This window comes from Exiguobacterium sp. s160, from assembly GCF_018617575.1.
GTDB classification, from domain to species: domain Bacteria; phylum Bacillota; class Bacilli; order Exiguobacteriales; family Exiguobacteriaceae; genus Exiguobacterium; species Exiguobacterium aestuarii_A.
In genome coordinates this window covers 1,079,050-1,167,977 of record NZ_JACSKK010000001.1, presented here as the reverse complement: position 1 = coordinate 1,167,977, position 88,928 = coordinate 1,079,050, and the positions used below count along the sequence as shown (strand labels likewise).

The window sequence follows — 88,928 nt, the reverse complement described above, 5'->3', positions numbered from 1 at the left end:
AAAAACCTGAGCCCGGTTGAATACCGGACGCAGGTTCTAAAAGTCGCTTAACAAAATTATTTAGTGTCTAACTTTTTTGGTTCAGTTCAAATTGGTATCTTCTTTTTCAATTCCGGCAAGAAATAACGAAATATTTACAGAAAAGTAATTGTGTTATTTTGTGAGATTACGTATCTTTAAAGATGAAGTCTATATAGGTTTTGTAATCGCTTCCATTGGCTTGATGTCAGACATCTGTCAGTAGAGGTCAAAATCGAGGGTGTGACTTCGGTACGGTCGACTCATACATATTCAAAGGAGGAATATCTGCATGTTGAACTCGAAAACACTCAAGTTCTATCAAGGAATGCTCGCAGCAACGCTCACGGCATCGGTGATCGCCCCGGCGGTCGTGACAGAAGCGGCTCCGGCCAAAAAGACAATCAAGTTGAAGGCGGCGTTCGTCACAGACGGGGATCTTGACGCAGCGCTCGACAAAACGTATCAAGGTAACAAAATCTATTGGTACAAATCGACAGTCGACATGGACAAACTCGGTACATATCAAGTTGCTAAAGGATACATTAAATGGAAGAATCAGTACTTCGAGAAAAAAGTACGCGTCATTAACTATCCGAAAGCAATCATTCCTCCAAAAGGGGACTGGACGTTCAAACACGGTGAGCAATTGACTGGCCAGTTGAACACGCTTCAAATCCAATTCGTCGACCGTGTCCTCCGTCAACCGGTGAAGTGGACGAACCTTTCGACAGACAAGATTGGTGAGTTCGTGGCGACGGCTTCTTACACTCATAAAGGCCGCACTGTGACACTTGACGTTCCTTATAAAGTAGAAGGATACGACCTCTCAATCATGCATACGAACGATACGCACGCGGCGCTCAAATACGCTCCGAACCGTGCGACAGCTGTCAAACAAGTTCGTGCTGAAAAACCAGATAGCTTGTTGATCGATGCGGGAGACGTCTTCTCTGGTTCGCTTTACTTCAACGAGTTCAAAGGACAAGCTGACCTCAAGTTGATGAACTACATGAAGTATGACTTGATGGTACCAGGTAACCACGAGTTCGACCTCGGAACTGAAGAAGGACATAAAGAGTTGTCACAATTCGTTCGTTATGCGAACTTCCCGTTCGTCAGCTCGAACGTCGATTATTCTGGCGACCAATACATGAAGAACTTGTACCGCGATGAAACGACAGAGAAGGCTTACAATGGTCGTCTCTATGAAGGTGTCATCAAAGTGGTTGACGGGAAGAAAGTCGGATTCTTCGGTTTGACGACAGAAGAAACGGCTGACATCGCTAGCCCAGGTCCAATCAAGTTCCAAAACTATATCGATGAGGCGAAGAAAGCGGTCAAGGCGTTCGAAGACATGGGGATTCATCAAATCGTCGCGGTCTCACACCTTGGTTACAACGACAACCCGACAGTCGACAACGACTTGCTTCTTGCTGAACATGTTGACGGCATCGATGTCATCATCGGTGGGCACACGCATTCACGCTTGAGCGCACCTGTCGTCATCTCAGAAAATAAAACAGAGCCGACACTCATCGTCCAAGCCTTCCAGTACAGTGAGTTCCTCGGTACGCTTGACGTCGAGTTCGACAAAGACGGAAAAATCGTTTCGCATGCTGGTAAGTTGATTGACGTGAAAACGCTCGAGCCAGACGCTCGTGCGGTCTCACTTCTCGCACCATTTAAAGAAGATGTCGACAAGATCAGCAACGACCCAATCGGTGTCACGTTGACAGCGGCACTTGAAAACCCACGTGACGAAGGCGACATCGCAGCAACAAGTGTACGTAAGCAAGAGACAGCTCTCGGTAACTTGATCGCAGACGGTATGCTCGCGAAAGCGAAAGACTACGATGCAGACATCATCGCGGCAGTTCAAAACTCAGGTGGTATTCGTTCAAGCATCGACGCAGGTCCTGTCACGACAGGTGAAGTCATCACGGTCCTTCCGTTCGGTAACACACTTGCTGTTATGAACCTCAAAGGTTCTGAATTGCTTGCGGCACTCGAGCGCAGCGTGAGTGTTTACCCACGTGAGAGCGGCGGCTTCCTCCAAGTATCAGGATTGAAAGTCGAGTTCGACAGCTCGAAGCCAGCAAACGAGCGTATCGTAAAAGTGACATACAACAACGGAACGACGGATGTTGCCATCGATCCGAACGGTATGTACAAAGTTGCGACGAACTACTACACAGCAACGGGCGGCGACAACTATGTCGAGTTCGAAGCGGCATTCAAAGATGCACGTGTAACGGACCTCGGTCTTAGCGACTGGGAAAACCTCCGCGACCACATGCTTGACCTTGGTGAGATCACACCAACGGTTGAAGGTCGTATCGTCGACGTAGCAAAATAAGATGGTTCAATCAGGACATCCTTTACGGGTGTCCTGATTTTTGTTGTGAATTCAATCGAAACAAACAATATGTCCTCTTTGTATTCGATTTGTCATTCAGTTGATTTTGCCTTTTGAATTGAGCGTTTGCTATAATCAATGGGTGTCGAAACGTGATGTTTCAAATAACAGGGCATCGGCTAAAGAGAAAACGATGCCATAATGAATTTGGAGGAACCCCCATGAGTTGGAAACGAAAAGTGAAACGCGGTGTCTACCTAGGCATGCAGCGCGGCAAACGCATCGGTCGTCGGTTGATGAAAGGGACACAGACGCAAGTCCAGACGAGACAGTTCGTCGAGGTCGTCCCATCTTGGTACGCACGTACATCTGCAAACTACGAACTCGATGGTGCAGCGCTCGTTTCAACGATGGCTGAGAAGCAATTTTTGACGTATGGCGAACGTGCCTCGTCGTTCCGCGGCGTCCCTGGCCCGGATTCGTTCCAGCTCAATCCGTCGATTCGTGAATTTGACGCGAGCTTGAACGTTGAAAAGAGTGGTGACATCGAAGTCACGCTACTCGTGATGTTGTATAACGACGAAGAACGGACACGTGTCGTCCGTGTAAGTGACGGTGTCCGCACGACGGTCGCCCTTCGCGAAAACGAGACGAAGACACGCTTCGTCATTCAAACACAAGGTAAGGGGCGCGCCCTCATCCAATCACTCCTCGTTGATGGCCAACCGCTGTGGAACGTGGAAGGGATGGGTAGTGCCGTTGCCGATGCCGACTTTGACGCGATGATCGAGCTTGATGCCTCAACGCTTGAATTGATTTCTCCTGTTGGACGCATTGTCGACTTTTCAGACGAGGCCATCATCGTGACAGGACAAGGTAGCCAGTACGAGCATTACGGTGTGCAAGAAGCGGCTCTTCCACACGTGGATACGAAGCGCGGGATCGACTTCTCGCTTGCCGATATGGACGACTATGTCTATCGTTTCTATTTAAAAGGAGATGCGTCTCAAACGGCGAAAGCGACATTGTTTGTGGCGACGTATGCACACGGTGAGCGCGATCAACTGATTGAAGTGCCACTCGGCTTCAGTAACGTCTTGAGCCTGACACCTAGCCACGAGTCGGTCCGTTACTTCATCCGCTTCTACGGCGATGGGGCAATCTCAGACCTTAAGCTTGGTGTCATCCGTGAGAACAGCGTCCGTCGTACGGAACAGTTCGATTTAGATCCGACATATTGGACGATTCCGACACCGGAGTCGATTAAATTGAAACAAGATCCGAACGGTCTTCGTCTTGTCTTGGACATCGAGCCAGACGTGCGCCGTTATGTTTCTTATATGGAGACGAATAACCGCTTCACGGTTCTCCCGAAAGAGAATCCGTATACGGTCCGACCGAACCATCGCTATCGCGTCACAGTCGATGGCGAGCTCGGTGCGAACACAGGCGTCGTCCTTTATATCATTTCGTACTCGCTGACAGAACGATTGTCGATGCAACAAGTCCAACTCGGTAGCGAGAAGATTTTCGAGTTCGGAAAAGATGTCCGCTACCTCCGTTTCGCCCTTCGTGTGGATGGACAAGGTGAGACACTCGTCACAGGCATCCGCGTCAGTGAAGAAATTATCACCGACCGTACACAAGTACCGGAATGGGTGGACCCACGTGAGGCACGTCTGTTTGAGACGACACCACGTGAGTTGCATGAGATGAAAGTCGCGGCCATCTTCGATGAGTTCACGACGGCATCGTATCGTCCGGAGTGTGAGTTGATCACCTTCTCACCAGACGATTGGCCAGCCGTCTTGGCTGACCGCCAGCCTGACTTCCTCATGGTCGAATCCGCATGGAAAGGGAACGACAAGACGTGGGAGAAGAAGATCGTCAAGTATGGGACGAACACGTGGGAAGACCTCGATGCACTTCTTGACTGGTGCCGTCTGAACAACGTCCCGACCGTCTTCTGGAACAAAGAGGATCCGATTCACTACGATCGCTTCATCGAGACGGCGAAACGCTTCGACTTCGTCTATACGACGGATGCGAACATCCTCGAGAACTATAAGCGCGATTGTGGGCATGACCGTGTCGGCGCATTGCCGTTTGCGGCACAGCCGAAAGAGCATAACCCGATCCGCCTTCCGGGAACACGTGAACCGTACGCTTGTTTCGCAGGCTCTTATTATGCCAACCGTCACGAGTCGCGTCGAATCGACATGGATCGTTTGTTCGCAGCTGCTGACAAGTACGGTCTCGTCATCTATGACCGTAACTACGAGATGAACCAGCGCGGCGAGACGGACCAGCTTCAGTTCCCTGAACAGTTCCGGCAATCAATCCGCGGTAGCTTGAAATATAATCAAATCGCCAAAGCGTATAAGGGCTTCAAAGTCATGCTGAACGTCAACTCGGTCAACGATTCACCGACGATGTTCTCGCGCCGTGTCTTTGAAGGACTCGCGTGTGCGACACCGGTCGTCAGTACGCGTTCGGTCGGTGTTAAACAGATGCTCGGCGATTATGTCTTCCTTGATGAGGGCGATGAGATGCTCGAAGAGACATTCCGTAAACTGCTCACTGACGATGCGTTCTATGAGGACGTAGCGATGGGTGGCATGCGTCACGTGCTCAAGAACCACACGTACACGCAACGTCTCGCACAAGTCGTCAGCACGATCGGTCTCCCGTATCGCGTCGACCATCCGAAAGTCGCGCTCGTCGCATTCGTCCGCTCGACAGAAGAGATGAACCGTGTCGTCGACACGTTCCGTGCACAAGATTATGAGCACAAACATCTCGTCGTCTTCCTCGACAAGTTCGAAGGACATTTAGACGTATACGAAACATACAACACCGAGGATATCTCGACATTCATGCTCAGCTATTTGCCGCAGTACAACGCCTTGTCTGAAATCATGGACGGGTTTGATTGGATGGCCTACATTCAGACGGCAGATTACTATGGTCCTTCTTACATCTCCGACTACATGTTGGCGACGCGCTATGCGGAAGCGAACATTTTGACGAAAGAGGACTACTTCACTTGGAACGATACGCTCGAAAAGGTCGATTCGGATGGCACATATCGCTATGTGTTTGACGCGACTCCTTCACGTTCGATCATGAAGCCGGACGTTCTCCGCTTCTATAGCGTCCGGGAAGCGCTTGATGTTCTCGCGACAGACGCGACGCTGAAAGAGTTGGCTCAATCCGGTGAACGAATCTTTAGTACAGACCCGTATCAATATGTAAAAGCAGGGAGCGAGATGCCAACAGCAGTCGCTCAGGAGGTACAATTATGACGACACCACTTCGCGTCCTCCTTTATGGGGATGTCAACTTAAACTTGATTGACGGGTCGGCCATCTGGCTGACTTCCGTCGTCTCGATGTTGAAGCAGGACCCATCGATTCACGTCGATGTCCTCCTCAAACGCTCGATCACCAAACCAGAAGTCACGGCGGGCATCAAAGAGTTGCCGAACGTTCGCTTCATCGACTTGTTCGGAGCGAACTCACCGAAGAAAGGGATGCCTTATCACGAACGTGGCGTTCTTCAAGCGGATGAGGCGGCACAAGTGATCGATGAGCTGATGACAAAAGACGGTTATGACTTGGCGTTCGTCCGTGGATTCCAGTTGGCGTATGATTTGTCTCAATATGAACAGACGATGGCGAAGACATGGACATATATCACGGACTTCACACACGACCATACACAAGCGTCGGAAGAAGAACTCGCACGCCTTTGTCAGATTGCGTCGCGTTCGGCTCGTATGCTTTGTCAAACCGAGGCGATGAAGACATACTTCGAGTCGTTCTTGCCGACAGACCGCCCGTTCTTGATTTTGAATCCGATGATTCCGAATGGGAAAGGGACGCAGCCGACGTTCACGAAACCGAACGACCGCCTTGTCTATACAGGAAAGTTCGCGCCGCTTTGGTACACGACCGAGATTTTAGACGCGTTCGCGAAGTTACGCGAGACGTATCCGGCCGAGCTCCATATTGCGGGCGACAAGTTCAACCAAGACCCGAACAACCCGAACTTCAAACAAGAGACGTTAGCGCGTCTGAAATCAGAAGAGGGGATTCATTGGTTGAAAGGCATTCCGCGTGCGGACGTCGAGACGCTCATCGACCGTAGTGCGATCGGTGTATCCTGGCGTCACCCTGAACTCGACGCAAGTCTTGAGCTTTCGACGAAATTACTTGAATACGGTTCGCTCGGTAAACCGGTCCTCTTGAACCGTAACCCGATGCACGAACTCATTCTCGGGGAAGACTATCCGCTCTTCGTCAACTCGGAAGAAGCATTCATTGAGAAGGCGCATCTCGCACTTACGGACGAAGAGGTGTACGCTGAAGCGGCGAAGCGTCTCTATGAGATGTCGCAGTATTACACGTTCAGTAACACGTATGCACGTCTTCGTGACGAGCTTTGGTCGATGAAAAAGATTAATCTTCTCTTCGCTGGTCATGACTTCAAATTCTTGCGCCTGTTCATGGACTACTTCCAGAACAACCCGCGCTTCAACGTCTTGATTGACCAATGGGAAGGACATAAGATTCATGACGTGAATCACAGTAAGGCATGTCTCGAGCAAGCAGACATCATCTTCTGTGAATGGGGTCTCGGGAATGCCGTCTGGTACTCGCATCATAAGAAGCCGCACCAGACGATGATCGTCCGCATCCACCGCCAAGAGAAAGAAACCCCGTTCCCACGTGAATACAACCTTCATAACATCGACCGCATCATTTTAGTGTCGCCATATATGCTTGAGGAGATGTATCGTCTCTTCCGCATCCCGCGTCACAAGATGACGATGATTTATAACGCGGTCGACGGGAAGCGTCTCGTCCAACCGAAAGAAACGGAAGACTTGACGTTCCACTTAGGTATGATCGGGGTCAACCCGAAATTGAAGCGTCTCGATCTCGCGCTCGATATGCTCGAAACGTTGTTACAAGATGACCCACGATACAAACTCTTTATCAAAGGCCATCATCCAAACGACATCTACTGGATCAACAAGCGAGAAGACGAGCGTGCCTACTACGACCGCTTGCTCGAACGATTGGAGCAACCAATCTTCAAAGAGAGCGTCCGCTTCGATGGACACGGAGATGACGTTCCTGAATGGTTGACGAAAATCGGCTTCGTGCTGTCGACGAGTGACTTAGAAAGTTTCCACTTGGCACCGGCTGAAGCGATGACGTCTGGTACGTATCCGATCATCCGTCATTGGACGGGAAGTGAGACAATCTATCCGGACGATGTGTTGATGGAAAACGTGTTAGAAGGCGTCGACATCATCCGTTCGTTCAAAGGGGATTCAGCGCGTCTCTTGGAAGCGACAGAGGCCTATAAAGCGTATGCGCATCATCATTTCGCGATTGAAACGCTCGCTCCAAAATTAGAGGAGCTCTTACTAGCAGAACTGAATGCCGTCCATTCATAATCAGCAAGCCCGCCATCGCGGGTTTGCTTCTTTTGAAAACAAAGAGAAGGGGAGCATCCCATGAGTTATTTTTTGTATGAAGCCACTACCCGACACGTCGAGTTGACAGAGCGTGACGGGGTGACCCATGTGTTGTCGAAAGAACCGCTCGATGCACGCATCGGCTGGTTTGACGCAACACGTGACGAGCCACACGGTCACTATATCTCCCTTCAATTCGAAGAGACGTTCACCGTGTCGGTCCCATTCAATAACGTCATTCCGGTCTACTACACGATGAACCCTGTCGTCGTCGGTACATCGCTCCGTCAAGTGGCAGAACGGGCCGGTAAAACGGAAGTGTCGTCTGAATCCGTCTCGCAAATGCGGTTTGTCGGTCATGTCTTTGGACGTAACACCCGTATCGAAGGCGTGAAGCGACTCGCAGCAGGCGAGCGTCTCACTGTCAAAGACGGGGACGTGACCATCGAAAAATGGGACGACCTGCCGATGGGAACGAACACGTTACGGGAAGATTTTGATGCGACATGGATCAAGGCGTTACGTCAATCGATTCCGCCTTATCAAACAGTGAATCTTCCGTTTGCGGGTTCGGCGTTTGACCTCGTCTTCACGAAACTTACACTCGAAGCAGGGAGGACGGTGCGCCTTCACGTTCCTTCATTAGATGGAAACGAAGCAGAACTGGCACGCCAATTATTTGAGGAAGCCGAACTTGTCGAGGCGGAGCCGCCTGTGACTGATCTCCACTTGTCGTTATCGAAGCGAGTGGCACAGTCGTTCGATGTGACAGAAGGAAACTTGAGCTCGTATGAGTCGATTCCGACTGGACGGGCACGTGATACGGACTACGTTGAAATCGGGAAACACGGTTCAGACTGGCTTTACGGTAAGCATATTTTCTTAAAAGAGACGATGGATGAGCATGAAGCGAAACAACAGCTCTCGAGACGGGCGATTCGTCCGTTCGAAGGGTTTGGTGAAGCAGAGCGCGAACAAGTAGAGGCGATGCTGGAACGATTGTTTGACACGTACGAAGACCGGGATTGGAGCGGACGTCTCGAGGCGGCGTGGTTCGAGTTGAAAGTGGAGCACTTCCATGCGTATGCACGACAAGGCTTCATGGATGAGATGTTGCTCGTTCAACCACTGTTCGACCGTGACGTGCTACGCCATATTCTAGAAGCACCATATGAACTGAAACGACAAGGTCACCTCATGAAGGTCGCCTTCGATGAAGTGTTCGGCCCTACGCCTCCACATCTGGTCAAAGAGAGTTTCGCCTGGAGCGATTCACCGCTCTTACCGACCGTCACGCCGGCGCCACTGAACTGGCGGTTGATGCTCGATGCGGTCGTGCCGAGCCAAGTCGAACGGATGCATGAGCTCCTTCATGTGGAAGACTCGGTTCGCCAAGCGATGCCGAAGGGCGACAAGCCGAACCATCAGGTCGTGTCCATTTGGAATGACTGGACGGCGCAAAACTGGTCGCATTTGTTGGAAGAGACGGCGATTGAAGCGGAACAGGTCGAACTGGAGATTCCAGAAGCGCACCAACCGCGATTGGTGACGATCAAACCGTTCATCTATCACTATTTTGTCCCCTTCAACACAGAGTTGTTTAGCCTGAGAGAGAATCAATTCAAGGCAGAGGTCGACGTCGAGCCGTTACATGGAGAGAATGGATATATCCAGCTCTTCAACCAGAGCTTCAGTTCACCTCCATCGAGTGAGTTCTTAAAGGACGCGACGCTCGGGAACGCACCTTTCATCCAAGTGTCGGGAACGATTGAATTGTTGTCAGACGAAGACACGCCGATCGAACTCTACATCATGCAATATGATGCGAAGAAAAACTTGAAGAAGGCAGCCTTTGGTCAAACGCTTCGGACGGGCGTGAACACGTTGCAACAACGTGTCCCGAAAGAGTTAGACGCCAAATATGTGAAGCTCGCCATTAAATTCCAAAATGATCAACATGCGGTCCATCTCCGAATGGGTGCATGGGACATAGAAAGCTGAGGACATCGAGTATGGAACGTCAACAAGTTGAATATGTAGAACGTGAGAATGCTTTTTTACGTGAGCAGTTGCAAATGATGACAGACCAGATGGAAACGTTGAAACAAGAAGTGCTCGAAGAGGGCGCGAAACAGATTCGAGGAAAAGAGAACACGGTCCAAAAGATGAAAGAACTCGAAAAAGAATTGCGTCAAGCCCAAGCGAACGCCGAAAAGTGGCGGAAGACGGCAACTTCTGAGCAGAACAAAGTGAAGACGATGACGGAAGAAGTGGAGCGGATGAAACATGTGATTGAACGTGCGAAAGCAATCCCGCTTGCCGGTAAGCTCATCACAAAGATTGAGCGTGAAGGGAATCCATCATGAAAACGTATGAGGAACAGCTAAACGACATCCAATTGGAGAAAAAGGCATGGGTCCAGACCGTCAATCGTCACTTTGAGACGATGCCGACCCCGAACTGGCTTGACGGTTCTTCCGTCAAGCGCGGCGTCAGTGTCATCGTCGCTTCACATGATTCGGAAGAATTGTTGCGTGCTTGTCTTGCGTCACTAGAAGCCCAAACGATCCATGCTTCATTGATTGAATGGGTTCTGGTCTTCAACGGTCCGAACCGAGAGACATTGCGAGCGGTCAGTGAGTCGTTCGGTCAAGATGTCGACGTCGTCCGTCTCGAAGTCGAAGAGGCGAATGTCAGCATCGCTCGCAATCAAGGCATTGATGCGTCGACACGGCAGTATGTGACGTTTTTAGACGAGGACGATACGTTCAGCCCGACTTACGTCGAGCGACTATTCGAACAAGCGTTACCGAATCGAATCGTGATTGCCGATATTCAAGACCGTAGTCCATCGGGCGAAGCACTTCCTTCACCGCTCCATCGGGAGTTCGAACGCCTGACAGGACAGGAGACGACATACGAGCAAATGTCACAACTCCTGACGCTCAACGCGTGTAAACTTGTCCCCGCTGTCTATGCGAAACAAGTGCGTTACGAACCGACCTTGCGGAGCGGGGAAGATGTCGTTTATTTTTCAACGCTGTTCTCCACCTATACGCCTGAAGTGAAGATATTGCCCTCTGGGACGGATGCGATCTATTATCGCCAAGTGCGAGAGCGTTCTGTCTCTCGTCAAGCGGTCAGTCAAGACTTCTCGGTTGACCAACGACTCTCTGTCATCAAGCGGCTCGATGCCATTCCAACGAAGGAAGCCTCGATTCGACGTTTCATCGAGCGAAAAATCGATGCTCAGACCTCGATGATGAGTTTATTTTATGAGACGGTTCCTGAACAACGCGATCATATCCGGACGTTGGTGCGGGAAGCAGCGCTTCGTTATTTTTCATTTAGTATCTTGAATCAACATGCAGCGGAACGGGGGATCGTCATCGGCGAACGCCTCGAAGAAGCCGGCACACTCATTGCTGAATTCCCTGAAGACGTCGTCATCCGCGTCTATTTGATGGCGCCGTATACGCGTCAAGAACTGCGGAGTCATGTGACGGATGAACAATTTGAGCGACTGACGTTTGCGAATATGTCGCTACCGAATTGGTCAATATTGCCTGAAGTTTGTTATAGTAGTGGGGATGTGCGTGCCGTCGCATTATGCACAGAACATCATTTAGGTGTAAAATCTTACTCGGTCCCATCCCGTTAATACAGTATTGTCATGAAAATGTAATTGCTTCTCAATTCGTATCGGGAGTATAATGGGTTTGATTTTTGGTGAAATCCTAAACAATATGAAATGTTTTGCAACATTCGGTGACACGTGTCACTAATCTATGGAGGTTATTTCAATTATGAAAGTTTGTACAATCGGATTAGGATATATCGGACTCCCTACATCAGCCGTTTTCGCACAGTATGGCGTAGACGTACTCGGTGTGGACATTCATCAGTCCGTCGTGGATAAATTGAACCGTGGCGAGATTCACATCGAAGAGCCAGGTCTTGGTGAAGTCGTGAAAGAAGTTGTCGCAAACGGTAAATTCCGTGCGTCACTCGAGCCAGAAAAAGCGGACGCGTTCATCATCGCGGTACCGACACCAAACAACGACGACGAGCACAAATCATGTGACCTCACATACGTTCTTGAAGCAACGAAACGCGTGCTTCCACACGTTGAAAAAGGAAACGTCATCATCGTGGAATCAACAATCGAGCCACGTACGATGGACGACCATGTGAAGCCGCTCGTTGAAGCTGCTGGATTCACAGTCGGCGAAGACATCTTCCTCGTACACTGCCCAGAGCGCGTCCTTCCAGGACAAATCTTGCATGAGCTCGTTCACAACAACCGTATCGTCGGTGGAATCACGGAAGCATGTGCGGAAGCTGGTGCAAAAGTGTACGGTACGTTCGTCAAAGGTGAAATCATCAAGACGGATGCGAAAACAGCAGAGATGTCTAAACTCATGGAAAACACATTCCGTGACGTGAACATCGCCCTCGCGAACGAACTCGCGAAAGTATGTAACGCCCTCGATATCAACGTGCTTGACGTCATCGAGATGGCAAACAAACACCCACGCGTTAACTTGCATAGCCCAGGACCAGGTGTAGGTGGCCACTGTCTCGCGGTCGACCCATACTTCATCGTCGCGAAGCAACCAGATCTCGCGAAGATCATCAAGTTGTCACGTGACACGAACGTATCGATGCCGGCTTACGTCGTCGAGAACGTCAAGAAACTCGTCGCAGGACAAGACAACGCGAAAATCGCGGCGTTCGGCGTAACGTACAAAGGAAATGTCGACGACATGCGTGAAAGCCCAGCGGTCGACATCATCGAATTGATGCTCGCTGACGGCATGAACGTAGCCGTCCACGACCCACACGTCGAAGTCTCTTCTTCGAAACATTTCGACCTCGTCTCGAAAGAAGAAGCGATCCAAGATGCGGACCTCGTCCTCGTCCTCGTTGACCACAACGAGTTCAAAGCACTCGACTTCGCAGAATTGAACGGCGCGATGCGTCGCCCAATGATCTTCGACACACGTAATATCGTGAAGGCCGATGACAGCGACCTTGCCGTTGTAAACTACGGAAACCTTTACAACTACGTCAACGGGAAAGTCACGTTGGCCTAAACCGTTAGGTGCCCAATATGATCAAAGCATCGAAACAAGTTTTCATTGAACTTTGGGAGAGTCTCTATCTCATTTTGAGACTCTCTGTCTATGAAACGAAAAGTCGTTACTCGATGCAGTATTTTGGCTACTTGTGGGAAATCATCACACCAATTATTCAAATCGCCATCTATTGGCTCGTCTTCGGATTCGGTTTACGTGCGGGTCGAGACGTTGGGGATGTCCCGTTCTTACCATGGCTCGTCTCAGGGATTGTGCCATGGTTCTTCTTTGGACCGGCCATTGTCAGCGGATCTCGATCCGTTTTTTCTAAGATTGCCCTCGTCTCGAAGATGAGTTTTCCAATCAGTACGATACCGGCCTATGTCATTTTGTCGGAGCTATACCGACACGTGGCCATGGTCGTCATCGCCTTTATCTTAATGATGGCGTTTGGGATCAGTGAAGGATGGAACATCTTGTTCCTCCCGTACTTATTGATCAGTGCGCTTGCGTTTTTATATGCGTTCGCATTGTTGACTTCCGCATTAGCCACAATCATCCGAGATTTTCAAAATTTGCTGTCACAAATTATTCGGATGATGCTGTATCTGTTACCGATTTTTTGGCAACCGTCCGGGAAGCTAGAATTGATTTTGATGGCCAACCCGCTCTATTACCTTGTAGAAGGCTATCGCTCGATGTTCCTCGGAACGGATTGGATTATGCAAAATCTCACTTATGGTCTTTACTTCTGGGGCTTCACCCTCGTGACGTTCCTCATTGGTTCAGCGATTCACGTGCGTTTCCGTCGCTACTTTATCGACTATATTTAAGGAGCAGTGACGTATGAGCTATCAAGTCAAATTCGAAAATGTCTCGAAGCGATACACGTTGTATCGTAAGCAAAGTGACAAATTGAAAGAAGTCTTGTTCAACCGTGCGAACGGGAAACAGTTTTATGCGCTTCGTAACGTGACGTTCGAAGTTCCGCCCGGAGAGGTGGTCGGGATTTTAGGGATTAACGGTTCTGGGAAATCGACGATGTCGAACCTTCTCTCTGACGTGATTCCACCGACACACGGACGGATCGAGCTTCGAGGCAAACCGTCATTGATTGCCATCTCCTCTGGACTAAACGGTAATTTGACGGGGATGGAGAACATTGAACTGAAATGTCTCATGCTCGGGATGAACAAGCAGCAAATCAAAGACATTACCCCGGAAATTATCGAGTTTGCCGATATCGGCGATTTCATCGATCAACCGGTTAAAACGTACTCGAGTGGGATGAAGTCACGTCTTGGCTTCGCCATCTCCATCAACATCGACCCTGATATCCTTGTCATCGATGAAGCGTTGTCCGTTGGGGACCAAACGTTCACCGATCGGTGTCTCGTCAAGATGAACGAGTTCAAAGATCAAGGGAAGACGATTTTCTTCATCAGTCACTCGGTATCTCAAGTGCGTCAATTCTGTACACAAGCCATCTGGCTCGAGTACGGAGAGATTCGCGAATATGGACCCGTGGATGAGGTCGCAGACGAGTATATGAAATTCTTGAAATGGTTCCGCACGTTGGATGCGAAGCGTCAATCGGAATTCAAGCAACAGAAGATGGCGCAACGTACGACGATTGTGGACCAGGATGACGTCGGTGAGACGATTATCTTGCCGCGAAAAACGCTTAAAGGAGAATCTGTATGATTAAAGTTATGACCGTATTCGGTACACGCCCTGAGGCTATCAAAATGGCCCCGCTCGTGTTAGAGCTCAAACAACGTGAAGGGATCGAACCGATTGTCGTCGTCACAGCTCAACATCGTGAGATGCTCGATCAAGTCCTTCAACTTTTCAAAATCACACCGGACTATGATTTGGACGTGATGAAGAAAAACCAAACGCTCTTCGATGTGACGACACGTGTCCTTCACGGACTCGATGAAGTCATGAAAGAAGCGAAACCGGATATCGTTCTCGTTCACGGTGATACGACGACGACGTTCGCGGCATCACTCGCTGCATTCTATAACCAGATTGCAATCGGTCACGTAGAAGCAGGGCTTCGCACATACAACAAGTATTCACCTTACCCTGAGGAAATGAACCGTCAATTGACAGGCGTCATGGCAGACCTTCATTTCGCTCCGACGGACACATCAGCTGAAAACTTGCTTCGTGAGAACAAGAAAGAAGCCGATATTTTCGTAACAGGGAATACGGCAATCGATGCCTTGAAGACGACAGTCCAAGATGACTACGACAGTGAATTGCTCAACAAGATCACGGGTCAAGACAAGCGTCTCGTCCTCTTGACGGCACACCGTCGTGAAAACCTTGGAGAGCCGATGCGCAACATGTTCCGCGCGGTTCGTCGTTTGATTGAAAAGTATGATGACATCGAAGTCGTGTACCCGGTTCACATGAACCCGATCGTACGCGAACTTGCTGGTGAAATCTTAAATGATTTAGACCGCGTTCACTTGATTGAACCGCTCGATGTCTTTGATTTCCATAACTACGCATCACGCTCGCACCTCATCTTGACGGATTCAGGTGGCGTACAAGAAGAAGCACCATCACTCGGTGTACCGGTTCTCGTTCTTCGTGACACGACAGAACGTCCGGAAGGCGTTGCAGCAGGAACGTTGAAACTCGCTGGAGTCGAGGAAGAAGTCATTTTCGGACTCGCCGATGAGTTGTTATCGGATCAAGCCGCATATGAGAGTATGGCAAAAGCGTCTAACCCTTACGGGGACGGGGAGGCGTCACGCCGAATCGTCGACGCAATCGTCGAACGTTTCACACGTTGATTGATGATAGACTGTCCCTCGGGGCAGTCTATTCTTTTTTGAGAAAGGAGGGAATCCATGCTTTTCAGTTCAACGATTTTTTTATTTTGGTTTTTACCGATTGTTTTGATCTTATACTATGTATCTCCACGTTTTTTGAAAAACACGATCCTGCTGATTGCCAGTCTCTTGTTTTACGCTTGGGGAGAACCGATTTATACAGCCGTCATGTTGACGTCAATTGTGATGAACTATTTGTTCGGAATCTATGTTGACCGCTATCGGGAAGAGAAGAAGAAAGCGAAGTGGATCGTCGGGCTCATGGTCGCGGCCAACGTACTCCTGTTGTCTGTGTTCAAATATACGAGCTTCATCATCGAAAACGTGAACGCCATCACGGGACTCGAATTGACCGACCCAAAAATTCCGCTCCCGATCGGTGTGTCTTTCTTCACCTTTCAAGCGATGAGTTATGTAATCGATGTATACCGGAAGGATGGGAAAGTTCAACGGAACCCTCTCGACCTTGCTTTATACATCTCCTTGTTCCCGCAGTTGATTGCCGGACCGATTGTGCGTTACCAGACAGTCGCAGATGAAATCAATGATCGTAAAGAGACGATGGATGACTTTGCGAGTGGGGTGCAACGGTTTGTCATCGGTTTGGCGAAAAAGATGCTTCTCGCGAACAATGCCGGATACGTGGCGGACCAGATTTTCTCACAAAGTACAGACAACATGTCGATGGGGCTCGCCTGGATTGGAATTATCGCCTATTCGCTCCAAATCTACTTTGACTTCTCCGGATATTCCGATATGGCCATCGGATTAGGTCGGATGTTTGGGTTCCACTTCCTCGAGAATTTCAACTATCCGTACATCTCGAAGTCCGTCTCTGAATTTTGGCGGCGCTGGCATATCTCACTCGGTAGCTGGTTCCGAGATTACGTATACATCCCACTCGGCGGGAATCGGGGTAGTGCGTGGAAGCTCTATCGTAACTTAGCGGTCGTCTGGGTACTGACCGGTGTCTGGCACGGTGCGAGTTGGACCTTTATCGCATGGGGCGCCTATTATGGCGTATTCATCATGTTGGAGCGAGCGTTCCTCGGTGCTTGGCTTAGAGCGCTCCCAGCGGCACTTGCGCATGCGTTCACGTTATTTGTCGTCATCATCGGCTGGGTCTTCTTCCGAGCCGATAACTTCCCATATGCGCTTTCGTACTTGTCGGCGATGTTCCACTTGAACGGTGGACCGGTATGGGATCATGAAGCGATGTTCTACTTCGTTCAATACGGGGTGATTCTATCGATTGCGATGATTGCTGCGACACCGATTCCGAAATGGTTCGGCGAGAAGGTGCTCTTGCTTGAACAAAACAGTAGAAAACTATGGGTCAACTACACGGCTGGCTTCATGCGAATCGGATTCTTGGCAACCATCTTTATCTTTGCGATTTCGTATGTCGTCGCGAGTAGCTTTAACCCGTTTATTTATTTCAGATTCTAACGAAAAAAGAGAGTACAAGGTTTTGACTCGTCCGTGGCGACATGACTCCTGCAGAATAAGAGTCCGACGGAGACCCAGCAGCGATGTTTGCGATGCGGCTCCGGGACTCTCTGCGGAAACCAGGGTCGCCGAAAGGATGAGTTAAACAAAACTTGTATGACGTATAAAAAGTCGTTCTCACAATGGAGAACGACTTTTTACGTGGGTTCATTCAATTTTTCGTGATACAGGTCCACGAACTCGTTCAAGTTGACGTTGTGGATGAACAAGACGACGTCGATGTCGTTCTCATTCACATATGATTCGATAGTAGACTCCTCGAAATGACGGACATCAATGACGGACACATGTCCGAAATGCTCAGGTAACAAGGTGAGCATCGGATTCGCATACGAGTCTTTCAAGATGAGCGTCCGGGTGTCATTGACCGGTTGTTCCTGGTCCATCGTCACGATTGGCCAGTTCCGATGGAGGAAGAGCGAATACATTTCCGTATACGTTTCTTCCGATTTGAGTGGCTTCTTGTTGATGATGCTCGTGATCGGTTTACAAGGGGTCGCCCGATTGAAGCAGACCGAACTCGGCGTGAAGCCTTTTTTCGGTACCATCCATTCGAACGTGTCACCGTCTTTCACGTATTGGAGTGTCGTGCTTCGTGCGTACGAACCGTAGTAAGGTTGTTCATGCGTTTTCGTCCGAAGTTGGTTCGGTTTTAAGGTTAGACCCATTTCAGGATGATCTTTCGACATTGTGTTGACCGTCTGTGCGTAAGCCGCATAGGCCCCGTTCATGTTCCAGTGATAGTCGGTCTTGAAGAAGACTTCACTTAACTGTTGCGCTTCGTTCAATGACTTCCGATAGTCCATCACGTTCAGACCGGGCACTGTCGTCAATTGATCACGGACCGTTTTGTAAATACGAGGGGCTTCATTGCCCATATAGTCAGGCATGTGAGGTTCGACGTTCGCCATCGAAGCTTTATTCGGAGCGAGTCCGAAATACACCTCGGTGCCACGTTCTTCGAGTCGGGATGTAAACGTCGTCAAGTCGTTCACGAGCGTATCAGTATCAATCGACTCTTTCATCGGAGATTCCATCGTCCCGTCACCTGACACGTAGATCCCGTTTTTGACGGTTTGCTTAAAGACGTCTTTATTTAAAAAGGCGTTTAAGCTGATCCAAGCATCGCGATTGAAGATTTGGTCGGTGACGAAAGACTCCGTTTGTTTCATATATGAACCTGACATGATGTGTGCAAATGTAGGAGAATCCGGGCTTTGTGCAAGCTTTCGGTTTTCCATGTCAGACACGTCTCGTTTCTCAGAAGAGAGCGTCAAATAGGCGCCTCCGACTAAAAAGGCGACAAAGGATAAAATCAATACGAGTTGAAGGATGATTTTCGGATGATTGCGTCTTTTTCGATTGGAGCGGGGGTCCTGTTTATGAGAATCAACGTTTAAGTTTTGCATAGAGAACTCCTTTGTTACTAGATTAATCCGAGTCTCATTCTACCATATATTTGCTTCTGTAACTGTAACAATTATGTATCAGCAAAGTGATACGAAAAAACGCTTAAAGTGACATGTCGTCACTCTAAACGTTTTTAGTGAGCGGTAAAGCGGGCTGGTCCAATCGACGACACGAGTCGGGTTGCGGCACGTAAACAATCAAGCTGTCTTGCATACACCCGACTCACATCGGCGAACGCAGAAGGAAGGTGATCCGAGTCGAGAGGACCTTGTCGCATATAAGACGATTTATCGGCTCCGAGTGGTGTCGGATGAATGACGAACTTATAGTGCGACGGGTCGAGCTCAATGACTTCAATCTCTGCGAACAGTCGTGCATCACGTGTATATAAGAAGCGGGTGGACAACCATTTATCAGAATCAGTCATGGGTCACCTGTCCCCTTTCAAAGTCTCATTACCATTATCATAAAACATTTTTTGGATATTGAGAATCTTATTTCATATTAATCCCAACATATTTACTTAAATTTGTAAAAGTGCCGAATCCGTGCATTCGTTTCTTTCTTTAGAGTATGGTTATAAGAGAATGTATGAAATGTAGGTGACCACATGAGAACGAACGCAACGGGGGATTATCGCTTCGTATTGATTCTTGGAGCAAAGGTCAACGGTACCTCTCCATCGAGAGCGCTCCGACATCGGATTGACGTCGCGGCTGACTATGCGAAGGCGCATCCAACTGTAGAACTCATTGCAACTGGGGGACAAGGACCAGACGAAGGCATTGCTGAGGCACTTGTGATTGAACGAGAGCTGATGGCACGAGGCATTGAACCACACCGGATCCATGTCGAAGCAACCTCTACCTCAACGATTGAAAATTTTCAGCACAGTCAACCGTTTTTGCAAGGCGAGACGGGAATCACGATTGTGACGAATGACTTTCATGTCCCGAGGGCCCGTCTTATTGCGAAGCTCTATTTCCAACTCGAGAGTGATGCCCTGTATGCACCGACCCCACCACTGGCAAAAGGACGCTATGTGATCCGTGAAGTGTTGGCTTATGTGAAATTACTCGTCCGCTATCTATTCAAAGATAAAAACTAGGCTCTTGCATCCGCAAGAGCCTAGTTTGATTGACAGCCGATTTCTTGATTTAAGACCTCACCGAACGCTTCGGCGCCTTCCACATTCAGATGGACGCCATCGCTCTCAAAATAAGATTCTTTCCCGACGGATTGACCATGCCAATCGATGAGAGAAACGTTCTCGTGAAGTTCGCTTGCCCGAGCGAGCTTCTCATTGACCTCGCTCTCCCACGGACGCGGGACGCGGGTGTTGATTAAATAAATATGGTCCGCGCGCTCAAACTGTTTGAGGAGCGTGTCGAGTTGTTCCATTTTGAACGCCCCGTTCGTTCCGAGGTGAAGGAAGACGACATGACCTGGCGCGTTATATGATGCATACTGAGATGCGACCGGAATGGCATCGCGGACTTGGCGCCCGATTTCAGCATCAATGGTCATATTCGGAAACGCATCTGCTAAGTACTCGTTCAATCCGAGCATGACCGAATCACCGATCGCAAGGGCCGGTGGACAACTCTTTTCCTCTGGCGTTTCAGTTGGTGGAGGCGTCACCTCTGTGACCGCTTCTTCCGAATCGTCTGTTTCGGGTTCTTTCGGTACGTCAGGTGTCTCTTCTTTTGGCATCGGCACTTTTACTATCGGAATCTCATCTTGTGCCGGCTTTGATTCAGAGAAGGCCAAGATGGTCAAGTTGCCGACGAGTACGAGTGAGAGTGTCGTCGCACAAGCCGTGGCCGCGAAACGGGCACTTGGGTGCGTCGGTGTCGAGACGAGTTGACGGAACGAGGCGATAAATCCGTTTCGCCGAATCGGTGTCTCGATATAGCGATACGACAACTCGGCGATCAACAGCGTGAGGGCGACTTGACCGACCGCAAGGAGCGGTGAAAAAGTTCCAAGTCGTTCGAGTGGCGTCGACAAGATGATGACCGGATAGTGCCATAAATAAATCCCGTACGTCCGCGTGCCGATCACACGAAGCCAAGCGCTTCCAAATAGGCGTGACCAGATCGTCGCCGGATGGGCGACCGCGGCAATCAAGATTGCGGATAAGAAGGCGACGAGCAAGAAGCCTCCATAATAGAGGAACGCGTCATACGCATTCACCGTGACGATGATCCCAACGATTCCGATGAGAGAAATCGCACCAGCCACATTCAAAATATGTCGTCCGATGTTTGGGATGACCGCTTTGAACGTATCTGGTCGCCAGCCGAATGCGAGCATGGCACCCATGAGCAGACCGAACAGGCGTGTATCCGTTCCGTAGTAGACACGGCTCGGGTCCGCTTCTGGAACGTAGCGGAACGCCATCCATGTCGCGGAGACGAGTAAGAGTGCCGCGACCAATTGAAGCAATCGTTTCCGGAAGCCGAGACCGACGAGTAGAATGAGCGGCCAGACCGCGTAAAACTGTTCTTCAATGGAGAGAGACCATAAGTTTTGAAGCGGTGACGGTTTCCCGAAGCTCTCGAAATATGACACTTCATGGAAGATGTACCACCAGTTGTTCACGTAAGCGAGCGCGGCGAGTGAATCTTGCCGTACCGTCTCAAGCAACGAGCGGTCAAAGAGCGTGACGTATGTCATCACGAGAGACAACATCAAGACGAGCGCCGGGAGCAGTCGACGGAAACGGGCGATATAGAATCTTTTTAAGTCGATCGTGCCGCTCTTCGTCCACTCTCGAATGAGAATACCGGTAATCAAATAACCGGACAGGACGAAGAAGACATCGACACCGAGGAATCCCCCGGATATGTAAGGTACGTTTAAATGATATAAAATGACAGCCAAAACAGCGAACGTGCGTAATCCGTCCAGACCGGGCATATACGTTGTATGTTTAAGTGGTTTCATGCCCCCACTTCCTTTCTAGTCAAAGCGGACATTTCCCTTTTTTTAGAATCCATTCTTCAGTATAACGAGTGGAGGAGAGGGAATGGTTTCAAAAGATTAACAATCAACTAAGCGAAAAAGTCCACAAAAAAAGGGACGCAAGGTCCCTTAGTGATTACACCAGATTGATCAATATTCCACCGATGACGCCGACGATGACGAGTACCCAAGGTGGTAATTTCCAATAGGCGATCATGACGAACAAGAAAGCGGCAAAGACGAAGTCGGCCGCGCCGTTGACGGTACTTGTGAAAATTGGGCTATAAAATGCTGCAATCAAAATACCGACGACCGCAGCGTTCACCCCGATCAAGGCTCCAGCGACTTTCGGGTTGTGGCGGAGCGCATCCCAGAACGGAAGTGCCCCAAGAATGAGCAAGAACGCCGGCAAGAAAATGGCGACTGTCGCCAAAATCCCACCCGGAATCCCATTGATGACTGTCCCGAGGTAGGAAGCGAATGTGAACAATGGTCCCGGAACAGCCTGTGCGGCACCGTATCCTGCGAGGAACGCTTCTTCACTTAAGAAACCTGCAGGGACGAGTTCACGCTCGAGAAGCGGCAAGACAACGTGTCCGCCACCGAAGACGAGTGCACCGGCGCGATAAAAACTATCGAACAAGGCAATCGCCTGGTTTTCAAACGTTTCCCGTAAAATCGGCAAGATGACGAGAAGTGCCCCGAATACCGAAAGCAAGACGGCACCAAGGCGTTTTGAAATCGGGAACGTGCTTGATTTCGCATCGAGACGATCTGGCTTGAACAACAAGAATCCAGCGACAGCAGCAACGAGAATGACGAGCACTTGGCTAAACGTCGTCTGCCATAGTAATACGCCGGCAAGTGCGAAGAAGGCAATCGTCTTCGTCTTTGGATCAGGTGTGAGCTTACTCGCCATTCCTAAAATCGCATGGGCGACGATAGCGACGGCAACGACTTTCAATCCGTACAACCAACCGGCATCAGATACATCAAGACCAGATAGTGCTAAAGCGAATAACATGAGCACGACGACCGACGGGGTCGTGAAGCCGATGAACGAGGTGATGCCACCTAGTATCCCGCCACGGACGATGCCGATGCCGATTCCGACTTGCGAACTTGCAGGTCCAGGTAAGAATTGACATAAGGCGACGAGATCGGCGTATGCCTTCTCATCCATCCATTTACGCCGTCTCACATATTCCTCATGGAAATAGCCGAGGTGGGCGACCGGTCCGCCGAACGATGTCAGCCCGAGTCGGGTCGAAACGAATAAAATCTCTAGTAACGTCTTGAACGTCACACGTTGTGTCGTCATATCTTCACTCCTTAATTTCTTTAAATAACTCATAAGCTTTTTGACGGGCTTCTTGCAACACCAAGAGCCCTTTTTCGGTCGTCACGTAATTTTTGCGGACGTGTCCATCGACCGTCTCATTTTCCCGGACGAGGAGACCGTCTTTCTCCATCCCGTGTAAAATCGGATAGAGCGTACCGGCACTGATTTCATATCCGTGCTCTCTTAACTCATCGACCATCCATGCTCCGTACACCGGATGTTCCACAGCATGATGCAAGATATGAATGTGAATGAATCCGAGGAATAGTTTCCGCAGAACGCGGTCTTCCATACGTATCAACTCCTTAATATCGAAATTCGATATCGGTTTTCGAAATCAGTCTAACAAATGAATGAGCAGGTAACAAGTACTCTGAATGCAGTTTACGAAAACTTATAATAAGAAGATGGGAATGAGTTTGGAAAAAATAGGGAATCTATCACAAATGAGGTAAACTAGGTATTGAGTTTAATTGCTGAGGAGGAAGTGACGTGACAAACCCCATTCATTCTTCATACGCTACATTGTTGCGCCATATGCCCCAAGGCTACGTCGAGTTTAAAGTGATTTACGACGACGCTTCGGAGCCGATTGACTATGAATTCTTTGAAGTGAACGCCGCCTTCGAGAAGATGATGAAGGGAAAACGAAAACATTTTATCGGGCAGAAAGTGTCGACGGCACTGAAGGATTTTGAATATAGCGAGCGGGAGTGGATGATTCAAGTGGCACGGGTCGTCAGTGATGGCGGTACCGTGACATTTGAACACTTCTCTCGCCGTAACAAATCGTGGTTCGAAATGTCCGTTTTCAGTGAACGAAAAGGCTTTGTCTCCGTCATGTTCCATGACATTACGCGACATGTACAGGAAAACAATGCCTTGAAGCAACTCGTGAACGTATCGCATCGTTTTGTTTCAACGGGAAGCGATTTGTTGATGAACCAACAGTTTCTTGACCAGATTCGTGATTTCACTGGGGCGAAAGCGGTCGCGCTCAATTTGATGGAAAGCGATGGGGAGTCATATACGACGGTCGCGTTGTCCGGCATGGACGAGATGTTAGAACGAAGCCTCGATGTGTTAGGATTTCATCCGGTCGGGAAGAAATGGCCTATGACAAAACAGCGAAGAGAGCTGTTCAACCGACCGAATCCACTCGTCTTCGATGGGATTGATCCGTTGATTGATGGGACGCTACCGAAACGGCTCGTCAAAAACTTACTTCGCATCTTTTCACTCGGAGAGGTCGTCCTCTTTAAAATCGAGAAAAACGGAGTTCTCTATGGCGACTTGACCATTATTATGAACGAAGGAGATGTCGCGAATCGACTTGGACTTGTCGAGTTGTATCTTGTCCACGTGCTCGAGCAGTTAGTCAAAGCGGATCACCAAGTCGGTGAGACGAAGAAGTCGATGTTCGATGGATTTGCGACACTTGATTTGGAGTGCATCATGGCGCTCAATACGCGTCAAATCTTACATTTGAACGATACGTGGGAGCGGGTGCTCGGATATTCGATTGACGAACTCGAAAATATGGACTTTCTTAGCTTGATTCACCCAGACGACGATGGCATCACAGAAGCTGCCTTCGCAGAACTCGAGGAACGAGGAGAACTGTTCCGTTTCGTCAATCGCTTCCAAACGATTGATGACACCTATCGCTCGATCGAATGGCACTGTAAGCTTCAAGGAAACTACATTTACGCCGTCGCGAAAGATGTAACGGATCGCGTTCAGTTGGAAGAGAAATTAGCCGAACGAGACCGTTTGTTGACGAAACTGTCTGACCAAATTCCGGGAGCCATCTATCAGTTCGAGTTGTTGCCGGATGGTAGCTTCAACTTCCCATTCTCCAGTCGCGGCTTTGAAGACATGTTAGGAATCTCTGCGGACGAAGTGCAGGCAGATGCCGGACTCGTCTTCCGACGGATGCATCCCGATGACTATCCTCACGTCATGCAGTCGATTGATGAATCGTATCGGAACTTGACGATATGGGACGCGGAGTTTCGAGTATTAGCCGAGGATGGACGAACAATTTGGATTTTAGGGTCGTCCCGCCCAGAGAAAATTGCTGACGGTCATGTCCTTTGGCACGGATATATTGGTGACGTCACAGAGAAGAAAAAGTACGAGAAAGAAATCGAGTATTTAAGCTATCACGACCAGTTGACAGGGGTAAAAAATCGTCGGTACTTTGAAGAAGCGCTGGAACGTTATGACGACGATGCGTTTTATCCATTGTCACTGATCGTCATCGATATTAATGGGCTGAAGTTGACGAACGATGCGTTCGGGCACTTGATTGGAGACCGGCTGCTCGTCGAAGCGGCGAATATTTTACGGAATGAATTGCGAGCGAAAGATGAGGTGGCACGTATCGGTGGGGATGAGTTCGTCGTCATCTCGCCGAATACGACACTTGATGAGGCGAAGCACTTGTCCGATCGTTTGAGCCGGCTCTTCCTCGGACAAACGGTAGAAGGGCTTCCGATTTCAGCATCGTTCGGTGAGGCGGTCAAGCACGACGCGACCATCGGATTAACAGACGTCTTCAACTTAGCTGAAGACCGAATGTATCACCATAAAGTGTCTGAGAAGCAGAGTCGCCGTCATCACTCGATTCAACTGATCATGCGGACGCTGTATGAAAAAATTCCCCGTGAAGAGGCGCACTCTCATCGTGTTGCGAATTTGTCTGGAAAGCTCGCAGAAGCGATGGGCTTCACGAGCGCCGAAGTAAATGAAATTCGTACGGCCGCTATTTTGCATGACATCGGAAAAGTAGCGATTAGTAACGATATTTTAGATAAACCGGGTGCCTTGACGGAATCTGAATGGCGCGAAATTAAACGACATCCTGAGGTCAGTTACAATATTTTAAGTACGGTTCCTGAATATGTCGCCCTGTCTGAAATTGTTTTGGCCCATCACGAACGATGGGACGGGAAAGGATATCCGAAAGGGATGAGTGAATATGAGATTCCGCTCGCTTCCCGCATCATCTCGATCGCAGACACGTTCGACGTCATGGTGACGGGTCGTCCTTATCGACAGGCGAAGTCGATTGAAGAGGCGCTTGCCATCATTCAACAAGAGGCGGGCAAACAGTTCGATCCGACGCTCGTCGATGTCTTCTTTGAAAAAGTGGTTCCGACACTACAACAATAAAACCCTGTTCTCTCCACGACTAGTCGGAGAGAACAGGGTTTTTGTATGATTCTTATTTTGTAGGCGATAATCCTACTTGATTTAGATAGTAAGTGAGATTTTTCTTCCCGATGGTTTCCAATGGGGATTTTCCTTTTGGTGCATCAGGTCCTTTTGTTAAGAAGTTCTTTTCAATGAATCGAAGATCGATTTCATTCACAATCCCATCTTGGTTGACATCCATGCTCGTAACATCCGGGTTTTCTTGTCCGAACGCTTCTATGATGTCACGGATATCTTTAATATCGATGAGACTGTCATCGTTTATATCCCCGGCTCGGTTGATCTGGAAGCCGGCGTTTACATATCGTCCAAATAAATCACCTTTAATTTCATAACCAGTGATAACAGGTGTGTAAGTGGATACGTGTCCAGGAACATCTACGACAATTTGATACGTATCACGTGAGGCAGGAACACCTGTGATTTCATACCTTCCGTCTGAAGCGATGACTCCTTCATATTTGTCACCATTTGGTAAGAGTGCATATACCGTTGCCCCGATTGTTTGAACGACCCCGTTTGGTAAGGACGTTCCATTCTTTAAGAATGCCTCCGGTTTAATGCTTCCCCGAATCAAGGTATGTGTACTGACAAAATTGAATTTTGACGTACTGTAATAAGGGAGAGTGACAGCTTGCATGCTTCCTGATTGTGTATATGAGGATTTTACGACTTGTAATTTATCCTCTCCGTAATACCATTCGTCCCCGATAACCTTGAATGTGACATCAAGGAATGGCATATCCCCATCAAATCCATTAAAGTCATCACCTTCTAATCCAGCGTTTAAAGTGACGGTATCATAGTATCCGTTATCTTTGATAATCGGATCTTGGAGAGTGGTACGAAGCCCATTTTCTGAAGCGTAACTTTGGAAAGATTCATTTAGTTCGGACGACTGGAACGAATAATAGTCTCCTTTGAACTCGATGGTTTGTTGACCATTCACCCAGTTTTTCACATTGTTCATACTGAGAGTCATCGTTAACGTGTCACCTAGACCAACCTCTGTTTGTTTATAATCTGACGTCACATACTCTGTTCCTTCTTGCACAAAAATATAGCGCTGATAGTGAACGTTTGCTGCGAGGTCGGTTGCTGCTAAGCTGAGGCGAAGTGGACCGTTTGCGATATCAGAAGGCTCAATGCCAAAGTAAGTTTCACCATTTGCGTCTGCTTTCGGGAAACAACAGTTAAAGTATTCACGTGTTCCTGTAGAAATAAAGAACTTATTAGATGACTGATCATATGAGAGACCTCGTGATTGCAGGATGTCGACTGCCTCATCCTCAATTTTTCCGTGAATATAGAATGCGGATTGTCCATCTTTCTCCGTATACATCTCTTCACTGATTTCGTAAACATCCGGTGCACGATCAAACGTTACTTCCGGTTTTGAGTTATCAATCAACACTGGGGTGTCGATTGTGTACGTTTTTCCATCTTCATCGTACCCGATAAACATCAAATTATAATTTCCTTCAGGTAAATCGACGAGCTGAGAAGAGACGGGTTGTTCGGCGTCTCCTGTGAATGGATACACTGAACCATTAAATACATTCGGAATGTAATATCTGAAATCAGGCTTCGCTGACGTTTCCGAAAGGGAAGCGACTATCCCGATTGCATCTCCACTGCTAGCATCCTTCATCACGATATCAATTTGGTTGAATCCGCTCTTCATTTGAAACGCAGCGGTGATAGCAGGGCTATAGTATTGCCACTTCGGTGTATTGTTGGCGAGCGTTGGGCTATTCGTCTCTAAATAATCAAATCCTTTGGCAGTTAAACGAACGGCAAATGGAATTTGATACGTTTCCGCTGGATTTTCTTCATTCGTCATATGAATATAACCCTCATAACGACCTTCTTCTGCCTCGGCAGGAATGGTGAGTTGTGGCGAAATCACTTGTTCGTCATCACCAGCAATATCGATTCGGTTCGGCACGCTCAGTACAAGACCATTCTTCACAGGATCTTTGATTCCTGTACGTTCTGGATGATATTCGACCTTGAGTGTAAACGATTTTTGTTGTGAACCGCTGTTCGCAATCGAAATATCGTTACTCTTCTGTATGGATTGATCTGTTTTAAAATGATTTCCGAAATTCAATGATCCGGTCTCTTCATCGATTTCAATCACTTGTCCTTGACCATCCAAATGTTTCGTCTGACCTAATACTTTAATAGACATGTCGGTATGAACGGCTTCATACGCATCGATTCGACCGGCTCCCTGTTCGAATACAGACACTTCACCATTCAAGTCCTCAGCAGTGTTCATTAAAGCGGCCTTCACGTCAAACGGGGAATAATCGGGATTCTCTTGGAGAATGAGTGCAGCCACACCCGCAACGTGAGGGGCAGCCATCGATGTTCCCTGTAGTCGCTTATAGGCAGACGAATAATCAATACCCGGATCAGGGCTATTCATATATTCTGGAACAGTCGAAAATACAGCGACCCCGGGTGCCACAACGTCTGGTTTTATATCATAACTTCCAGCTACCGGTCCTCGGGAGCTAAAACTAGCGAGGTGATCACCTTCTGTTTGAATGCTGTTCAACGAACCGAACGTAATTTGTGTATTGTCACCTAATTGTTTCAAACGTTCTCCCTCGACTTTAGAAATTCGGAATGTAGGGATATAATCTGGTCCTTCACCGAGATATGACGAAATGTTTCCATCAACATTGTTATAGAGAATCACAGCAATGGCTCCGGCTTCACGTGCGTTTTTGATCTTATCAACAAACGTGATATCGCCTCGCTCAATCAGAGCGATTTTGCCAGAGAAGTCTTGCCCTTCAAAACTAGATGATGTCCCAATCCCAGCGAATTGAACTTCATACGATTGATTTTCAAAAGTAGACAAATCATCTGAGAAGTTTTTCCCCATCAGCAAGACGTTTTCAAATGTTTCTCCACTTGCCTGAACGGTTTCAAAGTTCGGGATTGGCATGGCGAAATCACTAGCACCAACAGTGATTCCAAGCGCTGCGGCACCTGGTGCACCGAGCGTCCCTTCATTTGGTCCGCTGTTACCCGCAGCCACAACTGTGACCACTCCTGATAACATCGCGTGGTTGACGGCGACAGATGTTGGATAAAGCGGATCGTTTGTCGATGCTCCAAGAGAAAGGTTAATGACATCCATTTCATCTGCAATCGACTTCTCAATTCCTGCGAGAATCCCTGAAGTCGCACCTGAACCATATGGACCTAAGACGCGATAGCTATATAAATCGACATGGGGAGCGACCCCTTTAACCGCATAATCCACATCATTCTTTTGATCACCTGCAATTGTACCAGCGACATGTGTGCCATGTTCCGTGTAATAGGCAGAACCCGAAATCGGATGCTTCTCAGGTAATCCTGAATTCTTCCAATCCTCATATGTCGCTTCCATCGGATTCGAGTCATTGTCTATGTAATCATAACCCCCTTTGTATACATTTTTTAAATCGGGGTGATTGTAATCGACCCCAGTATCGAGTACACCGACCTTGATGCCCTCGCCGGTTATGTTTTCTGCATGGAGTCGATCGACATGGATTTGAGGGATGCTATCCATCATTTTTGATTGGGTAGATGCCTTGTTTTGTTCGGGAAGTTCGAGTTGAACGGTTTCATCTTTCCAAACGCGCTTGACGTCACCAGCGTCTAAAAGATGTTCAATTTCGTTCGCGGGAATCGTCATAGCGACCCCGTTGATTGCCAATCGATATTCTTTCGTGATTTTGGCGTCTTTTAATGATGGATTCGCACCTTTTTTATTTTTTAGGGCGTTGAATGCTTCTTTGAACGATGCATGGGCTTGTTCTACTTTTTGAGCAGCTTCACGTTGACTTGTTCGAACACCTTTCGCTGCTTGTTTCAGTACTTCAACTTTCGCAGGAGCTTGATTGAATTCCACAATTACATCTACCAAGCCTTCACTCATCGTATTGATGTGGGGAGAAATTTTAAACGTTGGTTGGGCTTCTACTTGTTGAATTGCCTGTCGTTGTTCTTTAGTCAGTTTTTTTAATACATTCTCCACTTGCTTCGTTTGAATAAATTCTAGCTTTGTCGAGGAGCGTTCGGCAATTGTAGGGGAGGGAAGAACCGAGGTTCCAATTAGACTCGTTGTCAACGCAACAGCAAAGAGTGTTCCATATTTCCTTTTCATCATGTTCGCCTCTTTCTCGTAACTAAGTTGTGGTTCGTGCTATTCATATTGTAGGGCGAGGGGGTGAATTCTGTTAATTGGGAAAATTCTGTCCATATCCTGGTGATACTTCTCTCAAAGAGTACGATAATGTGATTGGTAGAAAGAAATCCGGATAAAAGTGAAGGGAAAGTTGGGAAAATTATTTGAAGAACAGACAAAAGACCTATCTATAATCATGAAATGACTGAAGAACAGGATGAAGCGCCTATGAAAAGACAGAGGAAATATGACTTAGAAAAAAAGCAAGTAGCAGGGCTACTTGCTCATTAAGTGTGTGAGTGATTGAATAAAAGATTTTTTAATAATGAATTGGCAAGATGTAAATAGTCATTTGAGCGAACAGGATCACCATGTTGATTAAAAATAGTCGCTAATCTTTCGGCATATGAAACCGCTTTGTATATATCTTCTTGTTCCATAATCGGAATGGCATACTCGATGAGATACTCGGTAAGGCGTTTTGTGTCCCCGTTCATTTCTAAATATAGAACCATCAAATCCACATACTGACCGGACTGTTCTCCTTCAAATTCCCTCAAGACGCTTTTTAGTAAGTCGATTGCTACTTCTTTCTCCCCTAAATCAAGTTGAACTTTAACCATCTCGCTAACTGTTCCGTAATAGCCAGAAGTATTGTATTGCTTTAGTTGAAGTGATTGTGTGAAGTAATGCAAAGCGTCTTTGAGATTACCTTTCTTGTAATACCATAAACCAAGATTATGTAAAACAATCGGTCGCGTCACATGATCGTTCAACATTTCTGCATCATGAAGAGCGGTTTGGAGAAGATGTTCCGCCCCCTCTAGGTCATTGATGTAGATGAGATTTGCTGACAACCCAATTTTCACATGCAACATGCGCGAAAGATTCCCAGTGCTTTGAAATGTTTGTAACGCTCTATGTGAGTAATGTAGAGATAAGGTGAAGTGCTTCAATTGCCCATGGACAGCTGCTTTGTAGTAATAATAATCCGTTACTTTACCACTATATAGTTCGGCTTCCTTCTCGATTTGATTGAGTAAAATAAGTGATTCGGAAAACCGTAGTTGTTGTGCACGGTATACGGCTTGAAAGAAATTCCATAGAAATTTTTCGAAAGAGGATAATTTATTGAAATTTTTCTTAAGACGTTTCGCTCCATCTTCAAATTGAGAAGATTGATTGGTAAACAATAAATAGCGTAGCATGTATAAATCGAATAGATAAACCATTTCGGTACATCTCACAAAATCTCGCTCATCTTCCAGTTCATTCTTCAAACGTGTTGCGTAATCGCGGTGAAGGCGTTCCATCGATTCATAGAATTGAGCGAGCTTTCGATTCAGCTCCTCGGTCTTACGGTTCTCCTCTTCGATTGAAATACCTAGGCGGTCACAGAGTAACACTAAGGTTTTTGCATTAACTTCCTTTGTATTGTTTTCGATTTTACTTAGATGAGTAGTGGAACAAATACCTTCGCAAAGTTGTTCCTGGGTTTTATGTTGCATTTTACGATGATAGTAGATGATTCTTCCAATAGACACATAAACACTTCCTTCTCTCTATAAGAAACTATGTGACACATTAAGAAGGAGTCCCACAGTCAAAGCTGGAGGACTCGCTTTTTCAAACGGTGAGTGGACGCTTTTTCAAGACGAGAACCGTCAACAAGAAGACGACGGCGGTCATGCCGATCATAACGAGGATAGAGAGGAACGGAAACTGTCCTTCGTACATCGTGATGACCCCGTTATTTAGCCAATAGGTCGGTAGGAAACGTCCGACGAGTTTCAATGAATCTGGTAACCAAAGCAGACTGATGAACGCGCCTCCGGTAATGGCGGATGCCATCGTGACCGATATTTGAAAGATGTTCGCCTTCTCTCGATTCGTCGCAAATACCGCGATGAGGCCACCAAATGCCAGACAGACGAGCAGATAGGCCGAGAACAAGGCGAAGACGGTCGGGAGATGGGTCCACACGTCTTGACCGTAAAGCGCGAGACTCACGCCAATCAACAGCATGACATAGACAAAGCCGACGAGATAGAAGGCGAGAAGAAGTGATGCGAAATACCGCCGTGGTGACACCGGTGAGGCGAACAGGCGGGCATAAATCTTCTCGTCCCGGTCATCCGCGACAAACATCGGAATGAACTGGAGGAACGTCGACATCATGATGAACGACAAGAGACCGAAAAACGCTTGTGTGCGTGCAGTCGTGGCGACGCTCTCTTGGAATGGTTCAGTAGAGAGCGTGTACCCGTTATCTGTCTCCTCGGTCGCGAGTGGGATGAATGTGGCTTCGTCATATTCACTCGCCTCAAGAAGCTGGCGTTCACGTGACAAGTGGCCGTTCAATGCCTGTTCGACTAAAGAAGCGTCACTGCCGGCGATTGCGGAGAACGAGAGGCGAGGCATATCACCTGAAAAGGCTCGTTTCGTGAAATCTTCAGGAATGAGAAGCACGATGTCTTCTCCTTCTAACAAGACATCTTCTCCACTCGTCTCGAGCATGGTGACCCGACCGAAACGTTCGGCTTCTTCAATGAGGCGCTCGGCGAGAATACCCCCGTCCTCATCGACAATTCCAATCGACGCATTAAGACTCGACGTCCCACCGACGAAGGAGAGGATGAGCGCGAAACCGAACATCGAGACAAACGTGAATACCCAGAGCCCTTTCTTTCGGAGCATCCGTTTGGCGACGTGCCTAATGAGTACCATGGCGTCTCACCCCTTTCGACAGAAGATAGCTGAGTACGATGAAGATCAGCAGATGGACCCCGAGTAAACCGAGGCTTTCCCAATAGACGCTCATGTCGCCTTCCCGAAGCATGACGGCGAGCATCCCGTCGCGCATAAAAATCGGCATGAACACATATGCGGCCCACGGCGCATAGTTCAGCGTTACTTGATCGAATCCGGGGACGTAGCCGCCTGATAAAATCATGATGATGGCGACAAATCCGTTGACGACCGCATCTTTCGTCGTCGTACTCAACTTCGGCAGGTTGACGATGACAAATCCGACAGCGACCCCATACGCGGTCAAGGCGAGCCAGGCAAGAATCAAATAACCGAACTGGATATTTGCCAAATCAAACGTCCGATAGACGAAATGACTGAACCAGAACAACAAGATGAGCTGAAGCAAAATAATGACGTAGCGGCTGAACGTCCGTGCGAGCCGATATTGGACCGTTCGGACAGGAGCGGCTTGAATTCTTAAATAACTGCCGATATTTGGTTGTTCTTCCCGAGTCATCGCCGTGATATAAAACGACCCGAACAGAGCGGTCATGATGGAGATGGTGACAGTGAAATATTCAAGCGATGTCGGGGTCCGCCCCTCCAAATCGACACTTTCCGTATCAAGCCACGCCTCATTCTCATACGGGGCCGACAGACCGGCCTCTGCGAGTGTGATTTGTTGGTTGGCGATTGCCGTATACTGACCGAGAATGGCTTCAAGGACGTCAAACTCGACGGTCGTCGGTTCTTCGTATAACAGCGTGAGGTCACTGCCGTCGAGCCGTAAGATGACGTCTGCATCCCCATCGTTCACCCCTTGTTCGGCTGACACGATGTCTTCATAAGGGACAAGGCGGATGAACGCCTGAATGTCTTCGTCGTTCAAAAAGTTCTCAAGCGGTTCACGATACTGATCGGTCGATGCTTCGACGTAGGCGACGTTTGTGACAGGGAGTTTGAACGTGTCACTGAAGACGGCCGATAGCATCGTCCCAAGTCCGAAGATGAGGATGAGCGGGAAGAGGAGCATCCAAAAAAGTGTCGCACGATCCCGGAGCCGCTGTTTCACATCATATTTGATAAATGTCCACATGAAAGGACCTCCTATTCCCGGAGCGTCTTCCCGGTCAATGCCAAAAAGACGGTATTGAGGGAAGGACGGTCGACCGTGATGGACGTGAAGTGAACATGTTCCTGATGAAGCGTATCCAGGAGCGGAGCGAGCGGCGTATCTTTATCGAGCGAAACTTCGATATACGGTTCCTCATATTGCACTTTTTGGACGTGGTCGAGTGCATCGAGCCGTTCGAGCAGATGAGGCGTGAGCGCATCGATTTTGATACGTGCCGTCTCGAGCGTCATGACACGGTCTTTTAGTTCGTCTTGTGTTCCTTCGGCGATGATTTTTCCTTCGTCGACGATGGCGATACGGTCGCAGAGCAGCTCGACCTCTTCCATGTAGTGTGACGTATAAATGATGGTGGCCCCGCGACGGTTCAGTTCACGGATATTCTCTAAGATCGTGTTCCGTGATTGGGGGTCGATGGCAACGGTCGGCTCATCCATAAAGATGAGTTCCGGTTCATGTACGATTCCGCATGCGATGTTGAGGCGGCGGAGGAGACCGCCGGACAGTTCAGGTGGGCGTTTCTTTTGATGGGCATCGAGTTCGACGAACGCAATCGCGGCCTCGGTCTTTTGTTTCGCTTCTTTTGGACTGAATCCGTATAATTCGGCAAAAAACTGGATGTTCTCATAAACGGTCAGTTGGTCATAGACGGAGACGTGCTGCGGGACGATCCCGACACGGCGCTTGATGGACAGTTCGTCTTTTGGCATCGATTGTCCGAAGATGTGAATGGATCCGGAATCCGCCTCATATAGATTCAACATGACAGAAATCGCGGTCGTCTTACCGGCACCGTTCGGACCGAGGAGGCCGAACAGTTCGCCTTCTTCGACGTTCAGACTAAGGTCGTTCAAGGCGATGGTGTCACCGAACCGTTTCGTAACATGATTGAGCGAGATGATCGACATAGATGTACTCCTTTCTCATGTGAAAGACTCATCATTCTACACAAAGGTGTTCGTAGATTGTCACGAATATACCTGTCCGGATTCATGAAAATGTGTAATAATCTAATTATTCAGATAATTATTGTGTTGAAATGAGGGATTGGGATGAAAGGGTGGCAATTCAATAAACATGAGGGGGCGTTATTCCCGGACGAAATCGTACTGTCTGCATTTTGTACAGTCGAACCGAAACGGATGGATTCGACGTTACCATTTTACTATGACGAGTCGATTTTTCGATTCACCAATAAAGAGGAGACGTTCTACTTTAAAATTTCGCCGAGCTATCATGAGTTTGAAATCAATGTGAAAGACCGGGACGGGGAACTTCTTTACTACCAATTGCTTCGGACCGTCAGTAAGGTCGAAATCTTAGAGGACCGACGTGACCATGCGGAGCTGTTGATCGTTCTCGCGGAAGACCGGAAGCGGACCGTGACGTCAATCGAATTGACTGTCCGACCGCGTTTTCGTGTGCTTGTGAAAGAGCATGAGGTATGAATAGATAAGAGGTGGAGCGGGTGCAGACCCGCTCTTTTTTGTGCCAAAAAACCAGCCACCGACGTGACTGGTTCCCATTGATTATTTCGTCAAAAAGATTTGAACGTGAATGGTCGACCCTTGGGCATCGGTCGCTTTCCCAATCCCGAGATGTGTATAGTTCGCGTTCAAGATGTTGGCACGGTGACCGCTGCTGTTCATCCAGGCGTCCACCGCCCGGACCGGGTCGCTCGAGCCTTTGTAAATGTTTTCTCCCCATCCCCGGTACGACACGCCATAGGCACGTAATGTATCACCAGGCGTACCGTTCTCCTTCAACGTATGGGAGAACTGACCTGTCCTAGCCATTTCATCCGCTCGGACTTGTGCGACACGGTTTGCTTCGTTCGAAGCGGCGAGTAGCGATAAGCCGGCTGCCTGTCGTTCTTTGTTCGTCTCTGTTAACACGTTGACTGGCGACGTGAAGCTGACATGCTTGGCTTGAAGATACCCGACGTACGAGCCGTAACGGACTTTATACCATCGAGACGTTCCCGTATAGCGATACGAGATTGTTTCGAGTGCAGTGCCTTGGCGTAAAAATTTGACGTTCGACGAAGTCGTCAGCGGTGCAGACTTCACATACACGCTCGAAGGTTTGACGTAGGTCGGAGTCGTGAAACGAACTTCGGCAGTAGACAAACGGACATAATCCCCAGGCACATAGGCGTACCCGCTGCCCCATTGAATCTTGTACCAACGCTCTCCATTCACAAAAAAGGTGGTGCGTACGTGCATCGAGCCGTCACGAGGAATGGCATTCAGTCGTGGGGCACCGAGCGATGGTGTGGGGCGCGCGTATAATTTACTAATATTCGTCACATACCCTTTCGTATTGACCGATACTTCCGTATACGCATGTGCAACGATGGATTGTTGCGACAACGTTGCCGATAGCGACATGAAGAAGGTCAAGAGGATAGCGGTCATGATTTTTCTCAAATGGATCGACTCCTTTTGTTAAACTTCTTATATTCTATATTATTTGGTTGATTTTTGGTTTTACCATTTCATTACAAAAAGGATGGACTCTTCGTGAGCCCATCCTTCTGTCACTTATACATCAAGTAGTCTTTACGAATCGGAAGGAACGCATCCCGTTCGTCCTCGACTTTAGTCAGGATCTCATCAAGCGGTGCTCCTTCGAGAATCATGTCTTTCACATAGGCGTTTCCTGTCAGTTTAGTGATGAAGTCGTTCGCTAGAAACGCAAAGTCGTCCGGATACAAATCGTGTGCCGTTTGAATCATCGCTATCCCAGTTTTCGTTGATTCGAATCGAGTCGGGTCGGTGACATAGACCTCGACCCCGTGCGTCAGTTTGCCCGCATGTTTGGAGAATGTCGGCGTGAACGAGGCGGCCCGGAAGGCGACACCAGGCAAGTCAAGGTCGTTCAGCTCTTTCGCATACTCGTGTGCTTGTATATACGGGGCGCCGATCAACTGGAACGGTTTTGTCGTCCCGCGCCCTTCAGATAAATTCGTTCCTTCAAATAATCCGGTCGCAGGATAGACGTTGACTGTGTCAGTCGTCGGCATGTTTGGGGACGGCATGACGAATGGAAGCCCCGTATCCTCATACATCATCGAACGCTTCCATCCCTTCATTTTGACGACTTCGAGGTCGGCCTGAATGTGATACTCACTATTGAACAACTGCGCGAGTTCGCCGACTGTCATTCCATGCTTCAAGGGAATCGGATAGAGCCCGATGAAGCTGGAGTAGTCAGGGTCGAGCACCGGACCATCGACGCGAAGACCACCTTGGGGGTTCGGGCGGTCGAGGACGACGAATGGAATTCCATTCTCGGCAGCAGCTTCCATCGCATATGCCATTGTGTAGATATACGTATAATAGCGAGTCCCAACGTCTTGAATGTCAAAGACGAGCACATCCACATTTTCTAACATTTCAGGAGTCGGTTTTTTCGTAGCGCCATATAAACTATATACGGGCAAACCTGTCACCTCATCGATGTAAGAGCTGACAGTGGAGCCGGCCTGGGCATCCCCTCGAACGCCGTGTTCGGGTCCATATAGTGCCGTCAATTCAAAGTCATCGGACTGGTCGAACAAATCGACGATGCTTGTCCGCTCCGCGTTGATCCCGGTCGGATTTGTGATCAGTCCGACTCGTTTTCCTTTCAAGATATCCGGATTCTCCATCAAGCGGTCGACACCAAGCTCGACCTTAGGATTTTTCGGTTCAGATTTCGCATCCGCATCAAGCAAGACGATTGAAGTCGAGAGTAGCGTCAATGCTGCCATACCACCAATCCATTTTTTCATGAAAGTTCCTCCTTAGAAAATGTAAGCGCTTCAACTTCTTAATGGGAGTGTATCATTAAGAAGTTTAATTTCAATATTTATGAATAAAAATAGGAATTTATATTTCTGTTTTTCGTACTATTCTCCTAATCAGACAGCAAAAAACGTGTCTCCCTCATGAAAGACACGTTCCCACTTATCTGACCGCGAGCGCTTTCCATCCCGTGGCACCCATGACGGCGCTCACTTTCGATTTCGGAACGACGAGTCGACCACGATATGGGTCATTGATATATAGATTTGATTTGTCATAACCGGTCGCCAACATGACGTGGTAATTCACGTATCCGGTGAACTTCTTGTTTGAAGCAGTGTACCAATTGAAATAGCCGTAAGGTTTATTGAAGTCGACACTTGCCCAGACGATGACGGGGTTGCCCATCGCCAGCTCACGTTCGATTGAAGCGAGCCCTTGCCCCGACAAGTCTTTTACCGGGCGATATTTACTAGAAAATCCAATCATGCCTTTCGGGTAAATGCCGTAGTTCTTGTATTTGCCTAATGTACGGCGTGGGTCGCCGGTGAACATGACGTTCGGGTCGACCCAGCGATATAACCGATTCTCATAACGCGCGTTCCACATACTCTTCGGCATCTCGTTGTATAAGGTCGATGCGCTGACAGCACGACCTTTTTCTTCAAGCGCCATTTTGAGCGAGAAGAATTCACAACCGGACGGATACCCCATCGGGAACTGACGATAGATTGGGACGCTCATCTTATACATCGATAGCCGAGGGGAATAGACTCCTTTCGCATCAAACGAGGCATTGCCGACACGTTTGTTTTGGTACATGCGTCCATTGGCATCGAAGTAGTACCATTGTCCTTTGATCAGCTGCCAGTCCGTTTTCTTCGTCAGTGCCGGTGCGAAGTACTCATAGCGTGTCGAATATTTCCATCCGGTCTCTTGTACGCCGGTCGAATGAAAGAAGTACGTTTCATTGCCCATCTTGAATTTCCCTTTTAGACGATACCCGTACTGATGGTGGAAACCGTATGTTTTGCCATTGATCCGTTGTAACCCATATAGCCGCTTTCCTGTTGAATCGAATAAGTAATTGCGGTCGCGCAACCGATATGCCCCTTTCAGGCTATATCCGTAAGTCGGGTGAAATCCATATACGTCTTTCCCGACCCAGGCCAGGCCTTGGCGACGGACCCCGTCATTTCCAAAGTAGTAGGAACGGGTTTTGATTGTTTGCCATCCGGTCGCGACTTTACCATCATTCAGCAGAAAGTAGGATTTGCCACCGAGCGTATACATACCGGTACGAATCGTCCCGTCTGAAAAGATGTAATGCTTTGCCCCGGCGATTTGCTGCCAACCGGAGAGGCGAACGCCTTTGTCTGAGAAATAGTAGCGCTTGTCGTCAATCGTCTGGAATCCTGTGACGGGCTGACCAGTCTCATCGTAATAATAGAGGAGCCTATCTCGTTCTTGCCATCCGGTCAGCAGTTTTCCGTCTTCACCAAAGGTATAGGTCGTTCCGTCGATGGAATAGCTGCCGGTGACGAGGCGACCATCCGTTTCAAAATAATATGTAGCTTCTTCGATTTGTTGCCATCCAGTGAGAAGGATCCCTTCCGCATCGAGATAATACATGTTGTCATCAATTTGTTGCCACCCCGTCAACAGCGTCCCGTCACTCGACGTGTAAACAATCCCGTCTTCGGTCTGTTGAAACGACCCTTCAGCGGAAACGAGTTGGGGACTCACCCATAAGGCACCCATTAAAAATCCGATACCGATTTTCCTTTTCCATGCCATCGATTGAACCTCCTCCATACGAATACAGAAGAGATACCCATATTTATCCAATTTCAAGCTGAGTCAAAGGATTCAATTGAAGAATCAGACGTTTACGCCGAATGGTTCATGAACCGAAGACGTTTCGACGCCACATAAAGCGAGAGGATGACGACGAGCATTCCGGTCATGAGCGGCCACATGAGATCTACTTCTGTCAGGAGCACTTCACTCGATAACGGACCGAGCATCCAAGGCATCCATTCGAGGTCGACCCAACCGATGAGGAGCGACATGACGAAATGGAGACCGAGCGTCAACACGACCGCGACGACACCACTTTCCAACATCGCGGCGATGAGGAAGAAAATCGATAACTGAACAACAAAATGACAGATGAGGAGTGTGGTCGATATGAGAAAGTCGAGCCAATCGAATGCGTCGAATAAAATGACCGTATAATAGGCGGCTGCCGCTTGTGCGAGCAAGATGCCACCGACGGTCAGTAGGGCGTAATGTCCCCATTTGCTGACGACGATGCGTGACATCGGGATTTGTAACGACTTGAGCCAGGCGAGTGTCCCGTTCGTCCGTTCATGGCTGAACGTATGCATCGCCGACAAGAGGACGACGAGGAGCCCGATTTGGCGAAGCTGTTCGCTGACAGAAATCAATACTTCTTCCGGTGTCGGTGTCGGAATTTCAATGACGGCACCGTCCGGTAAGTTCCCGCCGGAAGCGAGAATATCTGGTAAAAAATAAAGCGTGAGCGGCTGCATGGAGGCGAGGAGCATGAGAGCGATCGGAATCCAGATTAGTCGCTTGTTCGCCCACGACTCCCGCCATTCTTGTTTGAAAATTGCCGTGCGCATCAGGCGTTCACCTCCAAGAACAAGGACTCGAGTGACGGATGCCCGACGTGTAACGATTGGACGGTGACGTTCAGTTCAAGGATCCGGTTCAAGATTGCACGTTCAGCGATATCCCGGTCCGGCGACTCGAACGTCCACGTCGAGCCATTTTTCGTCACACGACGCACACCGTTCAACGCTTCCCAATCTGTCCCGCTCGTCGGGTCGTCGAAGAGACGTAATTCAATCGTGGATTTCAATCCGAGCAAGTCGGTCACCGTACCTTCCATCAGTAGTTTACCTTGTCGAAGCAAGAGCACCCAGTCGCTCGCTTCTTCAGCATCCGGGAGGACGTGTGTCGAATAGAGAATCATTCGCTCTCGTTTCAAGTCGCTCAACAAGTCGAGCACTTCCCGTCGACCGCGTGGATCTAAAGCTGAGACCGGCTCGTCGAGTAACAGTAATTCAGGGTCATGGACGAGTGCCTGGGCGATGCCTAGACGCTGACGCATCCCGCCCGATAAGTTCGAGGCTGGACGGTCGACCGGCTCAAGACCGACGCGTTTTAATAGTTGGATAGGATCAACGTGTTTCGTTCCCGTCAATTCAGCAGCGTAGCGAATTGTCTCGACTGGCGTGAGGGATGGATAGAGGGCTGGTCGCTGGGGCAAATAGCCAACCCGAATCTGGTCATGTCCGCTCATGTCTCCACTCGTCGGGTCTGTGACTCGGGCGAGCAAGTTCAACAAAGTTGTCTTACCGGCACCGTTTTCCCCGAGTAACGAGGTACATCCTGGGCGCAGTTCAAAGCTGACATCATCGAGTGCCGTGAAGGAGCCGAATCGTTTGGTTAACTGTGTGACTTTCATCGCGGCGTCCGTCCCCATAAGAAGTAGATGATTGGGCCGAGAATGTTGATGAAAACGATGACGAGGAGCCATACCCATTTCGGGCCGTTCGTCATGTCCCGTTTGAACAAGTCGATCAAAGCGACGACGAGTAAGATCAGTTGCAGGATGAGTACAGGTAACAGGATGAGAAAAAGTGTATTCGGGTCGTTTGCGATATCCATAGCGAGAACCTCCTTCAGTAAATAGACTGTCCTTACACATTCTACACGAACAGGGCGTCCCCTGTATGAGACACAAAAAATCCCCATCTCACGAAGAGACGGGGAAGATGAATCATTTGACGATGATGACAGGAGCGAGTGCACGTTTGGCGAGTTTATGACTGACGCTACCGAGCACGAACTCTTGGAACGTGTTCAATCCACGCGATCCGACGACGACATATTCGTACGGCTCGTGGTTCGCATATTTGACGAGCTCAACGTCCGGTTCACCACGAAGTTCGATGTACTCGTAAGGGATGCCTTCTGCTTCCGTCAAATCGAATAACGGTTTGAGCATCTGCTTCCGTTTTGTTTCCAAGTCGATTTTGCCCGTCGAGTTGAGGGCGGCCTCTTTTGATTCTTTCGCACTGATGACATGGACGATGTCAATCGACGCATTGGACGCCTTTGCGAGTTGAATCGCCTTTTCAAGCGCACGTTTCGAGTGGGCAGAACCATCTGCCGCTAAAAATACCTTTCCCATGAAAACTCCTCCTCTTTCGCACGTTCTACATTTAGTATAGGTGATTTAGTGAAGCGGGGGAATGCCGAATCAATGTCCTGCGTTCGCGTCTTGTTGCTTCAAGTGAAGCGCGAGCGTGTTGAGCAGTTTTTCAGAGTCTTTATTCAAATTGAGAAGTTCAGGTTCAATTCCGACTTCACGGTATTTGAAGACGACCTTATCGATGGCGCCGATGGCCGAGTCATCCCAAAGATGCGTATTCGCAAAATCGATGGTGACCTGTTTGACACCTGCATCCACGTCTTCTGTCACATCAAACTGGTTGACGAATTCAGACGTCGAGGCGAAGAACAATTGTCCGTTCACGATATATCGAGCCTGGTTGGCATCGATATTGCGGTCGAGCTCGACTTTTGAGATTTTCGCGGCGAAGAGAATCGCTGCTGTCAAAATACCAGCAAACACACCGAGTGATAAGTCGTGGGTAATGACCGTGACGAGTACGGTGACGAGCATGACGACTGTGTCTGACTTTTGAGCGGTCCGCATTGCTTTGAGCGAGCCCCAGTCAAATGTCGCATACGACACGAAGAACATGACACCAACGAGCGCGCCGACAGGGATGAGCATCAAGATGTCGCTCATGGTCATGATCATGATGAATAAAGCGAGTCCGGCCGTGAATGTCGAGAGACGTCCACGCGCACCAGAGGAGACGTTGATGACCGATTGCCCGATCATTGCACATCCTGGCATCCCACCGAAGAACCCGGCGATGATGTTTGAGATCCCTTGGCCACGAGATTCACGGTTCTTATTCGAGTCCGTGCCTGTCATGTCATCAACGATTTGGGCCGTCAAGAGCGACTCGATCAATCCGACAAATGCGAGGGAAATCGAGTAAGGAAGAATGATCAACAACGTCTCAAACGTCAACGGGACGTTCGGGAATAAAAACTCCGGGAGTGTTGCTGAGATTGTTCCCATGTCTCCGATATTTTTCGTATCGAGACCGAGGGTGATAGCTAAAATCGTCATGACGACGATGGCGACGAGCGGGGCAGGGATCAATTTCGTGACTCGCGGGAACAAAAAGATAATGGCGAGTGACGCCGCGACGATTGCCCAGATAATCCAGCTCTCGCCTTCAAAGTTTGATAACTGTGCCTGGAAGATCAAAATCGCAAGCGCGTTGACGAATCCGACCATGACGGCACGTGGGATGAACTTCATTAAACGGGCGATGCCGAGATAACCGAGGACGATTTGAATGATCCCCGTTAAAATACCGGCAGCGAGCAAATATTGAAGGCCGTGGTCGGCAACGAGCGAGACGACGACGAGTGCCATCGCACCGGTGGCAGCCGAAATCATCGCAGGACGGCCGCCCGCGATTGAAATGACCATGGCGATGATGAACGAAGCATAAAGCCCGACCATCGGATTGACGCCAGCAATGAGGGAGAACGCGATCGCCTCAGGGATGAGGGCGAGCGCGACGACAATTCCCGCAAGGAGGTCTGCTCGGACATTACCGAGCCAATCTTGTTTGATTGTATTCATTTTTTCCAAGAAGAACACACCTCTCTTTTTATTTTGACTTTGACCTTCGAGTCTCACGAAGATCAAACGTCGCATTATATGAGAGAAAATGTTCTGACGTTACATGTTTTCACAACGTGTTTCATCATAACGGATTTTTTTTGAAAAGACAATTGAATGCAGGTAAAAAATGTGGTAATTTCATAACGGATACGTTATATAACAAATTTGTTATACAAGGGAGTGTCATGAAGATGTACACCGTAGAAGAATTAAGTAAAGTTCTCAAAGTGCTAGGTGACCCGACCCGATTGACGATGTTGAAACAGATGGAAGCAGGCGAACAGTGCGCCTGTAGTTTCGTCGATTGTTTCGATATTTCGCAACCGGCAATCAGTCGCCATTTGAAGATGTTACGCCAGGCAGGGCTCTTGCTCGAGCGTCGGGACAAACAGTGGATCCATTATCGATTGAACGAGACAAGTCTGTTTTATCCGCTCGTCACCGACTTATTAGCGAATTTAGAGACGACTGAGCCGAGTTGTGATTGTGAGCCGAATTGTGCCATTTAAGGAGAGATGAAGATGAAACTTGAAGTGTTCGAACCAGCCATGTGTTGTCCGACCGGATTGTGTGGACCGGCCATCGACCCGGAACTGACACGGGTGGCGACTATCCATTACGTGTTACAGCAACGGGGCTTTGATGTGTCGCGCTATAATCTCGCATCGGAACCGAATCGATTTGTCGAGAATGTCAATGTACAAGCTGAGATTGCGAATGGGCTCGATGTGCTCCCGATGACGCTCGTCGACGGAGACATTGTGAAACGAGGCGCTTATTTGTCAAATGAAGAGATGGCGGAGTTGACGGGACTACCGATTGCCACATTCGCCAAACAAGATGGAGAAAAACCGAAAGTTCGAATCTCACTCAAAAAATAAGGAGATGCTCACAGTGAAGCCATTTGATTTTCAGACGATTGAACCGACCCGCTATGTGTTTTTGACCGGGAAAGGCGGTGTCGGGAAGACGTCGACGGCATCGAGTCTCGCCTTAACGCTCGCCAATCGTGGAAAACAGATTTTACTCGTCTCGACCGACCCGGCGAGTAATCTACAAGACGTGTTTGAGATGGAGCTCGATGAGACACCGCGATCCGTCACAGGGACGATGCTCGAAATCGCAAACTTTGACCCGGAACAGGCGGCAAAACAGTATATGGAACGCATGGTCGGTCCGTATCGGGGCGTGTTACCGGACGTTGCCATCCAATCGATGGAAGAACAGTTGTCTGGCGCCTGTACGGTCGAGATTGCGGCGTTCGACCAATTCACGGAGCTGTTGACGTCCGAGGCAGCACGGGAACGATACGACCATGTCATCTTTGATACGGCACCGACCGGGCATACGCTCCGATTACTGACACTACCGAGCGCATGGGATGAATTTTTAGAGACGAATACGACTGGCGCGTCTTGTCTCGGTCCACTGGCTGGTCTTGCGGGTAAGCAAGTGCAGTACAAACGAGCCGTCGAGACGCTCATCGATGAAAACGAGACGACGTTATTGCTCGTCGCTCGTCCTGAGAAGTCGACACTCGTCGAAGCGGCGCGAGCCGCGAACGAGCTTCGCGCCATCGGCATCGAGCGAATGCAACTCATCATCAACGGTGTTGTCGAGTCAGGTGAAGGGACAGACCGTTACACGAAGCGGTTCATCGAACGCCAACAACAAGCACTCGACAATCTCCCGCACGGAATCGCCGATCTTGAGACGTTCACGCTTCCGTATGCATATGAAAATCTCGTCGGGATATCAGCGCTCCAGCGTTTTGTGAGCGGGGAGTCGGTCGTCATCTCGGATGCACGCTATGACACGAGTCGTTACGGATCGATCGATCAACTCGTCGACGAAATGGAGGCGGACGGTCCGAGCGTGATCATGACGATGGGGAAAGGTGGCGTCGGAAAGACGACACTCGCCTCGCTTCTTGCTGTCGCTCTTCACGAACGAGGGCATGCTGTCCATTTGACGACAACAGACCCGGCCGCTCATTTCGCACTCACAATTGGCGCAGACGTTTCCGATACGTTCACCGTCGATGCTATTGATCCGAAAGCCGAGATTGAGAAGTATCGGACGGATGTGTTCCGGGAAGCAGGGGACATGAACGAAGAGCAGCGCATGATGCTCGATGAGGACTTGCGCTCACCGTGTACAGAAGAGATTGCTGTCTTCCGTGCCTTTGCTGATCAAGTGGCGAAAGCGAAAGACCGCTTCGTCGTCATCGACACAGCTCCGACCGGACATACGCTTCTGTTATTAGATGCGACAGAGAGCTATCATCGTGAACTCGAACGGTCGACCGGTGTCGTTCCGGAAGCGGTCCAAGAGTTGTTACCGAAACTGCGTGACCCAAAACAAACGCACGTCATCATCACGACACTGCCTGAAGCGACGCCAGTCTATGAAGCGGAGCGTCTCACAGCAGACTTACAACGGGCAGCGATTCAACCGTTCGCTTGGGTCGTCAATCAATCGTTTACGCCACTCGATGTGACGAGTAAGCTCTTGACATCGAAAGTCGCGAGCGAGGCGATTTGGCTAGAGCGCGTGAACAACTATCCGCGTCCGACGGTTCTCGCATGGCAAGAACAGCTGCCAGTCGGATACTCGGCGCTATCTCAATTAGGAAAGGAGAAAATACAATGAACATCACGAACGAAGCAATCGACTTTTTACAAACCGCGTTAGAAGAGGAAGAGACAAAATCTGTCCGTATCATCACAGAGGCGGGTTGCTGTGGACCAACGCTCGGTCTGGCTGTGGCGACACCAGAAGAGACAGACGAGGTGAAGCAGTTCGACACGCTCACGTTTGCCGTTGCGAAGGAAGCTGAAGCGTTGGCGGAAAATGTTACGCTCGACGTCGAATCGACAGAAGATGGCATCACGCTCGTGTTGCACGGTTTACAACCATCTTGTTAATGAAATAAATAGAGATTATTGGAGGAACTCATTGTGCAGTGGATTGCTAGTTTAATTTTTTTGGTGACGCTCTTTCTGATCATCAAGCAACCGAAAGGCCTTGGCATCGGTTACTCGGCGATGGGGATGGCCGTCATCGCCCTCCTTTCAGGCGTTGTCAACCTCGATGACGTCGGAACGGTATGGGGCATCATCTGGAACGCAACATTCACGTTTATCGCCGTGATTTTGATCTCACTCATTTTAGATGAGATTGGATTTTTTGAATGGGCCGCTTTACATATGGCACGAATCGCTAAAGGCGGTGGGGTGAAGCTATTTGTCTATATCACCTTACTTGGCGCGCTCGTCGCAGCATTGTTCGCAAACGACGGGGCCGCACTCATTTTGACACCAATCGTTTTAGCGATGGTACGAGCACTCAAACTGCCGAACGCGGTCGTGTTGGCATATGTCATGGCATCCGGCTTCATCGCCGACACGGCAAGTCTCCCCTTCATCGTCTCGAACTTGGTCAATATCGTTTCGGCTGACTTCTTTGGTATCGGGTTTGCCGAATATGCGGCGCGGATGGTATTCGTCAACGTGTTCGCAGTCGCAGGTAGTCTGCTCGTCTTGTATCTCTATTTCAAAAAAGACATCCCGAAACAATATGACGCGTCTCAGTTGGCCGAACCGGCGTCGGTCATCAAAGACCATACGATGTTCCGCTTGTCGTGGGTCGTACTCGCTTTGTTAGTCATCGGGTATTTCACGAGTGACTTGCTCGGCATCCCGGTCTCGCTCGTCGCTGGTGTCATCGCCTTGTTCTTCCTCGTGATGGCGAATCGGTCATCTGCGGTAGAGACGACTCAAGTCGTGAAAGGTGCACCGTGGGCCATCGTCTTTTTCTCGCTCGGGATGTATATCGTCGTTTACGGATTACAAAACGCGGGACTGACACAAGTACTTGCCAACTTCATTGACTGGTTCGCAGTGAATGCATTCAGTGCGACGTTCGGGATGGGCTTCTTGGCTGCCATCTTGTCATCGGTCATGAACAATATGCCGACCGTCATGATTGATGCGCTCGCCATCGACTTGACGCATACGACCGGTCAGATTCGGGAAGCCTTAATCTATGCGAACGTTATCGGGTCCGACCTTGGACCGAAAATCACCCCGATTGGGTCACTTGCGACGCTCCTTTGGCTCCATGTGCTCCGCTCGAAAGGCCTTAAAATTGGATGGGGTGAGTATTTCAAAGTCGGGATCATCTTGACGATTCCGACACTGGCCATCACATTGCTCGGCCTCTATATCAGCTTATTACTTTATTAAGGAGTGGGTTATATGAAACTAGTCATCATTGGATCTGTTGCTGCCGGGACATCGGTCGCAGCGAAAGCACGTCGGAATAACGAGGACGCCCAGATTACGATTTACGACAGGGATTATGATATCTCGTACTCAGGTTGCGGCATTCCGTACTACGTCGGCGGAGAAGTGGAGTCACGTGACGATTTGACACCTCGTGACGCGTCGTTCTTTAAGAAACGCTACAACATCGACGTCATGACACGTCATAACGTGACGACGGTCGACAAGGACGCGAAGACGGTGACGGTGGAAAACTTAGAGACAGGTGACACGTTCACGGACTCGTATGACATCCTCGTCCTTGCGACAGGGGCGACGAGCATCATCCCACCGATTCCGGGTGTGAAGTCAGATAACGTCTTCCCAATCCGAAACATTCAGCACGCCGAAGCGACACGGTCGTTCGTCGATTCGACGAACCCGAAACATGCGACGATCATCGGTGCCGGCTTCATCGGTTTGGAGATGGCCGAACAGTTGAAGCTACGCGGTGTGGACGTGACAATCATCGAGCGCGTGCCGCAGGTGATGCCACCACTCGATAAAGACATGGCGTGCCGCGTCGAGGAACACCTCGAGAAGAACGGAATCGAACTCATGCTTGGGGAGACGGTGACGGAACTTGTCGGTGACGGACATGTGGAGCGTGTCGTCACGGAGAGTGGCAAGTCGATCGAGACTGACTTCGTCATCTTATCGGTCGGGGTCCGTCCGAACGTCGAGCTTGCGATGAAGATGGGAGTGGAACTAGGTGAGACGGGAGCGATTGCCGTCAATGAACGTATGGAGACGAACATCCCGGACGTGTATGCGGCTGGAGACGTCGCGGAGAGTTTCTCCATCGTGACAGGAAAACCGATTTGGCGCCCGCTCGGTTCGACAGCGAACAAGATGGGGCGGACCGCTGGGGACGTGATCACGGGCGGTCATCTCGAGCATCGCGGTATCCTCGGAACGGGTATCTTCAAAGTGTTCGGACTTGCGGTGGCGCAGACGGGACTTTCCGAGAAGGAAGCACGCGAACTCGGTTACGACATCGAGGTGCTTCATAACACGAAACCGGATAAGCCTGCCTACATGGGTGGGAAAGACATGACGATCAAAGCGGTCGCAGATCGTTCGACGCGTCAATTGCTCGGCATCCAAATCGTCGGGTTCGAAGGAGTCGACAAACGAATCGACGTCTTCGTCACGGCCATCACACTGAAGGCGAAAGTGGATGACTTGTTTCACCTTGACCTCGCATACGCACCGCCGTTCTCGACGACGAAAGATCCGGTCATGTATACGGGGATGGTCCTTTCGAACAGTATCGACAAGGCGGCACGACTCATCACACCAGCCGAGCTGCAGACACGAATCGATGCAGGGGAAGACATGCAAATCATTGATACGCGGAAAGCAGCGCAGTTCGAGAAGGCGTGTGTCGATTGTGCGGTCAACGTCCCACTCGGCAACTTGCGGGAAGCGGCGAAAGACATGGACAAGGACAAGCCGACCGTCGTCTATTGTAACGGCGGAGTGACGGGGAACGCGGCACAAAACGTGCTCCGTAACCTCGGGTTCACCGACGTGTACAACTTGTCAGGCGGGAACAAGAACTATCAGTTGTTCAAAAAATACGGGAACTAAACAAGGCGACGTCCAGTGCGGGCGTCGTTTTTTGTGCACTGATTTTTCAACGGAACAGCAGAAAGAACGGGACGAATATGGACGATTGTCTATTTAGTTCATTGTTCTTAGTAAATCTGTAAGAACAATGATGCCAATTGACCCTTTTCTAAAATAACGTTGCTTCGCCAAAGGAAACCGTTTACAATTTTTGTGTAAGCGTTTTCTCAAAATAGTGCTATAAGGAGGGACCCTCATGGTCAAAAAGCAATGGAAACCCGTATGGGCAGTTGTGCTAACGTTTGCACTAATTCTGTCAATGTTTCCGATGCCGACGTCCGCTTTGGATAAAGGCAAGTCGACACTCGTCGTCGTCCATTATCAAGAGGCGCCGGATAACGAAAAGGATTGGAACTTATGGCTTTGGGCGAATGGCCCAGATTACTTCCCGAACAAAGGATTCACATTTAATGGGGAAGATGCATTCGGAAAGGTGGCGGCTTACGAATTCCCGGTCGATTCACCTGAAAAAATTGGTCTCATCGTTCGAACGGACAACTGGGACAAAGATAAAGGGTCAGAGAATGACCGCTTCATCACGAGCGACATGATTCAAGATGGTGTCGCAGAAGTGTGGATCAAGTCAGGTGATCCGAAGATTTATACGTCGAACCCAGACGGGGAGACGGCTTCAACGGAGATTGATATGAAAGTTCACTATTTCCGTTACGACAATACATACACGGACTGGGGCCTATGGGCTTGGCCAGACGGTGGGGACGGTCAGAGCATCGCGTTTGACGAAACAGATGCATTCGGTGGCGTGGCGAACGTCAAGCTCGCCAACCCAGAGTCGAAAAAACTTATGGGCTTGATCACGAAAAAAGGAGAATGGACGGAGAAAGACGGGGAAGATCGCTTCGTTCTTGGTTCAGCGAAAGAAATTTGGCTCGTTGAAGGAGATTCAACGATTTACTATTCAGAGCCTGAAATCGATCGTTCACCGAAACTCGTCTCATTCTCGGCGGACACGTTCCGTCAAGCAACGCTCACGACGAACCGCGTCATTACGGATGCGTTCATCGATGAAGTGACGGTAGATGGTGCTACTGTCGCTGCCATCACAAAGGCTGGTGACAAGTCAGTCACAATCGAATTCAAAGAAGATATCGATTTAGCAAAAGTCATCAAAGCCTCACATCCTGAGTTTGGTGAACAGACGCTTCAAGCAGGAAAAGTACTTCGTTCAAAAGAGTTTGATGCGAAGTATGCCTATAATGGCAAACTCGGCATCACGTACCAAAAATCAAAAACTCAATTTGTTCTTTGGGCACCGACGGCTCAACAAGTCGAGCTCGAGCTATGGAACATGCCGAAAGACCGACCAGCGAACGACAAAGACTTGAAAAAAGTCATCCAGATGAAACGTGGGGAACGTGGCACGTGGGTGGCTGAAGTACGCGGCGACCTCGACGGTGTCGGGTATACGTATCAAGTGACACATGCGACAGGGAAAGTCCGTGCGGTCGATCCGTATGCGACAGCTGTCGGGGTGAACGGTGACCAAGGGGTCATCGTCGACTTGAAAGAAACAGATCCGAAACGGTGGAACTCGATGAAGCCGAAGTTGAAAAACGCGACGGACGCCATCATCTATGAGACACACGTCCGCGACTTCTCGATTTTTGATGTCACATCGAACACATACGATTCAGGCATTCGCTATAAAGGGAAATACCTCGGTGTCGTTCAACCAGGAACTCGCTTGATCGAGAACGGGAAGAAGACAGCGACGAAGACGGGACTCGACCATGTCAAAGACCTTGGCGTGACACACGTCCAGTTCATCCCGGTCTATGACTATAACACGGCTTCTGTCGACGAAACGAACCCGACGGCAACATATAACTGGGGCTACGACCCGAAAAACTACAACGCACCAGAAGGATCGTATTCAACGAATCCTTACGATGCTAAAGTGCGAATCAGTCAGATGAAAGAAATGATTCAAGGGCTACATGACAACAACTTACGTGCCGTCATGGACGTTGTCTACAACCACATGTTCGACGCGCAGGCATCTAACCTTCACAAAATCGTACCGGGTTACTACTACCGTTATACGGCAGGTGGCGACTTCGCAAACGGAACAGGTGTCGGGAACGATACGGCGTCTGAGCGTGCGATGATGCAAAAACTCATTGTCGATTCAGTCGTCTACTGGGCAAAAGAATACCATTGGGACGGCTTCCGCTTCGACTTGATGGGAATTCACGATGTCGATACGATGAACAAAGTTCGTGCAGAATTGAATAAAGTCGACAAATCGATTCTCGTCTTCGGTGAAGGCTGGGATCTCGGCACGCCACTTGACGCCGAACTCAAAGCAAACCAAAAGAACGCCTACGACATGCCTGGTGTTGCTCACTTCAATGACAACATCCGTGATGGATTGAAAGGTAGCGTCTTCTATGATGAAGACAATGGCTTCATCAATGGAAAAGAAGGCATGGAGAACCGCGTGAAGACAGGAATCGTCGGGGAAATCACGTATAACGACATGATCAAAGGGTTCACGAAAGAACCGACGCAAGCAATCACATACGTCGAAGCACACGATAACCATACGCTTTGGGACAAGTTGGAGTTGACGAATCCTGACGCTTCTGAAGAAGTGCGTACAGACATGCACCGCCTCGCTTCGAGCATTCTCTTGACGAGCCAAGGTACGACATTCCTTCACGCTGGTCAGGAGTTCATGCGTACGAAAGAAGGCGACCATAACTCGTACAAATCACCGGATTCGATCAATCAGCTCGACTGGAAGCGGGCAGCCGACCGTAAGGCGGACGTCCAATACATGAAAGGCTTGATTGAGATGCGGAAAGCAAATCCTGGTCTCCGCATGACGAAAGCGACTGATGTGAAGCGCTTCTTGAAATTCTACAAGTCTGAGGCGAACGTCATCACGTATTTGATTGATGAAGACGCACCAGGACAAAAGAACGACTTGTACATTACACATAACGCGAACCCGAATGCTGTATCCGTGAAACTTCCAAAAGGAACGTGGAACGTGATAGTCGACGGTGATCGCGCTGGAACGAAAACGATCAAACGTACGACTGGCAGAGTTACAGTCCCTGCCTACCATACGTTTGTCCTCGAGCGTAACTAATTCATTGACCCCACTTGCAAACAAGTGGGGTTTTCTTATGGGGAAATTGCAGACGCCAGATGAATGTTATTTCGAAATTGGTCATTTCAACTTTTCATAAACGATTTTTAGGAAGAGTGATTGTGAGTCTAACCTGTCACGTGCGAGAACGGATAGTTGAAACGAAGGTCTCCTTTTCTCTAAGATGGAAGAAGAGAGAACAAATGAGGAGACTTAAGACATGAATTTGTATGAACAAGCGAGCGAGTGGATGCGACAGTGGAAAGATGACCCTTCCGAACGTTTGCGAGAAATCGAACAAGAAATTGAACGCACGGGTACGTATTCGTTGACGACGGAGGAGTTGTGTGAAGGTGCAAAAGTGGCATGGCGGAACTCGAACCGTTGTATCGGACGATTGTTTTGGCAGACGCTTCATGTGATCGATGCCCGGAATGCGAAAACGTTTGATGACGTCTACGCGCGGCTTGTGGAACATCTTCATTTCGCCACGAACGGTGGGAAAATCCGCTCGACGATGACGATCCTTCCGAACGAGTTTAAACTGTTGAACACGCAGCTGATTCGGTATGCCGGATATGAGACACCGGACGGAATCATCGGAGACCCGATGTCCGTGACGATGACGAAACGGGCCGAACAACTCGGATGGGTCGGGGACGGCACGCCGTTTGATATCTTGCCGCTCGTGATTACGGACGGTCAGGACGTTCGTCTATACGACTTGCCGAGCGATGCCGTGCTCGAAGTAGAAATCGTTCACGAGGAGTTTGATTTGTTTGATGGTCGTCCGATCAAATGGCATGCCGTTCCGGCCATCGCTGACATGGAACTTGAAATCGGCGGTCTCCGTTTTACGTCAGTGCCGTTCAATGGATGGTATATGGAGACAGAAATCGGTGCGCGTAACTTGGCAGACACCGATCGCTATGACTTGTTGCCGCTCGTCGGCCGCTCACTCGGGCTCGATACGTCGAAAGAGCGTTCACTTTGGCGGGATCGCGCGCTCGTTGAATTGAATATTGCCGTCCTCCAATCTTTCGAGCGGGCGGGTGTCACGATTGTTGACCACCATACCGCGGCCAAACAGTTCAAGCGATTCGAAAAGAATGAACGGGAAGCAGGGCGTGACGTCACCGGGCAGTGGAGCTGGCTCATCCCCCCTCTATCGCCTGCGACGACGCACGTCTTCCATGAACATTACGACAACATCATCAAGACGCCGAACTTGTTCGCACGAAGCGGATGTCCGTTCTCAGGGTTTCGTCAGCCGGTAAAAGAGGAAATAAAAGGCTAGAACCGAGAGAAAGGATGATTGCTGTGGCAGTCCCACTTTGGAAACGAGCCGTCGCCGGTCAAATCGACCAAGTCGTTTTTCAGACGCCGGCCAAATTGATTGAAAAGGCCATCCGTAAAAAGGTATGGCCCGACAAGGAAGTGAAGCGGTATTACTTGCCGACCGTTGTGACGATGGCCGGAGAGGTTTACTGTATGCTGTATCAAAACGGTCAGACACTCGGAGACCGAGTCGTCGGGATTAAAGTCGTGAGTGCGGACGGACGTCCGCTCTCCCTCGAGCAGGTCATCAAACGGACGCTTTATAAAGATGTCGTCTATCCGGCGACGCTTGGGATTCCACTCATTCGAGCGCTTCAACAGATGAAGTCGAATAAAGACCTCGAGTTGCCGCATGACGAGTTCGCCCATACGAAATTGATTTCGACAAAGTGAAAAAAGAAGCAGGGCGACCGTGTGTCGCTCTGTTTTTGCGTCCCGTTCGGTCGGGTAGGAATCGGGACAGAAAATAAGGTATAATGAGGTTGGATCAAAATGAACGACCATTGGAGGCTTTTTAGTTATGACAAAAATCGCATGGATTACCGACAGTATGGCCAACTTCTCACAAGAAGAGGCATCACGTCTCGGTGTAGATATCGTCCCGATTCAATTGATTGTGGATGGCAACGGCTACAGTGAAACAAATCTCTCGCTTGAAGACTTGCATCGATATATGATTGATCAAAAGAAAGAAGCGAAGACGTCACAACCGATTTTCGGAGATTTTATCGGCCGCTACGAACGCTTGAAAGAAGAAGGATATGACTGTGCCATCGCCGTCCACTGCTCGAACGGATTGAGCAGCACGGCGAAAAACTCAAAAGCAGCGGCAGAGGCGGCTGACTTCAAAGTGTATACGATCGACTCGCACGCCGCGCTCGAAGCGCAACAAGAGCTCGTTCGAATCGGAAAAGCGGCTGAACAAGATGGCAAATCCATCGAAGAGATTGTCGCATTGCTCGAGGCATGGCGTGATAAGAAAAACTTCTTCATGATTATCGGTAACATGGAAACGATGCGCCGCGGCGGTCGCGTTTCTTCGGGTGAGCTGTTCCTTGCGAACATCTTGAACATCAAACCGATCATCACGCTCGATGAGACAGGGAAAGTCATCCCGTTCAAAAAAGCGCGCTCGTTGAAGAAAGCCTATGCGGAAATGGTCGGTGAACTCGAACGTCGCCACGCGGAGAACGGTGTGAAGGATAACCGAGTGTTCGTCCAAACGGCACTCGCACCGAAGATGCAAGACGACCTTGTCGCGCTCATCGAGTCGAAATTGCCAGGTCTTGAAGTGGTACGGACACGCTTCTGTCCATCGATCGCGGTACATGCCGGATTTGAGACGGTCGGCGTTTTGTGGCTCGACGCTTAATCAATAGGAGGAATGTAAGATGGAAGCAATGACAACCTTGACTGGATTGAATGAACGGATTGCGAGCACGGAACAACTGCTCGTCTACGTATCACATCCAGGATGCAGTGTCTGTCATGCGCTGAAACCTCAAATCGAAGAGATGCTTCATCAATTCCCTGACATCGAGGCGGTCGCGGTGGATTCGGACGAAGTCCCGGAAGTTGCGGGATCCTTCTCCATTTTCACGGTACCGGTCGTCCTCTTTTTCATCAACGGGAAAGAGATGCTACGCCGGGCACGATTCGTCCCAATTGGTGAACTGACGCATCAACTCGAACGCATGCAAGAAATGAGACAAGCCTAAAATCAACCCATCATCCGATTTAGAGGATGATGGGTTTTTTTCGTAAGTGAACGGGTAAAGACCCGCAAACACATAAGGGGTGATTCGATGCGAGGCAAGCAATACGTGGGAGAATCGATTGATGTGTACTACGACGTGTCGCTCTGCGTACATGCGGCAGAATGTGTACGTGGGCTACCGGAAGTGTTTGATACGCAACGGAAACCGTGGATTTTACCAGATGGTGCCGAGGCGCCAGATGTCGCGACGGTGATTGAACGTTGTCCAAGCGGTGCCCTCCAATTCGTCCGAAAAGACGGAGGCGATGCGGAGACACCAGATGTACCGACATCCGTAAAATTGAACGATTGGCAACAAATCGAAGTGCGGGGTGACCTTCAGATCGATCAAGGCGATGAGGTCATTTCGACTTACCGGGCGACACTATGTGGATGCGGGCAATCTGGGAAACGTCCGATCTGTGACCATAGTGGTGCGTGTAAAGGATGAGAGGATGATGGGGGATGCACATTCCATTGCATTCAGAATGGCACGATACGAAATTGACCTTACATTTGATTTCGCAGCTTCTCGGAAAGATCAAACTCAAACTGGCACCGCCGGAACCGCAATGGGGGCACGTCTCGTTGCCGCTCACGGTGCAAGGTTTCACGACAGGGTTGTTATTTGAGGGAGAGCGGGCGCTACAGATTGATGTGGACTTATTGACGTCTTGCCTCGTCGTCCATGTCGAGGAACAGACGGACGCCATTCCGATTGAAGCTGGAAAAACGATTAAGTCGTATCATGATGACTTGTTCGCGCGCCTTCGTGAACACGGGGTACACATCACCATCAATCCGAAACCACAAGAGATGGCCTTCAAAGGGCTACTCGATAAGGACGAGACACCGCTCGCCTATGACGCGACGTATGCCCGAAAAGGATTGAGACTGTTTCAGCGGGCGGCGCACGAACAACTAACATATTTATCGAAATTGCGATGTCGGAAAATCAAACCGGCTCTCTTTTGGGGAACGTTTGATGTCTCATCACTTGTCATCTATCCGATTGAACATCCATTTCCGGAAGATAAAATAATCGAACGTGTCGCCTTCGATGAACAATTTGTCGAATTTGGATTTTGGCTCGGAGACGACGTGACGGATCGTCCGAGTTATTTTGTGTTACCGTATCCGTTTTTGTTCAGATCGTTACCAACGGAGACATTGAAGCCGGAAGCGGGTTATTATGATGCGGAGAAGAGCGAATTTTTCTTGCCACTTGATGAAGCGACGAGTGGTCACGTCCAAGAATTTTTGTCCACCTCGTTTGATATTTTGATGCGTGAGATGGAGTGGACGACGCGTGATCATTTCTTCATCCCACTAAAATTAGACGAGGAGAGTGTTGAGTGAATGGACATCAAACTAAAAGAAAATACGTTTTATGTCGGCGAGGAGGCGAAGCCATCTGCAGAATTACATTACGTACCGACGGGACCCGACAAACTGATTGTCGATCATACGTATGTGAGTGATGACCTGAGAGGACAAGGGGTTGGGGAGAAGCTCGTCCTCGCTGTCGTCGAATATGCACGTGAGCAAGGGAAAACAATCATCCCGCTCTGTCCGTTCACGAAAAATCAGTTCGACCGTCACGAGGAGTATCACGACGTGTTGGCGACGTGAATATATAAAAATGGAGCGCCATCGGGCGCTCCATTTGGTTATTCTGCTGCTTGCGGGACGAGGTAGATTAATCCAAACGGGTTATGCAACAAGTTGTCGATTGTCGTCCGCTCGTCTTCACCCATCTCGACCGTGAAAGCACGTCCGTCTTCGAATGCGAAATGGTCGCCATCACCGAACATCGCCCCGCCTGAGATGAGGTGGAAGTTGAACGAGTGAATCACATGGATGGCATCTTCGATCTCGAGTGTCATCGGTACGGCCACGTCCGCATGTCCAAACGCTTTCATTCCCCAAGACATATAAGCGTTCTCTTCTTCCGTGATTGCCGTCAATAGCGAGTAGTCAAGCGCAAGGTCTTCTTCTTTTGACTCTTGCCATTCGTCTTTCGAGAAGGAAACACCAGCCGACTCGACCATGACGCCGACCCCACCGGCATTCAAGACAGCGTTTGCGGCACGACGCGCGGCGGCGACGTCTGTCAAATCGTTGACGTCGACAATCAAGTAGACGACATGCGTGTGACGGGCGATTCCTTTTGCGACTTTCGGTGTGAATCCACCAGAACTCGCGTGGATCATGGCCTCGGCAAGAGCCGGGTCACGTTCCACGACTTCTACGGTGAACGCTTTGCCCGTCTCATCTTCGAGCAGCAATAAGCCGGCCATCGTGTAGCCTTCACTATGTAAACTGATTTGTTCGTTCACGCCTTCCGCGGAAGACCAGTTCCCGGGAATAGCGAGCATAACTTGTGTACGATTCATGTCAATCATCCTTTTCTGCAAAAGTCAGGCCCCTCTTCTAGAGAGGCCTGGTCTATCTCTTATTATGCCCTATTTTGGCATAAATTATTCTTGATATGTCTTTAATACTTCCTGAAGTGGGATTTGATCGATTTTCCGTCGGCTGACAAACGTACTCAGGAAGAAGAGGAGAACGACCGCACCGAGCGTATAGACGATATAGATCCATTCGAATTCAAGCGGTAGGACGAGCCCGTAATCTTCTGCGAATACGACGATGATGACCCGAAGCGTCAACAGGGCAATCGGAATACTCAAGAGGGCCGAGACGAGCGCATAGATGAAGTAGCTGTTCAGAATCATCGAACGGACTTCCCGTTTTTGGTATCCCATCACTTTCAATAACGAAATGACGTAGTAGTTCTTCTCGACCGTCAGCGCCGTCAGGACGAATAGAATGCTGAAGGCGATGAGAGACGCACCACCAATCAAGACATTCATCATGAAGTTCATATATTGATTGATGGACTCGGATTGTTCAATCAACCCTTGACGGGACAGGATGGTCGGATAGTCTGAGTCGTTCGGGCGCTCCGTCGCATAAATGCCATTGAACAACTCGTCTGTCGCGCCGTCGGTAAGCAGTTCACTTAGCGTCGCCCGGGGCAAATAGGCGAAGTCTCCAGAGAATTCATCGGCAATCCCGACAATCGGATAGGTCAGCGTCTCCTCGTTCAGTTCGACATCGATGTCCTGACCGACTTCAAGACCGAGTTTGAGGGCGAGTGACGAGGAGACGATTAGTCCGTCGGGTTCAAGTGTTAATGTGTCACCATCTTCGTTACGTAGCGGGAACAAGGTATTGTCAATCTCTAAACCTTTCAACGTAATCAATTTCTCTTCGACAAATGCGAACGGGTAAGTGAGGAACGGCTCTTGTCCGTCTTCGATTGGCGGTGAACCGTCCGTATAGGCTTCGTATTCATACACTGCTTCATTCAAACCACCTACGGTCATTCGATCGACAGCCCCGTTCATCATGAGGGCGAAGACGATGAGGATGGTCGAGAACAAGATGCCGAGGAAGAAAATGAGGAAGCTTCCCGTGCTCTTGACCGCATACAAGTATTTGAACTTCGTCTTGCCGCTCGCGCGTTTCAATAGTCGACTAACGAGCCGACTCAGGCGATTCAAGGAAACATTGTCCCGAGGCGATAAGAGGGCGAGGGCGCTTTCTCCCATGATCTTGTAGATGACCGCTCCTGCGACGAGTGCAAAGAAAAGCAGTGGCGCAAATACGGCCGTCAAAAAGACGAGCGGACTCTGGGCGATGGTGATGGACGGTAAGAGATAAAAATCGAGATACAGTTCTTTCAACGGGTCTGCGAAATAAAGACCAAGGAAATAGCCGATGATCAGCATGAAGAAAGCGAAGATTAAGATGAGGACGAGATAAGGTGCTGCGATTTGTCGACGACTGTACCCAATCGCCTTCAACAGTCCGATTTGACCGCGTTCCGCCTCAAGCATATTCGAGATCAGGATGGCGACGATGATAACGGCGATGGAGACGATAAAGAGGCTGAGCCCGAGCGCCATCGCTTTCCCAGAAGAGATTTCACTGTAAATCGCACCGCTACGGATAATATTTTCCGTCTCCATGACAGACACGACAAACGGTAGGTCGAGATCGGTGATGACCGTCTGTTCCGTCACACCGGAGAGGCGGAACGATTCTTGTCCGACGGTCGATTCGAACGATTCGTCTGTCATGAGTAAGAGCGTCTGGGAGCCGGGATCTAGATTGAAAAAATTGTCGTCGAAGAGGGGGAGGGTATAGTCCGGAAAGAGGACGAACCCGCTGACGGTGAACGGTCTGCCAAGGTCGATCGTGTCCCCGATTTCAATTCCATTCTCTTCAGCATACTTTTTGTTCAGGGCGACCTCGTCGTTCGTGCTCGGTCTTGCTCCCGCCTCTACATAGGAACGGTTGATTGAATCGGATTCTTTTAGCAAGAGACCGCGATGTTCCGCGTCACCGAGTGTGTACGTGATCGCTTTTAGGTCACGGAGTTCAATCGTCGCCTCTGGCATCTCTTGTTCGACCGCATCGATGCGTGATGCGATCAAACGATTAAAGACTTCCTCGTCTGCCTGCTTGATGTCGGCTAGTGTGAACGTTCCGGCTTCAGCGAGTGTAGCAACATCGGGGTCACGTAATTCTTCTTCCGTCACCCGGTTGAGCATCTCGATGGCGAAGTCTTCTTGGTTCGATTCCTCCAAGTATTCTTCGGTCGGAACTTCGATTCCGCTAATTCCATAGAACATCATCGTGTACGTGAGTGAACTCATGACGATGATGATGGCGATGGCGAGCAGTTGCATCCATTTCTTACTGAGCGTCTTCCACACGTTTTTGTACAGCATGTCGCCACCTCCTTATCCCCAACGAATGTCACGTGCCGCGACGCGGGTGTCGTGATGGGTCACTTCAACGATTCGACCGGAGTTCATTTTGATGACATCGTCCGCCATGTCACTGATTCCGTTATTGTGCGTGATGACGACGATTGTCTTTTGATACGTCTCGTTCAGTCGCTCTAACAGCTCGAGCACTTTCTTCGAATTCTCCTCGTCGAGCGAGCCCGTCGGTTCGTCACAGAAGACGATTGCTGGATTTTTAGCGAGACTTCGGGCGACAGAGACCCGTTGCTGTTCGCCCCCGGATAGTTGATAGGGATATTTGTCACGCGCTGCAGCGAGCCCGACTTGGTCGAGCAATTCATCGATGGGGAGCGGGTCTTTCGTCAAATCGGACCCGATTTGTACGTTCTCGTAGACGGTCAAGTTTTGAAGGAGATTGTATTGTTGAAAAATGAATCCGAGGTGGTCGCGCCGAAATGCCGTCATCTGTTCGGGGGACAAGTCAGTGAGCACCGTGTCTCCGAATGTGATTTTGCCGCTCGTCACGGTATCGAGTCCGCTGATGACGTTGAGTAGCGTACTTTTCCCGCTTCCGCTCGGTCCGAGGATGACGACGAACGCGCCGTCACGAATACTTAGGTTAATCTCTTTTAAGGCAGCCGTTTCCACGTCGCCGGTCTTATAGATTTTATTGACGTTCTCGAGCTGAATCATCTCTCGTTCGCCTCCTTTGTTCGTTATGTATCATGTACCCTTTTCGAAGTCAGATTGGACAAGTTGCACACAGGATGTTTTGAAAAAATAGTGAAACCGCTTCACCTGTGATAAAATAATATAACCAGGTACTAAAAACTTTTTTAAGGGAGAACTTTTCATGAAGATTGCATACATCACGGACAGTACAATCGTCCTTCCAGATGCTTTAGTGAACCACCCAGATATTCATATCGTCCCGCTCTATGTCGTCAAAGGGGACCAACCGTATAAAGACGGGATTGAAGTCGATGCCACGACCGTCTATGAATGGATTGATGCCGGGGAGCGCGTTTCGACGAGCCAGCCAGCCATTGGAGATTTTGTCACACTGTATGAGAAGTTGAAGGAAGAGTACGACATGGGAATCGCGATTCACCTGTCCTCTGACTTGAGTGGAACGTACTCGGCGTCTGTACAAGGTGCTGAGATTGCAGAATTTAAGTTACTCGCCATTGATTCACGAGCGGGGATCTATACGATGGGGCTCATGCTGGAAGAGTTGATTGAACGTGTCGAACGAGGCGACGCACTCGAAGACGTGGAAGCCTACATGAAGGAACGCGTTGAAGACGTACGGATTGAGCTGACTCTGCAAAACTTGACGCAGATGCAAAAAGGCGGACGCATCTCAAAATCGAAGGCGTTAATCGGGAACATGCTTCAATTGAAACCGGTGCTCCGATTCGAGGATGGGTTGATTGTCCCGTATCAAACGGTCCGCACGTATAAGAAAGCACAGGCTCACTTATTCGAAGTGTTGCGTGCAGCGATTGAGTCTGGTGAGTGTAAAGACGTCTCGATTTTCCACGGCAACGTTCCTGAACTCGCACAAGAGTGGAAAGAGCGACTCGGTGACAACATTCCGATTCGGGTCGACACTCTTGCCCCGCTTCTCGGGGCACATACGGGATCTGGGTCAATCGGAATCTCGTATTTGAAAGCGAAATAAGACGTGAAGGCGTTTCTCGTGAGAGAATCGCCTTTTGTATGCTTCAATTCTGTTTTTGCCTTCGTAAAAATAGAAATGTGATTGTCAGCGAATAAATGAGTAGGAACGTGATGAGAAACATGGAAAGGTCCATCGTTATAGCCTCCTTTCATTGACTGTTGCCGACATTCATGTCTACAAAACTTCTGATTGGGAATCTTTTCAATATTTCATTGTCTCAACTTTCAAACAATTGCTGGAATGTTTTTGCATTACGGGTCATACTAGAAAAAATGAACGAGAAAAGGGGAGAAGACGATGCGATTTCGGAAGTATCTAGTTCGGAGCTGGCTCGCGTGGGCAATCGTCTTCACAGGTGTGACGTATTTGACTTTACACCACCTGGAATCGTTCGACTGGCCGTTGTTTTGGTTTATCTATACGCTAGGCGCTTTGTTCGTCATGAACCCGCTAAAGCGTAGACATCTCCATTTTACGTTCCATGAGATGTTCGTCTTTATCACGTTCTTCCTCTACGGGCTTGCCCCGGCCCTCCTGATGGGGCAACTCCTCTTGTTTACCTTTCAAGCGAGGACGTTCAATCGTCGGGTCGGGCGGCGGCGTTTCTTACATTTCTATCCGCTGAATACGGTGATCGAGTGCCTCCTCGTTTTGTTACCGGGACTGGCCTATATCGGACTCGGTGGACGCATCGGTGAACCCGTTCATTTGATGCAAGAGGGAGTAGCGATGTTGGCGTTCTTAGGGACACTTTTCATCGTCTTGACAATGAGTTTTGCCTTGTCTTATTTCATGGTCGGGGAGCGGATCCCGTTCCCAATCATGTGGCGATTGATTCGATTCGATTGGCTCGTCGTGTCACTCGAACTGTTGTTCACGATGATCGCGATTGAATCGTATCACGTGTTTGGGTACGTCGGTCTCATCGTCACGTTCTTCGTGTTATCTGTCTTAAAAATGTCGATGTCAAAAGCAACGGAGACAGAAGAGACGAAAACAAAAGTCGATCAGGTCGAGCGATTGAAAGAACAGCTATACCGTGTCGATAGCGAGCAACTGTTGATTGAAAAGTTTTGGAACGGACTGCGTGACGTTGTGGAAGTCGAACGTGGTTGGCTGCAGGTCAACCGAAAAGGGGAGCGGACGTTTTATGACATGACGGGACGCATCATCCCAAGTGTGCCGGACGCCTATACGATTGAGCGTTATCAAGACGAGGATGAGCCATGTTTCGTCTATGATTCGTTACATGAATGGCATCCCGAGCTACAGCAACAGCAGCAAGAGCTGCATCATTCAGCGCTCGTCATCCAGCCCGTTTGGGGAGCGGAAACGGCCGTCAGCTGTATGGTGTCGACGACAGCCAACGGCGCGTATGAGACGCCGATTGCCATCGAAGTGAACCGGCTCCTTAAAACGTTGTCGTGGTCGATCGAGCGAATCGATGAGCGGGACCGCCTGCAACATGAGAGTTTGACGGACCCTTTGACGGGCCTACATAATCAGCGGGCGTTACGCAGCTGGACGACAGAACGATTGAATGACGTGGCATCCTATCCGCTCTCGCTTTTCCTCGTCGACTTGGATCACTTCAAGTCGATCAACGATACGTATGGACATGCGTTCGGGGATGAAGTGTTGATTGAGGCCGGACAATTGTTCACGCGCAGCGTTCGGGCGACGGATTTGGTGACGCGGTATGGTGGAGAAGAATTTGTCTTCGTGTTCCCCCGAATGGATGAGGCGGCAGCCCATCTGGTCGGTGAAAAGATACGGGAAGCGCTGAGACGCCATGATTTTGGTACGGAAGGGACACGCATCACGGTGACAGCGAGTATTGGGATTGAGACGATTCATGAATATGAAGACTTGGATACGGTACTCCGGCATGCGGACCGAGCCATGTATGTCGGGGCCAAGTTCAATGGTCGTGACCGGGTCGCCCACTATCAAGAACTATCCACAGAAGTCAGATGAAAGGAGGATCCACCATATGGCGGATCCTCCTTTTGTATGAAAAGATTATGAGTTCGTATTATAAAGTTCCGATTCCACCGCATGAACGGCGGCTGACCAAGAGCCATAGCGATGTAGGATCGCTTTTGTCGAAGGCTTGTTGTTGCGTTTCGCCCATTCCCGATATGCTTCGAATGAGAGGGAGAAGCCCATTTCCTGAATGGCTTCACGTAGCGCGTTAGATAATTCTGTTTTCGAATAGGTGACACTCGCCTCAAGTCCTGCCTCGGCACAGGCATCATGCCACGAACCGAACGTCTTGACGATATGATAATGGCTCGGTGCCTTCGGATGGAGCTTTCGCCATTGCTGATACTTCTTCAAGGTAATGATCGAGCCCATGTCTCGCGAATAAAGTGCAAGCGTCTCGATGATATCCTCGCGTGTATACTTCGGCATTTTGTCTGGCAATTCGACAGTTGCTTCTCCATGCCATTCATAGCCTGCGATGGCAAGTGCCTCAGCCCATGACCCGAACTGTCTGATGATGGATTCAGGAGATGGCCAATTCTGTTCCATGGCAAAGCGACGGTAGACAGAGCGGCGTGGACGTTCCTTCAACAAGTCCCCGAGAAGGCGGATGCAATGGATCATCCTCTGTTGTTCGGTGGACAGGTGATGGGATTTAGTGGTTAGCGTTTGACTCAATGATGGTTCCTCCTTCCGTGGACTCAAATATGAACCGACAAAGATGAAAAAAATGCTCCTACAATCATACTATCGGATGGTTTTTCGGATTTATTAACGTGATTTTGAAAATTATTAAACAATTTCTAAGAATTGGATAGGTCTAAAGTCACAGAAAAACATTTCAAAAAATGGTAACAGTTCTATTACAAATTAAATCGAATTTCGTGATAAATGTAAACAAAAAGTTTTAATCAACCAAAAATGTCATATTTTTATAAAAAAGTACCCAACTGGAGAAATGGGGTCATCGCCTTCGCTCCAGATGAGTACCCTTCTATAATAAATTTAATTTTCAGACTAATCAATCGAATATTGAAATTACATCAAAAAATTTTTAACAGCTGGTCAACGAAAGTCCAATTCTGCTAAAATAGGCGCATTGAGTGAAAAACAGAAAAGAGGATTACCATTATGACAGTTTGGTTATTTTATACGTTGCTCGGATTGATCCAAGGATTCACGGAGCCGATCCCGATTTCCTCGAGCGGACATCTTGTTATCTTCCAAGAATTATTTAACATCGACTTGCCGGGATTGTCATTTGAAGTTTTCGTAAATTTTGCATCGCTCCTCGCGGTCTTAACGGTCTATCGTAAAGATGTCGTCCGCCTCATCGTCAGTTTATGGACGTTCCTGTTCAAGAAAGATCGGACAGATGAGACGATGGTCGATGTGAAGTTTATCGGATTGCTCCTCGTCGCAACGGTTCCGGCCGGTGTGCTCGGTGTCATTTTTGGTGACTGGATTGGAGAAGTACTCGGTGGCGTCGCGACGGTCGGATACACGCTCATCATTACGGGTCTTGCGCTTTGGTTCATTCGAAACATGCGCGGGAATAAAGGAGACGGCGGGATCACGTTACGTGACGCCGTATTGATTGGACTCGCCCAAGCGGTGGCGCTCATCCCAGGAATCAGTCGCTCTGGAGCAACCATCGTCATGGCAATGTTGCTCGGAATCAAGCAAGAATCAGCACTTCGCTTTTCGTTCTTCTTGTTCATTCCAATCAGTCTCGGGACGATGATTTTGGACGGTCCGGCGTTATTTACGAACCCAGAAACACGTGACTTGTTCGGTCCGCTCATCTTGGCGTTTATCGCTTCTTATGTGTTGACTGCGATTTCGTTGAAGTGGTTCCAGCACATCATGGCAAAAGGCGAATTAAAGTATTTCTCATATTATTGCTGGATTGTCGGACTTCTCGTCGTCCTCTTTCTCGCATAATCGAGGCGCTACTCTCACGGGTAGCGTTTTTTGTTTTGCGAAATAAAAACAATTGCGATACAGTAAATCTGTACAAACAAATATTCCTTCGGGGTCGGGTGAAATTCCCAACCGGCGGTGATGGGCCATGCCCTAAGTCCGTGACCCGGGCGCACGTGTGCGAACGGTGGATCTAGTGAGACTCTAGAGCCGACAGTATAGTCTGGATGGGAGAAGGAACAAAAAACAGGTCTGCGTGACCTGTGCTTCGTCGTACGCTTTTCTGTAAAGAAAACGTTTATTTGGCTTGCCCAAAAACGACGAAACCCTCCCACCAAGACCCTAAGGACCGTTCCTTAGGGTCTTTTGTTTGTACGGAAAAAAGGAGGGAGAACGATGAAACAGTACATGCAACAAGCCATCCAATTGGCGAAATCTGCCGACGGACAGACTGGTGTGAACCCACTTGTCGGCGCCGTTCTCGTCAAAGACGGTCGCGTCGTTGGGTTAGGCGCCCATCTCAAGGCGGGCGAACCACATGCTGAAGTTCACGTGATTAAGATGGCAGGTGCGGCAGCGTACGGGGCGACACTTTACGTCACGCTTGAGCCGTGCTCGCATCACGGGAAGACACCACCGTGTGCCGACTTGATCGTTGAATCCGGAGTCAAACGAGTCGTCATTGCCATGAAAGACCCGAACCCGCTCGTTGCCGGAAAAGGGATCATGCGCCTCAAATCGGCTGGCGTCGAAGTTGAAGTCGGGTTACTTGAAGAGGAGGCACGGGCACTAAATCCAGCGTTCTTGCGAGCGCTCGAGACGAAGCGACCGTACGTCATCTTAAAGACGGCGACGAGTCTCGATGGAAAAGTTTCATTGGATTCTGGTGAGAGTCAATGGGTGACAAGCCCGGAAGCCCGTCGTGACGTCCATGAACTACGCGCCAAAACCGATGCGATTTTAACGGGAATCGGAACGGTGCTTGCGGATGATCCGGCACTGACCGTTCGATTGGACCGTGAGACACGTCAACCGAAGCGAGTCGTCCTCGACCGTGACCTTCGCTTGCCACTCGCGAGCACGCTTGCCCGAACGGCCGAAGACGTCCCAGTGCTTCTGTTCACCTCGTCGGACGACAGAGAGAAACGGGAACAGGCACGTGCCATGGGAATCGAGTTATTCGATTATACGTCGCTCGGAAACGTGCTCCAGACACTTTACGCGAACGGGGTTGGACGCTTATTGATCGAGGCGGGACCGACACTTGTCACGTCCCTTCTTGACGGAGGGTATGTGGATGAATGGGTTGCCTATCAATCACCGCGCGTGTTCGGCGGGAAAAACGGTGTCTACCGTTCAAAACAGGAAGGCTCGCTGGATACGATTTCTCGTTTTGAGATTCAGCAGGTCGAGATGATCGGACCCGATCTGAAAGTCGTCCTTCGAAAGGGGGCGCTCTGATGTTTACAGGAATCGTAGAAGAAATTGGTTCGGTCAAAGCGGTGAAACGAAACGGTCCGTCTTTGCGGCTCGTCCTATCGGGGGCAAAGGTGCTCGATGACGTAAAAATCGGCGACAGCATTTCGGTAAATGGGATTTGTTTGACGGTCACAACGTTTGACGCGTCGACATTCGCCGTTGATGTGATGCCAGAGACACTGAAAGCATCCAGTCTAGATGGGGTGAAGCCAGGGACGCGCGTCAATCTCGAACGGGCGATGCCTGCGAACGGACGATTCGGCGGGCATTTCGTGTCCGGGCATGTTGACGGCGTCGGGCGCATCACCAAGAAGCGTCCAATCGCGAATGCCGTATATGTCGACATTCAATGCGACCCTTCGCTTCTTTCATACATCGTGCCGAAGGGATCGATTTCGGTGGACGGGACGAGTCTGACCGTATTCGACGTATCCGAACGTGGGTTTACGCTGTCGTTGATCCCGCACACGTATAGTGAGACTGTTCTCGGGTCGAAGCACGTCGGTGAACCTGTCAATTTGGAATGTGACCTGTTGGCAAAATATATGGAAAAACTAGTCGGACAGTCGAAGATGACACTCGAATCTTTGGTATCACAAGGTTATGGGAAGGCGGGATGGTAATGTTTGATTCGATTGAACGGGCCATTGAGGAATTAAGACGCGGACGTCCGATCATCGTCGTCGATGACGAGAATCGTGAGAATGAAGGTGACTTTGTCGTGCTTGGTGACAAGATGACACCCGAGACGATGAACTTTTTAATCACGGAAGGGAAAGGACTCGTCTGTGCGGCCGTCGCCGAAGAAGTGGCGGCACGCCTTGAGCTTGAACCAATGGTGACGAATAGCACGGACCCGCATGGTACGGCGTTCACAGTCAGCGTCGATCATATCGATTCGACGACAGGCATCTCGGCAAGCGAGCGCTCCCACACCGTTCGTGAATTAGCGAACCCGTCATCACGTCCCTCTGACTTTCAACGACCGGGACATCTCTTCCCGCTCATCGCCAAAAAAGGAGGGGTCTCGGTTCGTCGTGGTCACACGGAAGCATCCGTCGATTTGGCACGACTTTCAGGCAGTGAGCCGGTAGCCGTCATCTGTGAAATCATTCGAGAAGACGGGGAGATGGCCCGCGTCCCGGACTTGGTTGAAGTCGCAAAGCGTCATGATTTGGCGTTCATCACAATCGAAGAATTGGTTCGATATATGGAGACGAGCCTTGTCACGCGGGAAGCGGACGTGTCACTCCCTTCATCGAAAGGGACGTTTCGAATGATCGGATATGAGAACCGATTCGACCGACAAGAGCATGTGGCACTCGTGACCGAGACGCTTACAGACATCCCGCTCGTTCGGATCCATTCCGAATGTTTGACGGGAGACGTCTTTGGGTCGTTCCGATGTGACTGTGGTCCGCAACTTGATGCAGCCATCGAGAGAATCGAACAGGAGTCGGGCATTGTCCTTTATATGCGTCAGGAAGGGCGAGGAATCGGACTCGTGAACAAACTGAAAGCCTATGCCTTACAAGAGGAAGGGTTGGATACGGTCGAGGCGAACGAGGCACTCGGATTCCATCCCGACATGCGTGACTATCGTGTCAGTGCGGCGATGCTCCGTGACCTCGGGGTGAGCCGTGTCCGACTCATGACGAACAACCCTGAAAAAGTCGATGCCTTGGAATCATGTGGCATCACCGTCGTCGAGCGTGTCCCGCTTCACGTCGGTGCGCACGAAGCGAATGAATCATATCGTATGACGAAACAACTCAAAATGAACCATATTGGAGGATAAATGAGATGACATATACATTTGAAGGTAATTTAGTAGGAGAAGGCTTAAAGATTGGAATCGTCGTCGGTCGATTCAACGACTTGATCACGATGCGTCTTCTAGACGGTGCGAGAGATGCATTGAAGCGTCATGGCGTGAAAGAAGAGGACGTGTCACTCGCATTCGTCCCGGGTGCGTTTGAGCTCCCGCTTGTGGCGAAAAAAATGGCGATGAGTCAAAAATATGATGCGGTTATCACGCTAGGGGCCGTCATCCGTGGCGCGACGCCACACTTTGATTACGTGTGTAACGAAGCGGCGAAAGGAATCGCGCAAGCGAGCTATCAATCGGAGGTCCCGGTCATCTTTGGCGTATTGACGACGGAGACGATCGAGCAGGCGATTGAACGGGCTGGTACGAAAGCGGGAAATAAAGGCTGGGAAGCAGCAACATCAGCCATTGAAATGGCGAACTTGTTAAAGCAAGTTTGATGAAGAACCGGGTGCATCGTCGCCCGGTTTTTCAATTGGGATAAGCAGGGTAAAAAGACTGAAAATTGGGTAAAATAAACTCATGGAACGATTGCATATATTCCAGACAAAAGGGAGGTTTGGCACATGGCAACTTCGCATGAATCATTGACGTTACAGTTACAACAACAAGAGCGACTCCATCACCTGCTTTCGTCACTCCTCAATCGCTTTTTAACAACAGAGATTGCGGATTTCAAAAAGCGGGTTGACCAGTCGCTAGCCGAACTCGGACATTATTTCGCGGTCGACCGCGTCTATGTCTTCGATTACGATTTCACGAATCAGGTTTGTCACAACACGTTCGAGTGGTGCGCCGAGGGCATCACCGCCGAGATGGACAATCTTCAAGACGTGCCGATCGACGTGTTGCCCGAATGGGTCAACACTCACGTGGCAGGCGAGACGATGTACATTCCCCGCGTGGCAGATTTACCAGAAACTAGTGTCGTCCGCGGGATTCTCGAACCGCAGTCGATTCAAAGCTTGCTGGCGGTCCCGATGATGCAAGGCAAGACGTGCCAAGGGTTCGTCGGATTTGATTCCGTCGTCTCGGAGCGAACGTACACGGAATACGAGCAACAGGCACTGCAAGATTTCAGTAATGCCCTTCTTGGTGCGGTCGAACGGCACCGGATCGAAGCGGGACGGGAAGAAGCACAGCGTATCCTCGCCGAGCGGGAAAAAGAAATGATCGATTATCAAGAGGGGCTCGTCCGGACGTTGTTACGGCTGTCCGCACTCCGTAACAATGAGACGGGGAACCATATCGAGCGGGTACAAGATTTGTCGACGCTCTTTGCGACGATTTTATATGACCATCATCACCCGGACGTGTCGCCACTCTTCATCGAAGGGATTCGACTTGCGGCACCGCTTCATGACATCGGGAAGATTTCTGTACCAGATTCGATCTTATTGAAGGCGAATAAGTTATCCGACCAAGAATGGGTCTTCATGAAAGATCATGTGCGCGTCGGGGGTGAAGTGTTGAAGGATCTCCAGATACAGTTCCCTCAAAACTACTTTATCCAAATGGCCTATCAGATCGCGCTCTATCATCATGAGCGTTGGGACGGGACAGGATATATCAAAGGGTTGAAGGGAGAGGAAATTCCACTCGCGGCCCGAATCGTCACCATCATCGACGTCTATGACGCGTTACGGACGGTTCGCCCGTATAAACCTGCTTTCTCCCATGACGATACGATTGTCGCGATGAAAGACATGAAAGGGGCGTTCGATCCGACGCTGTTTGACCTGTTCTTGCTCCATCAAGAAGAGATCGCCATCATGTTCGAGCAGACATTTAAAGCACACTGAAAAAAGAGACGTTCCCTTGGGAACGTCTCTTTTTGATTAGAATGTCTCAGATGTTGTCTTCGCTTGCATGTGGAGTTGGATGTAGTCCGGTCCACCTGCTTTTGAATCCGTACCTGACATGTTGAATCCACCGAACGGCTGATAGCCAACGATTGCGCCTGTGCATCCACGGTTGAAGTAAAGGTTCCCAACGTGGAAGTTTTGACGAGCGTATTCTTGATTCATACGGTCACGTGTGAGTACCGCACCTGTCAAGCCGTATTCTGTGTTGTTCGCGATGTCAATCGCTTCTTTGAAGTCTTTCGCTTTTGTGAAAGCGACGACTGGTCCAAAGATCTCTTCTTGCATGAGACGTGCTTTCGGGTCGACGTCTGCGACGACCGTCGGCTCGATGAAGTAGCCTGTTGAGTCATCGGCGTTTCCACCTGCGACGATGCGTCCTTCTTCTTTTGCCACATCGAAGTACGATGTGATTTTCTTGAAGGCTGCTGCGTCGATGACAGGTCCCATGAAGTGTTCGTTCTTCTCTGTGTTTCCGACAGAGAGTTCGTTCGTGAGTTCGACGACGCGGTCAAGTACCGTATCATAAACGCTGTCGACGATGACGGCACGTGAACAAGCTGAACATTTCTGACCTGAGAAACCAAATGCCGATTTGACGATCGATTGTGCTGCGAGTTCGAGATCCGCTGACTCGTCAACGACGATTGTATCTTTTCCGCCCATCTCTGCGATGACGCGTTTGAGCCAGATTTGACCTTCGTTCAACTTAGAAGCTCGTTCGTTGATGCGGAGTCCCACATCACGCGATCCTGTGAAGCTGATGAAACGAGTTTTCGGATGGTCGACGAGGTAGTCTCCAACTTCTGCACCAGGTCCTGGGATGAAGTTGAGGACACCTTTTGGAAGACCTGCTTCTTCCATCACTTCCACGAATTTCGCAGCAACGATTGGTGTCGTTGAAGCTGGCTTCAAGAGAATCGTGTTACCGGCAACGATTGCCGCAACAGCTGTACCGGCCATGATTGCGAACGGGAAGTTCCATGGGCTGATGACGATCCCGACCCCGAGTGGGATGTAGTCATAACGGTTGTATTCGCCTGGACGGCTCTCGACTTTCTTACCAGGTTTGAGCTCGAGCATCTGACGTGCATAGTATTCCATGAAGTCGATTGCTTCTGCTGTGTCCGCATCTGCTTCGTTCCATGGCTTACCAGCTTCTTTGACGAGGTAAGCTGAGAACTCGTGCTTGCGTTTGCGGACGATGTTCGCTGCTTTGAACAAGACGTCTGCGCGGACGGCTGGGTCCACATGGCGCCATGAGTCAAATGCTGTGAGTGCTTCTTGCATCGCACGTTCTGCGAGCTCTTGGTTTGCTTTTGAGACGCGACCAATCACTTCTTCTTTGTTCGCTGGGTTGTAAGACGTGATTTTTCCTTCCGTCGTAACCTTTTCCCCACCGATTACGAGCGGATAGTCTTTCCCGAGCTCACCGTTCACTTTCTCGATTGCCGCTTGGATTGCATCGGCATTCTCTTTTTGTGTAAAGTCTGTGAATGGTTCATGTTTGTATGGAATCATTCTCGTTCCCCCTTAAAGTGATGTTGAGCGTTAAAGCGCTTACGTCTGTATTGTATCGAAATTATCGTAGAAATCCTAGTGAAACAATTTTCCAGAAATACATGCCATTGGAGCGACGATTCGAGACATGGTAGGATGGGGGAGAACACGGCTTTAGAAAGGACGAACAACATGAGAAAATGGCTCATTCCGCTCCTCCTCGTCTTCACGCTCGGGGCATGTGGGAACGACGAAGAGACGGTTATAGAAGAAACGAAACGCGCATTGCCGGATGCTGTCACGGAAGTGTATGCGGATTATCAAACGGCGCTCGAATCGGGCGATGCCGAGGCGCTCGCAGCCATCGACTACGCGGGTCGCTTGACTGACATTCCGGCGACCGGTGCCGTCACGCGTCAGCTTGCCCCGGGGGACATCTATGAGAGTTGGGTCAACGAAGACGAAGACGTGGCGTTTCTCGTCCATGAAATGGTCGACCAAGACGGCAATCCGCTCCCGAACCGGCTCAGTAAAGTCGCTGTGAAAGAAGGTGACGATTGGTCGCTCGTCATCACGCCGACTGCGTTACCAGAGGACGTCATCGCCGAAGTCGGAGAGCTCCTCATCGGGATACAGGCAAACGAATATGGGGTCAACGCAGAAGCGAACGCGCGTCTTGCAGAGGTTCCAGAAGATGAGGCGGGACCGATCTATGACCGAGTCAACGCACAGACCGACTATACGGCGCTCGAGGCGGACAATAACGTTTTTCTCTTGATGGCGGAGACGTTGACGGTCGAAGAGAACCAAGCGATCATGGCCGATTATTTTAAAGCATATGAGACGTGGTATACCGACAATGAAGAGACGCTTCAAAAAGCGGCCGCCACTGAAGATCCAATCGAGTATATCGAAGTTCTCGATTCATTGAAGACAAAATTAGAGGAAGCGATCGATGGCTTCGACGAACAACTCGTCGATCCGTCGTTCGGTTAAGGAGGAAAACAGATGCTCGCACCTACATTTTCATTACCGAACCAAAATGGAGAGACAGTCTCACTGAAAGATTATTTAGGCAAGAAAGTCGTTTTGTATTTTTATCCTCGTGATTCGACACCGGGTTGCACGACGGAAGCGTGTGATTTCCGTGATGCGATGCCGAAGATGGAAGGCGCGGTCGTCATCGGGATTTCAGCGGATAGCAAAAAGAAACACCAGAACTTTATCGCGAAGAATGAGTTGCCGTTCGACTTGCTCGTCGACGAAGAACATGAAGTATCTGAATTGTACGGCGTTTGGCAATTGAAGAAGAATTACGGGAAAGAGTATTACGGCATCGTCCGTTCGACGTTCCTGATCAATGAGGACGGCCACATTCAAGAAGAGTGGCGGAACGTCAAAGTGAAGGGACACGTTGAAGAAGTCGTGTCTGCCATTCGTTCGTAAAATGAGCAAAAGCGGTATCAGACTGTAGACAACATAGGTCTACAGTCTTTTTTTGACCAATCCAGGCATGGGTTGCTTTTCTAGGGGCAAACAGGGAGCCGCATCGCGACTTTCGGTCGTTGCTGGGTCTCCCTTTGCTTGCTATTCCCTCGGGAGTCTCGCCTGCCCGTAATTGGTCATTGCTCTCAAGCCGCCACGAGCGTTTTTTTCTTTTGGGACGAATCAATTTCTCGTTGAGATTCAGTCTATCGATCAACGATTCGTATGGATTGTAAAATCGCTGCTTCTGGATTCTGAGATATATTACAATCATATTTCGAAATAAATTTTAAGAAGCTCTTAAGAACAAGGGTTCAGGGAAAATATTACAATTATATAACGCGTTGAAAACGCTTTCTTTCAGTGGTGTACCTTGACTCGATTGTGAATGTTCTGAAAAATATAGGGAGAGCGCTCAAATCAAGAACGTAGGAGGAGAGCAACACAGTGAATCAAATTGAAAGTTGGCTGTCGAGTTTATCAAATCTCGTATGGGGGCCACATTTATTAATCTTACTCGTCGGGACAGGAATCTTCCTGACCGTCCGTCTCGGCTTTATTCAAGTGACGAGGCTTGGTGTTGGCTTGAAAGAGGCCTTTATTCCAAAGAATGAGAAACCGAAGAAAAAACAACGTGGGGACATCTCGCATTTCCAAGCATTGATGACGGCATTGGCGGCCACGGTCGGTACCGGAAACATGGTCGGTGTCGCGACGGCAATCGTCCTCGGGGGACCAGGCGCAGTCGTTTGGATGTGGTTATCCGGTTTTGTCGGAATGGCGACGAAATATGCGGAGGCCATCCTGGCGGTCAAATATCGTGTCGTCGATGAACGAGGCGAAATTGCCGGTGGACCGATGTATTACTTAGAACATGGGTTAAAGAAAAAGTGGCTCGGCATGTTGTTTGCCTTATTCGCATCAGTCGCAGCTTTTGGGATTGGGAACGGGGTACAGACGAACTCGATCAGTCTCGCCTTGAACAATTCGTTCAACGTCCCAATGGTTGTGACAGGGATCGTCATGATGGCGGTCACGGCATTCGTCATTTTAGGTGGCGTTAAATCGATCGGGAAAGTCGTCGGAATCTTCGTCCCGTTCATGATTTTTGCATATGTCGGAAGCGGGCTCGTGATTCTCATCATGAACCTTGAATTGGTACCGGGTGCCTTATCGACGATGTTCTCGAGCACATTTAGTGCCGAAGCCATCGGTGGGGGTGCGTTAGGTGCCGCGATTCGCTACGGGGTCGCGCGCGGTGTGTTCTCTAACGAGGCAGGACTTGGATCTGCACCGATTGCGGCCGCGGCAGCGAAGACCGACTTCCCGGGACGACAAGCACTCGTCTCGATGACACAGGTGTTGATTGATACGCTCATCGTTTGTTCAATTACCGGACTCACGATTGTCATGGGTGGTCAATATACGGAGGGGCTCGAAGGGATTGCCTTGACGCAAGCATCATTCGCCTATTTCCTAGGACCGATTGGTGAAATCATCGTGACGGTCTCACTCGTCTTCTTCGCCTATTCGACCGTCCTTGGCTGGTGTTATTACGGGGAACGTTCCGCATACTATTTACTCGGGGAAAAAGTGATCGTCCCGTATCGTGTCCTCTATATTTTAGTCGCAGGACTCGGTGCGATGACGACGAACTTGAACTTGATTTGGTCCATCTCGGATGTGTTCAACGGTCTCATGGCGATTCCGAACTTGATTGGACTCTTGTTCCTGTCGGGTGTCGTCGTCGCCGAGACAAAACGATTCGAACTCGAACGAAAAAAAGAAGCGGTGCAATCTGCCGCCTAATGAGAAACCCGCCGAACAGCACGTGTCGGCGGGTTTTTGTCATACCTTGAATTGGCGAATCAATGAATCGAGTTCTTCCATCTTTTGCTGTGACTGTTCGGTCGCACGGTTCAATTCAGCGAAGCGATCGACGGACATCGTCACTTTTTCAGCAATCTCCTGAGTCCCGAGCGCACCATTGTTGACGGTCGTTGCCACGTCTTGAATGACGCCGATCATATTCGACGTCAATAGCTCAAGCTCACCCGCGGCAGCGGCGAACTCGGTCGCCGTCGTCTCAAAACGTCCCGCGTCCTCGCTATATTGGCCGGCCGCCTCCTCGAGTTGGTCATAGTCTTTCAACACGTTCGTATCGAGGAAGTGAAGCATTTGACCTGAGCTCTCATTCAAATGATCGACCGAATGGAGGACGGTCGTCGAGATGGCCTGGATGCGTTCGACGGTCGCCCGGCTTGTCTCGGCAAGTTTTCGAATCTCATCAGCGACAACGGCGAATCCACGCCCGGCCTCACCGGCACGTGCTGCCTCAATCGAAGCGTTGAGGGAGAGGAGGTTCGTTTGAGCAGCGATGTCGAGAATATCGTTCGTGAGCGTTGCGATTTCACGGACAGCTTTGGCGTCTTGCATCGCTTTCTCTAAGTTCGTGCGTGTCGACTGCAGAACGCTGATGGCGTTCTCTTTCGCTTCCACCGCATGTGATTTCAGAGAGAGGGCGCGTTCATCAATCTGTTTGGCTTCAACTTTTCGCTCATCAGCCATCGTCACGATATGATGAATCGTCCGTTCCATATCTGACGCAGACGCGTTCATCTCTTGCGCGCTCGCGGCCGTCTGTTGCATGCCGGCGGTCAAGTCTTCCGTTGTCGCCGCAGTCGTCGTCATATACGTATCGAGTTCTTTCAATTCGTCATACATATGGTTAGATTGTTTCGTCACGCCCGTTGTCACATCGTTCACTTGCAGAATCAACTGACGCAAGTTGGCGATGAACTGATTGAAGTCACGAGCAAGTCCGGCGAACTCGTCACGACGCTTCACGGGAATTGACGTCGTCAAATCACCTTCGCTCGTCGCGAGTTCACGCATCTTCGTCTTGAACTCTTTGAGTGGTTCAAAGATCGAACGGAAGATGAAGAGCATCATGAGGATTGTCATGACGGCCGCGACGCCGAGAACGATGAGGAGTGTCAGCTGAACCTGTTCAAACATCTCAGCCGCTGCGGCTGTGTCCGTTTGAATCTCTTCACGATTCAAGTTGACGAGAAGTCCGAGAGAGTTCGAAAGGGTGTCCGCGCTTGTGGTAGCCGTATCGCGAATGTAAATTTCGGCTGCTTCTGTTCCTTCCTCATTGGAAATGCGGATGAGTTCGTTCATGATTGTTTGGAAGTTGTTCCAGTTCGCGCTAGCTTCATCGAAGAGTCGTTGATCCTCTTCCATGATAATTGTCGCTTCATAACCATCCATCCGCTGTTCTAAAATCGCAACGGATGCTTGGATGTCTCGCTCGATATTTTGTTTTGTCACCGCATCGTCGACGAGGGCGTGACGAAGCAAGTGACGACGGAGTTCGAGCAATTGTTTATCGACTTGATGGATTTGGTCCATCCCTGGTACCCAGGAGACGGTCATATCATGTTGTGCTTCCTTTTCTAAGTTCAAAGCATACCAAGAGTAACCGCTTACACCGAGGAGCAAAACGAACATGATGCTGAATGCGGTGATCAGTTTATTTCGGATCGACATATGATTCCTCCTTAACGAATCGTTTCTATACATAAGCATAATCAGAATCGCGCTCCGACCGTATAGCTGATTTTGAAAGCGGGTCAATATTCGGGAAGGATTCCCCTAGTTTGATAAAAATGAGACAATTTAGAACAAGATAGATTTCCTTTTTTGTCTTATGAAAAAGTGGTATGATAATGAACGATGTATTGAAAACTGTTGGAGGTGGGAATTTTGGCTCGTATTACAGAAGCTGAAGTTCGGCACGTCGCCGGACTTGCCCGACTTGCGATCACGGATGAAGAAGTGACGCACTTCACGGAGCAATTGACAAAAATTCTCGAGTTCGCCGAGCAACTCGATGAGCTGGATACAACGGGCGTCGAACCGACGACCCATGCCCTAGATTTGAAAAACGTACTACGCAAAGACGAGGTTCGTCCATCGCTTCCACGTGAGGAAGTCGAACGGATGGCACCTGACTGGGAGAACGGTCAAGTCCGTGTCCCTGCGGTCTTTGAGTAAGGAGGCCTTTCATGAGTTTATTTGACCACGGTGTAGCAAAACTGCATACGCTATTAAAAGAAGGCGAAGTCACGGTCACGGACCTCGTCAAAGAGTCGTTCGACCGCATCGAAGCGACAGATGACAAAATCGGTGCGTTTTTGACGCTCAACGAAGATGCGTTCGAGCAAGCGAAACGCATGGATGAGCTCGCCAAAACATCAGATAACCCGCTCTTCGGGATGCCAATCGGTGTGAAAGACAACATCGTCACAAAAGGGATGCGCACGACATGTGCCTCGACGTTCCTCGAGAACTTCGTCCCGGCCCACGATGCGACAGTCGTCGAGCGTCTTCATGACGCTGGTGCCGTCACAATCGGGAAGTTGAACATGGACGAGTTTGCAATGGGTTCATCGAACGAGAACTCGGCGTTCAAACCGGTCCGTAACCCATGGGACCCGACACGTGTACCAGGAGGTTCTTCAGGCGGTTCAGCGGCATCGGTCGCAGCTGGACAAGTCCTCTTTAGCCTTGGTTCGGATACGGGTGGTTCGATTCGTCAACCGGCCGCGTATTGCGGTGTCGTCGGAATGAAACCGACATACGGTCTCGTCTCACGCTTCGGCCTCGTTGCCTTCGCGTCTTCACTTGACCAAATCGGTCCGCTCACGCGTACCGTTGAAGACAATGCTTACTTATTGAATACGATTGCGGGACACTGTGACATGGATTCGACGTCAGCCGAGGTCGAGGTGCCGGACTATACGGCAGCGCTCAACCAAGATTTGACGGGTATGAAGTTTGCCCTCCCGGAAGAGTTCATGGCAGAAGGCGTCGCGCCAGGCGTCCGTGAACAGATTGAAAAAGCGATTGAGACGCTCAAGTCTCTCGGTGCGACGATTGAGACGGTCTCGATTCCGTCCGTGAAGTACGCGCTCTCGGCTTACTACTTGCTCGCCTCATCAGAAGCCTCTTCGAACTTGGCTCGTTTCGACGGGATCCGTTACGGACGTCGTGCCGAAGCGGACACGCTCGACGAAGTGTTCACGTATTCGCGTGAACAAGGTTTCGGTGACGAGGTCAAACGCCGGATCATGCTTGGGACGTATGCACTCAGCTCTGGTTATTACGATGCGTTCTATAAGAAAGCACAACAAGTCCGTACCCTCATGAAGCAGGACTTCGCGAAAGTGTTCGAGGAGTACGATGCCATCGTTGGACCAACGGCACCGACGACAGCGTTCAAACTCGGCGAACAGCTCGACGATCCGCTCACGATGTATGCGAACGATATCATGACGATTCCGGTCAACTTGGTCGGTATCCCGGCGATCTCGGTCCCGGCAGGTCTCTCAGAAGGTCTTCCGGTCGGTCTTCAAATTATCGGGAACTACTTTGATGAATCAACACTTTACCGCGTGGCCCATGCTTTTGAACAAGCAAACGGCGGTTTCAAGATGCCACAGCTCTAAGGAGGACGTACGATGAACTTTGAAACGATCATCGGGATCGAGGTGCACGCCGAGCTGAGCACGAAGTCGAAGATTTGGTGTGGCTGCTCACGCACTTACGGTGCCGAAACGAATACACAGACGTGTCCGATTTGTCTCGGACACCCGGGCGTCTTGCCTAAATTGAACGAAGAAGCGGTCAACCTCGCCATCAAAGCGGCGATGGCACTCAACTGTGAGATTGCGACAGATACAAAGTTTGACCGTAAGAACTACTTCTACCCAGACACGCCAAAAGCGTACCAAATCTCGCAATTTGACAAGCCAATCGGTTCAAACGGCCACGTCGACGTCGAAGTCGATGGCGAGATGAAACGATTCCGCATCGAGCGCGTGCACTTGGAAGAAGATGCTGGGAAGATGAACCACACGGGCGAGAAGCACTCGGTCGTAGACTTCAACCGGACCGGCTCACCGCTCATCGAGATTGTCAGTGAAGCAGATATGCGTTCACCAAAAGATGCGGTCGCATACCTCGAACGTTTGAAAGAAGTCCTTTCGTTCGCTGGCGTCTCGGACGTCAAGATGGAAGAAGGGTCGCTTCGCTGTGACTGTAACATCTCGGTCCGTCCATTCGGGCAAGAGAAGTTCGGCACGAAGACAGAGCTCAAGAACTTGAACTCGTTCTCGAACGTCTTGAAAGCACTCGACTTTGAAGAGACGCGTCACCGTAAATTGCTCCTCTCAGGTGGCGTCATGCGTCAAGAGACGCTCCGCTACGACGAGGCAGCGAAAAAGACGATTCTCATGCGTGTCAAAGAAGGGGCAGCGGACTACCGCTACTTCCCAGAACCGGACCTCGTCCGTCTCGAAATCGATGAGGTGTGGAAAGAGCGCATTCGCGCGACGATTCCAGAGATGCCGGCAGCACGTCGTGAACGCTACATGAGCCAATACGGTCTCTCGGCATACGACGCGAAAGCTCTCACGTCGACGCGTGAGTTCTCGGACTTCTTCGAAGCGACGACAGCGGCTGGAGCTGAACCGAAGGCAGCAGCGAACTGGCTCATGGGTGAAGTACTCGGTCACTTGAACAAGTCGAATGAAACGGTCGAAACGATGAAGTTGACGCCAGAAGCACTCGCAGAACTCATCCGCTTGATCGCGGAAGGGACGATTTCATCGAAGATTGCGAAGCGTGTCTTCACAGCGATGATGGAAGAAGGCGCAGAGCCGAAAGCGTATGTCGAAGCGAACGGTCTCGCCCAAATCTCGGACGAGAACTTACTCCGCGGCTACATCCTCGAATTGTTCGAGGCACACCCGCAAATGATCGAAGACTTCAAGAACGGGAAAGACCGTGCGAAAGGCTTCATCATCGGGCAAATCATGAAACAGACGAAAGGGATGGCGAACCCGGCACTCCTCGATGGCTTGTTCCACGAAGAGATCGCGAAACGCTAAGCAGGCGGCGAGACACTTGTGTCTCGCTTTTCGCTCGAGTTGAGCACAGGGGAGAGAATCAATATGCAACGGAAACGTGCGCGGGTCATTTATAACCCGACATCTGGTAAAGAAGTGATCAAACGGGAACTCCCGTACATTTTGAACCGCCTCGAGGATGCGGGTTATGAGACGTCGACGTATGCGACGAAAGCGATTGGTGATGCCACGCTCGAAGCAAAACGGGCCTCAGCGGCCGAGTTCGACCTCATCATCGCCGCAGGTGGAGACGGGACATTGAATGAAGTCATCTCAGGGCTCGCACCGCTTGAGAATCGTCCGACGATCGGTCTCATTCCGGTCGGGACGACGAACGACTTTGCCCGGGCGATGCGGATTCCATTGAGCGTCGTCGGCGCACTCGACGTCATTTGTGACGGGTTCGAGATGCCGGTCGACCTCGGTGAGATCGAAGGCGAGAAAGGTGATATCCACTACTTCATCAATATCGCCGGCGGTGGAATCATGACCGAGCTCTCGTATGAGGTGCCATCGAAGTTGAAGACGGCACTCGGACAGCTCGCGTATTACGTGAAGGGAATGGAGAAACTGCCACTCATCAAACCGACGTACATCGAGCTCGAGCACGATGAAGGGACATTCCAAGGCGAAGTCATGGTCTTCCTCACATCGAACTCGAATTCAGTCGGTGGATTTGAAAAAATCTCACCGCACGCGTCGTTGAATGACGGGTTGTTCGACTTATTTATCCTTCGGAAATGTAACTTGTTTGAATTCATCCATGTCGTCCGTCTTCTCCTCCGAGGGGAACATTTGTCGAGCTCGCTCGTCGAACATGTGAAGACGAGCCGCGTCAAGATGAAGACGACCGAGCCAATGAGTCTGAACATCGACGGGGAGTATGGCGGGGAGTGTACAGGTGAGATGCGGAACTTATTCCGTCACTTGACGGTGCTCGCACCGAACGCCCGGATCCGCGAGATGGAAGAGTTAAATGCACAATATGAACGCGAACAGATGATCAAGCAATTGTTCAATGTTTCGCTCGATAAAGCAGAGTGAAAAGATAGGAATGACGACATCAGTCATTCCTATTTGTAATGGAAGGAGCATTCGTATGCTACCAGTGAAAAAGAATGATCGTCTCGATGTCCATGTCCACGACCTGACCCATGAAGGAGCGGGTGTGGCACGTGTCGATGGCTATACGCTGTTCGTCCCGAACGCATTACCAGGAGAGACGGTCGAAATCGTCGTGACGAAGACGAACAAGCAGTACGGGTTCGCCCGATTGTTGAATGTGAAAGAAGCGAGTGCCGACCGCGTCGAGCCACCGTGCCCGATCTTTTATCAATGTGGCGGCTGCCAGCTGCAACACTTCAGCTATGAAGGACAACTTCGCCAGAAACGGGAACGCGTCGTCGATGCGCTGAAGCGTCTCGGCCAGTTCGATGTACCGGTACATGACACGATTGGGATGCCAGAACCTTGGCGCTACCGCAACAAGGCACAAGTCCCGTTCAAACAAGAAGGGGACCGTCTCGTCTCAGGGTTCTATCGTCCTCGTTCGCATGACATCGTCGAGATGAGCGAGTGTTTGATTCAAGATGAGCGCAATGACAAGGCAATCCAAGTCGTCCGTGATGTATTGGATGCACGTGGCGTGCCAGCATATGACGAGAAGACAGGACGTGGGGTCATCCGTCATGTCATGGCCCGCTACGGATACCATTCGGGTGAACTCATGATCGTCCTCATCACGAAGACGACGAAATTAAAAGGCGTGAATGAGATTGTCACTGACATCGTCGAGCGTCTCCCGGACGTGACGTCGATCATGCAAAACGTCAACCCGGACAAGACGAACGTCATCCTCGGGGCGACGAACAAATTGCTATACGGCCATGAGACGATTGAGGATAAAATCGCAGGACTGACGTTCACGATTTCCCCGCACTCGTTCTTCCAAGTCAACCCGGTCCAAACGGAGAAGTTGTACGGCAAAGCACTGGAGTACGCACAGCTGTCAGGTACGGAGCAAGTCGTCGATGCGTATTGTGGCATCGGGACGATCAGCCTCTTCCTCGCCCGGAAGGCGGCTCATGTGTATGGCGTCGAAGTTGTCCCGGAAGCGATTGAGGACGCGAAACAAAATGCGCTCGTCAATGAGATTGATAACGTGACGTATGCATGTGGAGCGGCCGAAGATGTGCTCCCGCAGTGGAAGAAAGATGGCGTGAATCCAGACGTCATCGTCGTCGATCCGCCGCGTAAAGGATGTGCCGAGTCGTTCCTCGAGACAATGGTCGAGATGGGACCGAAGCGAATCGTGTACGTCTCATGTAACGTCGCGACACAGGCACGCGATATGCGTTACCTCGCAGACCGTGGGTATCGCTTGAAGGAAGTGACACCGGTCGACATGTTTCCACATACGGCACATGTGGAGACGGTGGCTTGGATGGAGAAAGAAGAGTAAGAGATTTGAGAGGGTCCTTGTCCTATCGCTTATCGCGAAAAGGCAGGACCTCTTTTTCTGAAGATATATGTTGATTTGATATGTACCCAGATAGTTAGTATACTTATAGTAAGTAAACGAACTATGTGGTGTGGGAAGTAATGATTCTTTGATCAGACCAAAGAATGTTAAGAACGAAACAAAGAAGGTGATTGTTTGGAGAATTTGTCTTATCTGTTGATTAAGTCTTCCCGATTTTTAAAAGGAACGTTAGACAAACGATTGCAAGAGTATGATTTAACAGCTACGCAATTTTCGGTATTGAATCAAATCACGGGTCACAATGGGAACATCACGTCAGCAGAAGTCGCGCAGCGATTAGAGTCCGATCGACCGACCATCTCTGCAATCATCAATAGGCTTGAAAGAGACGGCTTCGTTGAAAAAGTGCAAAATCCACATGACAAGCGATCTGCGTACCTCAAGCTGAACGAAGAGACATTGAAACTCGTAGACGAGCTGAGACGTATTTCTGATGAAGTGAATGAAATGGTATTTGAAGCGTTCACTAAAGAGGAAGTGGCTAACATGAAAGAATATTTAGTCAAACTGATGAAACGCTTTGATGACATGTGATTCGATGCAAAGAGAAATCGTTTTATTCTGATGAAGGAGGAAGAATCATGGGGTTCATTCAAGATTTTTCACCGATATTCAAGAGGCACGACATCATCTTTGAGAAACACCACAATGAAGTTGGAGATATTCACACTTTCATTTTTCGTTCAGCTCAGCGGATTGACTGGAAAGCCGGGCAACATGGTGCATTCACAATCACTCACGACAAAATCACAAAACCGACTCGAGCCTTCAGCATCGCATCCACTGCCGAAGATGGATACATCGAGATTTCAACTAGAGTGGGAGAGAATCCGAGCGAGTTCAAACAAGCCTTGTTGAATCTAGAACCTGGCATGAAAATGAGCATGAGAGGACCTTTCGGTGGTTTTTATATCCATGATAAAAAGCCGACTGTGCTCATTGCTGGCGGGATTGGGATCACACCGTTCAAGTCCATCGTAAGGCACGTGTTTCACGATAAAGGGATGGCTCCTGAAAAACTGCATTTGCTCTATATGGATCAAAAAGAAACGTTTCTCTACAAGGACGAGTTTGACAACATGAAGGAGGGGAATCCATTTACTGTTGAGTATGTAACGGAGAGAGAAGATTTGCATGTGTCAATCGAGAAATACGTTCAGACATATCACAATGCTGGCAACTATTTTGTGGTCGGCTCACCAGCGATGACAAAATCAATCGCAACACGTCTGAAAGATAAAGGCATACGAAAGAAAAATATCATCAAGGACACGTTCATCGGATACTAAGCGTAAAAAATATGGATGACAAGGAGTGAAGGATTGATGGGTTCAATTCTCGTGACTGGAGCGACGGGTAATGTAGGGAAACATGTCGTCAACTATTTGAACGGACGAGATTCAGACGTTGTGGTGGCTGGGAATCACATACAAGAGTTAGAAAAGAGCTATCCGGGCATAAAAGCGGTCAAACTGGACTTCGAGGATCCGAGCACGTTTGAAGAGGCATTACATGGCGTCGACCGTGTGTTTTTGATGCGACCACCTCAGATTGGGGACGCTGAGGTCTTTCGACCGTTCGTTGGAGCGATGAAGGCACAATCCGTACGTCTCGTCTCATTTTTATCGTTGATGGGGGTTGAACGAAATCCATTCCCTCCCCACCATAAAATCGAAAAAATGATTGAGGAGGCATCGATTCCTTACGCACATATTCGTCCAGGTTTCTTTATGCAGAATTTAACCGGTGTCCATGCCGAGGAGATTAGAAAGGATCGTGAGATTTTCATTCCTGCCGGTAACAGTAAGGTGAGTTTTATCGATGCTGAAGATATCGGCAAAGCAATCGCTCATGTTCTCCTACACCCTCACGCTCATCAACATGTGGCTTATACGTTGACAGGTCCTGAAGCACTCGATTACGTAGACATCGCCAACCAACTGACTCTATTGACTGGGAAAAAAATCACCTATGCCAAGCCGAGTATGCTGCACTATCGTTCACACTATATCAACGAACGGGGACTTAGCCCGGAATACGTGAACGTGACAATGGCGCTTTATTTGATGACGCGCCTTGGCACAGCAAAGGCGGTCACACATACGTTCAAAGAATTGACAGGGGAAGAACCACGGACGTTTTTCGAGTTCGCAAAAGCTCACCTTCATGAGTTTGAGCGAAAAGCTGATTGAGATGCAACGAATCATCACATGCGCCTTTGGACGAACTTGTGTCACAATGAACCATCCCAGTCATTCGAGTTAACCATTTGACCTGAAGGAGGCGAACGGATGAATCGAGAGGAACAGATTCGTTTTGCGGCGTATCAAGTGATCGAGCTCGGAAAAATGCAAGTCGTCCCCGAAGTGTTCGCTACAGAATATGTCGCGCATGCAGGGGAACGGACGTATCAAGGACATGCATTCATTCGACGTTTCTCCAAACAGATGAAGACGGCGATTCCTGACGTCAAGGTGAAGAAAATTGAGGTACTCGTTCAGACGGAGAATACCGTCTCGTGGCAACGAACGCTGATCGGGACACATCGAGAAAACATGATGGGCATTCCTGCGAGCGGAAAACAGGTCGAATGGGTGGACATGGTCGTTTCCCGTTTCCAGGAGGGATTGATTGTTGAGGAATGGGTCGTCTCTGAACTGATGGGTGAGTTATTGGTGAAGCAACCTAAACAATGATGACGTAGGGGGAAAGTACTTATGCATGAGCATAAGTGCTTTTTTTAGTTACTAAAGAAACAAAGAGTATGTCTGATATGATGAATGTATGATCGAAAAACATATAGTCGGGGGAATGACATGAATATTCAACAGATGATGGAGTTCGAGATTGGGGAGGCGCTCGATAAACAGTTGACCGAGTTACTTGTGAAATCTTTTGAGCCACTTTATCCGAATCGCCGCTATTTCAAGCAACTGCCGCATCTTCGATTAATTGCATATGAAGACGAACAAATCATCGGACAAGTCGGTTTAGACTTTCGCATGATGAATATGAAGGGGAAACCGATTCACGTGCTCGGCATCATCGATTTATGCGTGAGGGAAGAAGCGCGTGGACGTGGGGTCGGACGGGAGCTAATGGAAAAAATCATTGCGCTTGGAGAAGAGTACTCAATCGACTTTCTCTTATTATTCGCAGACCGACCAGACCTTTACGAACGGGTCGGGTTTCATACAGTATCGAATACATGCACATGGCTTCAAATTGATGATGAGAATCAAACGACACGTGGGATTGGGGAAGCACGTTTTGAAGAATTAATGATTCGTCAGGCGGGAGACAAACGATGGACCGATGGAAAGCTCGATTTGCTCGGATACTTATACTAGGAGGGTCTAGATGAACCGTGAACAAGTGACAGACATGTATGAGATGTATGCACAAAAAATTGGTAATCGGAAACAAGTGTACGAAACGATTGCAAGCACCTTCGACGTGAAGCGGGCGCTTTATCCTGGAAGTCACGTCGATATCGCACCATCCCTTGTCGTCCCTCACGTCATCTATGTGGACAGTTTCAAAGGGACGATTCGGTTCTTCAAGTACCTCGAAAAGGTACAGGAATTGATTGATGAACGAAAAGAATATGATGAGCCGTGTACGATTGAATTCTTTGGTCAGGACTATATGCAGCCGCTCGACATCGAACCCGTCGATTTGATCATCTCGCAATATGCTGGATTTGTCGGTCAGGCGACGAAGGACTATTTGAAGCCGGGCGGCATCTTGCTCTGTAACGATAGTCACGGAGACGCGACGCTGGCACGATTTGATGAGGGGTTCGAATTGATTGCGGTCATGGGAAATGCGAATGAACTCGTTCAGGCGGGGCTCGACGAGTATTTCCAATTGCCGAAAGGGAAAGACGTCGATATCGCAGAAGTGAAGAAGACGATGAAAGGTCCTCGATATACGAAACAAGTGGAGAATTATGTGTTTCAGAAACGATTGTAAAAGGAGTGAATCCGAGACGGTCCACTCCTTTTGTAAAAAATTAATCACTCACATGCCCAGCCGTCGTTGTCACGATCCATCTTAGATTGATAGGCTGGATGATCGGAAGACACACCACCTGGGTAGGTTCCGCGTAAGTCTGTACAGTTTTGGAAATACTCAGAGGGTTGTGACGTTTGGGTATTCGATTCGGTCGATTTCGAAGCTTGCGCTTGTTGTTCAAGTTCCTGTTTTATTTTTGCGATGGCCGCTGCCGACTTTTCTTGCTCTTCTTTTCGTACCGAAGCAACTTCCTCCTCTAATTGTTGAGCAGCTTCTTCTTTTACGCGTTTCAACTCACTTTCGAACTCTTCACGTAATTTTGTTTCGGCTTCTGCTAGTTTCTGATTCGTTGATTCTTTAGCGTCCGTTAGTTGTTGACGTAAGTCTTCGTTTTCAGACAAATAGGAATCCAATTGATCTTGTAATTTTTCCTTCTCAGAATTGGCGGAACTCAATTTCTCCTCTACAATCGATAAATCTTGTTCGTACTCTTCAACTGGAATCGACTCTTCAAAACTACAAGACGCTAATAGAAGAACGGAAGAAAGGACTGAGAAAATGATGAAGAATCGAGAAGGAAATCGTGGCTGTTGACCGTAATTTTTCAGTAGAAAAGTAATCACAATAAGTAAAACCATTAGAAATAGCCCTATCACCCAAATAATTTCCATACTATATCCTCCTTTCATCTGCGATATCCAATACGACCCACTTATTTATATTTATTTTACCAGTTTTTCATTTT

The 88,928-nt window shown here is 49.4% G+C and carries 75 protein-coding genes and 1 riboswitch; of the genes, 50 read left to right on the top strand and 25 right to left on the bottom strand.

Annotated features, from left to right (window positions below):
- The first annotated feature begins 310 nt into the window (after positions 1-310).
- The 11 genes from KNO86_RS05945 to KNO86_RS05895 all read left to right on the top strand — a co-directional run bounded on the left by KNO86_RS05945 (position 311) and on the right by KNO86_RS05895 (position 17,241).
- Positions 311-2,377, top strand: coding sequence for a bifunctional metallophosphatase/5'-nucleotidase (locus KNO86_RS05945; protein ID WP_214693948.1), 2,067 nt, complete (start codon positions 311-313; stop codon positions 2,375-2,377).
- Positions 2,378-2,598: 221 nt separating this feature from the next.
- Positions 2,599-5,682, top strand: coding sequence for a CgeB family protein (locus tag KNO86_RS05940; protein WP_214693946.1), 3,084 nt, complete (start codon positions 2,599-2,601; stop codon positions 5,680-5,682).
- Positions 5,679-7,844 carry a glycosyltransferase gene (locus KNO86_RS05935; RefSeq protein ID WP_214693944.1) on the top strand — a complete coding sequence of 722 codons (2,166 nt, stop codon included), beginning with the start codon at positions 5,679-5,681 and terminating at the stop codon, positions 7,842-7,844. Before KNO86_RS05940 ends, KNO86_RS05935 begins: the two co-directional genes overlap by 4 nt.
- Before the next feature lie 60 nt (positions 7,845-7,904).
- On the top strand, positions 7,905-9,866 hold the full coding sequence (locus tag KNO86_RS05930) for a hypothetical protein (protein ID WP_214693942.1): 1,962 nt from the start codon (positions 7,905-7,907) through the stop codon (positions 9,864-9,866).
- A gap of 11 nt (positions 9,867-9,877) precedes the next feature.
- Positions 9,878-10,231: a hypothetical protein gene (locus tag KNO86_RS05925; RefSeq protein WP_214693940.1), complete on the top strand. Its 354-nt coding sequence runs from the start codon at positions 9,878-9,880 to the stop codon at positions 10,229-10,231.
- On the top strand, positions 10,228-11,526 hold the full coding sequence (locus KNO86_RS05920; RefSeq protein ID WP_214693938.1) for a glycosyltransferase family A protein: 1,299 nt from the start codon (positions 10,228-10,230) through the stop codon (positions 11,524-11,526). Before KNO86_RS05925 ends, KNO86_RS05920 begins: the two co-directional genes overlap by 4 nt.
- Before the next feature lie 145 nt (positions 11,527-11,671).
- A complete protein-coding gene (locus KNO86_RS05915) occupies positions 11,672-12,961 on the top strand; it encodes a nucleotide sugar dehydrogenase (protein WP_074036359.1) in 1,290 nt (429 codons plus the stop codon).
- A 17-nt stretch (positions 12,962-12,978) separates the two neighbouring features.
- On the top strand, positions 12,979-13,776 hold the full coding sequence (locus tag KNO86_RS05910; protein WP_214693935.1) for an ABC transporter permease: 798 nt from the start codon (positions 12,979-12,981) through the stop codon (positions 13,774-13,776).
- A gap of 13 nt (positions 13,777-13,789) precedes the next feature.
- Entirely contained in the window at positions 13,790-14,647 is an 858-nt protein-coding gene (gene tagH, locus KNO86_RS05905; protein ID WP_214693933.1) for a teichoic acids export ABC transporter ATP-binding subunit TagH, read from the top strand.
- The gene (gene wecB / locus KNO86_RS05900; protein ID WP_074036365.1) at positions 14,644-15,753 is read left to right on the top strand and encodes a non-hydrolyzing UDP-N-acetylglucosamine 2-epimerase; all 1,110 of its coding nucleotides are present in this window, start codon (positions 14,644-14,646) and stop codon (positions 15,751-15,753) included. Before tagH ends, wecB begins: the two co-directional genes overlap by 4 nt.
- 57 nt (positions 15,754-15,810) lie before the next feature.
- Positions 15,811-17,241, top strand: a complete 1,431-nt coding sequence (locus tag KNO86_RS05895) for an MBOAT family O-acyltransferase (RefSeq protein ID WP_214693925.1) — start codon at positions 15,811-15,813, stop codon at positions 17,239-17,241.
- 197 nt (positions 17,242-17,438) lie between these two features.
- Here KNO86_RS05895 and KNO86_RS05890 read toward each other — a convergent pair whose 3' ends face one another.
- Together KNO86_RS05890 and KNO86_RS05885 are read right to left on the bottom strand one after the other, a co-directional pair.
- Positions 17,439-18,710: an alginate O-acetyltransferase AlgX-related protein gene (locus KNO86_RS05890; RefSeq protein ID WP_214693923.1), complete on the bottom strand. Its 1,272-nt coding sequence runs from the start codon at positions 18,708-18,710 to the stop codon at positions 17,439-17,441.
- Between the two features lie 134 nt (positions 18,711-18,844).
- Positions 18,845-19,138, bottom strand: coding sequence for a hypothetical protein (locus KNO86_RS05885; RefSeq protein WP_214693921.1), 294 nt, complete (start codon positions 19,136-19,138; stop codon positions 18,845-18,847).
- Positions 19,139-19,321: 183 nt separating this feature from the next.
- Between KNO86_RS05885 and KNO86_RS05880 the strand changes: the two genes are divergently transcribed.
- Entirely contained in the window at positions 19,322-19,819 is a 498-nt protein-coding gene (locus KNO86_RS05880; protein ID WP_214693913.1) for a YdcF family protein, read from the top strand.
- Between the two features lie 20 nt (positions 19,820-19,839).
- On the opposite strand, the gene KNO86_RS05875 is transcribed toward KNO86_RS05880, so the two are convergent.
- From KNO86_RS05875 to KNO86_RS05865, 3 genes are all read right to left on the bottom strand, one after another.
- The gene (locus tag KNO86_RS05875; protein ID WP_214693911.1) at positions 19,840-21,660 is read right to left on the bottom strand and encodes an acyltransferase family protein; all 1,821 of its coding nucleotides are present in this window, start codon (positions 21,658-21,660) and stop codon (positions 19,840-19,842) included.
- Positions 21,661-21,814: 154 nt separating this feature from the next.
- The gene (gene chrA / locus KNO86_RS05870; RefSeq protein WP_214693909.1) at positions 21,815-22,999 is read right to left on the bottom strand and encodes a chromate efflux transporter; all 1,185 of its coding nucleotides are present in this window, start codon (positions 22,997-22,999) and stop codon (positions 21,815-21,817) included.
- 4 nt (positions 23,000-23,003) lie between these two features.
- On the bottom strand, positions 23,004-23,312 hold the full coding sequence (locus KNO86_RS05865) for a PadR family transcriptional regulator (RefSeq protein ID WP_214693908.1): 309 nt from the start codon (positions 23,310-23,312) through the stop codon (positions 23,004-23,006).
- Positions 23,313-23,512: 200 nt separating this feature from the next.
- On the opposite strand from KNO86_RS05865, the gene KNO86_RS05860 reads away from it, so the two are divergent.
- Positions 23,513-26,197, top strand: a complete 2,685-nt coding sequence (locus KNO86_RS05860) for a sensor domain-containing diguanylate cyclase/phosphohydrolase (protein ID WP_353047681.1) — start codon at positions 23,513-23,515, stop codon at positions 26,195-26,197.
- Between the two features lie 52 nt (positions 26,198-26,249).
- Here KNO86_RS05860 and KNO86_RS05855 read toward each other — a convergent pair whose 3' ends face one another.
- The 5 genes from KNO86_RS05855 to KNO86_RS05835 form a co-directional block, all read right to left on the bottom strand.
- Entirely contained in the window at positions 26,250-30,413 is a 4,164-nt protein-coding gene (locus KNO86_RS05855) for a S8 family serine peptidase (protein ID WP_285800661.1), read from the bottom strand.
- 308 nt (positions 30,414-30,721) lie between these two features.
- A complete protein-coding gene (locus KNO86_RS14810) occupies positions 30,722-31,978 on the bottom strand; it encodes a helix-turn-helix domain-containing protein (protein ID WP_214693906.1) in 1,257 nt (418 codons plus the stop codon).
- A gap of 82 nt (positions 31,979-32,060) precedes the next feature.
- On the bottom strand, positions 32,061-33,161 hold the full coding sequence (locus tag KNO86_RS05845) for an ABC transporter permease (RefSeq protein ID WP_214693904.1): 1,101 nt from the start codon (positions 33,159-33,161) through the stop codon (positions 32,061-32,063).
- A complete protein-coding gene (locus KNO86_RS05840; RefSeq protein ID WP_214693902.1) occupies positions 33,148-34,281 on the bottom strand; it encodes an ABC transporter permease in 1,134 nt (377 codons plus the stop codon). The genes KNO86_RS05845 and KNO86_RS05840 overlap by 14 nt, the downstream gene beginning before the upstream one ends.
- Positions 34,282-34,292: 11 nt before the next feature.
- Positions 34,293-35,225, bottom strand: a complete 933-nt coding sequence (locus KNO86_RS05835; protein ID WP_214693900.1) for an ABC transporter ATP-binding protein — start codon at positions 35,223-35,225, stop codon at positions 34,293-34,295.
- Between the two features lie 144 nt (positions 35,226-35,369).
- On the opposite strand from KNO86_RS05835, the gene KNO86_RS05830 reads away from it, so the two are divergent.
- Complete coding sequence (locus KNO86_RS05830; protein ID WP_214693899.1) at positions 35,370-35,765, top strand: hypothetical protein; 396 nt, start codon at positions 35,370-35,372, stop codon at positions 35,763-35,765.
- Between the two features lie 81 nt (positions 35,766-35,846).
- Here KNO86_RS05830 and KNO86_RS05825 read toward each other — a convergent pair whose 3' ends face one another.
- The 8 genes from KNO86_RS05825 to KNO86_RS05790 form a co-directional block, all read right to left on the bottom strand.
- Positions 35,847-36,746, bottom strand: a complete 900-nt coding sequence (locus KNO86_RS05825) for a CAP domain-containing protein (protein ID WP_251126900.1) — start codon at positions 36,744-36,746, stop codon at positions 35,847-35,849.
- 110 nt (positions 36,747-36,856) lie between these two features.
- Positions 36,857-38,071, bottom strand: coding sequence for an exo-beta-N-acetylmuramidase NamZ family protein (locus KNO86_RS05820; RefSeq protein ID WP_251126940.1), 1,215 nt, complete (start codon positions 38,069-38,071; stop codon positions 36,857-36,859).
- A 196-nt stretch (positions 38,072-38,267) separates the two neighbouring features.
- On the bottom strand, positions 38,268-39,902 hold the full coding sequence (locus tag KNO86_RS05815) for a C39 family peptidase (protein WP_214693895.1): 1,635 nt from the start codon (positions 39,900-39,902) through the stop codon (positions 38,268-38,270).
- A 92-nt stretch (positions 39,903-39,994) separates the two neighbouring features.
- Complete coding sequence (locus tag KNO86_RS05810) at positions 39,995-40,753, bottom strand: ABC transporter permease (protein WP_214693893.1); 759 nt, start codon at positions 40,751-40,753, stop codon at positions 39,995-39,997.
- Positions 40,753-41,601 (bottom strand): ABC transporter ATP-binding protein, encoded by an 849-nt coding sequence (locus KNO86_RS05805; RefSeq protein WP_214693891.1) that lies wholly within the window; start codon positions 41,599-41,601, stop codon positions 40,753-40,755. The genes KNO86_RS05810 and KNO86_RS05805 overlap by 1 nt, the downstream gene beginning before the upstream one ends.
- Positions 41,598-41,804 (bottom strand): PLD nuclease N-terminal domain-containing protein, encoded by a 207-nt coding sequence (locus KNO86_RS05800; protein WP_078147432.1) that lies wholly within the window; start codon positions 41,802-41,804, stop codon positions 41,598-41,600. The genes KNO86_RS05805 and KNO86_RS05800 overlap by 4 nt, the downstream gene beginning before the upstream one ends.
- A 112-nt stretch (positions 41,805-41,916) precedes the next feature.
- Positions 41,917-42,330, bottom strand: coding sequence for a universal stress protein (locus tag KNO86_RS05795; RefSeq protein ID WP_214693889.1), 414 nt, complete (start codon positions 42,328-42,330; stop codon positions 41,917-41,919).
- 69 nt (positions 42,331-42,399) lie between these two features.
- Complete coding sequence (locus KNO86_RS05790) at positions 42,400-43,881, bottom strand: SulP family inorganic anion transporter (RefSeq protein ID WP_483298398.1); 1,482 nt, start codon at positions 43,879-43,881, stop codon at positions 42,400-42,402.
- A gap of 224 nt (positions 43,882-44,105) precedes the next feature.
- Between KNO86_RS05790 and KNO86_RS05785 the strand changes: the two genes are divergently transcribed.
- From KNO86_RS05785 to KNO86_RS05720, 14 genes are all read left to right on the top strand, one after another.
- Positions 44,106-44,423: an ArsR/SmtB family transcription factor gene (locus KNO86_RS05785; RefSeq protein WP_214693887.1), complete on the top strand. Its 318-nt coding sequence runs from the start codon at positions 44,106-44,108 to the stop codon at positions 44,421-44,423.
- A gap of 12 nt (positions 44,424-44,435) precedes the next feature.
- On the top strand, positions 44,436-44,795 hold the full coding sequence (gene arsD, locus KNO86_RS05780; protein WP_214693885.1) for an arsenite efflux transporter metallochaperone ArsD: 360 nt from the start codon (positions 44,436-44,438) through the stop codon (positions 44,793-44,795).
- A 4-nt stretch (positions 44,796-44,799) separates the two neighbouring features.
- A complete protein-coding gene (gene arsA / locus KNO86_RS05775) occupies positions 44,800-46,566 on the top strand; it encodes an arsenical pump-driving ATPase (RefSeq protein ID WP_214693884.1) in 1,767 nt (588 codons plus the stop codon).
- Positions 46,563-46,841 carry a Fe-S cluster assembly protein HesB gene (locus KNO86_RS05770; RefSeq protein ID WP_214693883.1) on the top strand — a complete coding sequence of 93 codons (279 nt, stop codon included), beginning with the start codon at positions 46,563-46,565 and terminating at the stop codon, positions 46,839-46,841. The genes arsA and KNO86_RS05770 overlap by 4 nt, the downstream gene beginning before the upstream one ends.
- 33 nt (positions 46,842-46,874) lie before the next feature.
- On the top strand, positions 46,875-48,161 hold the full coding sequence (locus KNO86_RS05765) for an arsenic transporter (RefSeq protein ID WP_214693881.1): 1,287 nt from the start codon (positions 46,875-46,877) through the stop codon (positions 48,159-48,161).
- A gap of 12 nt (positions 48,162-48,173) precedes the next feature.
- A complete protein-coding gene (locus tag KNO86_RS05760) occupies positions 48,174-49,832 on the top strand; it encodes an FAD-dependent oxidoreductase (protein WP_214693879.1) in 1,659 nt (552 codons plus the stop codon).
- A 235-nt stretch (positions 49,833-50,067) separates the two neighbouring features.
- Positions 50,068-52,989 (top strand): type I pullulanase, encoded by a 2,922-nt coding sequence (gene pulA, locus KNO86_RS05755; RefSeq protein ID WP_214693877.1) that lies wholly within the window; start codon positions 50,068-50,070, stop codon positions 52,987-52,989.
- 220 nt (positions 52,990-53,209) lie between these two features.
- Positions 53,210-54,286 carry a nitric oxide synthase oxygenase gene (locus KNO86_RS05750; RefSeq protein WP_214693875.1) on the top strand — a complete coding sequence of 359 codons (1,077 nt, stop codon included), beginning with the start codon at positions 53,210-53,212 and terminating at the stop codon, positions 54,284-54,286.
- Between the two features lie 14 nt (positions 54,287-54,300).
- Positions 54,301-54,720, top strand: a complete 420-nt coding sequence (locus tag KNO86_RS05745) for an RDD family protein (protein WP_214693873.1) — start codon at positions 54,301-54,303, stop codon at positions 54,718-54,720.
- Positions 54,721-54,847: 127 nt separating this feature from the next.
- On the top strand, positions 54,848-55,699 hold the full coding sequence (locus tag KNO86_RS05740) for a DegV family protein (RefSeq protein ID WP_214693871.1): 852 nt from the start codon (positions 54,848-54,850) through the stop codon (positions 55,697-55,699).
- 19 nt (positions 55,700-55,718) lie between these two features.
- Positions 55,719-56,045, top strand: a complete 327-nt coding sequence (locus KNO86_RS05735) for a thioredoxin family protein (RefSeq protein WP_074036441.1) — start codon at positions 55,719-55,721, stop codon at positions 56,043-56,045.
- Positions 56,046-56,132: 87 nt separating this feature from the next.
- Positions 56,133-56,534, top strand: a complete 402-nt coding sequence (locus KNO86_RS05730; protein WP_214693869.1) for a (4Fe-4S)-binding protein — start codon at positions 56,133-56,135, stop codon at positions 56,532-56,534.
- 14 nt (positions 56,535-56,548) lie between these two features.
- A complete protein-coding gene (locus tag KNO86_RS05725; RefSeq protein ID WP_214693863.1) occupies positions 56,549-57,442 on the top strand; it encodes a DUF5996 family protein in 894 nt (297 codons plus the stop codon).
- Positions 57,443-57,715: a GNAT family N-acetyltransferase gene (locus KNO86_RS05720; RefSeq protein WP_214693861.1), complete on the top strand. Its 273-nt coding sequence runs from the start codon at positions 57,443-57,445 to the stop codon at positions 57,713-57,715.
- 38 nt (positions 57,716-57,753) lie between these two features.
- Here the strand turns inward: KNO86_RS05720 and KNO86_RS05715 are convergent, their stop codons facing one another.
- The 3 genes from KNO86_RS05715 to KNO86_RS05705 all read right to left on the bottom strand — a co-directional run bounded on the left by KNO86_RS05715 (position 57,754) and on the right by KNO86_RS05705 (position 61,596).
- A complete protein-coding gene (locus KNO86_RS05715; protein ID WP_214693859.1) occupies positions 57,754-58,479 on the bottom strand; it encodes a DUF4261 domain-containing protein in 726 nt (241 codons plus the stop codon).
- An 84-nt stretch (positions 58,480-58,563) separates the two neighbouring features.
- A complete protein-coding gene (locus tag KNO86_RS05710; RefSeq protein WP_214693857.1) occupies positions 58,564-60,885 on the bottom strand; it encodes an ABC transporter permease in 2,322 nt (773 codons plus the stop codon).
- Between the two features lie 12 nt (positions 60,886-60,897).
- Positions 60,898-61,596, bottom strand: coding sequence for an ABC transporter ATP-binding protein (locus KNO86_RS05705; RefSeq protein WP_214693849.1), 699 nt, complete (start codon positions 61,594-61,596; stop codon positions 60,898-60,900).
- A gap of 160 nt (positions 61,597-61,756) precedes the next feature.
- On the opposite strand from KNO86_RS05705, the gene KNO86_RS05700 reads away from it, so the two are divergent.
- Positions 61,757-62,587, top strand: a complete 831-nt coding sequence (locus tag KNO86_RS05700) for a DegV family protein (protein WP_214693847.1) — start codon at positions 61,757-61,759, stop codon at positions 62,585-62,587.
- Positions 62,588-62,884: 297 nt separating this feature from the next.
- Entirely contained in the window at positions 62,885-64,564 is a 1,680-nt protein-coding gene (locus KNO86_RS05695; protein ID WP_214693845.1) for a sensor domain-containing diguanylate cyclase, read from the top strand.
- A 45-nt stretch (positions 64,565-64,609) separates the two neighbouring features.
- On the opposite strand, the gene KNO86_RS05690 is transcribed toward KNO86_RS05695, so the two are convergent.
- Positions 64,610-65,251: a homing endonuclease associated repeat-containing protein gene (locus KNO86_RS05690; protein WP_074036465.1), complete on the bottom strand. Its 642-nt coding sequence runs from the start codon at positions 65,249-65,251 to the stop codon at positions 64,610-64,612.
- 453 nt (positions 65,252-65,704) lie between these two features.
- On the opposite strand from KNO86_RS05690, the gene KNO86_RS05685 reads away from it, so the two are divergent.
- The 6 genes from KNO86_RS05685 to KNO86_RS05660 all read left to right on the top strand — a co-directional run bounded on the left by KNO86_RS05685 (position 65,705) and on the right by KNO86_RS05660 (position 71,605).
- Complete coding sequence (locus tag KNO86_RS05685; RefSeq protein WP_214693843.1) at positions 65,705-66,517, top strand: undecaprenyl-diphosphate phosphatase; 813 nt, start codon at positions 65,705-65,707, stop codon at positions 66,515-66,517.
- An 80-nt stretch (positions 66,518-66,597) separates the two neighbouring features.
- Positions 66,598-66,739, top strand: a riboswitch (FMN riboswitch).
- A 153-nt stretch (positions 66,740-66,892) separates the two neighbouring features.
- Positions 66,893-67,957 carry a bifunctional diaminohydroxyphosphoribosylaminopyrimidine deaminase/5-amino-6-(5-phosphoribosylamino)uracil reductase RibD gene (ribD, locus tag KNO86_RS05680; RefSeq protein ID WP_214693841.1) on the top strand — a complete coding sequence of 355 codons (1,065 nt, stop codon included), beginning with the start codon at positions 66,893-66,895 and terminating at the stop codon, positions 67,955-67,957.
- On the top strand, positions 67,957-68,598 hold the full coding sequence (gene ribE / locus KNO86_RS05675; RefSeq protein ID WP_214693839.1) for a riboflavin synthase: 642 nt from the start codon (positions 67,957-67,959) through the stop codon (positions 68,596-68,598). The genes ribD and ribE overlap by 1 nt, the downstream gene beginning before the upstream one ends.
- Positions 68,598-69,773: a 3,4-dihydroxy-2-butanone-4-phosphate synthase gene (gene ribB / locus KNO86_RS05670; protein ID WP_214693837.1), complete on the top strand. Its 1,176-nt coding sequence runs from the start codon at positions 68,598-68,600 to the stop codon at positions 69,771-69,773. The genes ribE and ribB overlap by 1 nt, the downstream gene beginning before the upstream one ends.
- 5 nt (positions 69,774-69,778) lie before the next feature.
- Positions 69,779-70,243, top strand: coding sequence for a 6,7-dimethyl-8-ribityllumazine synthase (gene ribH, locus KNO86_RS05665; RefSeq protein WP_214693835.1), 465 nt, complete (start codon positions 69,779-69,781; stop codon positions 70,241-70,243).
- A gap of 126 nt (positions 70,244-70,369) precedes the next feature.
- Positions 70,370-71,605 (top strand): GAF and HD-GYP domain-containing protein, encoded by a 1,236-nt coding sequence (locus KNO86_RS05660; protein ID WP_214693833.1) that lies wholly within the window; start codon positions 70,370-70,372, stop codon positions 71,603-71,605.
- 36 nt (positions 71,606-71,641) lie between these two features.
- Here the strand turns inward: KNO86_RS05660 and pruA are convergent, their stop codons facing one another.
- Complete coding sequence (pruA, locus tag KNO86_RS05655; RefSeq protein ID WP_074036480.1) at positions 71,642-73,186, bottom strand: L-glutamate gamma-semialdehyde dehydrogenase; 1,545 nt, start codon at positions 73,184-73,186, stop codon at positions 71,642-71,644.
- Positions 73,187-73,357: 171 nt separating this feature from the next.
- On the opposite strand from pruA, the gene KNO86_RS05650 reads away from it, so the two are divergent.
- The 3 genes from KNO86_RS05650 to KNO86_RS05640 all read left to right on the top strand — a co-directional run bounded on the left by KNO86_RS05650 (position 73,358) and on the right by KNO86_RS05640 (position 76,459).
- The gene (locus KNO86_RS05650; protein ID WP_214693825.1) at positions 73,358-74,161 is read left to right on the top strand and encodes a hypothetical protein; all 804 of its coding nucleotides are present in this window, start codon (positions 73,358-73,360) and stop codon (positions 74,159-74,161) included.
- Positions 74,162-74,173: 12 nt separating this feature from the next.
- Positions 74,174-74,611, top strand: a complete 438-nt coding sequence (gene bcp, locus KNO86_RS05645) for a thioredoxin-dependent thiol peroxidase (RefSeq protein WP_214693823.1) — start codon at positions 74,174-74,176, stop codon at positions 74,609-74,611.
- Between the two features lie 486 nt (positions 74,612-75,097).
- Positions 75,098-76,459, top strand: coding sequence for an alanine/glycine:cation symporter family protein (locus KNO86_RS05640; RefSeq protein WP_214693821.1), 1,362 nt, complete (start codon positions 75,098-75,100; stop codon positions 76,457-76,459).
- A gap of 39 nt (positions 76,460-76,498) precedes the next feature.
- Here KNO86_RS05640 and KNO86_RS05635 read toward each other — a convergent pair whose 3' ends face one another.
- The gene (locus KNO86_RS05635; RefSeq protein WP_214693819.1) at positions 76,499-78,202 is read right to left on the bottom strand and encodes a methyl-accepting chemotaxis protein; all 1,704 of its coding nucleotides are present in this window, start codon (positions 78,200-78,202) and stop codon (positions 76,499-76,501) included.
- A gap of 216 nt (positions 78,203-78,418) precedes the next feature.
- Here KNO86_RS05635 and gatC point away from each other — a divergent pair, with 216 nt between their 5' ends.
- The 11 genes from gatC (at position 78,419) to KNO86_RS05580 (ending at position 88,141) form a co-directional block, all read left to right on the top strand.
- Positions 78,419-78,709, top strand: a complete 291-nt coding sequence (gatC, locus tag KNO86_RS05630) for an Asp-tRNA(Asn)/Glu-tRNA(Gln) amidotransferase subunit GatC (RefSeq protein ID WP_012727041.1) — start codon at positions 78,419-78,421, stop codon at positions 78,707-78,709.
- Between the two features lie 11 nt (positions 78,710-78,720).
- Positions 78,721-80,163, top strand: coding sequence for an Asp-tRNA(Asn)/Glu-tRNA(Gln) amidotransferase subunit GatA (gene gatA / locus KNO86_RS05625; RefSeq protein ID WP_074036499.1), 1,443 nt, complete (start codon positions 78,721-78,723; stop codon positions 80,161-80,163).
- A gap of 12 nt (positions 80,164-80,175) precedes the next feature.
- Positions 80,176-81,606 (top strand): Asp-tRNA(Asn)/Glu-tRNA(Gln) amidotransferase subunit GatB, encoded by a 1,431-nt coding sequence (gatB, locus tag KNO86_RS05620; protein ID WP_214693817.1) that lies wholly within the window; start codon positions 80,176-80,178, stop codon positions 81,604-81,606.
- Between the two features lie 63 nt (positions 81,607-81,669).
- Positions 81,670-82,668: a diacylglycerol kinase gene (locus tag KNO86_RS05615; RefSeq protein WP_214693815.1), complete on the top strand. Its 999-nt coding sequence runs from the start codon at positions 81,670-81,672 to the stop codon at positions 82,666-82,668.
- Between the two features lie 55 nt (positions 82,669-82,723).
- On the top strand, positions 82,724-84,085 hold the full coding sequence (gene rlmD / locus KNO86_RS05610) for a 23S rRNA (uracil(1939)-C(5))-methyltransferase RlmD (protein ID WP_214693813.1): 1,362 nt from the start codon (positions 82,724-82,726) through the stop codon (positions 84,083-84,085).
- A 195-nt stretch (positions 84,086-84,280) separates the two neighbouring features.
- Complete coding sequence (locus tag KNO86_RS05605) at positions 84,281-84,700, top strand: MarR family winged helix-turn-helix transcriptional regulator (protein WP_214693806.1); 420 nt, start codon at positions 84,281-84,283, stop codon at positions 84,698-84,700.
- A gap of 47 nt (positions 84,701-84,747) precedes the next feature.
- On the top strand, positions 84,748-85,455 hold the full coding sequence (locus KNO86_RS05600) for an FAD-dependent oxidoreductase (RefSeq protein WP_214693804.1): 708 nt from the start codon (positions 84,748-84,750) through the stop codon (positions 85,453-85,455).
- A 36-nt stretch (positions 85,456-85,491) separates the two neighbouring features.
- On the top strand, positions 85,492-86,358 hold the full coding sequence (locus tag KNO86_RS05595) for an SDR family oxidoreductase (RefSeq protein WP_251126898.1): 867 nt from the start codon (positions 85,492-85,494) through the stop codon (positions 86,356-86,358).
- 99 nt (positions 86,359-86,457) lie between these two features.
- Positions 86,458-86,862, top strand: coding sequence for an ester cyclase (locus tag KNO86_RS05590; protein WP_214693801.1), 405 nt, complete (start codon positions 86,458-86,460; stop codon positions 86,860-86,862).
- Positions 86,863-86,982: 120 nt separating this feature from the next.
- Complete coding sequence (locus KNO86_RS05585) at positions 86,983-87,516, top strand: GNAT family N-acetyltransferase (RefSeq protein ID WP_214693799.1); 534 nt, start codon at positions 86,983-86,985, stop codon at positions 87,514-87,516.
- Positions 87,517-87,526: 10 nt separating this feature from the next.
- Complete coding sequence (locus KNO86_RS05580; protein ID WP_214693797.1) at positions 87,527-88,141, top strand: hypothetical protein; 615 nt, start codon at positions 87,527-87,529, stop codon at positions 88,139-88,141.
- Between the two features lie 44 nt (positions 88,142-88,185).
- Here the strand turns inward: KNO86_RS05580 and KNO86_RS14765 are convergent, their stop codons facing one another.
- On the bottom strand, positions 88,186-88,854 hold the full coding sequence (locus KNO86_RS14765) for an excalibur calcium-binding domain-containing protein (protein ID WP_285800660.1): 669 nt from the start codon (positions 88,852-88,854) through the stop codon (positions 88,186-88,188).
- Between the last annotated feature and the right edge of the window lie 74 nt (positions 88,855-88,928).

Coding starts and splice junctions, on each gene's coding strand:
- KNO86_RS05930 (WP_214693942.1), top strand. CDS start 7,905: ATGAGTTATTTTTTGTATGAAGCCACTACCCGACACGTCGAGTTGACA.
- KNO86_RS05785 (WP_214693887.1), top strand. CDS start 44,106: ATGTACACCGTAGAAGAATTAAGTAAAGTTCTCAAAGTGCTAGGTGAC.
- pulA (WP_214693877.1), top strand. CDS start 50,068: ATGGTCAAAAAGCAATGGAAACCCGTATGGGCAGTTGTGCTAACGTTT.
- arsD (WP_214693885.1), top strand. CDS start 44,436: ATGAAACTTGAAGTGTTCGAACCAGCCATGTGTTGTCCGACCGGATTG.
- KNO86_RS05865 (WP_214693908.1), bottom strand. CDS start 23,312: ATGGAAGACCGCGTTCTGCGGAAACTATTCCTCGGATTCATTCACATT.
- KNO86_RS05885 (WP_214693921.1), bottom strand. CDS start 19,138: ATGACTGATTCTGATAAATGGTTGTCCACCCGCTTCTTATATACACGT.
- KNO86_RS05925 (WP_214693940.1), top strand. CDS start 9,878: ATGGAACGTCAACAAGTTGAATATGTAGAACGTGAGAATGCTTTTTTA.
- KNO86_RS05890 (WP_214693923.1), bottom strand. CDS start 18,710: ATGCAAAACTTAAACGTTGATTCTCATAAACAGGACCCCCGCTCCAAT.
- gatB (WP_214693817.1), top strand. CDS start 80,176: ATGAACTTTGAAACGATCATCGGGATCGAGGTGCACGCCGAGCTGAGC.
- KNO86_RS05840 (WP_214693902.1), bottom strand. CDS start 34,281: ATGTGGACATTTATCAAATATGATGTGAAACAGCGGCTCCGGGATCGT.
- KNO86_RS05760 (WP_214693879.1), top strand. CDS start 48,174: ATGAAACTAGTCATCATTGGATCTGTTGCTGCCGGGACATCGGTCGCA.
- KNO86_RS05585 (WP_214693799.1), top strand. CDS start 86,983: ATGAATATTCAACAGATGATGGAGTTCGAGATTGGGGAGGCGCTCGAT.
- KNO86_RS05695 (WP_214693845.1), top strand. CDS start 62,885: ATGCGATTTCGGAAGTATCTAGTTCGGAGCTGGCTCGCGTGGGCAATC.
- gatA (WP_074036499.1), top strand. CDS start 78,721: ATGAGTTTATTTGACCACGGTGTAGCAAAACTGCATACGCTATTAAAA.
- KNO86_RS05935 (WP_214693944.1), top strand. CDS start 5,679: ATGACGACACCACTTCGCGTCCTCCTTTATGGGGATGTCAACTTAAAC.
- KNO86_RS05845 (WP_214693904.1), bottom strand. CDS start 33,161: ATGGTACTCATTAGGCACGTCGCCAAACGGATGCTCCGAAAGAAAGGG.
- KNO86_RS05735 (WP_074036441.1), top strand. CDS start 55,719: ATGGAAGCAATGACAACCTTGACTGGATTGAATGAACGGATTGCGAGC.
- KNO86_RS05685 (WP_214693843.1), top strand. CDS start 65,705: ATGACAGTTTGGTTATTTTATACGTTGCTCGGATTGATCCAAGGATTC.
- KNO86_RS05815 (WP_214693895.1), bottom strand. CDS start 39,902: ATGGCATGGAAAAGGAAAATCGGTATCGGATTTTTAATGGGTGCCTTA.
- KNO86_RS05910 (WP_214693935.1), top strand. CDS start 12,979: ATGATCAAAGCATCGAAACAAGTTTTCATTGAACTTTGGGAGAGTCTC.
- KNO86_RS05820 (WP_251126940.1), bottom strand. CDS start 38,071: ATGGCAGCATTGACGCTACTCTCGACTTCAATCGTCTTGCTTGATGCG.
- KNO86_RS05810 (WP_214693893.1), bottom strand. CDS start 40,753: ATGCGCACGGCAATTTTCAAACAAGAATGGCGGGAGTCGTGGGCGAAC.
- KNO86_RS05600 (WP_214693804.1), top strand. CDS start 84,748: ATGGGGTTCATTCAAGATTTTTCACCGATATTCAAGAGGCACGACATC.
- KNO86_RS05830 (WP_214693899.1), top strand. CDS start 35,370: ATGAAAGGGTGGCAATTCAATAAACATGAGGGGGCGTTATTCCCGGAC.
- pruA (WP_074036480.1), bottom strand. CDS start 73,186: ATGATTCCATACAAACATGAACCATTCACAGACTTTACACAAAAAGAG.
- KNO86_RS05920 (WP_214693938.1), top strand. CDS start 10,228: ATGAAAACGTATGAGGAACAGCTAAACGACATCCAATTGGAGAAAAAG.
- wecB (WP_074036365.1), top strand. CDS start 14,644: ATGATTAAAGTTATGACCGTATTCGGTACACGCCCTGAGGCTATCAAA.
- KNO86_RS05750 (WP_214693875.1), top strand. CDS start 53,210: ATGAATTTGTATGAACAAGCGAGCGAGTGGATGCGACAGTGGAAAGAT.
- KNO86_RS05725 (WP_214693863.1), top strand. CDS start 56,549: ATGCACATTCCATTGCATTCAGAATGGCACGATACGAAATTGACCTTA.
- KNO86_RS05800 (WP_078147432.1), bottom strand. CDS start 41,804: ATGGATATCGCAAACGACCCGAATACACTTTTTCTCATCCTGTTACCT.
- KNO86_RS05710 (WP_214693857.1), bottom strand. CDS start 60,885: ATGCTGTACAAAAACGTGTGGAAGACGCTCAGTAAGAAATGGATGCAA.
- KNO86_RS05660 (WP_214693833.1), top strand. CDS start 70,370: ATGGCAACTTCGCATGAATCATTGACGTTACAGTTACAACAACAAGAG.
- KNO86_RS05580 (WP_214693797.1), top strand. CDS start 87,527: ATGAACCGTGAACAAGTGACAGACATGTATGAGATGTATGCACAAAAA.
- KNO86_RS05590 (WP_214693801.1), top strand. CDS start 86,458: ATGAATCGAGAGGAACAGATTCGTTTTGCGGCGTATCAAGTGATCGAG.
- bcp (WP_214693823.1), top strand. CDS start 74,174: ATGCTCGCACCTACATTTTCATTACCGAACCAAAATGGAGAGACAGTC.
- rlmD (WP_214693813.1), top strand. CDS start 82,724: ATGCTACCAGTGAAAAAGAATGATCGTCTCGATGTCCATGTCCACGAC.
- KNO86_RS05880 (WP_214693913.1), top strand. CDS start 19,322: ATGAGAACGAACGCAACGGGGGATTATCGCTTCGTATTGATTCTTGGA.
- chrA (WP_214693909.1), bottom strand. CDS start 22,999: ATGACGACACAACGTGTGACGTTCAAGACGTTACTAGAGATTTTATTC.
- KNO86_RS05730 (WP_214693869.1), top strand. CDS start 56,133: ATGCGAGGCAAGCAATACGTGGGAGAATCGATTGATGTGTACTACGAC.
- KNO86_RS05795 (WP_214693889.1), bottom strand. CDS start 42,330: ATGGGAAAGGTATTTTTAGCGGCAGATGGTTCTGCCCACTCGAAACGT.
- KNO86_RS05745 (WP_214693873.1), top strand. CDS start 54,301: ATGATTGCTGTGGCAGTCCCACTTTGGAAACGAGCCGTCGCCGGTCAA.
- KNO86_RS05700 (WP_214693847.1), top strand. CDS start 61,757: ATGAAGATTGCATACATCACGGACAGTACAATCGTCCTTCCAGATGCT.
- ribE (WP_214693839.1), top strand. CDS start 67,957: ATGTTTACAGGAATCGTAGAAGAAATTGGTTCGGTCAAAGCGGTGAAA.
- KNO86_RS14765 (WP_285800660.1), bottom strand. CDS start 88,854: ATGGAAATTATTTGGGTGATAGGGCTATTTCTAATGGTTTTACTTATT.
- KNO86_RS05720 (WP_214693861.1), top strand. CDS start 57,443: ATGGACATCAAACTAAAAGAAAATACGTTTTATGTCGGCGAGGAGGCG.
- KNO86_RS05715 (WP_214693859.1), bottom strand. CDS start 58,479: ATGAATCGTACACAAGTTATGCTCGCTATTCCCGGGAACTGGTCTTCC.
- KNO86_RS05940 (WP_214693946.1), top strand. CDS start 2,599: ATGAGTTGGAAACGAAAAGTGAAACGCGGTGTCTACCTAGGCATGCAG.
- KNO86_RS05595 (WP_251126898.1), top strand. CDS start 85,492: ATGGGTTCAATTCTCGTGACTGGAGCGACGGGTAATGTAGGGAAACAT.
- tagH (WP_214693933.1), top strand. CDS start 13,790: ATGAGCTATCAAGTCAAATTCGAAAATGTCTCGAAGCGATACACGTTG.
- KNO86_RS05835 (WP_214693900.1), bottom strand. CDS start 35,225: ATGTCGATCATCTCGCTCAATCATGTTACGAAACGGTTCGGTGACACC.
- KNO86_RS05650 (WP_214693825.1), top strand. CDS start 73,358: ATGAGAAAATGGCTCATTCCGCTCCTCCTCGTCTTCACGCTCGGGGCA.
- KNO86_RS05805 (WP_214693891.1), bottom strand. CDS start 41,601: ATGAAAGTCACACAGTTAACCAAACGATTCGGCTCCTTCACGGCACTC.
- KNO86_RS05740 (WP_214693871.1), top strand. CDS start 54,848: ATGACAAAAATCGCATGGATTACCGACAGTATGGCCAACTTCTCACAA.
- KNO86_RS05895 (WP_214693925.1), top strand. CDS start 15,811: ATGCTTTTCAGTTCAACGATTTTTTTATTTTGGTTTTTACCGATTGTT.
- KNO86_RS05635 (WP_214693819.1), bottom strand. CDS start 78,202: ATGTCGATCCGAAATAAACTGATCACCGCATTCAGCATCATGTTCGTT.
- arsA (WP_214693884.1), top strand. CDS start 44,800: ATGCTCACAGTGAAGCCATTTGATTTTCAGACGATTGAACCGACCCGC.
- KNO86_RS05945 (WP_214693948.1), top strand. CDS start 311: ATGTTGAACTCGAAAACACTCAAGTTCTATCAAGGAATGCTCGCAGCA.
- KNO86_RS05615 (WP_214693815.1), top strand. CDS start 81,670: ATGCAACGGAAACGTGCGCGGGTCATTTATAACCCGACATCTGGTAAA.
- KNO86_RS05770 (WP_214693883.1), top strand. CDS start 46,563: ATGAACATCACGAACGAAGCAATCGACTTTTTACAAACCGCGTTAGAA.
- KNO86_RS05875 (WP_214693911.1), bottom strand. CDS start 21,660: ATGAAACCACTTAAACATACAACGTATATGCCCGGTCTGGACGGATTA.
- KNO86_RS05855 (WP_285800661.1), bottom strand. CDS start 30,413: ATGAAAAGGAAATATGGAACACTCTTTGCTGTTGCGTTGACAACGAGT.
- ribH (WP_214693835.1), top strand. CDS start 69,779: ATGACATATACATTTGAAGGTAATTTAGTAGGAGAAGGCTTAAAGATT.
- KNO86_RS05705 (WP_214693849.1), bottom strand. CDS start 61,596: ATGATTCAGCTCGAGAACGTCAATAAAATCTATAAGACCGGCGACGTG.
- KNO86_RS05915 (WP_074036359.1), top strand. CDS start 11,672: ATGAAAGTTTGTACAATCGGATTAGGATATATCGGACTCCCTACATCA.
- ribD (WP_214693841.1), top strand. CDS start 66,893: ATGAAACAGTACATGCAACAAGCCATCCAATTGGCGAAATCTGCCGAC.
- ribB (WP_214693837.1), top strand. CDS start 68,598: ATGTTTGATTCGATTGAACGGGCCATTGAGGAATTAAGACGCGGACGT.